This window comes from Methylotenera sp. E1MeOHC1, assembly GCF_058745595.1.
Genome location: NZ_CP196025.1, coordinates 2,303,705 through 2,419,047, shown reverse-complemented (window position 1 = coordinate 2,419,047; position 115,343 = coordinate 2,303,705). Strand labels below are relative to the sequence as shown.

106 protein-coding genes, 1 tRNA gene and 1 other RNA gene (2 of these 108 running past the window's edge) are annotated in these 115,343 nt (G+C 45.2%); 41 read left to right on the top strand and 67 right to left on the bottom strand.

What is annotated here, in order from left to right:
* Both secA and ACSSU7_RS11395 read right to left on the bottom strand, forming a co-directional pair.
* A protein-coding gene (gene secA / locus ACSSU7_RS11400) for a preprotein translocase subunit SecA (protein ID WP_492516586.1) crosses the window boundary here: on the bottom strand, window positions 1–689 show its 5' portion. 2,041 nt of this gene lie to the left of the window's left edge; only the first 689 of its 2,730 coding nucleotides appear in the window; the start codon lies at window positions 687–689; its stop codon lies off the left edge, out of view.
* A gap of 143 nt (window positions 690–832) precedes the next feature.
* Complete coding sequence (locus ACSSU7_RS11395) at window positions 833–1,798, bottom strand: M23 family metallopeptidase (RefSeq protein ID WP_492516585.1); 966 nt, start codon at window positions 1,796–1,798, stop codon at window positions 833–835.
* 48 nt (window positions 1,799–1,846) lie between these two features.
* Here ACSSU7_RS11395 and ACSSU7_RS11390 point away from each other — a divergent pair, with 48 nt between their 5' ends.
* The 3 genes from ACSSU7_RS11390 (at window position 1,847) to ACSSU7_RS11380 (ending at window position 5,369) form a co-directional block, all read left to right on the top strand.
* Window positions 1,847–2,266 carry a DciA family protein gene (locus ACSSU7_RS11390; RefSeq protein ID WP_492516584.1) on the top strand — a complete coding sequence of 140 codons (420 nt, stop codon included), beginning with the start codon at window positions 1,847–1,849 and terminating at the stop codon, window positions 2,264–2,266.
* Window positions 2,267–2,495: 229 nt separating this feature from the next.
* On the top strand, window positions 2,496–4,523 hold the full coding sequence (locus ACSSU7_RS11385; RefSeq protein ID WP_492516583.1) for a sodium-translocating pyrophosphatase: 2,028 nt from the start codon (window positions 2,496–2,498) through the stop codon (window positions 4,521–4,523).
* Window positions 4,524–4,676: 153 nt separating this feature from the next.
* Window positions 4,677–5,369, top strand: coding sequence for a VIT1/CCC1 transporter family protein (locus ACSSU7_RS11380; protein ID WP_492516582.1), 693 nt, complete (start codon window positions 4,677–4,679; stop codon window positions 5,367–5,369).
* Between the two features lie 88 nt (window positions 5,370–5,457).
* Here ACSSU7_RS11380 and ppa read toward each other — a convergent pair whose 3' ends face one another.
* From ppa to ACSSU7_RS11330, 10 genes are all read right to left on the bottom strand, one after another.
* Window positions 5,458–6,006 carry an inorganic diphosphatase gene (ppa, locus tag ACSSU7_RS11375; protein WP_492516581.1) on the bottom strand — a complete coding sequence of 183 codons (549 nt, stop codon included), beginning with the start codon at window positions 6,004–6,006 and terminating at the stop codon, window positions 5,458–5,460.
* 131 nt (window positions 6,007–6,137) lie between these two features.
* Entirely contained in the window at window positions 6,138–6,407 is a 270-nt protein-coding gene (locus tag ACSSU7_RS11370) for a YkvA family protein (RefSeq protein ID WP_492516580.1), read from the bottom strand.
* A gap of 33 nt (window positions 6,408–6,440) precedes the next feature.
* The gene (locus tag ACSSU7_RS11365) at window positions 6,441–7,343 is read right to left on the bottom strand and encodes a phosphoribosylaminoimidazolesuccinocarboxamide synthase (RefSeq protein WP_492516579.1); all 903 of its coding nucleotides are present in this window, start codon (window positions 7,341–7,343) and stop codon (window positions 6,441–6,443) included.
* A 177-nt stretch (window positions 7,344–7,520) separates the two neighbouring features.
* Window positions 7,521–8,957: a pyruvate kinase gene (pyk, locus tag ACSSU7_RS11360; protein WP_492516578.1), complete on the bottom strand. Its 1,437-nt coding sequence runs from the start codon at window positions 8,955–8,957 to the stop codon at window positions 7,521–7,523.
* A gap of 105 nt (window positions 8,958–9,062) precedes the next feature.
* The gene (locus tag ACSSU7_RS11355; RefSeq protein ID WP_492516577.1) at window positions 9,063–10,244 is read right to left on the bottom strand and encodes a phosphoglycerate kinase; all 1,182 of its coding nucleotides are present in this window, start codon (window positions 10,242–10,244) and stop codon (window positions 9,063–9,065) included.
* Window positions 10,245–10,415: 171 nt separating this feature from the next.
* Entirely contained in the window at window positions 10,416–11,435 is a 1,020-nt protein-coding gene (gap, locus tag ACSSU7_RS11350; RefSeq protein WP_492516576.1) for a type I glyceraldehyde-3-phosphate dehydrogenase, read from the bottom strand.
* 198 nt (window positions 11,436–11,633) lie between these two features.
* Window positions 11,634–13,619: a transketolase gene (gene tkt / locus ACSSU7_RS11345; protein WP_492516575.1), complete on the bottom strand. Its 1,986-nt coding sequence runs from the start codon at window positions 13,617–13,619 to the stop codon at window positions 11,634–11,636.
* Between the two features lie 224 nt (window positions 13,620–13,843).
* A complete protein-coding gene (locus tag ACSSU7_RS11340; RefSeq protein ID WP_492517798.1) occupies window positions 13,844–14,920 on the bottom strand; it encodes a Gfo/Idh/MocA family protein in 1,077 nt (358 codons plus the stop codon).
* 115 nt (window positions 14,921–15,035) lie between these two features.
* Window positions 15,036–16,856, bottom strand: a complete 1,821-nt coding sequence (locus ACSSU7_RS11335) for an AMP-dependent synthetase/ligase (protein ID WP_492516574.1) — start codon at window positions 16,854–16,856, stop codon at window positions 15,036–15,038.
* 9 nt (window positions 16,857–16,865) lie between these two features.
* Entirely contained in the window at window positions 16,866–17,432 is a 567-nt protein-coding gene (locus tag ACSSU7_RS11330; protein WP_492516573.1) for a thioredoxin family protein, read from the bottom strand.
* 102 nt (window positions 17,433–17,534) lie between these two features.
* Here ACSSU7_RS11330 and ACSSU7_RS11325 point away from each other — a divergent pair, with 102 nt between their 5' ends.
* Window positions 17,535–18,269 (top strand): 16S rRNA (uracil(1498)-N(3))-methyltransferase, encoded by a 735-nt coding sequence (locus ACSSU7_RS11325; RefSeq protein WP_492516572.1) that lies wholly within the window; start codon window positions 17,535–17,537, stop codon window positions 18,267–18,269.
* An 86-nt stretch (window positions 18,270–18,355) separates the two neighbouring features.
* On the opposite strand, the gene ACSSU7_RS11320 is transcribed toward ACSSU7_RS11325, so the two are convergent.
* On the bottom strand, window positions 18,356–18,673 hold the full coding sequence (locus tag ACSSU7_RS11320; RefSeq protein WP_492516571.1) for a surface-adhesin E family protein: 318 nt from the start codon (window positions 18,671–18,673) through the stop codon (window positions 18,356–18,358).
* Between the two features lie 217 nt (window positions 18,674–18,890).
* Here ACSSU7_RS11320 and ACSSU7_RS11315 point away from each other — a divergent pair, with 217 nt between their 5' ends.
* The 6 genes from ACSSU7_RS11315 (at window position 18,891) to ACSSU7_RS11290 (ending at window position 23,637) form a co-directional block, all read left to right on the top strand.
* The gene (locus ACSSU7_RS11315; protein WP_492516570.1) at window positions 18,891–19,409 is read left to right on the top strand and encodes a class I SAM-dependent methyltransferase; all 519 of its coding nucleotides are present in this window, start codon (window positions 18,891–18,893) and stop codon (window positions 19,407–19,409) included.
* Window positions 19,410–19,521: 112 nt separating this feature from the next.
* Entirely contained in the window at window positions 19,522–21,123 is a 1,602-nt protein-coding gene (gene argA / locus ACSSU7_RS11310) for an amino-acid N-acetyltransferase (RefSeq protein ID WP_492516569.1), read from the top strand.
* 61 nt (window positions 21,124–21,184) lie between these two features.
* A complete protein-coding gene (argB, locus tag ACSSU7_RS11305) occupies window positions 21,185–22,069 on the top strand; it encodes an acetylglutamate kinase (RefSeq protein WP_492516568.1) in 885 nt (294 codons plus the stop codon).
* A gap of 92 nt (window positions 22,070–22,161) precedes the next feature.
* Window positions 22,162–22,791 carry a pyrimidine 5'-nucleotidase gene (locus ACSSU7_RS11300; RefSeq protein ID WP_492516567.1) on the top strand — a complete coding sequence of 210 codons (630 nt, stop codon included), beginning with the start codon at window positions 22,162–22,164 and terminating at the stop codon, window positions 22,789–22,791.
* Window positions 22,792–22,820: 29 nt separating this feature from the next.
* The gene (gene slmA / locus ACSSU7_RS11295; RefSeq protein ID WP_492516566.1) at window positions 22,821–23,378 is read left to right on the top strand and encodes a nucleoid occlusion factor SlmA; all 558 of its coding nucleotides are present in this window, start codon (window positions 22,821–22,823) and stop codon (window positions 23,376–23,378) included.
* A 37-nt stretch (window positions 23,379–23,415) separates the two neighbouring features.
* On the top strand, window positions 23,416–23,637 hold the full coding sequence (locus ACSSU7_RS11290) for a DUF2788 domain-containing protein (RefSeq protein ID WP_304860071.1): 222 nt from the start codon (window positions 23,416–23,418) through the stop codon (window positions 23,635–23,637).
* A gap of 84 nt (window positions 23,638–23,721) precedes the next feature.
* On the opposite strand, the gene ACSSU7_RS11285 is transcribed toward ACSSU7_RS11290, so the two are convergent.
* The 24 genes from ACSSU7_RS11285 to ACSSU7_RS11170 form a co-directional block, all read right to left on the bottom strand.
* A complete protein-coding gene (locus ACSSU7_RS11285) occupies window positions 23,722–24,930 on the bottom strand; it encodes a multifunctional CCA addition/repair protein (protein WP_492516565.1) in 1,209 nt (402 codons plus the stop codon).
* Between the two features lie 13 nt (window positions 24,931–24,943).
* Window positions 24,944–25,891, bottom strand: coding sequence for a complex I NDUFA9 subunit family protein (locus ACSSU7_RS11280; protein WP_492516564.1), 948 nt, complete (start codon window positions 25,889–25,891; stop codon window positions 24,944–24,946).
* A gap of 147 nt (window positions 25,892–26,038) precedes the next feature.
* Complete coding sequence (locus ACSSU7_RS11275) at window positions 26,039–28,057, bottom strand: lytic transglycosylase domain-containing protein (protein WP_492516563.1); 2,019 nt, start codon at window positions 28,055–28,057, stop codon at window positions 26,039–26,041.
* The gene (locus tag ACSSU7_RS11270) at window positions 28,050–28,232 is read right to left on the bottom strand and encodes a hypothetical protein (RefSeq protein WP_492516562.1); all 183 of its coding nucleotides are present in this window, start codon (window positions 28,230–28,232) and stop codon (window positions 28,050–28,052) included. Before ACSSU7_RS11270 ends, ACSSU7_RS11275 begins: the two co-directional genes overlap by 8 nt.
* 64 nt (window positions 28,233–28,296) lie before the next feature.
* Entirely contained in the window at window positions 28,297–29,226 is a 930-nt protein-coding gene (lpxC, locus tag ACSSU7_RS11265) for a UDP-3-O-acyl-N-acetylglucosamine deacetylase (RefSeq protein ID WP_492516561.1), read from the bottom strand.
* A gap of 196 nt (window positions 29,227–29,422) precedes the next feature.
* Complete coding sequence (gene ftsZ, locus ACSSU7_RS11260; protein ID WP_492516560.1) at window positions 29,423–30,601, bottom strand: cell division protein FtsZ; 1,179 nt, start codon at window positions 30,599–30,601, stop codon at window positions 29,423–29,425.
* Between the two features lie 91 nt (window positions 30,602–30,692).
* Window positions 30,693–31,931, bottom strand: coding sequence for a cell division protein FtsA (gene ftsA / locus ACSSU7_RS11255; RefSeq protein ID WP_135278625.1), 1,239 nt, complete (start codon window positions 31,929–31,931; stop codon window positions 30,693–30,695).
* Between the two features lie 19 nt (window positions 31,932–31,950).
* Window positions 31,951–32,784 carry a cell division protein FtsQ/DivIB gene (locus ACSSU7_RS11250; RefSeq protein ID WP_492516559.1) on the bottom strand — a complete coding sequence of 278 codons (834 nt, stop codon included), beginning with the start codon at window positions 32,782–32,784 and terminating at the stop codon, window positions 31,951–31,953.
* Window positions 32,774–33,679: a D-alanine--D-alanine ligase gene (locus ACSSU7_RS11245; RefSeq protein WP_492516558.1), complete on the bottom strand. Its 906-nt coding sequence runs from the start codon at window positions 33,677–33,679 to the stop codon at window positions 32,774–32,776. The genes ACSSU7_RS11250 and ACSSU7_RS11245 overlap by 11 nt, the downstream gene beginning before the upstream one ends.
* Window positions 33,679–34,569, bottom strand: a complete 891-nt coding sequence (murB, locus tag ACSSU7_RS11240; protein ID WP_492516557.1) for a UDP-N-acetylmuramate dehydrogenase — start codon at window positions 34,567–34,569, stop codon at window positions 33,679–33,681. The genes ACSSU7_RS11245 and murB overlap by 1 nt, the downstream gene beginning before the upstream one ends.
* A complete protein-coding gene (gene murC, locus ACSSU7_RS11235; protein WP_492516556.1) occupies window positions 34,566–36,008 on the bottom strand; it encodes a UDP-N-acetylmuramate--L-alanine ligase in 1,443 nt (480 codons plus the stop codon). Before murC ends, murB begins: the two co-directional genes overlap by 4 nt.
* Window positions 36,005–37,096, bottom strand: coding sequence for an undecaprenyldiphospho-muramoylpentapeptide beta-N-acetylglucosaminyltransferase (murG, locus tag ACSSU7_RS11230; RefSeq protein ID WP_492516555.1), 1,092 nt, complete (start codon window positions 37,094–37,096; stop codon window positions 36,005–36,007). The genes murC and murG overlap by 4 nt, the downstream gene beginning before the upstream one ends.
* Entirely contained in the window at window positions 37,093–38,256 is a 1,164-nt protein-coding gene (gene ftsW / locus ACSSU7_RS11225; protein ID WP_331018769.1) for a putative lipid II flippase FtsW, read from the bottom strand. The genes murG and ftsW overlap by 4 nt, the downstream gene beginning before the upstream one ends.
* Complete coding sequence (murD, locus tag ACSSU7_RS11220; protein ID WP_492516554.1) at window positions 38,253–39,611, bottom strand: UDP-N-acetylmuramoyl-L-alanine--D-glutamate ligase; 1,359 nt, start codon at window positions 39,609–39,611, stop codon at window positions 38,253–38,255. Before murD ends, ftsW begins: the two co-directional genes overlap by 4 nt.
* Window positions 39,612–39,646: 35 nt before the next feature.
* Window positions 39,647–40,750, bottom strand: a complete 1,104-nt coding sequence (mraY, locus tag ACSSU7_RS11215) for a phospho-N-acetylmuramoyl-pentapeptide-transferase (RefSeq protein WP_331018767.1) — start codon at window positions 40,748–40,750, stop codon at window positions 39,647–39,649.
* Window positions 40,751–40,769: 19 nt separating this feature from the next.
* Window positions 40,770–42,122, bottom strand: coding sequence for a UDP-N-acetylmuramoyl-tripeptide--D-alanyl-D-alanine ligase (locus ACSSU7_RS11210; protein WP_492516553.1), 1,353 nt, complete (start codon window positions 42,120–42,122; stop codon window positions 40,770–40,772).
* Window positions 42,119–43,582, bottom strand: a complete 1,464-nt coding sequence (locus ACSSU7_RS11205) for a UDP-N-acetylmuramoyl-L-alanyl-D-glutamate--2,6-diaminopimelate ligase (RefSeq protein WP_492516552.1) — start codon at window positions 43,580–43,582, stop codon at window positions 42,119–42,121. Before ACSSU7_RS11205 ends, ACSSU7_RS11210 begins: the two co-directional genes overlap by 4 nt.
* Window positions 43,579–45,303 (bottom strand): peptidoglycan D,D-transpeptidase FtsI family protein, encoded by a 1,725-nt coding sequence (locus tag ACSSU7_RS11200; RefSeq protein WP_492516551.1) that lies wholly within the window; start codon window positions 45,301–45,303, stop codon window positions 43,579–43,581. Before ACSSU7_RS11200 ends, ACSSU7_RS11205 begins: the two co-directional genes overlap by 4 nt.
* Complete coding sequence (gene ftsL, locus ACSSU7_RS11195) at window positions 45,303–45,617, bottom strand: cell division protein FtsL (protein WP_492516550.1); 315 nt, start codon at window positions 45,615–45,617, stop codon at window positions 45,303–45,305. The genes ACSSU7_RS11200 and ftsL overlap by 1 nt, the downstream gene beginning before the upstream one ends.
* Window positions 45,614–46,696: a 16S rRNA (cytosine(1402)-N(4))-methyltransferase RsmH gene (gene rsmH, locus ACSSU7_RS11190; protein WP_492516549.1), complete on the bottom strand. Its 1,083-nt coding sequence runs from the start codon at window positions 46,694–46,696 to the stop codon at window positions 45,614–45,616. Before rsmH ends, ftsL begins: the two co-directional genes overlap by 4 nt.
* Window positions 46,693–47,139: a division/cell wall cluster transcriptional repressor MraZ gene (gene mraZ / locus ACSSU7_RS11185; RefSeq protein WP_492516548.1), complete on the bottom strand. Its 447-nt coding sequence runs from the start codon at window positions 47,137–47,139 to the stop codon at window positions 46,693–46,695. Before mraZ ends, rsmH begins: the two co-directional genes overlap by 4 nt.
* A gap of 624 nt (window positions 47,140–47,763) precedes the next feature.
* An RNA gene (gene rnpB / locus ACSSU7_RS11180) (RNase P RNA component class A) lies at window positions 47,764–48,137 on the bottom strand.
* A gap of 243 nt (window positions 48,138–48,380) precedes the next feature.
* Window positions 48,381–48,575: a YjfB family protein gene (locus ACSSU7_RS11175; protein WP_492516547.1), complete on the bottom strand. Its 195-nt coding sequence runs from the start codon at window positions 48,573–48,575 to the stop codon at window positions 48,381–48,383.
* 27 nt (window positions 48,576–48,602) lie between these two features.
* The gene (locus tag ACSSU7_RS11170) at window positions 48,603–48,902 is read right to left on the bottom strand and encodes a flagellar basal body protein (protein ID WP_492516546.1); all 300 of its coding nucleotides are present in this window, start codon (window positions 48,900–48,902) and stop codon (window positions 48,603–48,605) included.
* Window positions 48,903–49,011: 109 nt separating this feature from the next.
* Here ACSSU7_RS11170 and ACSSU7_RS11165 point away from each other — a divergent pair, with 109 nt between their 5' ends.
* The gene (locus ACSSU7_RS11165; RefSeq protein WP_492516545.1) at window positions 49,012–49,239 is read left to right on the top strand and encodes a VF530 family protein; all 228 of its coding nucleotides are present in this window, start codon (window positions 49,012–49,014) and stop codon (window positions 49,237–49,239) included.
* Window positions 49,240–49,243: 4 nt separating this feature from the next.
* On the opposite strand, the gene rnk is transcribed toward ACSSU7_RS11165, so the two are convergent.
* Window positions 49,244–49,618, bottom strand: coding sequence for a nucleoside diphosphate kinase regulator (gene rnk, locus ACSSU7_RS11160; protein WP_492517797.1), 375 nt, complete (start codon window positions 49,616–49,618; stop codon window positions 49,244–49,246).
* A gap of 130 nt (window positions 49,619–49,748) precedes the next feature.
* Here rnk and ACSSU7_RS11155 point away from each other — a divergent pair, with 130 nt between their 5' ends.
* Window positions 49,749–50,654, top strand: a complete 906-nt coding sequence (locus ACSSU7_RS11155) for a LysR family transcriptional regulator (RefSeq protein ID WP_492516544.1) — start codon at window positions 49,749–49,751, stop codon at window positions 50,652–50,654.
* A 104-nt stretch (window positions 50,655–50,758) separates the two neighbouring features.
* Here the strand turns inward: ACSSU7_RS11155 and pyrC are convergent, their stop codons facing one another.
* Both pyrC and rsmI read right to left on the bottom strand, forming a co-directional pair.
* Window positions 50,759–51,802 (bottom strand): dihydroorotase, encoded by a 1,044-nt coding sequence (pyrC, locus tag ACSSU7_RS11150; RefSeq protein ID WP_492516543.1) that lies wholly within the window; start codon window positions 51,800–51,802, stop codon window positions 50,759–50,761.
* Between the two features lie 32 nt (window positions 51,803–51,834).
* A complete protein-coding gene (rsmI, locus tag ACSSU7_RS11145; RefSeq protein WP_492516542.1) occupies window positions 51,835–52,677 on the bottom strand; it encodes a 16S rRNA (cytidine(1402)-2'-O)-methyltransferase in 843 nt (280 codons plus the stop codon).
* A 15-nt stretch (window positions 52,678–52,692) separates the two neighbouring features.
* Here rsmI and ACSSU7_RS11140 point away from each other — a divergent pair, with 15 nt between their 5' ends.
* The 4 genes from ACSSU7_RS11140 (at window position 52,693) to ACSSU7_RS11125 (ending at window position 55,872) form a co-directional block, all read left to right on the top strand.
* The gene (locus ACSSU7_RS11140; protein ID WP_492516541.1) at window positions 52,693–54,330 is read left to right on the top strand and encodes a penicillin-binding protein activator; all 1,638 of its coding nucleotides are present in this window, start codon (window positions 52,693–52,695) and stop codon (window positions 54,328–54,330) included.
* Window positions 54,331–54,343: 13 nt separating this feature from the next.
* Window positions 54,344–54,703, top strand: coding sequence for a YraN family protein (locus ACSSU7_RS11135; protein WP_492516540.1), 360 nt, complete (start codon window positions 54,344–54,346; stop codon window positions 54,701–54,703).
* A gap of 48 nt (window positions 54,704–54,751) precedes the next feature.
* Window positions 54,752–55,321 carry a BON domain-containing protein gene (locus tag ACSSU7_RS11130; protein ID WP_492516539.1) on the top strand — a complete coding sequence of 190 codons (570 nt, stop codon included), beginning with the start codon at window positions 54,752–54,754 and terminating at the stop codon, window positions 55,319–55,321.
* Window positions 55,322–55,554: 233 nt separating this feature from the next.
* Window positions 55,555–55,872: a DUF3579 domain-containing protein gene (locus ACSSU7_RS11125; protein WP_492516538.1), complete on the top strand. Its 318-nt coding sequence runs from the start codon at window positions 55,555–55,557 to the stop codon at window positions 55,870–55,872.
* Between the two features lie 96 nt (window positions 55,873–55,968).
* Here the strand turns inward: ACSSU7_RS11125 and ACSSU7_RS11120 are convergent, their stop codons facing one another.
* Window positions 55,969–56,445: a TlpA disulfide reductase family protein gene (locus tag ACSSU7_RS11120; RefSeq protein ID WP_492516537.1), complete on the bottom strand. Its 477-nt coding sequence runs from the start codon at window positions 56,443–56,445 to the stop codon at window positions 55,969–55,971.
* 167 nt (window positions 56,446–56,612) lie between these two features.
* On the opposite strand from ACSSU7_RS11120, the gene ACSSU7_RS11115 reads away from it, so the two are divergent.
* The 5 genes from ACSSU7_RS11115 to ACSSU7_RS11095 all read left to right on the top strand — a co-directional run bounded on the left by ACSSU7_RS11115 (window position 56,613) and on the right by ACSSU7_RS11095 (window position 62,184).
* Window positions 56,613–58,187: a cyclic-di-GMP receptor FimW-related protein gene (locus ACSSU7_RS11115; RefSeq protein ID WP_492516536.1), complete on the top strand. Its 1,575-nt coding sequence runs from the start codon at window positions 56,613–56,615 to the stop codon at window positions 58,185–58,187.
* Window positions 58,188–58,286: 99 nt separating this feature from the next.
* Window positions 58,287–58,613, top strand: a complete 327-nt coding sequence (trxA, locus tag ACSSU7_RS11110; RefSeq protein WP_015832964.1) for a thioredoxin TrxA — start codon at window positions 58,287–58,289, stop codon at window positions 58,611–58,613.
* A gap of 152 nt (window positions 58,614–58,765) precedes the next feature.
* Window positions 58,766–60,025 (top strand): transcription termination factor Rho, encoded by a 1,260-nt coding sequence (gene rho / locus ACSSU7_RS11105; protein WP_015832965.1) that lies wholly within the window; start codon window positions 58,766–58,768, stop codon window positions 60,023–60,025.
* Between the two features lie 119 nt (window positions 60,026–60,144).
* Window positions 60,145–60,387: a type B 50S ribosomal protein L31 gene (locus tag ACSSU7_RS11100; protein ID WP_492516535.1), complete on the top strand. Its 243-nt coding sequence runs from the start codon at window positions 60,145–60,147 to the stop codon at window positions 60,385–60,387.
* A 144-nt stretch (window positions 60,388–60,531) separates the two neighbouring features.
* The gene (locus tag ACSSU7_RS11095) at window positions 60,532–62,184 is read left to right on the top strand and encodes an ArnT family glycosyltransferase (protein ID WP_492516534.1); all 1,653 of its coding nucleotides are present in this window, start codon (window positions 60,532–60,534) and stop codon (window positions 62,182–62,184) included.
* Window positions 62,185–62,298: 114 nt separating this feature from the next.
* On the opposite strand, the gene ACSSU7_RS11090 is transcribed toward ACSSU7_RS11095, so the two are convergent.
* The 5 genes from ACSSU7_RS11090 to ACSSU7_RS11070 all read right to left on the bottom strand — a co-directional run bounded on the left by ACSSU7_RS11090 (window position 62,299) and on the right by ACSSU7_RS11070 (window position 68,280).
* Window positions 62,299–62,517, bottom strand: a complete 219-nt coding sequence (locus tag ACSSU7_RS11090) for a formate dehydrogenase subunit delta (RefSeq protein ID WP_492516533.1) — start codon at window positions 62,515–62,517, stop codon at window positions 62,299–62,301.
* Between the two features lie 25 nt (window positions 62,518–62,542).
* The gene (gene fdhD, locus ACSSU7_RS11085; protein ID WP_492516532.1) at window positions 62,543–63,280 is read right to left on the bottom strand and encodes a formate dehydrogenase accessory sulfurtransferase FdhD; all 738 of its coding nucleotides are present in this window, start codon (window positions 63,278–63,280) and stop codon (window positions 62,543–62,545) included.
* A gap of 93 nt (window positions 63,281–63,373) precedes the next feature.
* On the bottom strand, window positions 63,374–66,238 hold the full coding sequence (gene fdhF / locus ACSSU7_RS11080) for a formate dehydrogenase subunit alpha (RefSeq protein ID WP_492516531.1): 2,865 nt from the start codon (window positions 66,236–66,238) through the stop codon (window positions 63,374–63,376).
* A 9-nt stretch (window positions 66,239–66,247) separates the two neighbouring features.
* The gene (locus ACSSU7_RS11075; RefSeq protein WP_492516530.1) at window positions 66,248–67,801 is read right to left on the bottom strand and encodes a formate dehydrogenase beta subunit; all 1,554 of its coding nucleotides are present in this window, start codon (window positions 67,799–67,801) and stop codon (window positions 66,248–66,250) included.
* A complete protein-coding gene (locus tag ACSSU7_RS11070; RefSeq protein ID WP_492516529.1) occupies window positions 67,798–68,280 on the bottom strand; it encodes a formate dehydrogenase subunit gamma in 483 nt (160 codons plus the stop codon). Before ACSSU7_RS11070 ends, ACSSU7_RS11075 begins: the two co-directional genes overlap by 4 nt.
* A gap of 114 nt (window positions 68,281–68,394) precedes the next feature.
* Here ACSSU7_RS11070 and moaA point away from each other — a divergent pair, with 114 nt between their 5' ends.
* The 8 genes from moaA to lplT all read left to right on the top strand — a co-directional run bounded on the left by moaA (window position 68,395) and on the right by lplT (window position 77,160).
* Window positions 68,395–69,408, top strand: coding sequence for a GTP 3',8-cyclase MoaA (gene moaA, locus ACSSU7_RS11065; RefSeq protein ID WP_492516528.1), 1,014 nt, complete (start codon window positions 68,395–68,397; stop codon window positions 69,406–69,408).
* Window positions 69,409–70,005 (top strand): molybdenum cofactor guanylyltransferase MobA, encoded by a 597-nt coding sequence (gene mobA / locus ACSSU7_RS11060; protein WP_492516527.1) that lies wholly within the window; start codon window positions 69,409–69,411, stop codon window positions 70,003–70,005. It abuts the gene before it with no gap.
* 109 nt (window positions 70,006–70,114) lie between these two features.
* Entirely contained in the window at window positions 70,115–71,389 is a 1,275-nt protein-coding gene (gene moeA / locus ACSSU7_RS11055) for a molybdopterin molybdotransferase MoeA (protein WP_492516526.1), read from the top strand.
* Window positions 71,390–71,559: 170 nt separating this feature from the next.
* Window positions 71,560–72,291 (top strand): energy transducer TonB family protein, encoded by a 732-nt coding sequence (locus ACSSU7_RS11050; RefSeq protein ID WP_492516525.1) that lies wholly within the window; start codon window positions 71,560–71,562, stop codon window positions 72,289–72,291.
* 20 nt (window positions 72,292–72,311) lie between these two features.
* Window positions 72,312–73,796, top strand: coding sequence for a sensor histidine kinase (locus tag ACSSU7_RS11045; RefSeq protein ID WP_492516524.1), 1,485 nt, complete (start codon window positions 72,312–72,314; stop codon window positions 73,794–73,796).
* Window positions 73,797–73,937: 141 nt separating this feature from the next.
* Window positions 73,938–74,393, top strand: coding sequence for a peroxiredoxin (locus ACSSU7_RS11040; protein ID WP_492516523.1), 456 nt, complete (start codon window positions 73,938–73,940; stop codon window positions 74,391–74,393).
* A gap of 144 nt (window positions 74,394–74,537) precedes the next feature.
* A complete protein-coding gene (locus ACSSU7_RS11035) occupies window positions 74,538–75,935 on the top strand; it encodes a PhoH family protein (RefSeq protein ID WP_492516522.1) in 1,398 nt (465 codons plus the stop codon).
* A gap of 64 nt (window positions 75,936–75,999) precedes the next feature.
* Window positions 76,000–77,160, top strand: a complete 1,161-nt coding sequence (gene lplT, locus ACSSU7_RS11030) for a lysophospholipid transporter LplT (protein WP_492517796.1) — start codon at window positions 76,000–76,002, stop codon at window positions 77,158–77,160.
* A gap of 237 nt (window positions 77,161–77,397) precedes the next feature.
* Here the strand turns inward: lplT and ACSSU7_RS11025 are convergent, their stop codons facing one another.
* The 5 genes from ACSSU7_RS11025 to ACSSU7_RS11005 all read right to left on the bottom strand — a co-directional run bounded on the left by ACSSU7_RS11025 (window position 77,398) and on the right by ACSSU7_RS11005 (window position 83,235).
* A complete protein-coding gene (locus tag ACSSU7_RS11025; protein WP_492516521.1) occupies window positions 77,398–78,735 on the bottom strand; it encodes an NAD(P)/FAD-dependent oxidoreductase in 1,338 nt (445 codons plus the stop codon).
* An 89-nt stretch (window positions 78,736–78,824) separates the two neighbouring features.
* On the bottom strand, window positions 78,825–79,355 hold the full coding sequence (locus tag ACSSU7_RS11020) for a c-type cytochrome (protein WP_492517795.1): 531 nt from the start codon (window positions 79,353–79,355) through the stop codon (window positions 78,825–78,827).
* Window positions 79,356–79,455: 100 nt separating this feature from the next.
* Entirely contained in the window at window positions 79,456–79,959 is a 504-nt protein-coding gene (locus tag ACSSU7_RS11015; protein WP_492516520.1) for a c-type cytochrome, read from the bottom strand.
* A gap of 132 nt (window positions 79,960–80,091) precedes the next feature.
* Window positions 80,092–81,009, bottom strand: a complete 918-nt coding sequence (locus ACSSU7_RS11010; RefSeq protein ID WP_492516519.1) for a quinoprotein dehydrogenase-associated putative ABC transporter substrate-binding protein — start codon at window positions 81,007–81,009, stop codon at window positions 80,092–80,094.
* A gap of 354 nt (window positions 81,010–81,363) precedes the next feature.
* The gene (locus tag ACSSU7_RS11005) at window positions 81,364–83,235 is read right to left on the bottom strand and encodes an outer membrane protein assembly factor BamB family protein (protein WP_135278679.1); all 1,872 of its coding nucleotides are present in this window, start codon (window positions 83,233–83,235) and stop codon (window positions 81,364–81,366) included.
* A gap of 301 nt (window positions 83,236–83,536) precedes the next feature.
* Here ACSSU7_RS11005 and pip point away from each other — a divergent pair, with 301 nt between their 5' ends.
* The 3 genes from pip to ACSSU7_RS10990 all read left to right on the top strand — a co-directional run bounded on the left by pip (window position 83,537) and on the right by ACSSU7_RS10990 (window position 87,540).
* Window positions 83,537–84,493 carry a prolyl aminopeptidase gene (gene pip, locus ACSSU7_RS11000; RefSeq protein WP_492516518.1) on the top strand — a complete coding sequence of 319 codons (957 nt, stop codon included), beginning with the start codon at window positions 83,537–83,539 and terminating at the stop codon, window positions 84,491–84,493.
* A gap of 162 nt (window positions 84,494–84,655) precedes the next feature.
* Window positions 84,656–85,963, top strand: a complete 1,308-nt coding sequence (locus ACSSU7_RS10995; RefSeq protein ID WP_492516517.1) for a YhjD/YihY/BrkB family envelope integrity protein — start codon at window positions 84,656–84,658, stop codon at window positions 85,961–85,963.
* Window positions 85,964–86,010: 47 nt separating this feature from the next.
* Window positions 86,011–87,540: a tetratricopeptide repeat protein gene (locus ACSSU7_RS10990; protein ID WP_492516516.1), complete on the top strand. Its 1,530-nt coding sequence runs from the start codon at window positions 86,011–86,013 to the stop codon at window positions 87,538–87,540.
* 91 nt (window positions 87,541–87,631) lie between these two features.
* Here the strand turns inward: ACSSU7_RS10990 and ACSSU7_RS10985 are convergent, their stop codons facing one another.
* The 9 genes from ACSSU7_RS10985 to ACSSU7_RS10945 form a co-directional block, all read right to left on the bottom strand.
* Entirely contained in the window at window positions 87,632–88,756 is a 1,125-nt protein-coding gene (locus tag ACSSU7_RS10985) for a nucleotidyltransferase family protein (protein ID WP_492516515.1), read from the bottom strand.
* A 166-nt stretch (window positions 88,757–88,922) separates the two neighbouring features.
* Window positions 88,923–90,452 (bottom strand): diguanylate cyclase domain-containing protein, encoded by a 1,530-nt coding sequence (locus tag ACSSU7_RS10980; RefSeq protein ID WP_492516514.1) that lies wholly within the window; start codon window positions 90,450–90,452, stop codon window positions 88,923–88,925.
* A gap of 262 nt (window positions 90,453–90,714) precedes the next feature.
* The gene (locus ACSSU7_RS10975; RefSeq protein ID WP_492516513.1) at window positions 90,715–91,839 is read right to left on the bottom strand and encodes an HD domain-containing phosphohydrolase; all 1,125 of its coding nucleotides are present in this window, start codon (window positions 91,837–91,839) and stop codon (window positions 90,715–90,717) included.
* 429 nt (window positions 91,840–92,268) lie between these two features.
* Window positions 92,269–92,823, bottom strand: coding sequence for a formaldehyde-activating enzyme (gene fae / locus ACSSU7_RS10970; protein ID WP_492516512.1), 555 nt, complete (start codon window positions 92,821–92,823; stop codon window positions 92,269–92,271).
* Between the two features lie 252 nt (window positions 92,824–93,075).
* Window positions 93,076–93,501, bottom strand: a complete 426-nt coding sequence (locus ACSSU7_RS10965) for a response regulator (protein WP_492516511.1) — start codon at window positions 93,499–93,501, stop codon at window positions 93,076–93,078.
* 12 nt (window positions 93,502–93,513) lie between these two features.
* The gene (locus ACSSU7_RS10960; protein WP_492516510.1) at window positions 93,514–94,020 is read right to left on the bottom strand and encodes a GAF domain-containing protein; all 507 of its coding nucleotides are present in this window, start codon (window positions 94,018–94,020) and stop codon (window positions 93,514–93,516) included.
* A 175-nt stretch (window positions 94,021–94,195) separates the two neighbouring features.
* Window positions 94,196–94,618: a thioesterase family protein gene (locus ACSSU7_RS10955; protein ID WP_492516509.1), complete on the bottom strand. Its 423-nt coding sequence runs from the start codon at window positions 94,616–94,618 to the stop codon at window positions 94,196–94,198.
* A 69-nt stretch (window positions 94,619–94,687) separates the two neighbouring features.
* Window positions 94,688–95,341, bottom strand: coding sequence for an SGNH/GDSL hydrolase family protein (locus tag ACSSU7_RS10950; protein ID WP_492516508.1), 654 nt, complete (start codon window positions 95,339–95,341; stop codon window positions 94,688–94,690).
* A 155-nt stretch (window positions 95,342–95,496) separates the two neighbouring features.
* Window positions 95,497–96,507 (bottom strand): zinc-dependent alcohol dehydrogenase family protein, encoded by a 1,011-nt coding sequence (locus ACSSU7_RS10945; protein ID WP_492516507.1) that lies wholly within the window; start codon window positions 96,505–96,507, stop codon window positions 95,497–95,499.
* A gap of 399 nt (window positions 96,508–96,906) precedes the next feature.
* On the opposite strand from ACSSU7_RS10945, the gene ACSSU7_RS10940 reads away from it, so the two are divergent.
* Genes ACSSU7_RS10940 through ACSSU7_RS10930 form a run of 3 tightly spaced genes read left to right on the top strand, consistent with a single transcriptional unit; the run spans window position 96,907 to window position 100,976 of the window.
* Complete coding sequence (locus ACSSU7_RS10940) at window positions 96,907–98,409, top strand: DUF4118 domain-containing protein (protein WP_492516506.1); 1,503 nt, start codon at window positions 96,907–96,909, stop codon at window positions 98,407–98,409.
* Window positions 98,406–99,092 (top strand): response regulator, encoded by a 687-nt coding sequence (locus ACSSU7_RS10935; protein WP_492516505.1) that lies wholly within the window; start codon window positions 98,406–98,408, stop codon window positions 99,090–99,092. The genes ACSSU7_RS10940 and ACSSU7_RS10935 overlap by 4 nt, the downstream gene beginning before the upstream one ends.
* Window positions 99,093–99,101: 9 nt before the next feature.
* Window positions 99,102–100,976 carry a potassium transporter Kup gene (locus tag ACSSU7_RS10930; RefSeq protein WP_492516504.1) on the top strand — a complete coding sequence of 625 codons (1,875 nt, stop codon included), beginning with the start codon at window positions 99,102–99,104 and terminating at the stop codon, window positions 100,974–100,976.
* A 294-nt stretch (window positions 100,977–101,270) separates the two neighbouring features.
* Here ACSSU7_RS10930 and ACSSU7_RS10925 read toward each other — a convergent pair whose 3' ends face one another.
* On the bottom strand, window positions 101,271–102,212 hold the full coding sequence (locus ACSSU7_RS10925; protein WP_492516503.1) for a hypothetical protein: 942 nt from the start codon (window positions 102,210–102,212) through the stop codon (window positions 101,271–101,273).
* 62 nt (window positions 102,213–102,274) lie between these two features.
* Here ACSSU7_RS10925 and ACSSU7_RS10920 point away from each other — a divergent pair, with 62 nt between their 5' ends.
* The 4 genes from ACSSU7_RS10920 (at window position 102,275) to ACSSU7_RS10905 (ending at window position 106,148) form a co-directional block, all read left to right on the top strand.
* Window positions 102,275–103,147 (top strand): rhamnan synthesis F family protein, encoded by an 873-nt coding sequence (locus ACSSU7_RS10920; RefSeq protein ID WP_492516502.1) that lies wholly within the window; start codon window positions 102,275–102,277, stop codon window positions 103,145–103,147.
* Window positions 103,134–104,300: an ATP-grasp domain-containing protein gene (locus ACSSU7_RS10915; RefSeq protein WP_492516501.1), complete on the top strand. Its 1,167-nt coding sequence runs from the start codon at window positions 103,134–103,136 to the stop codon at window positions 104,298–104,300. The genes ACSSU7_RS10920 and ACSSU7_RS10915 overlap by 14 nt, the downstream gene beginning before the upstream one ends.
* 288 nt (window positions 104,301–104,588) lie before the next feature.
* On the top strand, window positions 104,589–105,389 hold the full coding sequence (locus tag ACSSU7_RS10910; protein ID WP_492516500.1) for an ABC transporter permease: 801 nt from the start codon (window positions 104,589–104,591) through the stop codon (window positions 105,387–105,389).
* Window positions 105,390–105,404: 15 nt separating this feature from the next.
* The gene (locus ACSSU7_RS10905; protein ID WP_492516499.1) at window positions 105,405–106,148 is read left to right on the top strand and encodes an ABC transporter ATP-binding protein; all 744 of its coding nucleotides are present in this window, start codon (window positions 105,405–105,407) and stop codon (window positions 106,146–106,148) included.
* Between the two features lie 69 nt (window positions 106,149–106,217).
* Here ACSSU7_RS10905 and ACSSU7_RS10900 read toward each other — a convergent pair whose 3' ends face one another.
* Both ACSSU7_RS10900 and ACSSU7_RS10895 read right to left on the bottom strand, forming a co-directional pair.
* Window positions 106,218–107,456 carry a polysaccharide pyruvyl transferase family protein gene (locus ACSSU7_RS10900; RefSeq protein WP_492516498.1) on the bottom strand — a complete coding sequence of 413 codons (1,239 nt, stop codon included), beginning with the start codon at window positions 107,454–107,456 and terminating at the stop codon, window positions 106,218–106,220.
* On the bottom strand, window positions 107,443–108,330 hold the full coding sequence (locus ACSSU7_RS10895; RefSeq protein WP_492516497.1) for a Kdo hydroxylase family protein: 888 nt from the start codon (window positions 108,328–108,330) through the stop codon (window positions 107,443–107,445). The genes ACSSU7_RS10900 and ACSSU7_RS10895 overlap by 14 nt, the downstream gene beginning before the upstream one ends.
* Before the next feature lie 370 nt (window positions 108,331–108,700).
* Here ACSSU7_RS10895 and ACSSU7_RS10890 point away from each other — a divergent pair, with 370 nt between their 5' ends.
* A complete protein-coding gene (locus tag ACSSU7_RS10890) occupies window positions 108,701–109,327 on the top strand; it encodes a PEP-CTERM sorting domain-containing protein (protein ID WP_492516496.1) in 627 nt (208 codons plus the stop codon).
* 403 nt (window positions 109,328–109,730) lie between these two features.
* A complete protein-coding gene (locus ACSSU7_RS10885) occupies window positions 109,731–110,792 on the top strand; it encodes an MBL fold metallo-hydrolase (protein ID WP_492516495.1) in 1,062 nt (353 codons plus the stop codon).
* A gap of 106 nt (window positions 110,793–110,898) precedes the next feature.
* Here ACSSU7_RS10885 and ACSSU7_RS10880 read toward each other — a convergent pair.
* The 4 genes from ACSSU7_RS10880 to ACSSU7_RS10865 form a co-directional block, all read right to left on the bottom strand.
* Window positions 110,899–110,977 (bottom strand) — tRNA-Ile (locus tag ACSSU7_RS10880).
* Between the two features lie 26 nt (window positions 110,978–111,003).
* Window positions 111,004–112,944: an RNA polymerase sigma factor RpoD gene (rpoD, locus tag ACSSU7_RS10875; RefSeq protein ID WP_492516494.1), complete on the bottom strand. Its 1,941-nt coding sequence runs from the start codon at window positions 112,942–112,944 to the stop codon at window positions 111,004–111,006.
* A 93-nt stretch (window positions 112,945–113,037) separates the two neighbouring features.
* The gene (dnaG, locus tag ACSSU7_RS10870) at window positions 113,038–114,777 is read right to left on the bottom strand and encodes a DNA primase (RefSeq protein WP_492516493.1); all 1,740 of its coding nucleotides are present in this window, start codon (window positions 114,775–114,777) and stop codon (window positions 113,038–113,040) included.
* Window positions 114,778–114,901: 124 nt separating this feature from the next.
* Window positions 114,902–115,343 carry the 3' portion of a GatB/YqeY domain-containing protein gene (locus ACSSU7_RS10865; RefSeq protein ID WP_331018684.1) on the bottom strand. 2 nt of this gene lie beyond the right edge of the window, so the window shows 442 of its 444 coding nt (coding positions 3–444); its start codon straddles the right edge of the window (only 1 of its three bases is visible, at window position 115,343); the stop codon is at window positions 114,902–114,904.

The following is a 115,343-nucleotide window of genomic DNA, read 5'->3' as shown; positions in this document are numbered from 1 at the left end:
TCCGCCTGACCTGAAATAATCAGCGGGGTACGTGCTTCGTCAATTAAAATCGAATCGACTTCATCGATCAATGCATAGCTCAGACCACGTTGTACGCGCTCTTCACGGCTGTAGACCATGTTGTCACGCAGGTAGTCAAAACCAAATTCGTTATTGGTACCGTAAGTAATGTCTGCTGCATAAGCCGCACGTTTAGCTTCATTAGGCATTTGCGATAAATTAATACCAATCGACAAACCTAAAAAGTTATAAAGCTTACCCATCCACTCCGCATCGCGCTTGGCAAGGTAATCATTGACGGTAATGACATGCACACCCTTACCGGTAATGGCATTCAAGTAGGTAGGCAAAGTTGCCACCAAGGTTTTACCTTCACCAGTACGCATTTCGGAAATTTTGCCAGCATTCAGCACCATACCGCCGATAAGCTGCACATCAAAGTGGCGCATGCCTAAAGCACGGCGGCCGCCTTCGCGCACTACGGCAAATGCTTCCGGCAGCAATTTTTCTAAAGATTCGCCATTGGCAAAACGTTGCTTAAACTCCTCTGTTTTCGCGCGTAGGCCATCATCACTCAACGCCTGCATTGCAGGCTCTAATGCATTAATTTGCTCTACTTTCTGTGCATATTGCTTAACCAGCCTATCGTTACGGCTACCGAATAATTTTTTGAACAACGTAGATATCATGAAATGAAATACTTTCCGCTAGAGGATAAACAACTTTAAATTGAGTAAAGATTGAAGTTAAGTGTGAGATTGTAAACTCGAAATGCCTGACAGGTAATAAATCATAAGGTATTAAGTGGGGTTTATTTTTATAATTTCAATAGTTAGCGCGATGCACTAAGATATTTTCTTGGGTCTAACGGGTTACCATTCAACCGGATCTCATAATGCAAATGCGGCCCGGTTGAACGCCCGGTGCTCCCCACCTCGGCAATAATTTGCCCTTTTGCCACACGCTGTCCCACACTCACCAGCAACTTGGAAGCATGGGCATAACGTGTTTCTAAGCCAGAGCCATGGTCAATCTTGACGATTTTACCATAATCAGGGGTCTGCTCTGCCGTTGATACAATACCGCCAGCGGCAGCGTAAATCGCAGTACCGGTTGCGGCGGTAAAATCTAAACCTTCATGAAAAGCTTTACTGCCGTTAAATGGGTCTAAACGCCAGCCAAAACTAGACGAGTTAAACGCGGCATCTACCGGGCTACTGTTCGGCAAGGTGTTTTTTAATACGCTTTGCTGCAGCAGCTTTGCTTCTATATCACTTAAATATTCTGTTTTAACTTCAATTTTTTCCATTAATTCGGCAATCTTAGTTTGCAGCTCAGCCTCAGACAACGGCGCACTGTGCACTAATGGCCCACCTTGATTGGCACCGATTGATGCATTCACTGGGTTGGCGAGTACCGGATCAAGGCTGGAGGTTGGTGAGTAATTGGGTTTAGGGCTAACGCTAGGCTCAACTTTATTGTTGCGCACAGCTTTCTTATCACCCGCCAGCTTGGCCAAACGCTCGCTTTGCGCATCCAAGCGCATCAAACGCGCCTGCATTTCACCTAACTGCACTGCATAAGCATCCAGATGTTTTTGTGGGTTATTGAAAGAAAAACGTAAATGATGTGGAATCAGTGACTTTACGCCCTTCTGTGCAGAGGGCTCCTGTGGCACAATGAACATAAGCATAAACAGGACTGGCAACATCACCAGTGCAAACACGATCATACTGACTTGCAGTATAGAAAGCGTTTTGGCTTTTGCCATATTGTTTGAGACTAAAATGATATTCATACTACCCCTAATCCCTGCAAGTAACTTATAAAAGCGCAATCAAGCACTATGCAAAGATTTAATACATTACTTACGCAGCCTGAGTTAAACGAGCTCAATCAACGCACCCTAGAAGCACAGACTTCGCAAAAACTTTGGGCGGAAATTGCACCTGATGGCTTGGCGAATCATAGCCACATCAGCAGCATCAAGAACAAACAGTTTACTGTGTATGCAAACAACAACGCGGTGGCTGCAAAAATTAAGCTTTTAATTCCTAGCTTATTGATTCAGCTAGAAAAGCAAGGGTACGAAGTTACTGCAATTCGTATAAAAGTGCAAGCAAAATCTAACCCGCTACCCACACCAAAATCCACAAAATCACTGAGTTCAGAGGCGGTTAGCCAGCTACAAAAACTAGAGCTGCAGCTCTCAGGCACCACTCTAGGCGACTCACTTAGCAGGCTACTCAAAAACGCAAACAAGTAACCGGGCACGATGCAATCGGCAGTTAGCGACCGCTGCTATTGTTGACCTAGCCTAATAGTGCAATAATGAAGTCATGTTACAATTTATTTACAAATTTTAAGGAGCATTAAACCTCAACTTAAGCTTTATCTGCAACAGATGTTTAGCACCTGATTTTATTTAGTACCTAGTTTCGTTTCACACGAGTTTTATTTTGCAGTTTTAATAAAAATTTAGATAGGGAGAAGTCATGTCAGTCGAACTAATGATTGCCATAGGCGCCGCGATATTAGCGGTACTTTACGGCGCAGTAATGAGTAAGTGGATTACAGGTTTACCCGCTGGCAATGCTCGCATGCAGGAAATTGCCAGTGCGATTCAACAAGGGGCAGCTGCATATCTTGCCCGTCAATACAAAACCATCACCATCGTTGGTATCGTCCTAGCCGTTTTAATTGGTATATTCCTGAATGCCACCACTGCTATTGGCTTTGTAATAGGTGCCGTGCTATCTGGGGCATGTGGCTTTATCGGCATGAACGTTTCAGTGAAGGCAAACGTTCGCACCGCCCAAGCCGCAACCAAAGGCATTGCACCCGCATTGGATGTAGCATTTAAAGGCGGGGCGATCACAGGCATGCTCGTGGTTGGCTTAGGTTTATTAGGCGTAACGGGCTTTTATGCTTATTTAGGTGGTGAATCAGCCACCAACCTGAATCCATTAATCGGCTTGGCGTTCGGCTCATCCCTTATCTCAATTTTTGCGCGTTTAGGCGGCGGTATTTTTACTAAAGGTGCCGACGTTGGCGCTGATTTGGTGGGTAAAGTTGAGGCTGGCATCCCGGAGGATGACCCGCGGAACCCCGCGGTGATTGCCGATAACGTAGGTGATAATGTGGGTGACTGTGCAGGCATGGCGGCTGACTTGTTCGAAACCTATGCAGTAACCTTGATTGCCACCATGGTACTAGGCAGCCTATTACTCACCAACGCTGGCGCCAATGGCGTAATTTACCCACTAATGTTAGGCGCAGTTTCGATTGTAGCGTCTATAGTTGGCTGCTTTTTTGTCAAAGCCTCACCTGGTATGAAAAACGTGATGCCAGCGCTGTATAAAGGCTTGGCGGTAGCTGGCGTACTTTCACTGATTGCATTTTATTTTGTCACCACCAAAATGTTCCCGAATGGCCTTACTGCTGGTGATTTAGCTATCTCCACCAACCAACTATTTGGCGCATGTGCGGTTGGCTTAGTGCTAACAGCCGCTTTGGTGTGGATTACGGAATACTACACCGGCACCGATTACGCGCCGGTGAGGCACGTAGCGCAAGCCTCTACTACTGGCCACGCCACCAACATTATTGCTGGCATTGGCATTTCAATGAAATCTACTGCACTGCCTGTCATCTCGGTATGTATCGCCATCTATACCTCATTCCATTTAGCGGGCTTATATGGCGTTGCAATTGCGGCTACGGCAATGCTCAGCATGGCAGGCATAGTGGTTGCACTAGATGCCTATGGCCCCATTACCGATAACGCTGGCGGCATTGCGGAAATGGCAGAATTACCTAGTAGCGTACGTGATGTAACCGACCCATTGGACGCGGTAGGCAACACGACTAAAGCCGTGACTAAAGGCTATGCCATTGGCTCCGCTGGTTTAGCTGCGTTAGTGCTATTTGCTGACTACACGCACAAACTGGAAGGTGCAGGTATTGCGGTCAAGTTTGATTTAAGTGACCCAATGGTGATTATTGGTTTATTTATTGGCGGCTTGATTCCGTTCCTGTTTGCAGCCATGGCAATGGAGGCAGTAGGCCGTGCCGCCGGCGCAGTGGTGGAAGAGGTGCGCCGCCAATTCCGTGATATTAAAGGTATTATGGAAGGCACGGCAAAACCAGAATACGGTAAAGCGGTAGACATGCTGACTACAGCTGCCATCAAGGAAATGATGATACCTTCACTCTTACCTGTGGCTGTGCCGGTGATCGTAGGCTTGACGCTTGGGCCAGTTGCACTTGGTGGCCTACTTATGGGGACTATCGTGACCGGTTTGTTTGTTGCAATCTCCATGTGTACTGGTGGTGGCGCTTGGGATAATGCCAAAAAATATATTGAAGACGGCAATCATGGCGGTAAAGGTTCTGATGCGCATAAGGCTGCAGTGACCGGTGATACGGTTGGTGACCCATACAAGGATACGGCTGGTCCTGCCGTGAACCCGTTGATTAAAATTATCAATATCGTGGCATTGCTGATTGTGCCTTTACTTTAATCAGCAACGCACACAGAGGGCGGCTAAGGCCGCCTTTTTTATTGGCTGGGCCAACGCACGCTTGCTGCTATTGATATAAAAGCCGCAATTTTAAAATTGTCCGACTTACGTTATACAATCATGATTACGTTTAACTTTAAATAAAGAGCCCCTATGCGACACTCCGAATTCCACCGCTCACATCGCATCGGATGGCTGCGCGCTGCGGTACTAGGGGCGAATGACGGTATTATCTCCACCGCCAGCTTAATCATAGGCGTTGCCTCAGCTGGCGTATCTAGCAGCAGCATACTCATCACCGGAATCGCTTGTTTAGTTTCTGGGTCAATGTCGATGGCGGCAGGTGAATACGTTTCTGTCAGCTCACAAGCTGATACCGAATCAGCAGACCTAGCGCGTGAGCGCTTAGAGTTAGCCAGCGACCACGAAAGCGAACTAAAAGAACTCACCGGCATTTATATCAGCCGCGGCTTAACCCCAGAGTTAGCGCATCAGGTAGCCGTGCAACTTACCCATCATGATGCCCTAGGCGCTCACGCCAGAGATGAGCTTGGCATTACCGAAACCATGAACGCGCGCCCGATGCAAGCCGCGCTAGCCTCTGCCGCAACCTTTGCAGTCGGCGCATCGTTACCACTGTTGGTCACTTATTTTGCGCCTGCCACTGATACTGCGCTTTATGTAGGCACCTCATCCCTAGCTTTCTTGGCGATACTAGGCGGGCTTGCAGCACAGGCGGGCGGTGCCAATATTATGGTAGGCGTGGCACGCGTCGCATTTTGGGGTGTAATCGCGATGGCTGCCACAGCAAGCATTGGTGAACTATTTGGTGTGGTGACGGCTTAGCTTCTTAATATCAACAAAATTAACCAGTGCTTGAATGCAAAAAAGGCAGCGTAAGCTGCCTTTTTTAATTTGTTTAAACCTACGTTAATTAGAACGCTGGTTTAACTTGTGCATTATTGTAATTCTCTACACTGTTTAAGATTTCTTGTTTAGCTTGTTCGATATCGCCCCAGCCGTTAATCTTAACCCATTTGCCTTTATCTAAATCTTTGTAATGCTCAAAGAAGTGGGCAATCATGTTCAAGCGCCATTCTGAAACATCGGTATGTGCTTTCAAATGACCATATAAACCACAAACTTTGTCTACAGGTACTGCCAACACTTTTGCATCCATACCGGCTTCATCTTCCATCAACAACACGCCTAGTGGACGGCAACGTACCACTACACCAGGAATCAACGGCACTGGCGTCATTACCAACACATCAACAGGGTCGCCATCATCTGATAATGTGTGTGGCACGTAACCATAGTTGGTTGGGTATTGCATTGCAGTACCCATGAAGCGATCAACAAAGATTGCGCCGCTCTCTTTATCTACTTCATATTTTACTGGGTCACCCTGCATTGGAATCTCAATAATCACATTGAAATCGTTAGGGACATCTTTACCGGTTGGCACTTGGTTTAATGACATGGTCTATTCCTAAATATAAATACTACTAATGAATTTTGTAGGCGCAATTATAGCAAGCCCGCAATAAACGCACAGAAAAAAGTCGTAACAAAGTGTATTGGTGCTTAAATCTCTGTTGCTACGATCCCTAGCTACACTTGCTCTCGGCAGGTTTGCAACACACTGGGTGGAATTAATAACAAGGCAAAGTACAACAAAGCGGGAATAATCACGAGTTCATCGAGTTGCCCTAAAATTGGAATAAAGTCAGGAATTAAATCAAATGGCAACAGTAAATAACCCACAGCCAGCCACAGCAGGCATTTTGCCAGCCACGGGGTTTGTGGATGCTTTAGTACTAAACGATAGACGGCTAGCTCTTGCTTGAGCTGTTTAGCCAGTGATTTAAGTTTTTTTAACACGTTAAAATAAAGTCATTGGCTAAAAGTAATCACCTATTTAAGCGTCAATGGCTGCCCGGTTAAACGCTCAAACGCTTCCATGTATTTTTCGCTGGTTTTGCTGGCAACATCAGCTGGCAGCGCAGGTGCTGGCGGCGTTTTATCCCAGCCGCTTGCTTCTAACCAATCACGTACGTATTGTTTATCGTAGCTAGGCGGGTTTTTACCTACCACATAACTTTCTGCAGGCCAGAAGCGCGAAGAATCCGGGGTCAACACCTCATCCATCACATGCAATACACCGTTTTCATCCAATCCAAATTCAAACTTAGTATCAGCAATGATAATGCCACGTGTAAGTGCATACTCCGCAGCCTGCGTGTACAAAGCAATAGCAGCTTTTGCCACTTGCGCAGCCATCTCTTCACCTATCAGTGCTGCACATTGCGCCAAGCTGATATTTTCATCATGCTCACCCACGGCCGCTTTGCTAGATGGCGTAAACAAAGGTGCTGGCAGCTTGGATGCCTCTTGCAGGCCAGCTGGCAGCGGGATATCACACACCGTACCTTTGGCTTTGTACTCTTTCCAGCCGCTACCAACCAAGTAGCCACGTACTATCGCCTCAATCGGCAATGCCTTTAGTTTTTTAACCACCACGGCACGATTGGCTAACTGTGCTTTTTCTACTGGGTCAGTCACCACGCTGGTTGGCTCTATACCGGTTAAATGATTAGGCACGACATCTTTTAATTGCTCAAACCAGAAGTTAGCCATCTGCGTCAGCATGGCTCCTTTATTGGCAATACCGGTAGGCAAAATCACATCAAATGCAGATAATCTGTCTGTACTCACCAGCAACATTGTGTTGGCGTCGATATCATAAATATCACGCACCTTACCTTGATGGATACGTTTTAAACTTTGAATGCTGGTTTCTAATAGTGGATTATTCATGAGTGATGATGACTATATAAATGGGTAAATTAACCTGAGCGGATATTATAAACGTAGTTTAATTCTGATGAATTTAAATTGCGGGATCCAGCAAAAAAATATTGGAATAACCATTAAGCTAGCGCTGACAGCCAACACAAATGTTGCAAGCTGCCAGCGTGATAAATTAAGCAGGCCTTAATCTTTGCGATTTTCGCCAATTTTAATGATTTTGAGCGTATTGGTGCCGCCAGGGTGGCCTATCGGTTCACCGAAAGTTAGCAACACAAGGTCACCCATATTCACGACGCGCTGCCTGAGCAATACCTGCTCCATCTCCATGATGATTTCATCTCGATTTTTGCCGGCCTGCTCAATTGGGTAAGGGTATACGCCACGATGCAAAGTAAGCTTTCTGCGTGCATATTTGTCTGGCGACAAGGCATAAATCGGCACCTCGGCATCCGCACGTGATAGCCATTGCGCAGCGTTTCCGGATTGTGTCAACGCGGCAATCGCCTTTACTTTCAGGTGCTGCGCCGTATAAATAGCGGCGGCGGCTAGCGCCTCATCGGTTTTAATAAACACCTGATCAAGCTTTTGTACATGGTGTTGGCTAAAGTACTCTTTCTCAGCCTCAAGGGCTACGCGATGCACTGCCTCTACCGTTTCTAGCGGATATTGCCCCGATGCAGTCTCTGCGGACAACATCACCGCATCGGTACCATCCAGCACTGCATTGGCAACATCAGAAACTTCCGCCCGAGTTGGAATGGGGCTGGTAATCATGGACTCCATCATCTGCGTTGCGGTAATCACCAGCTTATTTTGTGCGCGCGCCATGCGTATCATGCGCTTTTGCAGACCAGGTACTGCCGCGTCGCCGACTTCAACCCCTAAATCACCACGCGCCACCATGATGGCATCTGAAGCATCAATAATTGCTTCTAAATCTGCAATGGCCTCTGCACGCTCAATTTTTGCGACAATACTTGCGGCGCCGCCAGCCTTGCGCACCAGCGTTCTTGCCAACTCAACATCCAATGCAGATTTAGGAAATGAAATTGCAATGTAATCGGCATCAAGCGCCACAGCAGTTTTAATATCTTCTCGGTCTTTTTTGGTTAACGCATCGGCAGACAAGCCACCGCCTTGTAAGTTAATCCCTTTATTATTAGATAACACGCCACCACTTAGCACTACGCAATGAATCTGGTTGCCTTTCACACGGTTAATCTGCATCGTAATGCGGCCATCATCCAGCAACAATATGGCATTTTCCACCACCTCTTGCGGCAGCGCTTTGTAATCTAAACCAACGTGATATTGGTCACCTAACTCACAATCTGCATCCAAGATAAAGATATCGCCCGTCTTGAGCGTGATTTTGCCTAGCTCGAATCTGCCAATCCGGATTTTTGGGCCTTGCAGGTCGCATAACACACCAACGGGGCGACCTAATTTAACGGCAATATTACGCACGATTTCGGCACGTTTAATGTGCTCTTCCGCATTACCATGTGAAAAGTTTAAGCGTACAACATTGACCCCGGCAGTGATCATGCGTGCCAGCATCTCATCGCTACTAGATGATGGGCCTAATGTCGCTACAATCTTTGTTTTACGTAGTGTCAAACTATTACCTTAATTTCTCAAAAAAATAACGCTCGCAAAATAAAAATGGGGCTACTAGCCCCATTTTTAAAGTCTTACTTTTTTAGCACTAAAGGTTAGAGCTAGTTAACTTTTAGCACGTAATTCTAAAATCTCCACTGCTGGCAATTTTTTACCTTCTAAAAACTCCAAGAAAGCTCCACCCGCAGTTGAAATATAATCTACTTTACTTTCAATACCATACTTTTGAATAGCAGCAATCGTGTCACCGCCACCAGCTAATGTAAATGCATTTGTGTTTGCAATGGCATGCGCAATAGTTTTAGTACCTTCACCAAACTGATCAAACTCAAACACACCCACTGGGCCATTCCACACCACGGTGCCTGCGTTTTTAATGATCTCTGCTAATTCATTAGCAGATTTCGCGCCAATATCAAAAATCATATCATCTGTTGCCACATCAGCCACGTCTTTCTTGACTGCTGGCTCATTTGCATCAAATTTTTTGGCACAGACGACATCTACTGCAACTGGCACAGCTGCGCCTCTTTGGGACATTTTGTCCATTAAGGTGCGTGCTACCGGCACTAAATCATCCTCACACAACGATTTACCAACCTCAAAACCAGAGGCTTTTAAGAAGGTATTAGCAATACCACCGCCAACAACCATCTGATCTACTTTTTCAGACAAACTCTCAAGCACAGTCAGCTTAGTGGAAACTTTGCTGCCGCCAACAATTGCCACCATTGGACGCGCTGGGCTCAACAAAGCTTTAGTCAGCGCTTCTAGCTCATTTACTAACAGTATGCCTGCTGCTGCCACTGGAGCAAACTTTGCAACACCATGTGTGCTGGCTTCAGCACGATGTGCCGTGCCGAAAGCATCCATCACAAAAATATCGCATAGCTTCGCATATTTTTGTGACAATTCATCGTTACTTTTCTTCTCGCCTTTGTTAAAGCGACAGTTTTCAAGCACTACCAGTTCGCCCGCAGCCACATCAAAACCGCCGTCTACCCAATCTTTAATCAGGCGTACAGGTTTTGCCAACTTTGCCGAGATGACATCTACCACTGGTTGTAATGAGTTTTCTGCTGAGTAAACGCCTTCTTCAGGACGACCCAGATGCGATGTCACCATTACTTTTGCGCCAGCTTTCATGGCAAACTCTATCGTTGCCATTGAAGCAGTAATACGCGCATCAGAAGTCACTTTACCATCAGCTACTGGTACGTTAAGGTCGGCGCGGATTAATACACGTTTGCCGTTTAAATCCAGATCTGTCATTTTAATAACGTTCATTTTTATCTACTTTCGTATCTAAACATCATTATCAAAATTAAATACTTGGGGTGCAGTACAAGGCGCACGGAACGCAAAAACCAAGAAAGTACATCGAGGACAGTACTTATACTACGGCGAGGGGTTGAGTACCGCGCAACGCCGTAATGCGCCCAAGTAATAATTTTGACCTTATTCAGCAGCCATCATAGCAACTACGTTATCTAACATACGGCAGCTGAAGCCCCACTCATTGTCATACCACGCACACACTTTAACCAGCATGCCGTCCTTAGTCACTTTGGTTAAAGTCGCATCAAAGTTGGATGAAAAACTAGTGTGGTTGTAATCAATAGAAACCAATGGTGCCTCGTTGTAAGACAAGATACCTTTCAGTGCACCGCTGTTAGCCGCTTCGTGCATGATGTGGTTAATTTCTTCTTTGGTAGTAGGGCGTGATGGCGTAAACGTTAAATCTACAATCGACACGTTAATGGTTGGTACGCGAATCGCAAAACCATCTAACTTGCCATTTAACTCTGGCAACACTAACCCCACAGCCGCAGCCGCACCGGTTTTGGTTGGAATCAGCGAGGCAGTGGCAGAACGCGCACGACGCATGTCCTTATGGTGCGCGTCAGTTAATACTTGGTCGTTAGTGAAAGAGTGGATCGTATTCATCAAGCCATTCACGATACCAATTTTGTCGTTCAAAGGTTTTACCATTGGCGCAAGGCCGTTGGTTGTGCATGAAGCATTAGACACTACAGTATGGCTTGCTTTAATCACATCATGGTTCACGCCGTATACAACGGTTGCATCAACATCTTTATCGCCTGGCGCTGATAGTAATACCTTTTTTGCACCCGCATCAATATGTGCTTGTGCTTTTGCTTTACTATTAAATGCGCCTGTACACTCTAGCACCACATCAATACCTAAATCACGCCATGGCAGCTCAGCTGGATTACGCGTTGAAAATGTTTTGATTTTATGGCTATTGATAATCATGTCATCACCATCAACACCGACATCAAATGGGAATCTACCATGTGCACTGTCATAACGTGTCAGATGGGCATTCTCTTCCGCATCCCCGCCTGAACTGTTGATCGCGATAATTTCAATATCTTTGCGACCGGATTCATATAAAGAACGCAATACCATGCGTCCAATACGACCATAACCATTAATTGCCACTCGAATTGCCATGATAATTCCTAAATATTTTCAATTAACTGCAAGCCAGTTAAAGCATACATAGCTTAAATTCATCTACCGCTTAAAGCTAGACATCCGCTACAAAAACACCAGCTCTATAAAAAATTAAGGCACCCCAAACTTGAGGTGCCTTTTAAAAACTAACTGACCAAACTTAAAAACTGATTTGGCTTGGTCAGTACTAGTGTATTAAAGCACCGATTTAACAGTTGCAACTACGTTTTCAACTGTGAAGCCAAAGTGCTTCATCAATACACCACCAGGAGCTGATTCGCCGAATGTAGCGATACCAACTACAGCACCTTCTAAACCAACATATTTACGCCAGAAGTCTGGGTGAGCAGCTTCTACTGCAACACGTTTAACACCAGCTGTTAATACGCTGTCTTTGTATGCTTGATCTTGACGATCGAACACGTTAGTTGATGGCATTGAAACCACGCGTACTTTAGTACCAGCAGCATTCAACTCAGCAGCAGCTTTAACAGCCAAGTCTAACTCTGAACCGTTAGCGATGATGATAACGTCTGCTTTACCAGCAACGTCTGAGAACACATAACCACCCTTACGGATTAAGTCAAAGTCTTTAGCATCATGTTTAATGCCAGGCACGTTTTGACGGCTTAACACCAAGCTTGATGGACCATTTTTACGTTCTACAGCAGCAACCCAAGCGATTGCAGTTTCTACTGAGTCAGCAGGACGCCATACATCCATGTTAGGAATGTAACGTAAACCTGATGTGTTTTCGATTGGTTGGTGAGTAGGACCATCTTCACCTTGGCCGATAGAGTCATGTGATAAAACAGCGATAGTACGTTGTTTCATCAATGCAGCCATACGTAATGCGCTCTTCGCGTAGTCAGAGAACATGTGGAATGTACCGCCGAATGGAATCAAACCACCGTGCAATGCCATACCGTTCATGATTGCGAACATACCAAACTCACGTACACCGTAAGAGATGTAGTTACCTGGCTCTTTACCAGATACGTGTTTGAAGCTTGCAGCTGCAGTCAGGTTAGAACCTGTCAAGTCAGCAGAACCGCCCAAGAACTCTGGCAATAGCGGAGCTAGTGCAGTAATTGCATTTTGTGAAGCTTTACGTGTTGCAACGCCTTCAGCTTTTTCGTTTGTAGCAGCGATGAATGCATCAGTTGCTTGTTTCCAGTTAGCTGGCAAGTCGCCTGCCATACGGCGTTTGAACTCTGCAGCTTCAGCTGGGAATGCAGCAGCGTATGCAGCAAATTTTTCGTTCCAAGCAGCTTCAGTTGAAGCGCCTTTAGCTTTTTGATCCCAACCAGCGTAAACGTCAGCAGGAATAACAAATGGCTCATGTGGCCAGCCGATGTTAGCGCGAGTAGCAGCAACTTCTTCTAAACCTAATGCAGAGCCGTGGCAGTCATGTGAACCAGATTTGTTTGGTGAACCCATGCCGATGATAGTTTTACAGCAGATCAATGATGGTTTGTCTGTTACTGCTTTAGCCGCTTTAACAGCTGCGTCGATAGCTGCAGAATCGTGACCATCTACTGATTGAACGTGCCAGCCGTAAGCTTCAAAGCGTTTAGCTGTGTCGTCTGTGTACCAGCCTTCAATGTGACCATCGATAGAAATACCGTTGTCATCCCAGAAAGCAACCAATTTGCCTAAGCCCCATGTACCAGCCAAAGCACAAGCTTCGTGAGATACACCTTCCATCATACAGCCGTCACCTAAGAAGCAGTATGTGTAGTGGTCAACGATGTCGTGACCTGGTTTGTTGAATTGGTCAGCCAATAGTTTTTCTGCCATTGCAAAACCAACTGCGTTGGTGATACCTTGACCTAATGGACCTGTTGTTGTTTCAATGCCTGGCGCGTAGCTGTACTCTGGGTGACCAGCACATTTTGAGTGCAATTGACGGAATGTTTTGATTTCATCCATAGGCAAGTCGTAGCCTGTTAGATGCAACAATGAGTAGATCAACATTGAACCGTGGCCGTTAGAGAGCACAAAGCGGTCACGATCAGCCCAGTTTGGATTTGTTGGATTGTGACGCAAGTGGTGATTCCACAATACTTCTGCGATTTCAGCCATGCCCATAGGCGCACCTGGGTGGCCTGAGTTAGCTTTTTGCACTGCATCCATAGATAACGCACGAATTGCATTAGCTAGGTCTTTACGTGTTGCCATTGTTTTCTCCCTAATGATTAATACTTGAGGACTTATAAAGATAGCGTTTTGCGCGAAACCTCATAAACCTTAATTGAAGTTCTCAAAAAGACAGCAAAATCCACTGCTTTTCCGTGAAAGCTAAATTATTGCTTAGATAGCTTTTTTCGGCAAGTAGAACGTAAGAAAAGTGGCGACCTCCTGCAAGGCCCCACTTTCAAAATATTGGCTAAATACTGCTGAATTTAATCCATTTTAACCAAGCGTTGGCTGGCAACAGATTCCAGTACCGCCTCAATTGCTTTGCAATTTGCTTTTGCATCAGAGAAGGTGAGGTGTCTAGGCTGATTGTTGAGCACACAATCGCTGAAATGCTCAATTTCCAAATTAAAGTGGTTGCTTGGCGCAAAGCGCTCTTCAGCATATTTACCATCTTCTGTTGCCCAAGAAATAACAGGCACATCATTCTGGAACACCCATGCGGCATGGCATTTCACCCAACCCTTAGTGCCGATGATTTCATACTCCGATTTACGTGAGCGCTCAAAACTCACATCAAAATGACCGAATAGCGCACGGCCTTCTGCATCGCGGCCAAAATCTAGCACGCCACTGGTCACGATATCTGCACCCACTTCGTTTAATTTAGCATGCGCCATCACGGATACCGGCTCTACCGGCTGCACACTATTGCTGCCCACCTGCAAGCCCATCACCCAACGTAAAGAGTGGATAGCATAAGGGCCAATATCCCACATCGCGCCGCCACCTTGTGCCACGCCGCTGGCAATACGGTACATACGGGCTGGACGCATTAAAAATGAATAACTGGCGCGTGCAGATAGCACGTCACCAATCAAGCCAGACGCCACAATCTCTTGGATACGCGCATGTTGCGGATGAAAGCGATACATAAAGCCCTCCATCACTTTTACATTTTGCTTAAGTGCCGCTTGCTCAATGCGCTCAATATCAGCCACGGTAAGTGCCATCGGCTTTTCAATCAGCACGTGCTTACCGGCATTGATTGCCTTGAGCGCCCACTCGGCATGCTCATTATTGGCCATCGGGCAGTAAACAGCCTCGACATTAGCATCGTTAATCAGCGCGTCCATCTCGTCATAACATTGCACTTCGCTCGCATAACACGGTGCGTATTTTTGCAAGGTAGCCTGCGCTGCACCTGCACGGCGGCTAGCAATGGCAACCAACTGGGCATTAGGCGCTTCGATAATCGCCGGTAGCAAACGCTCGTTAACGCGCGCAGCTCCCAATATACCCCAACGTAATTTTCTATGTTCAGTCACGGTCTGCGTCACAATCTATCCTTTACTCTCATCAAATCAACTTAAAATTTGCGCTCTAGCTTACAGCCGCGCTCACTATAAAACATATCACCACTTATATATCACCACTAAGCCATACAAAGCTTATAGATTAAAACTTGAAGCCTTCATAGAGCTTCTCGCACTGCGTAGCATATTGCTGCAAAATTAGGTGCCGCTTAATTTTCAAGGTAGGCGTGAGCAGGCCATTCTCTATGGTCCACGGCGTAGCTAGCAAAGCAATTTTTCTCACTTTTGCATAGCCGGGGAAAGACTGCATCTGTGCCGCCACGCGCGCAAGAGCAAAAACGCACGCTTCACGCTGGTCCAGCGCATCTGGCCAAGCGCTAGGTAAATCATGCTTTTGCGCCAACGCCAGCCACTGGTCCTGATTCACCACCGCTAACAAACCCAAATACGGCTTACCCTCACCCACCAGCATCACCTGCTCAAACAAGGGGTCAGTCATTATCGCAGCTTCAATATCGTTAGGCGGCACTTTCTCGCCATTGGAAAGCACAATAATTTCTTTGATACGCCCAGTAATGGTAATGTGGCCACTCTGGTCAATATTTGCCACATCCCCGGTTTTCAGCCAGCCATCCGCGGTAAATATGGCCTTGTTTGCATCCACATTATTCCAATACCCTTGCATCACGTTAGGGCCACGCACCTCTAAACCTCCGGATGCATCCAAACGCACCTGCACACTTGGCAACGCATGCCCCACGCTGCTTGGCAGATTACTCTCAGCCTTATTTACGCTAATCACCGGGCTGGTTTCAGTCAGCCCATAACCTTGAACGATAGGCACACCTAAGCCAATAAAAGTACGCGCACTACCCGCTGGCAATGCGGCGCCACCAGCAACCGCCAAGCGCAAGCGGCCACCTAAACGCGCCTGCAATTTGCTAGCAACCAAGCGCTTTAGGATTGGCCATAACAAATGCCGCCACTGCCACTGAGCTCGGCCCTGCTCATATTCAAAACGGCTATAACCCACCTCCACCGCCAGCGCAAATAAGCGCATCGCATAAGTCGGCCCAGACTCTAGCTTACTGCGTAACGCAAGCTGAATCCGCTCAAAGATACGCGGCACGGTGACAATAATGGTAGGCCGTACCTTCAGCAGATCATCCTGCAACTGCTGCACGGAGCGTGCAAATGCCACACTGGCACCAGACATCATCGGCAAACAATAGCCTGCCATCCGCTCCAGCGCATGTGACAAAGGTAAGAAAGACAAAAACACATCATGCGGGTAAACAGCGAAATAAACTAACGCATCCCTAGCGTTATACATGAGATTACAGTGCGTAAGCATCACGCCTTTGGGCTTACCAGTCGTACCTGACGTGTAAATAATGGTTGCCAGCGCATTTGCATCTGACACGCGGTGCTGAAATTCACTTTGCATGCTTGAAACTGGTAGCCATGTGTCCAGACTGCGTATGCGCTGATCGTCGCCACCTGCTGGTACTGGTTTGCAGACAATCACACGCTGCAAGTTTTTGAAATCAACACCAAGTGCATGAACTGCCTGCCAATCGCTAATACTATTAACCAGTAATAATTTTGCACCAGAATCCTGCAATACATGCGCGACATTTTCAGCCCGGTCCGACACATAAAGCGGAACTGTGACCAAGCCCAGCCCTAAGGCGGCTTGGTCAAACATGACCCAACTCGGGCAATTTTTAAGCATAATCGCCACACGGTCGCCAACCGCCAAGTGCTCGCCCAACAACGCCTGCTGCCAGCTAACGGCCTGCTGCATGGCAGATTGCCAAGTTATCTCGCGCCAATCAACCGCCGCTTCATCAAAGTATCGATACGCGACATCTTGCGGCGAACGCCTAACACGCTCATGAAACAAACCATCTAGCGTATATACAAGCTCAGGTGAAATGTAATCCACGACACGCTGATTCATCACTAGCTTCTAAATGGACTCCTGCGGAAACCATTTAATGCTGCAGCCGATGCTTGCTATTTGCTCTTTAGGCCCCTCACCGGTTTCAGCAATCAGCTTCATTGCGTTAAACAGGTCTCTCGGGTGATTTTCATCCGACTGACGGCGACCGGCTGCATCAAAACGCCCACGATACTGCAGCTCAAGGTCTGCATTAAAGCCAAAGAAGTCTGGGGTACACACCGCACCATAGGCTTTTGCCACTTCCTGCGTCTCATCCAGCACATAAGGGAAAGGAAAGTTAAACAATTTAGCCTCTTCCATCATGCGTTCAAACGAGTCTTCCGGGTAGTTCTCTGTATCGTTACTTTGAATTGCAATCGTGTTGATTCCATATTGCAAAAGCTCACGACAATCGTCAACAAGACGAGTTTTAATGGCTTTCACATAAGGACAGTGGTTACAGATAAACATCACTAGCAAGCCGTTTTTACCTGCGCTATTTGCTAACGTGTATCGTTTGCCATCCACCCCTAGCAAATCGAAATTCACCGCTGGCTGACCAAAATTACAGACTGGGGGATTTAAGCTAACCATTTTATTCTCCTTATTTCGTTATACTTATTACTCTGACAACGTTAATGTTTATATTATCACTTTTGTTTTACTGTTTGCTTTACTTTTGGAGTCGCCCGTTTTATGGCCAATTTGCGCTTTTACACCCCTTCACCTTTAGCACTTGGTGCATCGGTTCAACTCTCAGAAAGTGCGGCCGCGCATGCCACACGTGCGCTACGCCTTAACGTTGGCGATGATGTGATTTTGTTTAACGGTGATGGCTTTAATTACAGCTGCACACTCACCGATATCAAGAAAAATAGCGTAACCGCGATGGTGAACAGCGCCGCCGAAGTGCATAACGAATCACCACTTAACATCACGCTGATACAGGCGATTTCCAGCGGGGATAGAATGGACTTTACCATTCAAAAAGCAGTGGAACTTGGCGTAAAAAACATTCAGCCGATTAGCAGCAAGCGTAGTGTGGTTAAGCTATCTGCAGAGCGAGCGGAGAAGCGTACCGAACACTGGCAAAACATTGCCATTTCGGCATGCGAGCAATCTGGCCGCGCCTACGTACCTAAGGTACTCGCGCCCACATCACTTGAACAATGGTTGAGCAAAAACCCTAGCGCTACTAATACGCGTATTTTACTCAATCCAATCGGTGCGATAAAACTGACAGAAATCACTAAACCCTCAGGTGAGATTCAGTTATTGATTGGCGCAGAGGGCGGGCTTAGCCAAGAGGAGATTGATTTAGCTAGCTCACATCACTTTCAGTCTATTGTATTAGGCCCCCGCATTTTACGTACAGAAACCGCCGCCTTAACTGCGATTGCCGCCATGCAACTAGCGTGGGGGGATTTTTAGTTAGCCAGCCCCATGCCCTAGATGACTAGCCCAACAGGTTACCATGCACTTAGATACAGGGCATCTGGATTGCTAAACAGAAAAAACTAGCGACTACATATGACGTTAGCTTTTACTTCGCCTATGCTATACGGCACCACTTCTGACCAGTTAGTCTCTGTTTCAGGCAGGCGATAGGTCGTTAACACATCGCCTTGCGCCATATTGCCAGCATAATATTGAATTGATAGCGCTTTAAATTTCTTATTTTTACAATCATGTAACTCCAACCACTGCGACGACATTTCGCCTTTGGCCTGCTGCACATAATAGTCATTCAAGGTTGATGCGGTCACCAAACCTGCAGATTTCTGCACCGTATCAAAATCAATGTACATATTGCCATTATCGTTAGTTTGAACCATGGTCCAATCCGCCAGTACCTGAGAAGACCACACAACCAAGACTATTATTAAAAATTTATGCATGCTTTACCTTAGCGCCTTATTTAGATTGCAATTGTGATGCTGGATTCTATAGGATTAAAGCCTGATGCAAACTAAAAATAACGCATCGAGTATGGCATGCATGCTTCACTTCTATAAAATAACAATGCAGTGCATTATTCACTCAAGGCTCAATATGCAAGAACTCCCTTCATCATGGATTGTAAAATTTGCACCGCTTATCAAAAGCCAAGGGCATGTATTAGACTTAGCCTGCGGTAGCGGACGGCACTCTAAATGGCTGGCACTGCAGGGCTATCAGGTGGATGCGCTAGATCGCGACCCAATTGCGACTTCCAGCATGCAAGGCATTGATGGCATACGTATACAGCAGATAGACCTTGAATCAACTGAACCACCGAACTTTGAACACACTTATGACGGCATTATCGTTAGCCGCTACCTGCACAGACCTCTGTTGACCAGACTGGCAAGCATACTCAAGCCTGGTGGCATCCTGATTTATGAAACCTTTATGCGTGGCAACGAGCGTTATGGCAAGCCTAGTAACCCTGACTTTCTGTTAATGCCAGATGAGTTGCTCAACATCTACTCCCCACTGCTCAATGTGATTGATTTTGAACAAGGTGAAGTACTGGAACCTAAGCCAGCGATGCTGCAACGGATTTGTGCACAAAAACACATTAAGCCCTAACACCTTACAAGCCATGCCTAAAATACACGTTTAATTTGTATTTTTTACATTTTTAATTTACATTAGTGTAAATAATACAAATTAATTCTAAGGCACAAACTAAGGTTAAATCATGTCACTTGGTCAATGCATACGCAATAAGCGCAAATCACACCATTTAACCTTGCAACAGCTCGCATCCAAAATTAATGCAGACGCAGGAAATTTGTCACGTATTGAGCGCGGCGAGCTGGGTGTTTCAGAATCGCTACTACGCAAAATTGCGTCCGCATTAGATACAACGCCTGCCAATCTTTATGCAGAAAGTGATGCCATACAGCCACAACACCAGGTAAATGAGCAAGCACCCACTTACGCCAAAAGCCAAGCAGAGACTGCCAATAGTACTAATGCTAAAGATTTTGTGCAATGGTTCCGCTCCGCCACACCTTACATCCACGCGTTTGGCGGACGCACCTTTGTGATTGCATTTGGTGGCGAGGTTGTGAGTGAGCAGCAGTTCATTGCGCTATCGCACGATTTAAACCTGCTAGCGAGCTTAGAAGTGCGCTTGGTATTAGTGCATGGCTCACGCCCGCAAATTGAACAACGGCTCAAACGCGACAACATCTCTCCGCTCTTCCATAATGGGCTACGCGTCACCGACGATGCAGCGATGGAAGCGGTGAAAGAAGCCAATGGCGCCATCCGTGTAGAGATCGAAGCACTGCTCTCAATGGGGATTGCCAACTCACCAATGGCGGGCGCAGATATCCGCGTAGCAAGCGGCAACTTTGTGACCGCCAAACCGTTGGGCGTGCATGACGGTGTGGATTTGCAACATACAGGCGAAGTACGCAAAGTAGATGCAATTGGCATTCAAAAACGGCTAGACGACAATGAAATGGTATTGCTATCACCGCTAGGCTACTCACCAACGGGTGAGGCATTTAACTTAAGCCTGGAAGACGTTGCCGTCAGTACCGCAGTGGCACTAGATGCAGACAAACTTATTTTCTTAATGGACTCAGCAGGTGTACATAACCTACGTGGCGAACTGCTGCGTGAAATGACCGCTGAGAAAGCTAAAAACCTGTTAAGAAACGTAAGAGAAACCGAGCAAGCCATTAACATATCAGAAGACGTGACCTATTACTTACCGGCAGCAGTGCGTGCCTGTGAGCATGGCGTGGCCAGAACACACTTAATCAGCCGGCATATTGACGGCGCCATTATTCAAGAACTGTTCACACTGGATGGCATTGGCACCATGGTGACCGAACTGAGCCTAGAAAGCATGCGCCAAGCCAACATTGATGATGTGGGCGGTATTTTGAAGCTGATAGAACCGCTAGAAAACGATGGTATTTTGGTGAGACGTGGCCGTGAACGACTGGAAATGGAAATTAATCACTTTCACGTGATGGAGCATGACAACCGTATTATCGGCTGCGCAGCACTCTACCCGTTTGAATCAGAAAAGACTGCCGAATTTGCATGCCTAGCCATAGACCCTGCATACCGTGGTGGCGGGCGTGGTGATAAATTATTCTACTACTGCGCCAACGTAGCCAAACAGCGCGGCCTTAAAAGTTTATTCTGCCTGACCACGCGGACTGAACATTGGTTTTTGGAGCGAGGCTTCACCGAACAAGGGGTTGAAAAACTGCCGGCAGAGAAACAAAAACTTTACAATTACCAACGTAAATCTAAGGTGTTTAGCAAAACATTGTAAACAAAATTTAGTTACAATGACGGAAACCAAATTGACCCAAATTTAAGCTTACGGAAAACTCATGCTAAACCAATCAACCGCTGCAAAAAAAGCAAAGACGCTGGCTGAGGCGTTACCCTACATTAAACGTTTTTTTGATAAAACCATCGTCATTAAATACGGCGGCAACGCTATGACAGATGAACACTTAAAAGAGTGCTTTGCCAAAGACGTAGTACTGTTGAAACTGGTGGGCATGAATCCTGTAGTGGTACATGGCGGCGGACCGCAAATCAACGAAATGCTGGATAAATTAGGCAAAAAAGGCGAGTTTATTCAGGGCATGCGCGTGACCGATGAAGAAACCATGGACGTGGTGGAAATGGTGCTCGGCGGGCAAGTGAATAAAGAGATTGTTAACCTAATCAACCGCCACGGCGGCAAAGCCGTGGGCCTCACCGGCCAAGATGGCAACTTTATTCACGCACACAAGCTGCTGATTGCCGACAAAGACGATGCCTCTAAAATGATTGACATCGGTCAGGTGGGTGAAATTTCAGCGATTGACCCTAGCATTATCAACTTTTTAGACACCGGCGATTTCATCCCTGTCGTTGCTCCAATTGGCGTAGGCACAGAAGGCGAAACTTACAACATCAATGCCGATGTCGTTGCAGGCAAACTGGCCGAAATACTCAATGCAGAAAAGTTAATCTTACTCACCAACACACCAGGTGTGCTGGATAAAAATGGCGACCTACTCACCGGCTTAACCCCCAAGCAAATTGATGAAATGGTGGCAGATGGCACACTATCAGGCGGCATGTTGCCTAAAATCAGCTCTGCATTAGATGCCGCGCGCAGTGGTGTAAAAGCCGTGCATATTATCGACGGCCGTGTTGAGCATGCCTTGCTGCTAGAAGTGCTCACAGACGAAGGTGTTGGTACTTTAATTAAAGCCAAATAACCAACAAGGCACAGTTAGCTACCGCGGGACTTCTCACAGAATAAAACCGCGACAAAGCAATCTGTGCCCCATATGAAACCTCCACATCAAGCATGAGCAGAATCTGGATTTTTGACCTAGACGATACACTGCATAATGCCAGTGCGCATATCTTCCCAGTCATGAACCGCAGCATGACGCAGTACATCATGGATGAGCTTTCCATGAGCGAGTCTGAAGCCCATGCACTACGCCAACATTACTGGCGCATTTACGGCGCTACGCTCAAAGGGCTGATGCGCCACCACGGCACAGATCCGCATCACTTCCTGCATGAAACACACCGTTTGACCAGCTTGCCTGAGATGGTGATTCAAACTAAGCGCTTGAAACACATGCTTACATCGCTGCCAGGGCGTAAGTTAGTATTCACCAACGCACCACGCAGCTACGCCATGCGTGTACTGGAATTACTGGATATCGCGGATGTATTTGAGCTAATTTTCAGTGTGGAATCCACACAGTTTCATGCCAAACCATCACCCCGCGGCTTTCAGCGCTTACTCAACACCATTAACGCCAAAGCAAGCGACTGCATCATGCTGGAAGACAGCCTGCCCGCACTGATGACTGCCAAACGCCTAGGCATGCGAACCATATGGATATCAAAACAATTAAATAAACCAAATTTTGTGGATTATCGCCTAACCTCAGTGTTAGCACTTACTCACATTAAGCTATAATTAAATCAATTATTTGTTAAGGAAATAAAATGGCCGGCGAACGTAAACAGCAAATTCTAGAAACTTTAGCAAAAATGCTGGAATCTCCAAAAAGAGAGAAAATCACCACCGCATCATTAGCAGCAAAATTAGAGGTGAGTGAAGCTGCGCTTTACCGTCACTTTGCGAATAAAGCACAGATGTTTGAAGGTTTGATTCTGTTTATTGAAGAAACCATTTTTGGCCTGATTAATAAAATTAGCACAGAAGAACCAGAAGGCCTAAGACAAGTACAACGCATCGTCACCATGCTGATGGTGTTTGCCGAAAAGAACTCCGGTATGACGCGCGTACTTATCGGCGATGCACTGGTGAATGAAGACGACAAATTACAATTACGCATTAACCAACTATATGACCGCATTGAGGTCACATTGAAACAATGTTTGCGTATTGCTGAAACCCAAACCGGCCAAAAGCAAGATGCAGAAGCACAGGCAAATTTGATTGTTTGCTACATTATCGGCCGCTGGAACCAATACGCAAAAAGCGGTTTCAAACGTAAACCTACAGAGTTTATTGAGCAGCAACTGCCTAACTTACTGTAATTAAAACCACAAGCCCAACCCTACTTAGGAGATCACGTTGGAAGGTACAATTTTTGGCTTCACTGAAGCACAAATCACCGAATTTGGTATGACATTTGGCGTTGGCGGCTTAATGCTACTAATGCTATTTATTGTGGGGCACTTGGCTTGGGAGTCAAAAGCCGGAAAGTTTGGCGCATTTGTATTGTTTTTGGGGCTGACCTTTGGGCTGGTTGGTTACGTGGCTAAGTACTTCATCCAGAACTCACTGGGCATTTAAATCCAACTGCTACAGCAAGTCACGAACGTATAGCTACTTTCGTACCGAGTGAAGCATCACAGCAGCACACTGTGTTAGCAAGCACTAAAGCACACGTTTAATTGCGTTAACTCTTGCCTCAAAAATCGCAGCCTTGATTTTTTCTACCTCAGTGTGGGCGCTAGCAACAGCACCCGCATCCACACTCAGTGCGGCATCTAATACCTTAAGCATCAAATCTGCAGCCAGTGTGGGGCATTGCTCGAAATCGGTTCTACCACGTGCATCGGCCTCGCACGCCAGTAAAAACTCTTTAAATCTTGCTGGCTGCCTGATTGCATCTAACTGGATTAAAAACTCCAGCAGCGTACTGGGGCGCATATCTAAAGACTGGTATAGCTTACCGTGGAACTTAGTCACGATTAACGCAAGCTCTTTACAATCATTCGGCACACGCAATCGTTTGCATAGATCTTTCACCAAATGTACGCCACGCTCTTCGTGGCCAATATGTCTAGGTAAGATCTCTTTTGGCGTGGTGCCTTTGCCAAGATCGTGCATCAATGCGGCAAAGCGCACTGGCAGTGTAAAGTTCTGGCGGGCAGCATAATCGACCACTAACATCACGTGCACCCCGGTATCCACCTCTGGGTGATATTGCGGTGGCTGCGGCACACCCCATAGCCTATCTAATTCCGGCATCAGTCTATTCAAGGCGCCACATGCACGCAATACTGTAAACATTCGTGACGGCTGAGATTCCATTAAGCCCTTAGCCAGCTCCTGCCATACGCGCTCGGCAACCAAGGCATCCACCTCGCCCGCTTCCACCATTTGCTGCATCAGGCTTAGCGTTTCCGGTGCCACATGAAAATCGTTAAACCGTGCAGAAAAACGCGCAATACGCAGAATGCGCACAGGATCCTCAGCAAAGGCATCACTAACGTGACGCAATGTCTTGGATTGGATATCGGCAATGCCATTAAACGGGTCGACCAGCTCGCCCGACTCACTTTTGGCAATGGCATTGATGGTTAAGTCACGTCTGGCTAAATCTTGCTCTAGTGTGACTTCTGGCGATGCGTGTACAGCAAAGCCCTTGTAACCTTTGGCGGTTTTGCGCTCGGTACGTGCCAGCGCGTATTCTGCCTGCGTAGCTGGATGCAAAAACACGGGAAAGTCTTTACCAACCGGCCTAAAGCCGGCGGCTACCATTTGCTCAGGCGTACTGCCGACAACGACATAATCTTTATCTTTAATCGCATAGCCCAGTAGCTCATCACGTACTGCGCCACCAACGATATAGGTTTGCATGACGCAGCCTAAGTTAGCGTGCCGCTGAGCTACGGAAGCGATCATAAGCGCCACGCGCGTTACGATCTACCAAGTACTCTGGTAGCACTGCCTCTAATGCGCTAGGTTCCACCGCTAAAATAGCAGGCAGTGGCTGCTGGCTCACACTATCAACCTCCATGGACTTGATATTGTCTCGTGACATTAACTTCACTGGCAAAAACTCCATGGTCAACGCTTGTACATATGAGAGTGTATTATTCAAGCCAATAATTGGGCGTTGAATCGACAACGCTTGCATGATTTGCTGCAGCAGCTCACGGAAGGTATACACTTTAGGCCCAGCCAATTCATAGGTCTGACCATAGGTAGCGGTGTTTTCTATACTGTTCACAAAGCAGCTCGCTACATCTTCCACCCAGATTGGTTGGAACTTTGCATTAGGCTTAGCCAACACTACCACTGGCAGTAACTTAACCAGTGTTGCAAAAAGATTGGTAAATTTATCACCGCGCCCAAAAATGATGGATGGCTTAAATATGGTGATATTAATTTTGTCCTGCAGTGCTTTCAATGCCGCTTCACCAGCTGCTTTTGAGCGCAGATATTGGCTTGGCGCATGCTCATCTGCGCGCAAACTGCTCATTTGAATCAGGCGTTTGATACCTAAATCAACACAAATCTTGGCTAGTTGCGCTGGCAACTGGTGATGAACCGCATTAAAGCCTGAACGATGACTCTGATGCAAAATGCCAATCAAGTTAATCACGGCATCAGTACCTCTAAGCACTGCATTCAAGGCGTGATAATCCAGCACATCACACTCAACCACACTCACATTAGGCAACAAAAACAAATGCTTGGCAGTCTCTCTTCTGCGCGTTAACACGGTTACCGCGTATCCAGCTGCATCCAACTTAGCCACAATCGCGCTACCGACAAACCCTGAACCGCCCAGCACACATATCTTGTTTAACTGCATGACTATCCTTCTACCTTACGTATTCACTCTAAAAATATCACCAACCGTCTACTATACTCATTATTTGGCAAACTTGGCATCTGGCAAACTTGGCAACGGCAGCCTTCAACGTAATGATTAGGCTGCGGCCTTACTCATCAATTAACGCTATTCAACATCTGCCAATATCACCTCTGGTTTTGCGCGCCCTGGAATCGTCCCCATTCTGGCTTTTAATGTCTGCACCGGGTAACCAAGCTTAGGCGCATAAATCTGCGCGTTTGCCATCACCTTTTGCACATAGCTTCTGGTTTCACCATAAGGGATAGTCTCAATATAAATAGCGGCTTCCATTGGTTCATCTGCCGCCCATCGCCGTGCACGGCTAGGGCCTGCATTGTATGCAGCGGTCGCCATCACAGCCTGCCCGTTCATCGCCTCTAGGGTATAGCGCATGTAGTAGGTACCAATACCAACGTTAAACTTGATGTCATGAATCATCTCTTGGCTGTAGTCACTTAAGCCCATGCGCTGCGCCGCCCATTTAGCGGTAGCCGGCATCAGCTGCATTAAGCCAGATGCCCCTACCCCTGATTTAGCATAGTGCATAAAGCGGCTTTCCTGACGGGTTAAGCCATAAATCCAAGCTTCATCTACGTTCTCGTTAACGGCTGCAGCGCGGAATAGATCACGATAGGGGATAGGGTAGCGCAAGTTAAAATCATGCAGCTGCTTGGTATTATCCGCGGTACTAATCGCAACATCGTACCATTTCTGGCGCTGGGCATATTCGGCGGCAGCCAATAACTGCTTGTCATCAAAGTCGCGCGTTACCCACACCCATTCCGCTTTAGCCTCCCAGCGCATGTCCTGCTTTTGCAGCTCTAATGCACGCTTAATGCCAGGCTGGCTGGCAATCGCCATCACCTCTTGCTCTACTGGCGTATATTGCTGCTGTGGGCTATTCACCACACTGCCTAACTCCTCCAGTGCAAGCCAACCATAATAATGTCGCTCGGTAGACAGTGGGCCTAATATTTTATTGGCGTCCACCACTATTGATTTCTCTTTTAACGCACGGCCTTTCCAATAGCGCCATGCACCCTCTTGCTGTTGTTCCGGGTTCATTTTGCCGATAGCATCCAACAACACATCCCAGTTTTGAGCGCGCATTGCGGCGCGTGCCATCCATGCCAGCTGTTCTTTATCTAAAGGAGTTTCATTAGCTTTTGTATAGAACTCAAGCGCCTGAGGGTGATGCGTACGTGCTGCATGATAGGCAATGCGTCCCCATGCAAAGGCCGCATCACTCGCAGACCATTTATCCTGCAATGCCTGATTGACCGTAATCGCATCCAATATATTGTTACGCGCCAATCGATCTAGAGCGTATAGATTGACCTCTATATCATCACGTGTTTTAAAAGCTGGTGTTTTTAATGTGGCCTTTTTATTATTAATTTTGATGTTCACGGTTTTGCTGGTGAGCAAAAGTTTTGGCGTTTGCTCTGCCACCGCGAGTAACTCTAGATTGCTTTTATCAAACGTAGGTAAACGCGTAATGATGCTCTTGGCTACACTAAGTTTGCCATCCTGCAAGGCTATGCGTAGCCTTGCCCAGATATCATTGGCACTCAACGTGCCAGCTTCTTGCATTGCATCAAATAAGGGGGTGCAGCTACTTGGCAAGTCTGCAGAGCTCAGCCATATTTTTTTAACTTGTGCAGATACTTCCTGATTATCAAACTGGTGTTTGCCATATAGTGCATAGCATTCCACCGCAGTATCCGTACGTTTGAAATTTGGATAATGCTCAAAAAACAATGCCCAATCTTGTTTCTTGCCCAGTTTTTTAAGCCACTCACCACGTAAGCGGTCTACAAATGCCATATCGGCATATTGTGCAATAAAGGCCTGCACCTCGGCATTGTCAGCTTGGTCCAGTCTCAGTAACATTAGCCAATAGGCGGCATAGGGCGCCAATATGTATTGCTGGCTATTGAGCTGGCTCACATCCTCAGCCAATACCAACTCATTCTTTTTAGCATAAGCCTCACGCGCATGCTCAAACAATGCCTGATCTGACATAGCAGCGGCCTGGCCAGACACTAGTAACGCGCCTAAGCACAGCTGACTAAGCTGCTTAGGCATCACGCGTAGGGATAATTTTTCGAATAGGCTAAACATAGGGGATACGACGCAACACATAAAGGACGGCCGTGACTAAGGCCAAAAAGAAGGTATATTTAATGGTTTGTTTGAAATAATGAAGATACTTCTTATCGCTTGATAATAAGTACAGGCCTAGCAACACCATCGCGGTAATCACTAATAAAACGAATATCAGGCGAATCATCAACATATACGCCTCCTCTGCATCATGACTAAACTTGGTTGACTATGTCACCAATTATTTTTGCTTTAACTTAATACACAGGCTTTGCTAGCAACTGGGCTGGCTGCGACAAAAATGTAGCCGGTGCATCTTCTTGCTTTTCAAAGGTGGTGTACTCCCACGCCGTAGTGTCCTGCATAAGCGCACGCAACAGCTGGTTATTCAATGAATGTCCGGATTTGTAAGCATAAAAAGCCCCCAAAATTGGATGACCCAACATATACAGGTCGCCAATCGCATCTAGCACTTTATGTTTAACAAACTCATCGTCATAACGTAGACCATCCGCATTCAGTACACGATATTCATCCAGCACGATTGCGTTATCTAAGCTACCGCCACGCGCCAAGCCATTGGAGCGTAAATACTCAACTTCATGCATAAAGCCAAAAGTACGCGCACGGCTGATTTCTTTAATATAAGAATCTGCAGCAAAATCTATTTTGACGTTATTACCTGAGTGTTCAAATACCGGGTGGTTAAAATCAATGGTGAAGTCAATCTTGAAGCCATGATATGGCTCAAACCGCACCCACTTATCACCCTCTTTTACTTCTATTGTTTTTGTAATGCGTATAAATTTCTTGGCAGCGGCTTGCTCAACAATGCCCGCTTCCTGCAACAAAAACACAAAAGGACCTGAGCTTCCATCCATAATCGGAATTTCAGAAGCATCAACCTCTACATACACATTATCTACACCCAAACCTGCAAGTGCAGACATCACATGCTCAACAGTAGCAACGCGCGCGCCATTAGCCTCCAGCGCAGAGCACATTCTTGTGTCATGCACTACGCCTGGAGTAGCCACGATTTCATTGGGCTGAGGCAGATCAACCCGTTTGAAAACAATACCAGTATCAGGTGCAGCGGGGCGGAGGGTAAGAGTAACCTTTTCGCCATTGTGCAACCCGACGCCTGTGGCGCTTATCGCTTTTTTAAGTGTACGTTGCTTTAACATGCCTAATCTATTTCCATTTCCTAAGTTCCAGTGCAGTAAATTTCTGTGTAGCGCACTTACCAACTACTAAAGCCTAGCCAAGCGTTAAAACTTAACTATTTACCTTATGAATCAATTAAATAATAACATAATTCAAGGCGACAGCCTTTCGCTGGCTACATTGCCCTATCTACACCGACCCCTAGAACAATATCAGTTAGTCAGCTTGTTTACGTAAAAATGCTGGGATGTCATATTCTTCAACCCCTGACATTTTCATCGCTTCCACTTGCGCACGGCGGCTGTTTGAACCAAACACTGCCGGTGCTTCATCGTCGGTAGCGATATTGGCATTACCAACAAAAATCGGTTGGTTAGTCGTACCATCACGCACCACTTGTTGTGGCATTACACGTAACTCTGGTTTTTGCTGACGGCGTTGCGCGCCAGTCAAACCTGTTGCCACCATCGTTACACGCAAACCATCACCCATGCTGTCATCAAACACGTTGCCTACAATCACTGTGGCATCTTCTGCGGTGAATGCTTTAATCGTATTCATCACATCGTAGTACTCTTTCATTTTGAAAGCAGTTGATGTTGTGATATTCACTAAAACGCCACGCGCATTCGCCAAGTTGACATCTTCAAGCAATGGGCTTGCTACTGCCTGCTCAGCTGCGATACGTGCACGGTCAGGACCAGTTGCCAGCGCAGAACCCATCATTGCCATCCCCATTTCAGACATCACAGTGCGTACGTCAGCAAAGTCAACGTTCACCATACCAGCGCAATTGATGATTTCAGCAATGCCTGATACCGCATTGTGCAACACGTCGTTAGCTGCTCTAAATGCTTCCAAGAACGGTACGTCTTCGCCTAATACTTCCATTAACTTTTCGTTAGGAATCACAATCAGTGAATCCACATACTTTGATAACTCATCTAGACCATCAGATGCAACTTTAGTGCGCTTACCTTCGAATGAAAAAGGTTTGGTCACTACTGCAACCGTTAAGATACCCATTTCTTTAGCGATTTGTGCAATCACTGGTGCAGCACCGGTACCTGTACCGCCACCCATACCAGCAGTGATAAACAGCATATCAGCGCCATCAATCAGCTCTGCAATCGCATCACGGTCTTCTAACGCAGCTTCACGGCCGACTTCTGGTTTGGCACCTGCGCCCAAACCGCGAGTCATCGCCTCACCAATTTGCAATACTGTTTTTGCTTGGCTCTTTTTCAAAGCTTGCATATCAGTATTAGCGCAAATAAATTCAACGCCGCCCACATTTTTTTCAATCATGTGTGCAACTGCGTTGCCGCCGCAACCACCAACACCAATCACCTTAATCACGGCTTCTTGGGAATTTTTTTCCATAATTTCAAACATTTTATTGCCTCCTCTTTTTAGCGTTTACTTTAACTGTCACTTCTGCCTTACTGCTTTTCACTGCTAAACACTTACTACTTACAAATTACTTTTAAAAATTACCTTGGAACCAGCTTTTCATTCTTTCTAAAATGCGTCCGAATGAGCTTGATTCCATCTGGCCAGTTAAATGGCGCTCCAACTGTTGTTTGCCCATTAACACTAGGCCTACACCAGTGGCATAGCGCGGATTGCTCACCACTTCTGATAAACCGCCCACATAACGTGGCATGCCTAAACGTACTGGCATATGGAATATTTCTTCACCTAACTCCACCATGCCGCGCATCATGGCTGAACCGCCGGTGATGACGATGCCTGATGCAATCATGTCTTCCATACCGCTACGGCGTAACTCATTCAGTACTAGCTCATAAAGCTCTACTACACGCGGCTCTAATACCTCAGCCAGTGTTTGTACAGATAATTGGCGTGGGTCACGACCATCTACACCCGGCACTTCAACCACTTCACGTGGGTCTGCCAGTTGGCGCAACGCACAACCGTGCTTAATCTTGATATCTTCAGCTGACTGCGTTGGTGTGCGGAAAGCAACTGCCACGTCGTTAGTCATTTGGTCACCTGCGATAGGCACTACAGCGGTATGGCGAATGGCGCCTTGTTTGAACACAGCGATATCAGTAGTGCCGCCGCCAATATCCACTAAGCACACGCCTAGTTCTTTTTCATCTTCGGTCAGTACAGCTAAACTCGAAGCTAAAGGCTGCAAAATCAAATCACTGACTTCAATGCCACAGCGTTTGATGCACTTCACGATATTTTGTGCAGCAGCTACCGCACCAGTCACGATGTGCACTTTCACTTCTAATTTCATGCCGCTCATGCCCAATGGCTCGCGTACATCCTCTTGGCCGTCGATAATGAACTCTTGAGTAAGGATATGCAAAATCTGTTGATCCGCCGGCAAAGCAATAGCACGTGCAGTTTCAATCACACGGTCCACATCCATTTGTGAAACTTCAGCATCTTTAATCTTGACCATGCCGTGTGAGTTAAGGCTCTTGATATGGCTGCCAGCAATACCGGTATATACGTTATTGATTTTGCAATCGGCCATCAACTCAGCTTCTTCCAATGCGCGCTGAATTGACTGCATGGTAGATTCGATATTCACCACCACGCCTTTTTTCAGCCCGCGTGACACGTGTTGACCTAACCCGATCACCTTCAACGTACCTTCAGGCTGCAATTCGGCCACAATCGCCACAATTTTAGATGTGCCGATATCCAAGCCTACAATCAAATTTTTATCTTCTTTAATTCTGCTCATTCTTCATCCCTTCCGTGAATTAGGTCACGGTTCCCGTACGTTTTTTCACTGCTTCGCTTTTAATTGCTTTTGTATCGCTTGGCTTGGCCTTGGCAGCATCTACTGCCTTAAGAACGCCAGCCACACTAGCGACTTTTTCTTTTTCTGTATTTACCACCGCTGTCGGCCTACGCACCGCAAAACCACTTGGATAGCGTAAGTCCACATAAGTAATTTTCTTATTCAGCCCCACCAAAGTACTGCTATATATATTTGCAAACTTCTCTAACCTTGCCTGCATTTCCACTCTACCCAGCTCCAGCACGATGCCGTTGGTGGTTGTCACCTGCCAAGCTCGCCTTGGCGTTAACGCCAAGGTTGCCACTTCTAAATTAGCGCTTTTTAGCACTTTGTTTAGCGAGTCATATTGTGATGCCACTTCAATCACACCATTATCTGGCCCGTAAAACACAGGTAAATCACTACCAGATGCCGCATGAAACAACTCGCCCTGCTTATTCACCAATGCGGTGTTCCCCCAACGGGCAAGTGCCTGATGCTCTACTATCACCACTTCCAACTTGTCCGGCCAACGACGGCGCACACTCACACTGCGTGCCCAAGGTAACTTCTCAAACGCATCACGCGCATTAATCAAATCCAGCGTAAAAAAGTTACCTTTCAAATGCTTAGCCACAATCAGCTTTACCTGCTCACGGCTCACATGGTGCAACTCCCCATCCACTTTAACTTCGCGTAATGGGAAAATCGGCAGATGCACCACCACATATACCACCGCGTATAACGCCACTACCATACTGATCGCATACAGTAGATTTGCTACCCAGTTAAGTAATGCAGGCTTATCCCACATGCGCTAATCTCAAAATTCTTACGACCAACTCATCAAAACTGATGCCTGCCGCTTTTGCCGCCATCGGCACCAAACTGTGGTCTGTCATCCCTGGGCTAGTGTTCACCTCTAAAAAGTAGTGGTTACCTGCCTCATCCATTAAGAAATCGACACGCCCCCAGCCTTGGCAACCAATGGTATTAAATGCCAGTAAAGCTTCCTGCTGTATCTGTGCTTCTTTTTCCGCACTTAAACCACAAGGGCATTTGTACTCTGTGTCATCACGCAAATACTTGGCTTCAAAATCATAAAATTCGTTCTTAGGTACGATGCGTACAATCGGCAATGCCTGGTCACCCAAAATACCCACGGTATATTCGCCACCGCCCACAAACTGCTCTGCAATCACCAATGGATCAGATTTGGCGGCAAGCTCGTATGCCGCTTTCAAGCCACCGGCTTGCTTCACCTTACTAATACCAATACTAGAGCCTTCGTTGGCTGGTTTTACAAATAAAGGTAAGCCTAGCTTTTTCTCAATCGCATCAAAATCTGAATCTGCAGTCACTACTTCAAATGCTGGCGTACTCACCCCAGCGGCAGACCACATCATTTTGGTGCGCCATTTATCCATGCCTATGGCAGATGCCATCACACCACTGCCGGTGTATGGAATGCCCAGCAACTCTAAAGCACCTTGCATTGCACCATCTTCACCAAAACGGCCATGCAGTGAAATCATGGCTAAATCAAAAGCCTCTAAATCGTGTAATGGCCTTGTGGCCGGGTCAAACGCATGCGCATCAACACCCTGTCTTTGCAATGCGGCAAGCACAGCCGTGCCGCTTTTAAGCGAAACTTCACGCTCGCCAGACTTACCACCTAATAACACTGCTACTTTTCCAAATTCCTGCATTATTCTCTTACCTCTAATTCGCCCAGCACTTTAACTTCCTGTTGCAGTGCAACCCCTTGTTTTTCTAACACTGTTTCGCGCATATGCTGAATCAGCAATTCAATATCCAGTGCATTTGCACCGCCAATATTCACAATAAAATTGGCATGTTTTTCTGATACTTGCGCCCCACCAATGATGTAACCTTTTAATCCGCTTGCCTCTATCAGCCTGGCCGCAAAGTCTCCTGACGGATTCCTGAACGTAGAGCCCGCACTCGGCTGATTCAAGGGCTGAGCTGCTAAGCGTTTTGCCAGCAGTGTTTTAATCTTCTGGACTGACTCTTGCGCATCACCATGTTCTAATCTCAGCCATGCCGCGACAAACCATTCATCTACTGCCGGCATATCGATATGCCGATAACTTGGAATAAACGCCGCAGCATCACGCGTATTCAGTTCACCGCGTTTATTAATCGTTGTCACACGCTTCACTACATTCCAGGTTTCACTGCCATAACATCCCGCGTTCATCGCTAGCGCACCACCTAAGGTGCCTGGAATACCTGCAAAAAACTCGGCGCCTTGCCTCGCTTCTTTAGCGCAGAACTTTGCCAATTTGGCACAAGTCACACCGGCCTCAGCATAAACAGCCTCGCCATCCATATGCAGCGCTGTTAATACGTTATGCATCAACACTACCGTGCCGCGTATGCCGCCATCACGCACCAATAGGTTTGAGCCCAGCCCGATAAAATAAGTAGGCTCAGCAGCATCTAAGCCTTGTAAAAACACACTCAGGTCTTCCAAACTCTCTGGAATATAAAATTGGTCTGCACGACCACCCACACGCCAGCTGGTATAGCGCGCCATGGGTTCGTTTAAGAGCAATTTTCCTTTAAGTTGAGTCATGCTGCGGCAACCCCTTGAGATTGTGCTTTAGTCAACTGCAACTCTTTGGTTTTTAAAGCTACTTGGCCAATAGAGCCTGCGCCCATCACAATCACCACGTCATCCGCACGTGCAATATCTAAAATTGCTTGCGGCAACTCATCAGTTGTTTCTACAAATAACGGTTCCACCTTGCCTGCAACGCGAATCGCGCGTATCAGCGAGCGTGTATCTGCGGCCACAATCGGCGCTTCGCCTGCTGAATAAACTTCGGTGAGCAACACCACATCAGCACTTGATAGCACTCGCACGAAGTCTTCAAAGCAGTCTCTAGTGCGTGTATAGCGATGCGGCTGGAATGCCATCACCAAACGTCGATTCGGGAAAGCGCCGCGCGCTGCCGCTATCACCGCTTGCATCTCTACCGGATGATGTCCGTAGTCATCAATCAGCGTAAATGTGCCGTTGCTGGTTTCATTGCGTGGCATGGCTGGCACTTCACCATAACGCTCAAAGCGTCTACCCACCCCTTTAAATTCTTTAAGGGCTTTAATAATGGCGGCATCCGGCACATTTAACTCACTAGCGATGGCAATCGCTGCTAGCGCATTCAACACATAGTGATTGCCGGGCAAGTTCAAGGTCACATCAAACTCTGTGGTCACGCCGTTAATTCGTTGCACGGTAAAGTGCATCTTGCCGTCGTCGGCACGTACGTTCTTAGCGCGGATACGTGCATCTTCACTCAAGCCATAAGTCATCACCGGCTTAGTCACGCGTGGCAATATTTCGCGAATATTGGCATCGTCCACACACACCACGGCCATACCCCAAAACGGCAATTGCTGTAAGAACTCTACAAATGCACTTTTGAGTTTCTCAAAGCTGTGTTCATAAGTATCCATATGGTCTTGGTCAATATTTGTCACCACCGCCATCACTGGTGTCAGGTGTAAAAATGACGCATCTGACTCATCAGCCTCGGCCACGATATAGTCACCAGTACCTAATTTAGCATTAGCATTGGCCGCCTCTAATTTGCCGCCAATCACAAAGGTTGGGTCCATGCCGGCTTCAGCCAAAATACTGGCGATTAAGCTAGTAGTGGTGGTTTTACCGTGCGTGCCGGCTACTGCAATGCCCTGTTTAAAGCGCATTAGTTCAGCCAGCATCAGCGCACGCGGCACCACTGGTATCTTTTTCTCGCGTGCCGCCTTAACTTCCGGATTCGCCTCATTTACCGCGGAGGACACCACAACTACATCCGCATCTTTCACGTTTTCAGCTTCGTGGCCTTGGTAGACGGTTGCGCCAAAGGCAACCAAGCGCTTGGTCGTTGCATTTGCGGCCAAGTCTGAACCGCTGACGTTAAAGTCCAGATTAATCAACACTTCAGCAATGCCGCTCATACCTGAGCCGCCTATGCCAACAAAATGCACATTTTTTACTTTATGTTTCATTTCGCGACTCCTTGCTCTGCCATTTGTACGCAAACTTTTGCAACATCAGCGGTGGCCTCTGGCTTGCCCAATGCACGTGCTTTTTTTGCCATGTCCAGACACTGCTCACGACTTAACTCATTTAAAATTTTTGCCAATTTATCTACACTCAATTCTTTTTGTTGCACCAAAATTGTGGCGCCTGCATCTGCTAAATACTGAGCGTTACCAGTCTGATGATCATCCACCGCAAACGGGAACGGCACCATCATAGAACCCAACCCCGCCGTAGAAATTTCAGCCACGGTTAATGCGCCTGAACGGCAAATCACAAAATCTGCCCATGCATACATCTCTGCCATGTTTTCAATATAGGCACGCGCATCTGCTACTACGCCTGCTTGTTTATAATTGTTTTGCAATACTTCAATATGCTTCACACCTGCCTGGTGTACTACTTGCGGGCGTTGTGCTTCTGGCAACTTGGCCAAGGCCTGCGGAATCACCTCGTTCAACGCTTGCGCACCCAAGCTGCCACCAACAATTAATAAGCGTAACGCGCCACTTCTATCGGCAAAGCGCTGCTCAGGCTGTGCAATATTTGCAATATCTGCGCGCACTGGGTTACCCAATAAATCTGCCTTAGCGCCAAACGCCGCAGGAAATGCAGCCAAAACTCGTGTAGCCACTTTGGCCAGCACCTTATTGGTTAAACCAGCAACCGAGTTTTGCTCATGTATCACTAATGGGCGTCCTTGCAAACGCGCCATTAAACCACCAGGGAATGCAGCAAAACCACCCATGCCCAACACCACATCTGGCTTAAACTGATTGAGCGCTTTTAAACTTTGTGTAAACGCTGTGATTAACTTCACCGGCAATAACAGCCAACCCAATAAGCCTTTACCACGTACGCCTTGCATAGTAATCATGGCCTTATCGTAAGGTTTGCCTGCAATCAGCTTATTTTCCATACCGCCTTCAGTACACAGCCAAACGATATTCCAGCCTTGGCTTTTCAATGCATCCGCCACGGCCATCGCTGGGTAAACATGCCCACCGGTGCCGCCGGCCATCACCATTAAAGTTTTAGTGGTTGCTTTACTCATGCTGGCAACCCTTTTTGTAATCGGCGGTTTTCAAAATCAATGCGTAGCAATATGGCGAGTGCAATGCAGTTAGCTAAAATGCCGCTACCGCCGAATGACATCAAAGGCAGCGTCAAGCCTTTGGTTGGCAGCAAGCCCATGTTCACACCCATATTGATAATACTTTGCACACCAATCCATACGCCCAAGCCCTGTGCTAGCAACGCTGAGAAATAACGTTCATTCTCTATCGCTTCTTTGGCTATGCCAAACGCGCGAATCAATATCCACATAAACAAGCCAATCACGGTGAGCACACCAACAAAACCCAGCTCTTCCGCTACTACCGCCAATAAAAAGTCTGTATGCGCCTCTGGCAAGTACAGCAGTTTCTCTACACTGGCTCCTAAACCAACGCCAAACCATTCTCCGCGGCCAAACGCAATCAACGCATGTGACAACTGATAACCTTTACCATACGGGTCTGCCCAAGGGTCCATAAAACCGATCACGCGCTCTAAGCGATATGGCGAGCTCCAGATCAGGAACACAAAACCAACCACCAGTAGCACAATCAAACCACCAAAGATTCGCGCATTGATTCCGCCCAACCACAGGATAGAAATTGATATCGCCGCAATTACTGCAAACGCGCCAAAGTCAGGCTCATTCAGTAAAAGCCCGCCCACCAGCAGCATTACAAACAACATCGGCATAAAGCCTTTGGTGAAGCTATCCATCACTGCAGCTTTACGAACTGTGTAATCTGCCACGTACATGGCAGCAAATAATTTCATAAATTCGGATGGCTGCAAGTTAATCACAAACAAAGATAACCAGCGGCGGCTACCGCCTACTACCTTGCCAATACCCGGGATAAGTACCAGTACTAACAATGCCAGGCCTAGTAAAAATAGGTATGGCGCCATTTTTTGCCACCAGGCCATCGGCACATTAAATGCAATAAAACCGGCGGTTAAGCTCACAATCAAGAATATGGCCTGACGCACTAGGTAATAGCTGCTGTTATAACCTAGCGCTTTATCTGATTCTGCAATCGCAATCGATGCTGAATACACCATGACCAAACCAATCCCTAGCAAAATGAGGGTGACCCACAGCAAGCTCTGATCGTAGCTTGGTGAGTTGATGCGATCACGATTCAACATGGCAGTAATCATGCGGCATGCTCCAAACGTTTCACTGCTGCCACGAACACTTCGGCACGGTGTACATAGTTTTTAAACATGTCAAAACTGGCGCAGGCTGGAGACAGCAATACCGCATCGCCCACTTGCGCGAGTTTCTTTGCAATAGTCACTGCCTCTGGCAAGTCTGCGGCATGGTACATAGGCACATCAGTGGATAACAGCTCAGCTTCAATCAAAGCGGCATCGCGGCCAATCAGTACCACAGCACGTGCGTTAGCACTCACTGCCTCTTTAAGCGGCGAGAAATCTTGCCCCTTGCCATCGCCACCGGCAATCAGCACTATTTTTTGTGATAATCCAGATAATGCCGCGCAAGTTGCTCCTACGTTAGTGCCTTTTGAGTCATCGTAATAATCAACATCATCAATATTGGCAACCCACTCCACGCGATGCGGCAAGCCTTTAAAGTTGTACAAAGTCTGAATAATTGGCGCAAAGTCCAAGCCTATGCCACGGCACAAGGCAATAGCTGCCAATGCGTTGCTGGCATTGTGCAACCCGGCAATTTTCAAGTCGCGGATATTCATTAAGTCATGCGTACCGCAGCTCAGCCATGCCTCGCCATCCACTTGTTTAATGCCATAATCTTGCTCAGCAACAACGTCATCCAGACCAAATGTCACTTGTGCCAACTTAGCGCGCGACATCATCATGCTCCAGGCATCATCACGATTGAGCACCTGCAATTTTGCATGGTAAAAAATATGCGCCTTGGCCACAGCATAGCTTTGCATGCTGTCGTATCTATCCATATGATCTTCTGATAGATTCAACATGGTGGCTGCATCTGCTAACAGACTATTGGTTGTTTCTAACTGAAAGCTAGAAAGCTCCAGTACATAAACATCCGGAGTTTCCATACTTAAGGTATCAAGTACAGGTAAGCCAATATTGCCAGCTACGATAGTCTTCAAACCGGCCGCTTTGCACATCTCGCCCACCAGTGTGGTAACTGTAGTTTTACCGTTGGCACCGGTAATCGCAATCAGTTTGGCACTAGCTGGGCGGTATTGTGCAAATAACTCCACATCCCCCACTATCGGCACGCCGCGTTGTATCGCAGCCTGAATTTCAGGCTCGCTCAACGGCACGCCCGGACTAATCACAGCTAGGTCCACACCATCAAACACGACTGGCTTCAACGCACCGGTATATACCACTGCATCTGGCAATTCTGCTTTTAATGCATCCAGCCCTGGCGGCACCTCGCGTGTGTCAGCCACAGACAAACGTGCGCCTTGGCTATGCAGCCAGCGCAATGCTGATAGCCCGGTATCCCCCAGGCCCAGCACTAATACTTTTTTGTCTTTTAACGTGATTTGCATGTTTAAGTTCACTAATTACCTAATTTTTAGACTTGTTACCTAATTTTTAAACTAGCCAAACCAATCAATACCAGCATCATGCTGATGATCCAGAAGCGCACCACTACTTGTGTTTCTTTCCAGCCTTTTTGCTCATAATGGTGATGCAGCGGCGCCATCAAAAAGATACGTTTACCGGTACCGGTTTTATGTTTGGTGTATTTAAAGTAAGTCACCTGTGCCGCTACCGATAAGGTTTCCATCACAAACACGCCACCCATAATGAACAAGATCACTTCCTGACGCACCACCACAGCAACAATGCCTAAGGCCGCACCTAATGCCAGGGCACCTACGTCGCCCATAAACACCTCAGCCGGATAGGCATTGAACCAAAGGAAGCCCAAGCCTGCGCCCACCATTGCGGCACAGAACACGGTAAGCTCACCCGCACCCGGCACATAGGCGATACTTAAGTATCTTGAGAAGTACAAGTGCCCAGTCACATACGCAAAAATCGCCAAGGCACCGGCCACCATCACGGTTGGCATAATTGCTAGACCATCTAAACCATCTGTGAGGTTAACGGCGTTGCTGCTACCTACCACCACCAGATAAGTCAGCACAATAAATCCCAAGCCACTCAGTGGTACAACCAGATTTTTAAAGAATGGGATCAGCAATGTCGTTTCCGCTGGCGTAGCGGCTGTTTGCTGCAAGAACACAGCAACGCTTAAACCTACCACGGATTGCCAGAAATACTTTTCTTTAGCAGACAAGCCTTTAGGGTTGCGATGTACCACCTTGCGCCAGTCGTCCACCCAGCCAATCACGCCAAAACCTAGTGTGGTAAATAGCACCACCCAAACAAATCGATTGCTCAAGTCCGCCCATAGCAGGGTTGAAATCGCAATTGACACCAAGATCAATGCGCCCCCCATGGTTGGAGTGCCAGCTTTAATCAAATGCGTTTGCGGGCCATCGTCACGCACTGCTTGACCCACTTTATATTGGGTTAATTTACGAATTAAAGTTGGCCCTACCATCAATGAAATCACCAATGCAGTAAGCGTAGCCAAAACAGCACGCAAGGTAATGTAATTAAATACATTAAACCCACGGATATCATGTGCTAACCATTGTGCTAGTTCGAGTAACATTTTCTTTCTCCCAATTCGCTTACTTTTGTGTTTCTACCAACAAATTCACTACGCGCTCCATTTGCATAAAACGCGAACCTTTAACCAGCACGGTGGTGCCTTGCTCAAGTGCGGGCAACACTGCCTGTGCAATAGCCTCTGCTGAGCTAAAGTGCTCGGCACCCTGCCCAAAGCTGCGTGCAGTCTCCACACTTAAATTACCTAAGCAATACAGCGCTGCTAAACCAGCCGCCTTGGCATAAGCACCAACTTCTGCATGCATATTTTGCGCATCAGCACCAAGCTCGCCCATATCACCCAGCACCAGTATTTTTTTACCCGCAAGCTTAGCCAAAACATTGATGGCAGCCTTCATTGAGTCTGGGTTAGCGTTATAAGTATCATCAATCACCACGGCACCATTGATACCGGCTTTGCGCTCCAAGCGCCCATATACACCAGTAAAACTGGCTAAACCACGACCTATATCACTTAATGAAACACCTAGTGCGTAAGCCGCAGTAGCTGCTGCCAATGCGTTGCTAATATTGTGCTCACCTTGCACATTCAACTGCACGCTTACCTCAGTGCCTGCTGCAGTCAGTAGCACACTGGCGTAACCATCAAGCTCTTGATAGCGAGCACTTACATCCGCAGCTTTTTTCAGCCCAAATGTCACTATTTTTCTGTTTGGATTCAGTGATTTCCAGTATCCTGCATAATCGCTGTCAGCATTAATCACTGCCACGCCATCCGGCTTGAGCCCTGCAAAAATCTCGCCCTTAGCTTTAGCAATATTGTCACGTGAGCCCAGCTCACCAATATGCGCAATACCGGCGTTATTAATCAGCGCCACATCCGGTTGGGCAATATGGGTTAAATAATCAATCTCACCTAAATGGTTCATGCCCATTTCCACCACGGCATACTGATGGCTTGGCTGCATTTTCAGTAAGGTGAGCGGCAAACCTATATCGTTATTCAAGTTACCGTAGGTTGCATGTACAGAGGCCTTACCTTGCGCTACCTCGCTTAAAATTGCGCTTAGCATTTCTTTAGTGGTGGTCTTACCGTTACTGCCGGTCACGGCTACCACAGGCATCTCAAACTTTTGACGCCAGTATTTAGCCAGCTCACCTAGGGCAAGTCTGGTATCTGCAACCACAATACGCGGCTCTGCCTGCACAGCAGCATCAGACACCAGCACCGCCGCCGCGCCCAGCTTTAAAGCCTCTTGCGCGAAGGTGTTTCCATCAAAATTTGCACCTTTAAGCGCTACAAATAACTGTCCCGCCACAATATTGCGGCTGTCGCTGCCTACAGAACTAAACTGCACATCAGCGCCGATGTGCTGTACGCCTAAAGCCGCTGCTGCTTCTGATAGCATCATCATTTTCTCACCGCCATTGCCTGATTAGGCACCCAATTCAATAACGCAGACTGCGCAACGGTGATATCGCTAAACGGCGTTCTTACCCCGCCAATTTCCTGATAATCTTCATGTCCTTTACCTGCCAACAACACAACATCGTCCTTATTGGCAAACTTGATTGCCTGCTGAATCGCAATCGCACGATCAGGTGCTATGCTTGGCAACACCGTCATACCGTTAACGATTTGCTCAATAATCAATGCAGGATTTTCATTGCGCGGATTATCGCTAGTCACCACCACATGGTGCGCAAACTTTTCAGCAATCGCCCCCATCAACGGGCGCTTACCTGCATCACGATCACCACCGCAGCCAAATACGCAAATTAACTTGCCTAGCGTTTGCTCACGCAGGCTAACCAACACATTCTCCAAAGCATCCGGCGTATGTGCATAATCCACCACCACTAACGGCTTATCCTCGCCGCCAAATTGCTGCATACGACCAGCCACAGGCTTAATCTGCGAAATGGCAGCGACCGCGTCACTCAATGGCACTTGGCGTGCCAATAGGGTTGCCAGCACGGCCAGCAAGTTATAGGCATTAAAGCGCCCCAACACTGGCGCACTCAACACCGCGTTGCCTTGCGGTGTAGTTACTTGCATGCTGATTCCGTTAGCCCCCAACGTGAGCGTGTTAGCACGCACATCACCCTGTGCCAAGCCGTAAGTCAGTAATGACTTATTATTTGCAATAAGCGATGCCGCCATCTTTTTGCCAAAATCATCATCCGCATTCAAAATTGCAGTATGCAAGTTTGGCCAGTTAAATAGCTTTTGCTTGGCGCTGGCATACGCATCCATCGTTTCGTGATAATCCAGATGATCACGCGTTAGGTTAGTAAATACGGCAAAATCAAACTCAACCGCATTCACACGCCCTTGATCTAAGCCATGCGATGAAACTTCCATCGCTACCGCAGTAGCACCTTGATTGGCATAATCTGCCAACATTTTTTGCAGCAAAATGGCATCTGGCGTGGTGTTACTAGTTTCCACCAAGCCGTTACCGCTCGCATCGGCAAAGCCACTACCAATGGTGCCGATTACTGCTGTTTTTTTACCCAAGGCCTGCATAGCCTGCGCAATCCATTGGCTCACAGAGGTTTTACCATTAGTACCGGTCACGCCTATCACATCCAGCTTGCGTGATGGATATTGATAAAACTCAGCAGCAATCTGTGCCACTTGGTTTTTCAATTGACTCACACCAAGATTAGCCACTTTGATTGCCGCATCCCAAACAAAACCTTCGCTATCCCAAAGCACTGCACTGGCACCCGCAGTAACCGCTTGAGCAATATATTTGCGGCCATCGCTATGCACTCCTGGATACGCTAAAAACAAAGCGCCAGGTACAACTTGCCGGCTATCAGCTGTCACTAAGGTAAATGTCTGATTAAAAGATGTGAGCAAGGTCATATGCTTTCCTTCACATCTTCAACATCACTAGGAATCACTACGTTATTATTCGGCGCATCTTGTGGCACTGACAGCATACGTAGCGCATCAGCCATCACCGCACTAAATACAGGTGCAGCAACCGTGCCGCCGTAATACTCGCCACTACTTGGGTCATCAATCATCACCGCCATAATCAAACGCGGGTTAGAAGCTGGCGCCATGCCCACAAACGAACCTACATATTTATTCTTTTCATAGCCGTGATCACCAAGCTTGTGCGTGGTACCGGTTTTACCCGCGACACGATACCCAAGCACTTGCGCCCTTAACGCCGTACCGCCAGGTAGCACAACCAACTCCAGCATAGACTTCACTTCATTGGCAGTTTTTGCACTAAACACTTGCGTACCCACAGGTACATCCTTTAATTTCAATAAAGAAACTGGTTTTAATTCACCATCATTGGCAAATACGGTATAAGCCCGTGCCATTTGCAGCAAGGTCACGCTGATCCCATGCCCGTATGACATAGTTGCCTGCTCAATAGGACGCCATGTTTTGTAATCACGTAGCCTGCCAGAAACCTCTCCAGGAAAGCCGATGCGAGTTTTTGAACCGAAACCGATTAAATTAAACACGCCCCACAAATACTGAGGCTCAAGCGACAGTGCCATTTTTGCTGCGCCCACGTTTGAAGACTTTTGAATCACTTCGGACACCGTCATCAAGCCATGCGGATGCGCGTCATGAATCGTGGCTGGGCCTATGCTCATATAGCCGGGCGCAGTTTGAATCAACGTATCTGGCGTGTATTTTCCAGCTTCCAAGGCCGCCGCTACCGTGACAGTTTTCATGGTTGAGCCTGGCTCAAAGATGTCTGTAATCGCACGGTTACGTGTTTTACCTTGAATATTGACCGGGTTATTGGGGTTGTAAGTTGGCACATTTACCATTGCCAACACTTCTCCGGTTTTTGCATCCAGCACAATGGCAGCACCAGCATTTGCCTGAAATTTTTCCACTGCCTTTGTCAGCTCGCGATGCGCTAAATACTGAATCCTGCGATCAATAGATAACGTAATGTCCGCACCATCTTGCGGCACTTTAACCGCTTCCAAGTCCTCGATGATGCGGCCGGCACGGTCTTTAATCACCTTGCGGCTACCATTTTTACCTGACAACGCACTATTCATCGCCAGCTCAAAGCCTTCTTGGCCTTTATCGTCAATATCGGTAAAGCCCACCAAGTGCGCTGTCACATCTCCCGCAGGGTAATAGCGTTTGTATTCACGTTGCAGATAAACACCGGCAATGCCTAGCTGCATAATCTCAGCCGCTAATTCTGGAGAAACACGGCGCTTTAAATACACAAACTCACGTGTATTGTTAGCTAGTTTTTTATCAATCGTGTCTTTTTTAAAGCCTAACAATTCAGCAAGCTTTTTGGTTTGGCTTGCGCTAATTTTCACATCTGACGGATTCGCCCACACCGACTCCACAGGAGAGCTAATCGCCAGTAATTCGCCATAACGATCCGTAATCTTTCCACGTTGCGCCGGCAACACCAAGGTACGGCTATAGCGCGCATCTCCTTTTTCTTGCAAAAAGCGCTTATGGAAGCTTTGCAAATACACACCCCTGCCCAGCAAGGCAGCAAACCCTAGCAGCACCAATACCAGCAATAGGCGACGACGCCATGCTGGTAATTTCACAATCACTAAGGGGGTGTGCATAGCCATTAAGGTTTACCCTCACTTTGCACATCTGCAGGTTTGTTTAATGCTGGCTGCGCCACCAAACTCACCACCTGAATCCTTTTTGCATCAGGCACTTGCATTTGTAGTTGCTGCGTAGCAATTTGCTCAATGCGTGAATGCATAGCCCAAGTACTCTGCTCCAGCTGTAGTTGGCCATACTCTTGGTCGTACTGTTTTTCAGTTTGATTCAAATGCTCTAACTCTATGTACAACTTACGCGCTTGATGCTGCGCATTGACCAAGCCCAATGACGAAAAAATTAATGCAAAAAACAATATGAGATTAAGGCGCGTCATAAAACCGACGTCCTTTCCGCCACGCGCAATACCGCACTGCGTGAACGTGGATTCAACCGCACCTCTTCGTCGCTAGGCTTAATTGCCTTACCCACACTTTTTAAACGCGGCTGCGGCAAATCAGCCGCACGCACCGGGAAATTTGCCGGCAGGTCATCGCGATCTTCCTGACCGCGAATAAACTGCTTCACAATACGGTCTTCAAGCGAATGAAAACTGATGACTGCAAGCCTGCCCCGTGGCGCAAGCAGCTTCAAGCATTGCGGCATAGTTACCGATAATTCCTCAAGCTCCTGATTGACGAAAATCCGTAAAGCTTGAAATGTGCGCGTTGCAGGGTTCTGCCCTGGCTCGAAGCGCGTGACTGCACCTGCCACGACCTGGGCAAGCTGCCCAGTAGTGGTGATGGCACGCCCGTCATTGCGCTCCGCAATAATCGCCCTTGCAATCGACTTAGCAAACCGTTCTTCACCATAATTTTTTATAACCTCCGCTAATTGCTGCTCTGTTGTACGGCCAAGAAAATCTGCCGCTGTTTCCCCACTACTTTGATCCATGCGCATATCCAACGGCGCATCGTATCTAAAACTAAAACCACGGCCAGCTTCATCAATTTGCGGTGATGAGATGCCCAAATCCAACAAAATCCCGTCCACATGCTGAACGCCCAGCTCAGCCAAACGTGCTTGCATGGCCGCAAAGTGGCTGTGTACCAGCGTAAAACGCGGATCATTAACCGCCTTGCCAGACTCGATAGCAGCCAAATCGCGATCAAATGCAATTAATCGGCCTGCATCACCTAACTGCGCTAAAATTTTTCTGGAATGACCACCGCGACCAAATGTGCCATCTACATAGATGCCATTTGGCTTAATGTCTAAAGCATGCACAGCCTCGTTCAGCAACACAGTAATATGTGCATTAACGGAAGAAGCTTCATCTACCATGCTTTGATCTTGATTTGAATTTGAGACTGACACTTCTTGTGGGTACTTTTCTAACTTATCAGCGTTTTTTAGAGACGCTTTTTTTGAAGACAATGATGCTTTGGTGGGCGCGCTGTTCACGCCCTTAATCACAGCGAAAATCCCTCTAATTCTGCGGGCATTGCAAAACCATCATCTTGCATTACTTGCTCTAATTGGGCACGCCATGCAGCGATGCTCCACAATTCAAAATGGCTACCCTGGCCAACCAACATCACTTCTTTATCCAAGCCGGCAAAGTCACGCAATACTGGCGACACCAGCAGACGGCCTGCGCCATCCAGACTGATGTCTTCAGCAAAACCGACCAGTAAGCGCTGCAAGGCACTAGATTGCTTATCAAAGGACGACAAAGCCATCATTTTTGCTTGAATAGGCTCCCAAGCCGGCTGCGGATACAGCAATAGGCAACGATGAGGGTGCGCAGTCAACACTAAGTTGCCGGCACACTCAAGCTGCAATGCTTCTCTGTGCTTTGTGGGCACAGCGAGCCTGCTCTTGGCATCCAAACTTAATGATGTAGCACCACGAAACATACGTCTGTTATTTTCCTTAAAGTCCGATTAAGCCCAAACAAACAATTTCTATATAAAAAATGGGGAACTGCCAAACCGCATCACAAGACACCAATCAAATAACCCTTAGTAGTTATCTAACGAGCCAATCTCTACAACACCACTCAAGAATTTCACCTACCTAACAATGAGCAATTCCCCACAAAAACCCACTTTTCCCCACTAAGATGCACTATAGATAAAAAAATTATCTAATGCAAGCGCTTTTTTGCTATTTTTTCTTTACAGGTCAAGGACTTAGCGCTTTTTTGTGATAAAAATAAAGTCGTTATAAATTAAGCACATACAAAATTGTGTGAATGTAGATTGTTAGGATAATTGCGAAAGCGTTTGAATTGTAATTAAGCCGTCACAAAGACTATTTTTTGTTCGTCAATTAGCCAGATTTTTCACATGCATGGCGATGAACCAAGCCCGTGCTGGTTTGAGCAAATAAATGACGGTAAAAATCGATGTCATAGCGCACTACATCCCATCGCTAACTGAGCATTTTTAACATTGAAATAATAAAAAATCGGATAAAAAAACATGATGCAAGACAAGCGCGCAATGCACTGAGGGATTAAAAACTAAAGTGTTGGATTAAATTGAAGCTGGCCGATAAGCCGGGTTCTGTTTACGTTTTACAACGCACGACAGTCATTCATCTAGGCGTACAATTACTTGCACGCTCGAGCAACCTACCCGCTGGCAGCGCGAGCCACGCCAATACCAGCCTATTTGGTCTTGCTGCGAATGGAGGTTACCGCGTTTCACCGTAACTTAATACGCTCGTCTCTGTGGCCCTATTCCTCGCCTTATACCTTGCGGCTTTCAGCGGACGGCCGTTAACCGTCATCCCGCTCTATGCAGCCCGGACTTTCCTCCCTCCACCAAGAGAACCCACAAGGAGCTATCCTGCTTAACTAAACCAGTAAACTGGCAAGTTAAATGTGAACGGCGACTGTCTAGCCAGCTTCATGCGTATTTTAACATGCGGGAGGCTAACCTAATCGAGTTTATTGCTTAACAGCCTAGCGGTCAAAAAGCCTAGCAAGATTAAGCGTAAAGAAATGCAAGTGAGAACAAATGGTCTGAAGCAAAATATTTATACTTCAATCTTGAAACCACATTATTTGAAAACTTGAAACAGTGCCTCTTTAAAGCACAGCATGTGAAATGAACTCTCCAGAAACCAACTAAATAAGCTTAAAGCTACTTAGCTAAGCAAAAGTATCAATCGTATTACCAAGATTGGGCGGATTGCTGGGTAAAGATTGCGTAGCAGCTTGAATAAGTTGCAACGAGCTTTGAGCGCTGATGTCGATCGCTTTTTTAAATACCGCCAGCTGCACATCACTAGCCGTTTTGTACTGCGCCAGATTAGCTGCCGCCGTTGCTATTCCTGAAACGTCCATACCAAGCTCCTCACTACAAATACATAGCTATGCATTAATATCGATGATAGTACCCATCAACATATCATTATTAGACTTGAACACCGACAAATTAGCCATATAAGTATTTCTGGCTTTAAGCTGCTCAACCATATCCGCTTCCAAATTACTGCCAGACTGTGCAGCGCTTTTGATATCCGCCACCACCGTACCGCCTTGTGGAAGATCAGCCTGCACCACTTCTTTTCTTGTAAAGTTATCAGTACTGAGATTAGCAATATTATTCGCAGCCACATCCAACCGAGTTTGCGCAGCATTCATGCCTGATAAAGAAGTGTTTACATTCATAATTTGAATTTAATTCAATAGATTAAGCCCACATTACCAAGTAGCTTTAACACTGTCAACCATATACTTTTTGAATATAGTTCAGCGGATTAATGATATAAATACACCTATGACAAACACTCAACACAACAACCCCTTACACGGTATTACTTTAGAAGCCATTGTGACTTATTTGGTAGATTATTACGGCTGGGAAACGCTCGCCGATAAAATTCCTGTCAATTGTTTTAGCAGCGATCCCAGCATTAAATCCAGTTTGAAATTTTTACGCAAAACGCAATGGGCACGGGACAAAGTAGAAAGCCTCTATTTAGCCACCATCCCAAAGCACAGGTAACGGCCTAATCCTGTTCCAGCCCAAAATAATTAGCAACACTCACCACTTTTAGCCGTCTGGATTGCCCATGGGGGAATGGCCAATCAATCACCTGCCCTTCTTTCAACCCGAGCAATGCAGAGCCCACAGGCGAAAGCACTGAAATCTTTCCGTATTTCAGGTCCGCCCCCTCCGGAAATACCAGCTCTACTTCACGGCTTAAGCCGCTACTTTCATCCAAATAGATAACGCGTGAATTTATCCTGACCACATCTGCTGGTACTTGATCCGCTGGCACAACAATCGCCCTACTTAACTCATCACCTAGCAACTCATCATTGGCAAGCATAGAAAGCCGCGCATAGTCCTGATCTGAAAGTATTAATTTATCAATTTCCATCATCTTCCCCAACACATCGTAAAAATGCCGAACACAATGCTCGGCACATCAACATATTAATGGGTACAAACAGATTAAATAAGACCATCAAATCGCACATAACTGTTTCCAATATGGCTACAATAAGCTTATGTATGATTTAAATTTAATGATAATTTTTGCCCAAGTAGTGAATGAGCAGGGCTTTTCAGCTGCGGCAAGAAAGCTTGGCGTGTCCAGATCTTCCGTTAGCAAGGCTGTTGCCAAATTAGAACATAGTCTTGACGCCAGCCTGCTCAACCGCAGCACGCGCCACCTGAGCCTAACTGAGGTTGGTGCGTCTTTTTTTGATTACTGCACACGCATCAATGATGAGGCAGACCAAGCGCATAAGATGATTGAAAGCCTGAATGCACAACCACGCGGCGTGCTTAAGGTGGCCGCCTCTGTGGCCTTTGGCACATTACATATTGCGCCAGCAGTAGGCGACTTTCTGCATCGCTACCCAGAGCTTGATATTGACATGACCATTACAGATCGCGTGGTTGATTTAGCTGAAGAAGGCTACGACCTAGTGATATGCGTCACCAGAAACCCGCCCGAGGCTCTGGTTGCAAAAAAACTAGCACCGATAAGACGCAGGCTGTGTGCCACACCTGACTATTTTAAACAATTTGGCATTCCACAGTCACCACAAGCACTGACGCAGCACAACTGCCTTGACTACATACACTCGGGGGACAGCGGTTTATGGCGCTTTGAAGTTGCAGGTAGCGAGAGCTTAATTCCCGTTTCAGGGCGTTTACGCATTAATGACGACGAGGCGCTATCACAAGTAGTATTAGGTGGGTTTGGACTTGCGTTACTGCCTACTTTTATTATTGGCAAAGATATACAAGCCAAGCGGCTACAGTCCGTGTTGCCGGAGTGCATCCCAATTGACCAATATGTATATGCACTTTATCTACCAAAACGGAACTTACCGCTAAAAACCCGCGCTTTGATTGATTTCTTAAGTGAACGCTTTGGCCCAGAACCATATTGGGATCAAGAGTAGACTTAGCCCGTTACCACACAAGAACGTAGCGCCAAATGCGTACTGCGCCAACTTAAGAAAAACTGGCGCAGCCTACGTAGAGAGCTTACTTCAAGAGATTGTAATTACAGCATTTTCCAATTGAGCATCTGCTCCGCACGCAGCGGCACCAGCACATCACCATCATACGGCAAGCTAGCTGGCACTTTCCAGCTTTCTTTCACTAGCGTAATTTGCTCTGTATTACGTGGCAAGCCATAAAAATCAGCGCCATAAAAACTCGCAAAACCTTCTAATTTATCCAAAGCACCCGCCAGCTCAAACGCTTCCGCATAAAGCTCCATTGCAGTATGTGCGGTGTACATACCAGCACACCCGCACGCAGCCTCTTTTGTATGCTTGGCATGTGGCGCACTATCCGTACCTAAGAAGAATTTAGGATTACCTGATGTTGCCGCTTTCACCAACGCTACGCGATGCTCTTCTCGCTTTAAAATAGGCAAACAGTAGTGATGCGGCTGAATGCCGCCTTTAAACATATCATTACGGTTCATCAATAAATGATGCGCAGTCACAGTAGCCGCCACATTGCTTGATGCCTGCGCTACAAAATCCGCGGCATCTTGCGTGGTGATATGTTCAAACACCACCTTTAAGTTTGGAAATTTTTTGAGCAATGGAATCATATTGCGCTCAATAAACACGCGTTCACGATCAAACACATCGACATCACTATCGGTCACCTCCGCGTGCGCCAGCAAAGGCATGCCCACCTTCTCCATAGCTTCCAGCGCTTTCACACAGTGCCCAAGATTAGTCACACCAGAGTCGCTGTTAGTAGTAGCGCCAGCAGGATAAAGCTTTATGCCATGCACAATGCCACTGGCTTTAGCGCGCTCAACCTCTTCAGCAGTCGTGTTATCCGTCAGATACAAGGTCATCAACGGCTCAAAGTTTGCACCCACCGGCAGCGCGTTTAGAATGCGCTCTCGATACTCAATTGCTAAAGCGGTGGTTGTGACTGGCGGACGCAAGTTCGGCATCACAATCGCGCGCGCAAACTGTCTTGCGGTATCTGGCAGCACAGCTTTAAGTGCGCCACCATCTCTTAAATGTAAGTGCCAGTCATCTGGGCGTGTAATGGTAAGTGAGTGCATAGGATTATTCATATTCAATAGTTCTGATTCAATAGTACGGACGGTTATTCAGATTGCTGCTTCAACTGTAATGCAAAATCGTATAAAACATTCTTTTTCTCATGGGTAATCTCTGTGGTCAGTTTAACCGCCTGCTTGAGTGGCAACTCCGCCAACAGCAACTTTAATATACGCACAGTTTCTTCAGGCACGTCTTCTGCATCTTTAATGGCCGCAGCTTCTATCAGTAGCACAAACTCTCCGCGCTGCTGATTCGTGTCTACCTCCAGCCATGCCTCTGCATCAGCCAGTGTGCAGCTGTAGATAGTTTCAAACGTTTTAGTCAACTCGCGCGCAAAGGTAATACGGCGCTCAGCACCTAACACCGCACACATATCAACGATACTATCCACAATACGATGCGGCGCCTCATAAATGACCAATGTCACGGTTTGTGTTTTTAGCGCTTCCAACACCTTACGCCGCGCAGCACCGCTGGCAGGCAAAAAACCATGAAACAAAAAGCCATTTTGTACAATACCACTGGCCGATAACGCAGTAATTACCGCACTTACACCAGGTACCGGCACCACTTTCACTCCGGCTTTACGCACCAAGTCCACCACCACTGCGCCAGGGTCACTAATCCCAGGCGTACCTGCATCAGTCACCAGCGCGATACTTTCCCCTGCATTCAACTGATGTAGCAATTTCTCTGCGGACTGATGCTCATTATGCTCATGCACAGCAATCAGCTTTTTGCTGATGCCAAAATGACTGAGCAGCCCTGAAGTATGGCGCGTGTCCTCTGCAGCAATCGCATCAACTGCTTTAAGTGTATCCAACGCACGCAAGGTAATATCCTGCAAATTTCCAATTGGCGTTGCTACAACATATAATATGCCCATAGGATACAAAATTTAATGACCAATAATTTAATAAACATCATTTTAGCAACATGCCTGCTTTTTAGCAGTTTAAATTTAGCAGCAGAGCAAATCACCCCTTCCAGCAGCAAAGCTGAAGCGCAGTTTTTGGCAGGTGAAGCTTGCCTCAAGCAAGCAAGCACCGCATGCGCCATGGCAGCTTTGGCCAAAATACCAAGCAGCTCGCCCTATGCCAAATTGCTTCAGGGCGAAATTGCCTACACCAATCAAGCACTAGACCAAGCATTGCAACTATTACTACCACTACAAGCAGAAACGCAGTTCAGCACAACTGCAAAAATCAGCTTGCATCAATATCTGGCAAAAGCCTTTACCAAATTACAGAATACGGAACAAACGCTGGTACATTTATTACAGGTTGATCTAGCGCTATCAATCACAGCCAGCAATAATCAAAAAGATGCGATTACGGCAACCCAGACCCAAATTTGGGAGTTACTCAGCAAGTTAGATCAAAACGAACTTTTGGCGATGCGTGGCAACAATACTGACGACAACTTCCAAGGCTGGGTTGATTTAGCCCTAGCCGCAAAAAATCAAGACCTAACCAGTAGCTTAACAGGCTGGAAAACCAACTACCCAGACCATACAGCAGCAGCACTCGCGAGTAATTTGCAGCAACCCAATGCAAATCAAAACGCATCACAGGCAGTCAAATTACCATCTAGTGGTGATATCGCAATTAGCTACCGCCCCGCCTCTGATATGGACAGTGCAAAAGCCGAAGCGTTTAAAGCCGGTTTAACAGCGGCACTGGCTCACCAAGGTTTGAAAAATGCCATTCAAATTTATACGCCCAGTAATAATGGCGCGGACAATCAGGAACAAAACCCATCTGACGGCAACACGGAAACACCTCAGACAGATACCCAATATGCTATTGCATTAGACTTTAGCCAAACGACTGATGCAGCAAATGCGACCCTACATCAACAGGCAAGCCCGCAAACATTATCCCTAGGCCTATACCTGAACGAAGAAGCCGAACAACTTGTAAAGTTTGCGGCTAAGAACGCGATTAACCATGTTGCGATTCTTACTACGGATAGCATCGCTTCTGCCGAAATGTTAAAGTGCTTCAACACCGCATGGCAGCAAGCATTTAACCTAAACGCAGAACACAATAGCTTTAACATCATCACCCTGCCACAAAGCATCGCAGCCAACGACCCAAGCTTGCTCGACATCCAAACAAAGATTAATGTCAAAGCGCACGACATGACCCTACTGGCGCTACCCGCGGCCGATGCTCGCGTCATCAAACCCTACCTCAATGTGGGCACCCCCACCTTGGCATTCTCCAACATACATGAGAACGCTACTGACCCAGCATTGAATACCGTACGCTTCGTAGAAATTCCATTTTTATTGCCATCAAACACACAATTCACCGCATACCAAAATGGCGTAGACGCATTAACATCTAACGACTTATCACGCTGGTATGCATTAGGGGTAGATTCGCTATCCATATTGGCCACTACGCTACTAGCTAGCGAAAAAGAGGTCCTGCTGAATGGGTTGTCTGGCAAAATTAGCATCAAACATGGCAGCATCACGCGTCAGCCATCTATGGCCAGATTCACTTACGAAGGCATTAGCCAAGAACAATAATATAATCAAGCACATGACCACAAAACTACAAGCCAAAAACATCACAGAAGGTCAGGTGGCGGAGCAAATTGCTGCAACTTTTCTACAAAACAATGGACTCATCGTATTAGAAAAGAACTTTCGCTCCGTGCATGGTGAAATTGATCTCATCATGCATGACGGTAAAACACTGGTTTTTGTGGAGGTGCGCTTACGCAGTAATACAAAATTTGGCGGCGCTGGCATGAGCATCAATGCAAGCAAACAGCAAAAACTCACGCGAACCGCGGAGCGCTATCTACAGATACATGGTGATAACGCCTGCCGATTTGACGCAATTTTAATGCATGCGCTGGATATAACCGCAGTAGAATGGATAAAAGACGCGTTCTAAATGCTTTTATTCCCCACTAACTCACTCAACCATCAGAGGACCTTCATTATGAAACTACCGATTAAACTATTTGCCGCAGTAGCATTAGCTACCCAAATCAGCGCTTGCGTACCTGTCGTTGTAGGCGGTGCAGCAGCCACTGGCGCGATGGCAGCAGATAGACGTACTTCCGGCATTTATGTTGAAGACCAAAACATCGAACTAAAAACGATTAAAAAAATTCATGACGCATTAGGTGAAGCAGCCCATGTCAACGTCACAAGCTTTAAAGGCAACGTGCTGTTAACTGGTGAAGTGCCTAATGAAAATGCAAAATCTCAGGCTGGCAATATCATCTTAGGCACCGAAAGTGTACGTAGCCTAACCAATGAGTTAGCGATTGGCCCTAAAACCACACTAAGCTCACGTGCCAACGACACATTCTTAACCTCAAAAATTAAAACCCAGTTTGTGACAGAAAATCGTTTTAGCGCTAACCATGTCAAAGTAGTGACTGAAAACAGCATCGTTTACCTAATGGGTTATGTCACACAAAAAGAAGCAGATACAGCGGTAGAAATCGCACGTAACGTAAGTGGCGTCACAACCGTGGTAAAAGTATTTGAATACATGCCGTAAACTGCTTAGCATACAACGACATTAATGCGGCCAGCCAGCCTATAGAAAGCAGATTGAACCAACAGGCTGACTGACCGCAAATGCACAATCCCACATATCGCGCCAACCACTCCAAATACTGTCTAAATTATTATGTTGCTTTTGAAATTAGACGCATTTTCATGATGACTGGCAATGCTATAATGTAGGAAACTCTTAAGCTGTATAGCAGCAACAATCATTGGTAAATTTAAATGACTACAGACCAAAAAATCGCCACAGAGCTACAGGAAATCATCATCGAAGGCAACACACGTGCAGGCAAGCCATTCCGCCCAAGCGACTGGGTAGACCGCATGTGCAGCACATACGCAACTTTCGGCGATGACCGCAAATTAAAATACTCACCATACTTAAAACCAAGAGTGGTGAACGGTGTGCGTTGCCTAGCAGTTGATCTGAAATTAAAAGTGGTGAACCCTGAGGGCTATGCTCAATTGATGCATTTTGCTGATGAAAACCAGCTCAACGTGCTGGATAGCAGTGGCAACAGCATTCCGGTGCCACACTAGCAACACCTATTGCCGCAATCAAAGCCCCATGCGTATAAACACCAAGTACACATGGGCACTGTGCCAGCAATCTAGCGCAGTTAACCCAAGTAAAACTTAGCGAGTAGCGCCAGACTTCATCAGGCTTTCTACATACGGCTTCGTCACTATACCGCGCTTTATTTTCACCAGCTTACCTTTGGGATTGTAAATAAAAGTGGTTGGCATCACATCCGCGGCACCAATCTGTTCCACCACGTTATCATCACCCAGCACAATCGGGTATGACATCAGCATATCATCTACATAGGCTTTTACTTCATTCACGTCTTTATAATCAAACACCACACCTAGCACCATTAGGTCTTTTTGACGATGCTGATCATACAGGTTCACTAAATCAGGCACCTCCTCCAAACATGGTGGACACCATGTTGCCCAGTAGTTCACCAGAACCCATTTGCCCTTGTAATGAGAAAGCTGATGCTGAACACCTGCCATATCTTTAAGCACGAAATCAGACTTCGCTGCCACCTCAGCACTAGCAAACTGACTGCATAACAGCATCAAAAAACCTAATAAAAACTTATACATAAATTCACCACAGCAACAGCAATCTACTATTTACTGCCTAAAAATCAACACGCTAGCAAAAACAAAAAATTAGATGTATGCTAACTGTAACGTATTGTTTATGCCAACTTTCACATAAGCAATATCATACAATCATCCACACATAAATTGATTGCAAAAAAAATAATATGGCATTAAACCTTAATATTCCAGCATTACAAGAACACCCAGTATTTATCGCGGAGACGCGTCCGCAAAGAATACACCAACTACTGCAAGAAATTAACTCGCAAGATCCGGCTGATATCGCCACACATTTACACAACGAATTGGAAACACTGAATCGTCAGAAAGTTTCCCCCAATCAAAGAACCCTGGCATTAGACTGCTATCGCAGCCTAATTATCAACGTGACCGCCGCACTTGCTGCAGACTATATCAACACCACACTACCACTTGAAGATAAAGCCAAGTCTGCCGCAACAGCCTGCGAATCACTGTGGCTAGAACTAAGCTACGGCTACAAACTGGTGTTAATTGACTTACAGAACCAACTCATTAAGCTACACACAGATAAAAACTCTGCACTAGCTATTCAGCGCGCAATGCAAGCGATTGCTGAATACACCCTAGTACACTACCAAACCTATTTAACACCACCCAGCCATATCTGGAGCGATTTGCATCAGCTTTACTTCTGCGCAGCCAAACTTGGCATTCTGCATACGAATATTCCAGCGGATCCAGCTCCGACCCATGCTAAAACCTACACTCATTTACTGACTTCTATTGAAGACACTTATAAACATACACTGCTTATCAGCTTGGCACAGCCACACCACCTGATACAGCAAGATATCAGCGCAATTGCGGACTATTTAGCGCACCATATTCAAGCCGCAAGAGTAACCGCAATAGAACCACTGGAAAACAGCTCTGGCGCATTTATCATCAACTTAACGTCAGATGTACCACCCACACCTTACGGCAAGCTCAAGTCAGAACCTAATCCCGACTCTGAACTACTACTACATACCATAGACCTGATTCGCGGTATTCACGAAGACCTGAGCAACCTTCAAAATCGCAGCATCCCCGCCAATGGCAGCATTAATGCTGATGCAAATCACAATGATTACATTGAGCTGCTTTCTTACCTAATTACCAACTGGGGCATCTCCCCTAAACGCAAATTTAGCCGCTCTGCTAAAAATGGTGATATTGACATCGTTGCAGGCATTGAAGACATTCACAACATCATCACTGCCACACAAATTACCAACACCACAAACAACAACCCTGCGGCACAAGCGTATCAAGTAACCCCTTCGCACTGGAAGATATTAAACATCAGCGCAACCGGCGTATCCATCAGGCGTTACCATACTGCAGAAAAAAATATCAAAGTCGGTGGCTTAATTGCACTAAAAGGCAAGAGCGAACAGCAATGGTCAATCGGGCTGGTGAAGTGGGCTAACTGCGGCACGAGAGACCGTTTGGACATCGGGGTACAACTGATTGCTCCATACGCAGACAGCGCTATTGCTCAAACCTTTCAGCACGGTAGCAATAGCAAAATACTCAAACTGCCAGAAATAACAGCGGTGAACCAAGCTGCAACCATCATCGCACCAAGGGGTACGTATATCCACGGTCGCCAGCTTACATTTACATGCAACAAAAAAACCGTGCAGGTATTACTTAATAGATTGATAGAAAGAACACACGAGATTGAGCGCATTCAGTTCGACATCATGAATTAAATCTTATTCAGCATAATTAGGCTTCACTAAAACATTTTTTTTCGTTACGATACACATTTTCAAGTATTATTTAGTCATATTCAATTTAAAGGTTTTTCTATGAGCGAACACATCACACACCTTAGCGATGCAAGTTTTGAACAAGATGTTCTACAATCGCAAATCCCAGTTCTTGTAGACTACTGGGCAGAGTGGTGTGGCCCATGCAAAATGATTGCACCAATTCTAGATGAGATTTCAAAAGAATATGCTGGCCGCATCAAGGTTGCTAAATTAAATATTGATGACAACCAACAAACACCACCTAAATATGGCATTCGTGGCATTCCTACACTGATGCTATTTAAAAATGGCAATGTAGAGGCAACAAAAGTTGGTGCGCTATCTAAATCACAATTAACTGCTTTTATTGACAGCAACATCTAAACACATTACCCTTAGCATAAATCAAGCGCTTGGTTTTAAACAGTTAAAGCTTTAAAACCAAGCACCACACCCTTCAGGCATAAAACTTAGCCCCTGGCACTTAAATCTAAAGCCTTAAATTACCTCTATACCTCTTGTTTTAGCGAGACTTCATGCATCTATCAGACCTCAAACATCTACCTGTCACTGAATTAGTAGAAATGGCCATTGCCAACGAAATCGACAATGCCAGCCGCATGCGTAAGCAAGATTTAATTTTTGCCATTTTAAAAAATAAGGCAAAAAAGGGCGAAAGCATTTTTGGAGACGGCACTTTAGAGGTTTTACAGGATGGGTTTGGTTTTCTAAGGTCACCAGACACCTCTTACTTAGCGGGTCCTGATGACATTTACGTTTCACCCTCTCAAATTCGCCGCTTTAACTTACACACCGGCGATAGCATTCAAGGTGAAATTCGCATCCCTAAAGATGGCGAGCGTTACTTTGCTTTAGTTAAAGTGGACATGGTCAATGGCGAGGCGCCTGAAAACACCAAACATAAAATTCTGTTTGAAAACTTAACACCTTTATTCCCAACCATTCCACTTACGCTAGAGCGTGATATCAAAGGCGCAGAAAACATTACCAGCCGCGTTATCGACATGATTGCGCCTATCGGCAAAGGTCAGCGCGGCCTGCTGGTTGCCAGCCCGAAAAGCGGTAAAACGGTGATGATGCAAAACATCGCACATGCCATTACGGCCAACCACCCTGATGTGATTTTAATTGTGTTGTTAATCGATGAACGTCCTGAAGAAGTGACGGAAATGACACGCTCAGTGAAAGGCGAAGTGGTTGCTTCAACGTTTGACGAGCCAGCGACTCGCCACGTACAAGTGGCAGAAATGGTGCTAGAAAAAGCCAAGCGTTTAGTTGAACATAAAAAAGACGTAGTAATCTTACTAGACTCTATCACACGCCTAGCTCGTGCATACAACACGGTAATCCCGTCTTCAGGCAAAGTGCTCACTGGTGGTGTAGACGCCAACGCCTTGCAACGCCCTAAACGTTTCTTCGGTGCGGCCAGAAATGTTGAGGAAGGTGGCTCACTCACCATTATTGCTACTGCATTAGTGGATACTGGCTCACGTATGGATGACGTTATCTATGAGGAATTCAAAGGTACCGGCAACATGGAAATCCACCTTGACCGCCGCATGGCAGAAAAACGCCAATACCCTGCGATTAACGTCAATAAATCTGGCACACGTCGCGAAGAGTTATTGATTGAGAAAGATGTACTACAAAAAATCTGGGTATTACGAAAACTGCTCTACCCGATGGACGACCTTGAGGCGATGGAGTTCTTGCTAGACAAAATCAAGTCAACGAAAAACAATGCGGATTTTTTTGACAGTATGCGTAGAGGCTAACCCCTTTACAACAAACAATTTACCTTGCATAGCTGAAGCAATATAAATATAATGCTGAGTTATCGCAAAAATTTGCAACATATGCCGTATCATTCGGCAATCAATTAGAGGCTATTATTATGAAAGATGGAGTTCATCCAGAATACCGCGAAGTCGTATTTCAAGACATTGGCGCTGACTTTAGTTTTATCACTCGCTCTACTATTCATGCTAGAGACACTATCAAATGGACTGATGGTAAAGAGTACCCATTAGTTAAGATTGAAGTATCTTCAAAATCACACCCGTTCTACACTGGTAAACAAATGATTCTTGATACTGCTGGTCGTGTTGATAAATTCCGTAAAAAATACGGCATGTAATTCAACAATTACGATCCTGCTTGCAGATTATCGTTTATCAAAAGGCAGCTTAGGCTGCCTTTTGTTTTAGTATGTTGTTTATACAACCCACTTGCTCATATAAAATGAGCATACTTCAATGATGCAGACTCCGAGCTAATCCATATGCGCTTCCAACTTGATCATGACTGGCAAGGCAATATGTCCACACCTCGCGCACGCATAGGTGAGAACACAAAAACTCAACTCTTAATTCTCTTATCTATTATTTGGATTTTTCTTGGCCTGACTGGACATGCGCCGTGGAAACCTCTAGAAACCACTAGCATTAGCATTATTAAAGACATTTTGGACAATGGCCACATCATCGCGCCACTAGCTATAAACCAATCTCTTTTAGATTTACCGCCTTTATATCACCTATCTGCCGCAGGCAGTGCCAAACTATTTAGCTACCTATTCAATATACATGATGGCGCACGCCTCATTAACGCGCTCTGGATGTCAATCACGCTACTCATGGTAGGGATGACAGGGCGTGAGCTATGGACACATGGCGTGGGGCGTTACGCTACATTTATTATGATAGGCACCATCGGCCTTATTTTAAACGCGCACAGTCTCAATGCCGAAGTTGCTACGCTAGCCAGTACTGCAACCGGCTTTTATGCGCTTGCACTTTCCAAGCGCAGGCCGTGGCGTGCTAGCCTACTACTAGGTTCAGCCATTGCCGTTGGCTTTTTAGCCAAGGGTTTACTACCTGTGCTAATTTTAATCGCTACCGCATTGTCTTTAGCGCTATTATTTAATAATTGGCGCACCAAGAGTTTTGCAATTTTTGTCAGCACTGCAGCTTTGGCCGCGCTACCACTAGTTGCTTTGTGGCTGGTGCCTTTTGCACTTTATTTTCCAGATCTATTTAGCGCATGGCTCCACACAGAACTCAACAGTTTCAATAACGCCTACTTTTCATACTTCTTTAAAATATTAATCTGGTATGCATGGCCGGCACTCCCTTTAGCGTTATGGAGCCTGTGGCGCCATCGCGCTCACTTATTGAGTAAACCTAGGTTCCAGCTCATTATTGTATTCTTCATCGTTAGCTTAATTACGCTAGGTGCAGGTGCAGACAATAAAGATATCAATGCACTAACATTATTACTGCCGTTGGTGGCGCTGGGGGCGGGCAGTGTGGACCATCTTAAGCGTGGTGCAGCATCTGCTTTAAACTGGTTCGGCATCAGTTTATTTGGTTTAGCTGGATTTCTGATTTGGCTAGGCTGGTTCGCGATGATGACAGGCTATCCAAGTAGAATTAAAGAACGCATGCAGTTTTTATCTGGCAGCGATAGCACTAACCTGAGCATCATCAGCCTGACGCTCGCTGTTATTATCACCAGCATCTGGTTATTCACTTGCGTTAGAGTTAGGCAAAGCAACCGTGCTACTGTCACAAACTGGGCTGTAGGTATGACGTTTGGATGGGGACTACTCATGACGCTATGGCTGCCATTGATAGATAGCGCTAAGAGCTATAGACCAGTATTTACGCAACTGCAGCAGTCACTAGGCAAGAGTAACGCTTGCATCAAGAGCTTAAACGTAGGTCAATCACAACGCGTATTATTAAACTACTACACCAATCTCCGTCTAGAGCCTATGGATGCACCACATTCAGTTCACTGTGAGTTTTATCTGATACAAGATGAACGTGGCATGACCAGAATGCAACCTAGCGACGAATGGACGTTAATTTGGCGTGGCAAACGCACAGCGGACAGGAAAGAAAGCTTTAGACTTTATCAACGCCAACACTAAAACTATATCTAGAAGTAAATACCTTAGGAAACTACGGTGAATACCAATCACATGTTACTGATGTGATTGGTATTAGCAGAGTCTGCACTTTTAGAAGGCAGACAGTGATGGGGCTTATAACTGTATATGCGCTTTAATGGCTGTTTGCACCATTTGATGCAAACCATTACCACCCTGTACATTTACATATTCAGCAATTTGCTTACGCATAGGCAATGCCCAAAAGCTATTGAGGTGCCCAGCAATATTCTCTTGCGCTTGGCTTTGATTCGGATAAGACTCATAAAAATCACCGATCTGATTCGCCATTGAAATTAAACGTTTAATATCCATATACTCTCTCTAGCTTTTCTATATCTTATTGATTCAAAATTCTTTCGCCGTTGCTATACGCCACATATCGACTCTCTCGAGCAAAACCTAACAAGGTCAGACCACACTCTTGCGCCACACGCACGGCTAGCCCAGTAGGGGCCGACACGGCAACTAGCAAACTAATCCCTGCCCTAGCGGTTTTCTGCACCATTTCAAAGCTGGCACGGCTTGTGGTGATAATGAAGCCATCATTAGCCACCCCAGACTTCAGTCGATTTCTTTCAAGCGCACCAACCAGCTTATCCAGTGCATTATGCCTACCCACATCCTCGCGCACCACACTGATTGTGCCATCAGCCAACACATACGCACTGGCGTGTGTGGCTCCTGTCTGCTGCTGCAAAACCTGCATTGACTGCATGGTATGTAAGGCGCGCTTGATACTTGACGCAGCAAATACAGATTGAATCTTCAAAGGCTCAGGATAACGTACCGCCTGCCCCAAGCTTTCTGCACCACATAATCCACAGCCGGTCTTGCCCGCCAAGGTACGGCGCCGCTCCTTCAACTGCACAAAACGTTCGCTTGCTATCTCACAGTGCAACTCAATGCCATTATCACGCACCTGAACATCCACATCATAAAGCTCGCTCGCCTGCTCTATGATGCCTTCAGATAACGAGAATCCCAATGCAAAGTCATCCAGATCCTGCGCTGTAGCTAACATAACAGCATGAGAAACGCCGTTATAGACTAATGCAACCGGCGTTTCTTCTGCCAAGCAATCCGATGCTAGCTGTAGCTTTCCATCTTGCCACTGCGCAACCTCGAACTGACTGGTAGATGCATCTAATATTAAAGACAGTCTTAACTCCTAGCTAACTTTTGCAGCTTCTGCTTTTTTACCGGCAAAAGCAATTTGCGCTTCACTAAATGTCTTGTAGTGTTTTTGCCAATCAGACAACTGGCTAACACGCGACACTTGCACCGCGGTTACCTTAAACTCAGGGCAGTTTGTTGCCCAGTCTGAGTTGTCAGTGGTAATCACGTTAGCACCAGATTCAGGATGGTGGAATGTCGTGTAAACCACACCAGGTTGTACACGCTCTGTAATTTTAGCGCGTAGCACAGTCTCACCCGCGCGGCTCACAATACCTACCCAATCACCCTCTTTAATGCCTCGCTCTTCTGCGTCATGTGGATGTACTTCCAAGATATCCTCGGCATGCCAAGCCGTATTATGTGTTCTACGTGTTTGCGCACCCACATTGTATTGAGACAAAATACGACCCGTCGTCAGAATCAATGGGAATTTAGCATTCACTTTTTCTGTCGTCGGCACGTACTGGGTAACAAAGAACTTACCTTTACCGCGCACAAACTCGTCAATATGCATAATCGGTGTGCCATCAGGATGCTCATCATCACATGGCCACTGCACACTACCCACTTCATCCAGTTTCTTGAAGCTCACACCACGGAATGTAGGCGTTAACGCAGCAATCTCATCCATAATTTCTGAAGCATGGTTGTATTGCATTGGGTAGCCTAATGCTTCAGATAACTTAGTCGTGACTTCCCAATCTTCATAACCATTCTTTGGACGCATCACTCTGCGTACCGGTGAAATACGGCGCTCAGCATTAGTAAACGTACCACTCTTCTCTAGGAATGAAGCACCCGGGAAGAACACGTGCGCAAACATGGCAGTTTCGTTCAGGAACAAATCTTGAACAATCACGCACTCCATATTTTCTAAAGCGTGGGTTACGTGCTGGGTATTCGGGTCTGACTGAACAATATCTTCACCAACACAATATAGACCTTTGAAGTTACCTTCGCTAGCTTCGTCCAGCATGTTTGGAATACGTAAGCCAGGCTCTTTGCTTAAAGGCCTGCCCCAAGCTGATTCAAACAAGGCACGTGTCGCATCATCTGCCACGTGACGGTAACCAGGGAACTCATGCGGCATAGAACCCATATCGCATGAACCTTGCACGTTGTTTTGACCGCGCAACGGGTTAACACCCACACCTTCACGGCCAATATTAGCGGTTGCCATAGCCAAGTTAGCAATACCCATCACGGTGGTAGAACCTTGGCTATGCTCTGTAACGCCAAGACCATAGTAAATCGCAGCATCGCCGCCTGTAGCATACATTCTGGCTGCTGCGCGAATCAACTCAGCATCAACGCCCAACTCTTCAGCTAGCGCTTCAGGTGAGTTTTCTGGCTTAGCCACAAAATCACGCCACTCTACGAATGAATCCCAGTCACAGCGCGCTTTCACAAACGCATCTTGTACCAGACCTTCTGTCACAATCACATGTGCCAACGCTGAAACTAGGGCAACGTTTGTACCTGGACGCAATTTGAGGTGGTAATCCGCACGGATGTGTGGAGAGTTAGCAACCAAGTCAATTTCACGTGGGTCAGCAATAATTAATTTTGCACCTTCACGTAAACGGCGCTTCATTTGTGATGCAAATACAGGGTGACCATCTGTTGGGTTAGCGCCGATGATGAAAATCACATCTGAATGCATGACTGAATCAAAAGTTTGCGTACCTGCTGATTCCCCCAGTGTTTGTTTTAAACCATAACCAGTTGGGCTGTGGCAAACACGTGCACAGGTATCAACGTTATTCACGCCAAATACAGCGCGAATCAATTTTTGTGTGACGTAAACCTCTTCATTGGTGCAGCGTGATGAGGTAATGCCACCAATTGCATCGCTGCCATATTGTTTCTGAATACGGGTTAACTCGCTCGCTGCGTAGTTAATCGCCTCATCCCAACCCACTTGTTGCCAAGGGTCTTTGATGCTCTTACGGATCATCGGCGTAGTGATACGGTCTTTATGGGTAGCATAACCCCATGCGAAGCGGCCTTTTACACAAGAGTGACCATGGTTAGCACCGCCATCCTTAGTTGGCGTCATGCGAACAACTTCTTCGCCCTTCATTTCCGCATCAAAGCTGCAACCCACGCCACAATATGCACAGGTTGTTGTCACACTATGCTCTGGCGTGCCAGCCTCAATCACGGTTTTTTCTATCAAGGTTGCTGTTGGGCAAGCCTGCACACAAGCACCGCAAGAAACACACTCTGATTCCAGAAAGTCTTTATTACCGGCAGAAACCTTAGACTCAAAACCACGGCCAGAGATGGTTAGCGCGAATGTACCTTGCGTTTCCTCACAGGCACGCACGCAACGTGAGCACACAATACATTTGCTCGGGTCAAACGTAAAATATGGGTTACTTTCATCTTTGACTGAAGCTAAGTGGTTTTCGCCATCATATCCGTAACGCACTTCACGCAGGCCTACCGCACCAGCCATGTCTTGCAGTTCACAGTCACCGTTAGTTGCACAAGTTAGGCAATCTAATGGATGGTCTGAAATGTAAAGCTCCATCGTGCCACGACGAATATCCGCCAGCTTAGGCGTCTGTGTATGTACTTTTAAGCCATCAGCAACCGGCGTGGTACATGATGCTGGATAGCCACGACGGCCTTCGATTTCCACCAAACACAAACGGCATGAACCAAACGGCTCCAAGCTATCGGTTGCGCATAACTTAGGCACCATTACACCAGCCACTGCAGCTGCATGCATGATAGATACGCCGTCAGGCACTGTAATTTCCCTGTCATCTATCGTCAGCGTCACTTGCTTAGCCGATTGACTTTTAGGGGTTCCGTAGTCGATACTCGAATTGTATTTAATTTCGTCCATATTTGTCTCCTAACCCGCTGGTGTTTCAGCAGGTAGTCCAAAGTCTTGCGGGAAGTGATTTAGTGCGCTGAGCACAGGATAAGGGGTCATGCCGCCAAGTGCGCACAGTGAGCCGTTGAGCATGGTGTCACTTAAATCGCGTACTAATTGGATGTTTTTAGCGTGGTCTTTACCGGATCGTATCTTATCAATCACTTCAACACCGCGTGTTGAACCAATACGACAAGGGGTACATTTACCACAAGACTCAACCGCACAGAACTCAAATGCATAACGTGCCATTTTTGACATATCCACCGTATCGTCAAATGCAACAATACCGCCGTGACCGAGCACCGCCCAGATTTTAGTAAACTCTTCGTAGTCTAAAGGCGTATCAAACTGGCTCTCTGGCAAGAACGCACCTAAAGGCCCGCCAACTTGCACTGCACGGATAGGCTTACCAGTTGCAGAGCCACCACCAAAGTCATATAGCAACTCACGCAAGGTTGCGCCAAACGCCAACTCTACCAAGCCATTATGTTTCAGATTACCAGCCAGCTGAATTGGCAACGTGCCACGTGAACGGCCCATGCCATAATCAGCATAGAATTGTGCGCCCTTATCTAAAATAATCGGCACTGAAGCCAGTGAAATTACATTATTAACAACCGTTGGTTTGCCGAACAGACCTTCAATCGCTGGTAGTGGCGGTTTAAAGCGCACCAAGCCACGTTTACCTTCCAAGCTCTCTAGCAATGAGGTTTCCTCACCACAGACATAAGCACCCGCAGCACGACGCACCTCCAAGTGGAAAGCTTTACCGCTACCTAAAACATCATCGCCTAAATAACCAGCTTTATTCGCCACTTCAATCGCTTGATTCAAGGCTACCAATGCGTGAGGATACTCTGAACGCAGGTAAATATAACCTTGTGTAGCGCCTACTGCAACACCAGCGATGGTCATCCCCTCAATTAACACGAAAGGATCGCCTTCCATAATCATGCGGTCTGAATATGTGCCTGAGTCGCCCTCATCGGCATTACACACTACGTACTTCTGTTCGGATTCACAGCCCAACACAGTGTTCCATTTGATACCAGTAGGGAACGCCGCACCGCCGCGACCACGCAAACCTGAATCAGTCACAGCTTTAACGATTTCCGCACCGCTAAGTTTTAGTGCATTTTTCAGGCCTTTATAGCCATCGTGTGCGATGTAATCATCTAGTGACACAGGGTCAGTCACACCTACACGCGCAAACGTTAAACGTTGCTGTTTTTTAATCCAGTCGATTTCTTCTGTTAAGCCCAAATTTAAAGCATGAGGTTTGGCATTGATAAAATCAGCATCAAATAGTGAAGGCACGTCTTTTACTTTTACCGGACCATAAGCAACACGGCCATTAGGGGTAGATACTTCCACCATGGTTTCTAGCCAATACAGGCCACGAGAACCATTGCGGATAATTTCCACATCCAAACCATGATTTTTTGCTTCTGCGGCAATCGCAACTGCCACTTTTTCCGCACCCACTGACAAAGCACTAGAGTCGCGTGGAATATAAATCTTTGTTGTCATGCTTTTGCCTCCGCAATCAATGCATCTAAATCCGATGGAGACACTCGACCATAAATTTCATCGTTCATCATCACAGAAGGTGATAATGCACAGTTTCCTAAACAGTACACAGCTTCTAGCGTAATTGCGTTATCTGCTGTGGTTTGATGGTAATCAATATTCAGGCATTTTTTCGCATGCGCTTCCAATGCTTCACTACCCATAGACTGACATGATTCGGCACGGCAAATCTGCATGACATTACGGCCGGGTTTATGTGTTCTAAAGTGATGGTAGAATGTAACCACACCGTGTACTTCCGCAACGGACAAAGCCAGCGCTTTAGATATCTGCGGATAAGCAGACTCAGGCACATAACCAAGATTGTCTTGAATCGCATGCAACAAAGGCATCAATGCGCCGGGACGATGTTGATGTTCGGTAATTAAGCGACTAATTAACGCATCAGCATCTTCTAGTGGTGTATTTGAATCAAGCAAGCTAATATCTCCAAAGCAACTATTATGACGATACTACAATCCTACTATAATATTAATGTAAAATGTTAATGAAATGTAAAATGCTACTAGATACGACAACTGGTGACTTAAAAAGTGCCTGACTCAACATCCAATTACCCAGACAAGCTGATCGACCAATTTGGCCGTCAGGTTGACTATATTCGGCTTTCTATCACAGACCGCTGCGATTTTAGATGCACGTATTGCATGGCCGAAGAAATGACCTTCCTGCCGCGCGATGAAGTGCTCAGTTTAGAAGAGTGCCTGCGTCTGGTAAAAGCGTTTGTGCAATTAGGTGTGACCAAGGTACGCATCACAGGCGGCGAGCCGCTAGTACGTAAAAATGCGCTATGGTTATTTGAAGAGGTGGGCAAACTTGAAAAACTAAAAGAGTTAGTGCTTACCACCAACGGCAGTCAATTAGAGAAGCAAGCCGTCAGCCTAAAACAAGCGGGCGTTAAGCGTATTAACATCAGCTTAGATAGCTTAAATAGCGAGCGCTTTAAAAAAATCACGCGCACTGGCGAACTAGATAAAGTACTGCGTGGCATACAAGCTGCGAAGCAAGCAGGTTTTGACAATATCAAACTCAACACGGTACTCATGCGCGGTACCAACGATGATGAGGTGCAGGCGCTCGTTGACTTTGCCATTAATCAAGCCATTGATATTTCCTTTATTGAAGAAATGCCGTTAGGTGAAGTTGACCATACACGGGAATCAACTTTCGTCAGCAACGCAGAAACCCTCAAAACTCTGCAAAGCAAGTACGCACTAACTGCCAGCACAGTCACCACAGGTGGCCCTGCACGTTACTGGCGGATTGCGGACAGCAACACAAAAATCGGATTTATCTCACCGCACTCACATAATTTCTGCGAGGCATGTAATCGCGTACGTATAACCTGCAAAGGTGAGTTATTTTTATGCTTAGGTCAGGAAGATAAAGTGGATCTTATGCCGCTATTGCGCAACCATCCTAACGATGACCAGCCATTAATTCAGGCCATTCTTGATAGCATGTCCATTAAACCAAAAGGTCATGATTTTGATTTAAAACGTGCAAAACCTGCAGTTGTAAGGTTTATGTCACATACGGGCGGTTAAGTGTCAGTTTCAGCGCTCATTCTTGCTGGCGGACAAGCCACACGCATGGGCGGTGTCGATAAAGGTTTAGTGCCGTTCCAATCCAAACCCATGATTCAGCATGTGATTTCTAGACTAATGTCACAAGTCGATGAAATTATGATTAATGCAAACAGAGAGCTAACGTATTACAACGGGTTAGGTTACCGCGTACTGCAAGATGAAATCACAGACTTCGCAGGGCCTCTCGCTGGGATGCAGCTTGGGCTCAAGCATGCAACGCATGATTTAGTGCTATTCGCACCATGCGACTCGCCACTACTTCCGACTAATTTGGTGCAGAAACTCAAAGCGGGCTTATTGCAAGGCAATGCAGACATAGCCGTCGCCACCTGCGGCAGCAACAACCACCCTGTATTTTGCCTATGCAAAAAAACACTACTCCCCAGCCTCAATCACTTTATTGCCCAAGGCAACAGAAAAGTACAGGCATGGCAGAAAAGTCAGCATTACATAGAGGTGGACTTTGGTGATGACAATGACGCATTTGAAAATTTAAATAGCCCAGATGACATTATCAAATTAGAATCAAAGTTGGCTCAAGCTAGTGCTGATTAAAGCTATTGGGCTATAGATATAGTCAATTGGCGTGCAATATCTAACCAATTTCTTTTAACATAGTAAACTACACGATTAACGTTCAATACACACGCAACCCCACACTCACATGACTAGCGACACCTCTCTCCAAACTTTAGCCAACAATCCTAGCTGCATGGATGATTACGATCCCAACGCCATGCACGTAACAAAAGCCCGTGAGTATATTCAGCAGTTCTTAAACCCGGTATCCGAAGCTGAAACACTGGCCTTGCGTGATAGCTTGGGGCGCGTGCTGGCAGCAAACATCATGTCACCGGCCAACGTACCTAACTACGACAATTCGGCAATGGATGGTTACGCACTTAAAGCCAGCGATATTGCAACACCACGCCTAAAAGTGGTGGGAACTGCGTTTGCTGGGAAAGCATTTGATGGCACAGTAAGCGCCGGCGAGTGCGTCAGAATTATGACGGGTGCCGTCATGCCAGCGGGCACTGACACTGTGGTGGTGCAAGAGAAAACTGTCACTGATGGCGAATTTATACACATTAACGAGGCGCCCAAACCACACGCGAATGTACGCTATGCAGGAGAGGATTTAAAACTAGGACAAGCCGTTCTGACCCAAGGCCACCTCATGCGCCCTGCAGATTTAGGCTTAATCGCATCGCTAGGGATTGCAGAAATACAAGCTTATCGCAAATTAAAAGTCGCATTCTTTTCTACCGGGGATGAGCTAGTAGGTGTAGGCCAGCCACTACAAACAGGGCAAGTTTACGACAGCAACCGCTACACACTTTTTGGCATGCTGACTAGACTTGGCGTAGAGGTCATCGACATGGGCGCAATTGCAGATGACCCGATACAGCTTGAAGCAACGCTGCTTAACGCCGCACAACAAGCGGATGTAGTCATCACCAGCGGCGGCGTCTCCGTAGGCGAGGCGGACTACATGAAACTGTTGCTCGCCAAACACGGCCAAGTCATGTTCTGGAAAGTGTCCATGAAGCCAGGCCGACCACTCGCTTACGGCAAGGTGGGCAATGCACATTACTTTGGTCTACCTGGCAACCCCGTTGCGGTGATGGTCACGTTTTACCAATTTGTACGCGATGCATTACTGAGGCTAATGGGTCAGTCCACCCCTGTACCGTTACCCATGTTTCAAGTACAGTGCACACAGGCGATCAAAAAGTTGACGGGGCGCACAGAGTTCCAGCGCGGAATATTATTCACCGATACAGATGGTGTATGGCGCGTAAAACCGACAGGTGCGCAAGGCTCTGCATTACTAAGCTCCATGTCATTAGCCAATTGCTTTATTGTGCTAGATGACACGATTGGCAACCTGGATGCTGGTGCAACGGTTCAAGTTCAGATGTTAGATGGTATTATCTAACGCCATATTTATTTGAGTTTAGTGAGTGTTAAAAATCATGCGTGATATGAACAACAAGCAAAGCGTAATCCATGAGAACGATACCCTAGCAATCAAAATTGCTTGTTGTATAATTTCACGTCATTTTTAAACAACATCCACTCAATCAGGTCTCTTTTTCTTTGAACTCCGTGGCAACTCAGCCCTTTTTAAAGGGACACACCATCGTATGGGCGATTATTTGCTCAATGTTGTTGCATGGTTTGCTCATACTGATTATCCCCAACATTCATTTTGACCCGGTACAAATGCCCGAGGTGTTAGAAATTCAGTTGGTTAAACAGCCGGCACCACCCCCTCCTGCGCCACCACAACCGGTTCAACCGCCTGCTGAAGTTGTCGAACCGCAAACTAAAGCCATCCCCAAACCAATGCCTAAGCCCGTTGTGAAGCAGACGCCCAGCCCTATCGTTCAAGAGGCACGCCCCATCACAGAAACGCCAATCATCACGGCTGCGACTGAGGTGATTGCAGTAAAACCGGCACCGGATCGCCCAGCACCCAGTCACACCACGCCTGTAGCCGAGCCAGCCAAAGAAACACCTCCCATGCCAAGCCAAGCTGAAATTGACAACGCGACTGGGCGTTACGGCAACGCACTATGGAATGCAATCAGCAAACATAAAAAGTACCCAAAAATTGCACAAATGCGCGGCTGGCAGGGAGAAACTATTGTTGAGCTTGAACTTGATGGCAATGGCAAATTAAAATCAAAGAAAATTACGCAATCTAGTGGTTATGAAGTATTGGACAAACAAGCGCTGGAAATGGTGGAAAAAGCCGCCCCCTTTCCAACACCGCCAGAAGCATTACGGAACAGCAATTTCACGATTGTGATTCCTGTGCCATTTAAGCTCGAATAATCACCCAAACTACTGCTGCTGTGGCTAAAAAAAAGACCTCACTTAAAGACCTTCTACTCATTCATGAGCTAGCCTTTATCTTACTCATTTTCTTAGTCGCCTCAATTGGCGCGATTGGGATTCAGCTCCAAGACCAATCCAGCCAAGAATCTAACCGCATCAACTCGCTGGTGCAAGAGGTGCAACAGACGCGCGGTGACTTATACCGCCAGCTCAAAGAGCTGTTTGATGCTTACTTTTTAGATGACCCAGAGGCACGCACCGAATACAATCAATTTACCGTTTCGGTAGAAAATCACTTCCAACAATTGCAACGCCTTGCGGTGGGCGAGGCCGAAAAAGCGGCTATTCATGATTTACATGCTGGCTATCAAGCGTTTGTCTCGGAGACCTCCACGCTCTTTGATCAAGACGCACACCTTAATCGCAACGACCTAAAAAAAATTCTGAATACAGATTTGGAAGCTGGCATATTTAATCGCTACGAATCCTTACTGGCAAGTACAGAACAGCTCCTCAACCAGAAGCAAGCTGAATTAGACATCCAACTTAAAAACAGCAAACATAAATCCAACTATTTATTATTTACCCCACTCGCACTAGCCATCCTGCTTTTAGTGTTCTCACGCGTATTTCTAAAACGCTCCATTGTGCGGCCAATTGAGGGCGTACTCCACGCCACCACTGAAATCAGTGCCGGCAACCTGACGCACAAGGCACCCGATGAAAATATTGAAGAGCTCGCCTCACTCTCAAAAGCCGTGAATGAAATGGCGGATAAGCTATTAACTAGCCAGGAAAACCTAATCCGCACCGAAAAACAAGCTGCACAAGGCTTGCTGGTGCCAATGCTGGCGCACAATATTCGCAACCCGCTTGCCAGCATTCGCGCTACCGCACAGGTAATGGACGACCCTAGCAACAATGCAGAAACGCAAGAGTCGATTTACGGCATTATCAATACCGTGGACAGGCTAGAACGCTGGACTGGTGCATTACTGGCATACTTACACCCACTACAGCCACAGCCAACTTATACCAATATGCGTGAAATTGTAAATGGTGCACTAAGCCCATTGCAGCAGAAAATCACAGAAAAATCTATCCAGCTCAAACTGCATGACTGGCCTAAATCCAATGCCACTTATAACGATAAAATATTTACCGATCATCACCTGCTAGAGCAAGTGATTTACAACCTGCTATTGAACGCGATTGATGCATCTGGCAAGAACGCTCCTTTAGAAATAGTATGCAAGATAACTCAAGATACGTTCGATTTATTCTTGATGGATCGTGGCAGCGGTATGCCCTTTAAACCAGACCCCAGCGCCATGAGCGCCCCCACCACCAAACGATTTGGCACCGGCATAGGCATACCATTTGCGTTCAAAGTATGTGACGCATTAGGAGGTACGCTTCAGTTCAGCGCAAGGCAGGGTGGCGGCACGATGATTACCATCTCATTACCGAAAATGCTTAATGCACATCACGATTCTATTTAAATACCTCACCACTAACGGTCACCACCAAGACGAAACCAATATTTTTCAAAATTATTAGCATTTACTTGCGATATAGACTTGCCTTAATAGGGCTTTTTATCAACAATGTAACTACGTTTTATATCAGCGACCAATTTTCTTATGCTTAATCAACCTGTACCTGACTTCCAATTACCTGCAACCAGCGGAAAAACATTTCAACGCTCAGATTATTTAGGCAAGCGGCTTGTGATTTACTTTTACCCAAAGGACTCTACGCCAGGCTGTACCACACAAGGCGTGCAGTTTCGGGATGCCTATGCCGATTTTCAAGCCAAGAATACAGAGATTTTTGGCATTTCACGCGACAGCCTAAAGTCGCACGAAAACTTTAAAGCAAAATTCAGTTTTCCTTTTGAGCTGTTAGCAGACACGGAAGAGGTTGCATGCGCACTCTTTAATGTCATCAAAATGAAGAACATGTACGGCAAGCAAGTAAGGGGGATAGAGCGTAGCACCTTTATCATCGACGCCAACGGGACACTAATTAAGGAATGGCGTGGCGTAAAGGTAGATGGCCATGCCGCAGAGGTGTTAAGCTTTATCAGTGCGTTATAGTTTTAGCAGTCACTCAACGAGGTTGGACAATTGTATTAATAGAAGCATTACATGGGATAGCAACATCTCAACGCAGTATGCAGTTAGTAATTTTTTAAACTTAATTTAACTCCATTACATTCATCACTTATTAGAAAGTCTTTTATGTCCAAAAAAGATACTGGTATATCCAAACTATTTGTTCTTGATACGAATGTACTCATGCATGATCCCTCTTCACTATTCAGATTTGAAGAGCACGACATCTACTTACCAATGGTCACGCTGGAAGAGTTAGACAACAATAAAAAAGGTCTTACCGAAGTTGCACGTAACGCACGCCAAGTCAGCCGTAATTTAGAGGATATCGTCAGCTCAGATTTAACCAATCTAGAGCTAGGCTGTGCCTTATCACGTAACGGTAACAAACAGGCGACCGGTCGCTTATTCTTACAAACAACGCAATTACACCTAGACCTGCCAGGGCTCGCCGGTAGTAAAGCTGACAACCAAATCATCAGCGTTGTGTTATGCCTGCAGAAGCAGCACGCTAGCAGACAAGTTATCCTCGTCAGCAAAGACATCAACATCCGCATTAAAGCGCGCGCCATGGGTGTATTGGCCGAAGATTACTTTAATGACAAAGTATTAGAGGATACCGACGTTCTCTATAGCGGCATGAAAGAGCTACCTGCGGATTTCTGGGACAACCACAGCAAAGCAATGGAATCATGGCAAGAGTCTGGCCGCATGTTCTACCGACTTACAGGCCCACTGTGCAAAACATTTTTAGTCAACGAATTTGTTTATTACGAATTTGAGAAGCCATTCCATGCTATTGTGCGTAGCCTTGAGAAAGACACTGCAGTACTTGAGGTCGTGAAAGATCATTTAATACCAAAACATAATGTGTGGGGTATCACCGCTCGCAACCGTGAGCAAAATTTTGCATTAAACCTACTCATGGATCCAGAAATTGACTTTGTTTCGCTACTAGGACAAGCAGGTACTGGTAAAACACTGTTAACATTGGCAGCCGCGCTTACTCAGGTATTGGATAAGAAAATTTATTCAGAGATCATCATGACGCGCGTGACGGTGCCAGTTGGTGAAGACATCGGCTTTTTACCTGGCACAGAAGAAGAGAAAATGACGCCATGGATGGGTGCATTAGAAGACAACTTGGATGTATTAAACAAAAGCGATGATGAAGCTGGAGATTGGGGCCGTGCTGCGACTCAGGACTTAATTCGCACTCGCATTAAAATTAAATCATTAAACTTTATGCGTGGCCGCACTTTCTTAAATAAATTTTTAATTATTGATGAAGCGCAAAACCTGACGCCAAAGCAAATGAAAACCCTAATCACCCGTGCGGGGCCTGGTACAAAAGTCGTTTGTTTGGGTAATATCGCACAAATCGATACCCCTTACTTAACAGAAGGCAGCTCTGGGCTTACTTATGTGGTAGATCGCTTTAAGGGCTGGAACCACAATGGGCACATCACACTACAACGTGGTGAGCGCTCGCGTCTGGCTGACTTTGCAGCGGAAATTTTATAGGTTCAATTATGTATAACAAGCTCAACAATCAGTGCTGTTTTATCCAGGGTGATTTTTAATGCGCATGTGTAAAGGCTTTTACACCTTGCTCACTGCGCAGTTTTTATCTGCCCTAGCTGACAATGCACTGCTTTTTGCGGCGATTGCACTACTTGCTAAAATTAATTCGCCAGATTGGCACACGCCCCTATTGCAGCAGTTTTTTGTGATTTCCTACATTGTGCTTGCGCCATTTGTAGGGTCATTTGCTGACGCCTTACCCAAGGGGCGTGTGATGTTTCTTGCCAATGCCATTAAATTCATCGGCAGCCTTGCCATGTTGCTTGGCATGCCGCCACTCTATGCTTATGGCATTGTAGGCATAGGTGCTGCTGCTTACTCACCTGCAAAATACGGTATTTTGACTGAGCTGTTGCCTCCAGAAAAACTGGTCAGCGCTAACGGCTGGATGGAAGGCTCCACTGTCATTGCAATCATACTAGGCGCGCTACTTGGTGGCATTCTCGCCAGTCACGACCCTTACTTTGCTATGATCTTTATCACCTTATTGTATTTGGTCGCCGCTGTATTCAACATTTACATTCCCAAGCTACCGATTGACCATAAACTGCCGAAGAAGAACCCTGCGTTTATGCTTTACGATTTTTGGCAGTCATTCAAAGCTTTATGGAAAGATACGCGCGGACAAGTGTCATTGGCCGTGACAACGCTATTCTGGGGTGCTGGCGCAACACTACGCCTAGTGGTAATTGCATGGGCGGCTAGTACGCTTAACTTTGGTCTAGAACAAGCCACACAACTGATGGCAATACTTGCAGTCGGCATTGCAGCAGGCTCTGTCGTCGCTGCAACCTATATCAAACTAGAAGAGTCAACCAAGGTGCTGCCTGCAGGCATTGTCATGGGCGTACTGGTAGTTGTCATGGCATTTGTACAGCATTGGCAAGTTGCTGTTGTATTGCTATTTATTATCGGCGCACTTGCCGGCTTCTTTGTAGTCCCATTAAACGCACTATTACAGCACCGTGGGCATGAGTTGATTGGCGCAGGCCACTCGATTGCTGTACAGAATTTCAACGAGCATATCGGCATCCTGCTGATGCTAGGCGCCTACTTGTTAATGGTAAAAGCTGAACTTCCAATCAACATGATCGTGATTGTATTTGGTGTATTTGTAAGCCTGTGTATGACAGTGATTAATAAGCGCTACAAAAACCTCGCCTAACTCAAATCAACATTTTAGACGCATCTTGCAGGGCATTCTGAGTATGCAAGATGCAATTCCAAGCCGGTAGTTAGCATCTGCTACTGACTACCACACACTGCCAGTGCATTAATTCACATAGCACTTGTGATGCACGTGCAACGCACTTATACGAACACACCACAAACAACAACGGGCACATCAATAAAACCATGTTGCAGTTTTATTGATGTGCCCGCTGTATATGCGGACGCTATATTAATGTAGTTTCACATGCGCTTCAGTACGTTTTGCAATCATTCTGGCCAGCGTTTGTAATGCCATGCTCCAGAACCCATGCAGCGCCATCAAATGTAGTTTATAGAGTGATTGATACATCGTACGTGCAATTAAACCTTCAATAAACAAACTGCCGCCAGACAACGCGCCCATCAAATTACCAACAGTTGTATAGTTACCTAAGTTAACTAGCGAACCATAATCCCGGTATTTAAACTCAGGCAGGTCTGTTTTACCGGCAGCACGGTATTTTAATGTTTTGACCAACATGCTTGCTTGTTGATGTGCAGACTGCGCACGTGGCGGCACCGTAACATCTTGACTATGGCCTACCCATGGACATGCTGCACAATCACCAAATGCAAAGATATTTTCATCCAATGTTGTTTGCAGCGTAGGTTTAACCAGTAACTGATTAATGCGGTTGGTCTCCAAACCATCGATCTCACGTAAGAAGTCAGGCGCTTTAATGCCTGCAGCCCAAACCACAAGTGCGGATGGAATAAAACGACCGCTATGCGTTTGCACGCCTTTGCTAGTTACCTCAGTCACACGCTCACCCATATATAAGTGCACGCGCAGTTTTCTAAGCTCTAAATCTACAGAGTTAGAAAGTTTAGCTGGGAGCGCAGGTAACACACGCTCGCTCGCCTCAATTAAGGAAATATGTACATCACGGTCAGGATCAATTTTATCTAGCCCGTAAGCTGCTAATTCACGTGTTGTATTATGCAGTTCAGCTGATAGCTCAACCCCAGTTGCTCCTGCACCCACAATGACCACTTCTAACTGACCAGCCTGCACAGGCTCAGCCTGCGTTTGTGCTCGCAATAATGCATTGTGTAAACGTCTGTGGAATTTTTCAGCCTGATCTTGCGTATCCAGTGCAATAGAATGCTCACGCGCACCTTTAATACCAAAATCGTTAGTAGTGCTGCCCACAGCAATCACCAAGGTGTCATATTTAATGGTGCGACGTGGGATAACCTCTACACCGTCTTCATCATAGTTTGGTGCAATTGAGATTTCTTTTTTTGCTCTGTCTAGGCTATCCATACTGCCTAGGCGGAACTTAAAGTGATGCCAATGCGCTTGCGCTAAATAAACCAGCTCATGCTTCTCTGGGTTCATACTGCCGGCAGCAATTTCATGCAGCAATGGCTTCCAGACGTGCGTCTTTGATTTATCAATCAAAGTAATCACAGCCTTACCTTTACGCCCTAGACTATCGCCTAGCTTAGTTGCCAACTCCAAACCACCAGCCCCACCACCTACAATGACGATTTGATGCAGTTGCTCTGCTTCCGCTTTACCCATTTTGCACTCCCTGCATACACTATTATTAAACTCTTAAAATAAAAAAACGCTTACTGAACCTCAGTAAGCGTTTTCTATTTTTAAATCACTTACTCGTTTCCAGTGATTGCTGAATTGCTACGAATCCATGCAATAACTTTTAATACTTCATCTGGTTTTAAACCATCAGGTGGATCAGCTTGCATTAAACCAAAGCCTTTTGCACCCATACCGCCATTAGTACCATGCCAAATCGTTTCAAACATACCCTTGTTTGTCGCATTCTTAGCATATTTGAAGTTTGGACCTTGCAAACTTGGCCCTACAGCACCCTCTGCACGGCCGCCATGACAGGCTACACATGAATATAAGTTAAATTTCTTTTTACCTGCCTGTATTTCAGCTTCTACACCAATATACGGGTTTTTACCTGTTGCAATAAACTCTTTTGCAGCTGGTGTATCAAATAATTTAGCGTCAATTTTTAACGCTGTACCATCTTGAGTTGTTACCAAATCAATCATTTTTATTTCTGAATCAGAACCTGCAGAAGCACCGCCATCTGCACTTTTAGAGCCTGAACCTTGACCACATGCAGCTAGCATTGAAATGAGCGCTACTAAAAATAAATGTTTATTCATCATTCACTCGATTAATTATAAAAAGTTTAATAATAACGCATTTAGTCATAATAAAAAACGGTCGCAATGGCGACCGTTTTTTACGACACAAAGCAATTAATTATTCGTTGCCAGTAATTTTGCTGTTGCTACGAATCCAAGCGATTACTTTCAACAAATCATCCGGTTTCAAACCTTCTGTAGGATCTTCCGGTACCATTAAACCTAAACCTTTAGCACCCATACCGCCATTAGTACCATGCCAAATCGTTTCAAACATACCTTTGTTTGTAAGGTTTTTAGCATATTTCATGATGTTACCAGTCAAGCCTGGTGCAATTGCACCTTCACCGTGGCCACCATGACAGGCATTACATGAGTACAGGTTGAATTTCTTCTTACCTGCTTTAATTGCATCTTCATTGCCGATGTATGGATTTTTACCAGTCGCTAAAAACTCTTTAGCTTGTGGTGTATCAAACAACTCTTTTTTAATATTTAAAGGTGCGCCATCTTGCGTTGCTACTAGGTTAATGTCTGCTGCCTGCACATTTACAGATACTAAGCCTGTTAATGCCAACATAGAAACTAATAATGTTGACGCTAAAGTTTTATTGCCTAACATGTTATCTCCTAATTTTAATTCACATAAAATGAGTTACGTCCTAATCATGCTAAGCGCATTCTTCAACGTATGGTCATTCAACGTAGGTATTTATATATCGGTTGACTTAACAACGCAAAATAAGCGCACATTTTACTCTGTTTTTGGGATTGCGTCACCGCGAGTTTCTTTATTAACTTCTTTTCCTTTACGATAAACTTTCATAATGCTATCGCCTTCAACAACAGGCATATGCGGGATACCATAATCATCTAGAATTTTGTTAATTTTATCTTTGTTTCTTTCCAGTGCAGCATCAATCATCGCCATACGTTCTTTATCAGCTTTACGTACACCGATTGAGATATTCCAGTTAGTTTTACCTTTAGCATTCACCATTTCATAATCTGGTACCATCACAACTTCTAACGGCTCTTTTGATTGTTTTGCGAAATAACCACCGATTGGACCCCACATAATCGCTACATCAATATCGCCAGCAAGCAAGTCATCAATTAAATAGCTAGGCGGTAAGTTAAGGTCGCGTTGCATGCGGTATGGCCTAGCATTTGGCATCAGGCCATAATCATTCAAGGCAATGGTTGCTGGGCTCTGACCTACAATACCAATGGTTGCTTTTTTAAGATCTGGGCTATCCCAGTTGGTGATTTTCATGCCGCTGCTTTTTTTGTACACAAATACATGACCTGCACGGTAATAAGGTTTTGATGTTCTTAATGCATCGTAATCTGATGTTGTACCCATAATGACATCGCATTTTTTTGCACTTAGCGTATTTCTGATGAAACCCATACGGTCGTACCAGAACGTAAAGGCAAGTTTCTTATTTAAATCATTTGCCAACACTTCAGCAATTTTATTTTCAAACCCTTCTAAATTCTTATTTGAATAGGGTAGGTTATCTTGGTCTGCACAGACTCTAAACTCTGTACCATCATCCACACGCTGCACTTCGCCAGCACGACCTGAAGAGTAAACATCTTCAGCCTGCACGCTGCCTATTGCAAGAAAACCCATAATAAGACCAAGCAATTGCATTCTTTTAAACATTTTTATTCCTTATCATAAAAATGCGGCCCTTACTCCACCGCGCTATGTAATAGAGTAGTAACTTAATCAAAAGTTCTACCTATTAAAACCTTGAAAACCGACATACGACTATACAGGATAGCCTATGTATGAAACAGCAGATTTTCATGAATCTGGCTTAAATATTGGCTATTTCTTAATAGCTATTTACTGAATAAACATGAGCACAAGCTAAGCATGCTCAGCCGCTCAAACCGACCATTCGTATCACGTACTCAATAAAAAAAACACCCCGACGAATCGGGGTGTTTTTAGTACTACATTGATACTAGCTTACGATATTAGCTAATAATTTTATTGTTTTTCAACAATTAATTATAGGCTGAATACGTTCAATGCACCGCCGCCAGGAGCAGCGTTGTATTTAACTAGTTCAGCATAACCACCAGCAGCGCCTAAAGCGTCTGTAGGAGTAGTCATACCAAGGTTCATCGCAACACCAGCCCAGCCACCGATACCTGATAGCACGCCAACGTATTGTTTACCTTTGTTACCGTATGTGAATGCATTACCAATCACGCCAGAACCAACTTGGAATTTCCAAAGCTCTTTACCTGATTTAGCATCAACAGCTTTGAACCAACGATCTAAAGTACCGTAGAACACTAGGTCAGTAGCAGTAGTTAAAGCACCACCCCAAGCTGAGAATTTCTCTTTGTTGTACCATACTTTTTTGTTGGTCATTGGATCATAAGCGCCGAAGCCACCCATAACACCGTCAGGACCTGGGAACATTGTTAATGTTGCACCAACCCATGGTTGACCAGCAACGTATTTAGACTCAACTGGCTCGTATGTCATACATACGTGGTTCAATGGAGAATATACTAAGCCAGTTTTTGGTGAGTATGCAGCTGGTTGTTGGTCTTTTGTACCCAATGCAGCTGGACATACGCCTTTAGCGTTGTAGTCTTGGTGAGTAGAAGCTGATGCCAATTTGTTTGGTACACCAGTTTTCATGTCAACATCAGTTGCCCAGTTTACGAATGGGTGAACTTTTTGAGCAGCTTGTAATTTACCGTTGTGTGCATTCCATGTGTAAGCGAAGCCGTTACGGTCATGGTGCCAAGCGTATGTTTTACCACCTTTGTCGAACAAGATTACTTCGTTGATGCCGTCGTAGTCCCACTCGTCATGTGGAGTCATTTGCATACCCCATTTTGCAACGCCAGTGTCTAAGTCACGTGCGAATACAGTCATTGACCATTTGTTGTCGCCTGGACGTACGTCTGGGTTCCAAACTGATGGGTTACCTGTACCGTAGTAAACTAAGTTTGTACGTGCATCATACGGCCACCAGCCCCATACAGAGCCACCACCATGTTGCCAACCATCTTTAACTGCTTGTGGTTTCAACCATGTACGTGTACCTAGATCTTTTTCGCCAAATTTGATTTGGTCGTTAGGTAATTTTTTGAAAGAACCACCTTCTTTGTTGCCGCCGTTTACGTCTTGGTAAACTGACAATGCACTGTACTCAGGAGTTTCTTTGTTGAAATCTGCACCGATCAACACTTCAGAATCTGGACCTGTTGAGTATGCTTTCCATGCTAAAGAACCATCTTTAGCGTTGTATGCTGCGATAAAGCAACGTACACCGAACTCAGCACCTGAACAACCTGTCAACACTTTGTCTTTGATTACGTGTGGAGCGTTAGTGTTAGTAGCGCCAACTTTTGGATCATTGATCAATGTTGACCATACTTTAGCACCAGTTTTAGCGTCTAAAGCTACTAAGTTGCCATCGTTTTGTTGTAGGTAGATTTTACCGTCGCCGAAACCAAGACCACGTGAAACGTTGTCACAGCACAATACAGCTTGTACTGATGGATCTTGTTTAGGGAAATATGACCAAACGATTTTTTGGTTGTTGTCTAAGTCTAAAGCGTATACGTTGTTTGGGAATGCTGTATGTACATACATCATGTTACCAACAACGATTGGTGAACCTTCGTGACCACGGTTTACACCAGTAGCGAATGTCCAAGCTGCTTTAAGATTTTTAACGTTGCCTTTGTTCACTTGTGACAAAGCGCTGTAACCGTTGTTGTTGTGCTGACCACGTGGGTGAGCCCAGTTGTTCGCGTCTTTCATTGCTGCTTCTTGATCTGCAGCGGCTGATGCTACTAAAGGCATCGCCATACCTGCTACCAAGCCAAGTGCTAACTTGATTTTGTTGATTTGCATATTAATCTCCAAAGTTAAACTACTAAGGTTTAAATAAATAGATTCATATCTAAAGTTAATAAATTTTTGATGTTCCTCAAAATTTTTACTAGCTTTTATGAATCTATTTGTAGCACACTTAATGTGCTTGAACAGAACTATAAACCAGTGAATCATGAATTGCAATACATTATTTACAATTTATTTACAATTAACTTAACATATTGACAATTAGCCCTTACAGCCACTGCACGACACCAACCAAACGAACAACTAATCCATAAAAAGTCATTTAAAATCAAACAGAAAGAGAATTTCCCGCATGCAAACTGATATTTACAAGTTGTATCCTGAGCTTGATACATTTAAAGAATCTACGATTAAAGTAGATGATTTGCATGAGATTTACTATGAGGTTTGCGGCAACCCTGAGGGAGTGCCAGTAGTGTTCCTACATGGTGGCCCTGGCAGCGGTTGCAACCCCACACAACGACGCTTTTTTGACCCGAAGCATTACCGTATTATCTTACTTGATCAACGTGGATGTGGGCGCAGCAAGCCTTTAGGTGAGACCAACAACAATACCATTGATGACTTAGTGCATGATATTGATTTGATTCGCACCCACCTAGGCATTGATAGATGGTTAGTGTTCGGCGGCTCATGGGGCAGCACACTTGGCATTGCTTACGCCTTAAAGCACACACAACATGTAACGGGGCTGATTCTACGCGGCATCTTTTTAAGCCGTGGTAGCGAGCTCAATTGGTTTTTAAACGATGTGAAAGCTTTTTACCCAGAACCATGGGAGGCTTTATGTGACTTCTTGCCTGCAGACTCAAGAGTTAACCCGATTAACGCCTACGAAAAACTCATTTTCTCGGACGATACAGCCATTAATATTCCAGCTGCAATTCAGTGGAACCAGTTTGAGAGCAGCATCATGACGTTATTACCAAGACCGTCCAATGAGCAAGAGATAAATAGTGCGGTAGAACTAGCGCGTGCTAGGGTGCAAATTCACTATATACAACAGCAATGCTTTGTTGGAAAGCGCGACTTACTAGCCGAAGCCAGGGAAAAACTATCTCAGCTACCAACCATCATCGTGCAAGGGCGTTACGATATGGTATGCCCACCAATTACAGCGTGGGAGCTAAAGCGCGCAATGCCACATGCGGAGCTGCACTTCGTTGATGACGCCGGGCATTCAGCTATGGAATCTGGTACAACTTCAGCGCTTATTGCAGCAACTGAGAAATTTAAAAATTTAGAGTAAGCATGTACTTAGATGAGAAAGTATAGTGCTAAGATTCTTATAGGATATTTAGCTGATACTTTCTTATTTAATAGCACACCAAAGTTACTTCACCGCAATGTCTACCCATGGAAACCTAAGCGCCATGCCTATCCATCAAGAATTAACTCAACACATCGCAGCATGAAGAAGATCACTTTCACTCCAAAACCAAATTTAGCGATACGTGACAACCTACGCAAAGCGATTAACATGCCTGGTGAGGTTTACGCTAACCAGCGCTATAACACGCCGTTATTTGTATTTCATGAGATGTTTAAGGCGTTTCAACGACACAACGCATTGGGCTTATCTGCGTCCTTATCTTTTTATGCGATGTTTGCATTGATTCCTTTAGTGCTGCTCATGTTTTTTCTATTAAGCCAGCTCATTTTTAGTTCTGATTATGCAATTGTTAAACTCGCGATTATTACCAGCAATCTGGTGCCGCAATTCAGTAATGCCATCATGACTGAGGTTTACAGTACGGCGAAACACCAAGTGGCATGGGGAGCCTTAGGCCTTTTTGTACTCCTTTGGACGGTCACTCCACTGGCAAGCGCGATGCGCGCGGCTTTTTATAGCATTGCAAGCCTAGTGGAGGCACCATCCTTTGTTAAAAGGAAGATAAAAGACATTTTTGCCATTATCGGCATGCTGCTACTCTTCTTCTTGTTTACTTTTGCCGGGCTTATGCTCGAGAAGGTCATCATTTTCTTAGGGGCTAGCAGCCGCTTTATACACTACGAAACATTTACCACTTTAACCTCTTTAGCCTTAACCACACTGCTAATCAGTGCTTTCTATTTTGCATTCTTTCCGGCACGTTTATATATTAAGCATATCTTAATTGGCTCGTTATTTACGGCCATACTCTGGCTGCTGATGCGCCCTGCATTTACCTTATTTTTATCGATGAACGAGTCATATGGCTCAATTTTTGGCAGCATGAAGAATCTGTTCATTTCCATCACTTGGCTCTATGTAAACTTTGCCGTGTTCTTACTCGGCACAGAGCTAATTGCCACCTTAAGAAAAAAAGATGTCCTGCTCTTAAAGGGGCTATTTGATGAATCATTAGAGCATCACATTGCTACGCAATCTCACTATGTAAAGAAACTGATGCAGCGTTATGGCAAGGTATATGCAAAAAATGAGACGATATTCCAACATGGTGAGGCCAATGATTGCCTGTACTACCTGGTATCTGGCGAAGTACAAATCATTAAACACAGTAAAGTGTTGCGCACCGTTCATGCCGGCGAGTATTTTGGTGAGATTGCCATGCTATCCAACACGCCAACAGTTGCAGAAGCAAAAACCGCCTCAACACAGGCAGAAATCATTACAATGAGCACGGATAATATTGAAACATTACTGCTAGACGAGCCTAAAGTCGCCATGAAGTTTCTACGGAAATTAGCAATCCGCCTACAGCAACAAGACGAGTAAACGCTCTCTAATCCAATACAGAATTTGATATATATTTAGGACAAATGATGGCAAAGCAAGCACCTCTCACCCCTCAACCCAGCCAACTAGAAATGCAACCTGTCCTGCATTTATTCAACACAGGAAAAATGGCCGAGGCTGAGTTGGCAGCAAACAAGCTGGTTAAGCGCTACCCAAACACATTTATCTTGTATCAGATTTTAGGGATTGCCCAAGATAGTTTATCAAAACCCCAAGCGGCGATTGAAAGCTATAAAAAAGCATTATCGATTCAGCCCAATACGCCTGACCTGCATTTCAACTTGGGTATCGCACTTGCCAACACTGGAGACTTACAAGCCGCCAGCAACCATTATCTGCAGGCGATTGCATTGCAGCCTAACTTCTTTGAGGCATACGGCAACTTAGGCGCGCTATTACAAAAGCAAGGCTTATTGGAAGATGCAATCAAGAACTACCAGATTGCATTAAATATTCATGAAGACGCGCGCGGCCATTTCAACATGGGCACAGCTTTACGCGACCAAGGCAAACTAGATGACGCCATCCAGCATTTTAAACATGCAATTAGGATGTTTCCTAATTATGCTGACGCCCACAACTACCTAGGTGAATGCTTACGCGACCAAGGCAATATGGAAGATGCAGTGAAGAGCTACTTGGATACGCTCAAGCTCAACCCTGAACATGCAGGCGCAAATTACAATATGGGTGAGTTTTTATACCTGGCTAATCGCTTTGATGAAGCGGTTGAGCACTTTGAACGCTCACGCTTGGATGATTGGCAAGAACGTGCGTTGTATTGTACTTATAAGGCTGAGCACTTTGACGTGTTTAAAACAAAGCTGGATGAAATTGTACGCACACACAAAAAACATAACGCACCATTTCTCGCTACATTATCCTCGCACTACGCTCGTAATTTTGGGGTAGAAGACCACTACAATTTCTGTAAAAACGGTTTTGATTTTGTTTACCAAAACAGCATTTCAGAACTTGCCGAGCCTAATAGCCAGTTTCTTAAAGACCTGCTTAACGACATAGACAACACTGCAATTGAAGTGCGTGCACAAGGCATGATTATCAACGGCAAACAATCTGCCGGCAATTTATTTAAACGCCCAGAGGCATCGTTCAGAAAGCTGGGTGAACTAGTGAAACAAGAGTTTATTAACTACAAGAACCGCTTCGCAGGCGCCGACTGCGAGCTGATTAAATCATTTCCAGATGAGTTGGAATTTACCAGCTCATGGTATGTGCGATTACGCCGCGCGGGCTATGTAGACCGCCATATCCATGAAGTAGGTTGGATTAGCGGCGCGGTGTACTTGGTATTACCTAAAGATAAAAAAGACCCACTAGAGGGCTGCTTTGAATATGGGCTACATGGTGACAACTACCCACAAAAACACGATGACTTCCCAGTGGGAGTAGCATCACCTAATGTTGGCGATATTGTGTTGTTCCCGTCCTCACTGTTTCACCGCACCATTCCATTTAACTCAAATGAAGAGCGGATCTGTATTGCCTTTGATTTAAAACCACAAGGTGAGATTTTTAGACGATCTAACTATTAAAATTTTAATAGTTGGCAACGCTTCTGCCAGCTAGCCGCATTCAATTGATATGCGCCTAGCTGGTAAAGTTTGTACTTACTTACCTGCAAAGCTATTCTGCATCAGGCTCGATCAGCTTGCGTGCATCTTCAATCATAAATTCCAAACGTGCTTCCGCAATATCTACCTGCGTATCCATAATTGGGTCGATACACTTACTGCCGAAGATAATCTTACCCTCTAAGTTGGCTTGGCTAGTCAAACGCGTGTAGTCTTCCACGATACAGTTCTTAATTACTGCACCGCTCTCAACCACGCAGCTTGCCCCTAATACTGCAGGACCTACAATCGTGGCACCGGGCTCAATTTTGGTACTGCCGCCTATATAAACCGGCGGTGTAATATTGACCTGATCAAAATCTACATTTAAGTTAATCCCCACATGCACACCCGGCTTCACCTCACGCCCTGGCATTTTGAACCCGGCAACTTCACCGTTTAATATTTGGCTGGTCACTGTCCATACATCCTGCACATTGCCAATATCTAGCCATTGAAACGGCAAATTAATGCCGATAAAAGGCAAGTGCGCTTGTGCCAGTTTAGGGAACAACTCGCCACCAATATCATAGGCAACGCCAGAAGGAATATAGTTAAATATCTCCGGCTCAAAGATATAAATACCGGTATTGGCCAGATTGGAGATTGCGTCTTTTGGATCAGGCTTTTCTTGAAACTGCACGATACGATCATCGTCATCCAGCGCGACGATACCGTATTTAAACACCTCATCATTCGGTACTTCCCGAATAATAATGCTGGCAATCGCTTTCTTCTGGCGATGAATCTCTAGCGCTTTGCTAATATCCAAATCGATCCAGGCATCGCCACACAGCACAATAAATGTCTCATCAAAGAATCCAGAAAAATCCTGAATCTTTTTCATACCACCCGCCGAGCCAACTGGTGAGCTAATGGCGACACCAGACTCCACATAACCTTCATATGAGTAGGCCATACTCACACCAAACTGCTCGCCATCTCTAAAGTAGTTCTCAATAATTGGCGCTAAATGGCTGGTGTTCACCATAATCTGATCAACGCCGTGCTTTTTAAGCAACTCAATCAGATACTCCATCACAGGCTTGCGTACCAATGGAATCATTGGCTTTGGGATTTCATGTGTAATCGGCTGAACTCTAGTACCCTTACCAGCCCCAAGTATCATTGCTTTCATGTTTTTCTTAACTTCAAATTTAATTGTTCAATAGGCGCTATTATGCCTAATAAATAACGAACTGACACGATTTGCTTAAGCAGAATAAGCCTATTAATAGGTATCAATGAAACTAGAGAGATAATATGCAGGCAACGCAACCAAAGTGGAGTGCATCAGTGCGTAGCTAATGGTGCGTTGCCTTTTGTTGATACATCGCTGTATCAGCTGATTTCAGCAATTGGTTGATGGTTTTTTCATTACCTTTGAACAGTGTAACGCCCAGACTAACAGTCACTTGATGCTCAAATAATTGCAACTTAAAAGGCTGTTCTACTACTGCACGAATCTTATCAGCAACCTGCATGGCAGCCGCATTAGCTTCTGTAAACTCAGCCCCTAACTCACTTAAGATGACAACGAACTCGTCCCCTCCTAGGCGAGCAGCAGTATCTACATCCCGAACACAGCTCTTGATTCTTTTAGCGACCTCTATCAAAAGCAAATCTCCGGCATCGTGCCCCTTCGTATCGTTAAGCGCCTTAAAGTTATCAATATCCAGAAAAATAACTGCACCGTACTGACCACTACGCTCACTCACGGCCAAGGCTTGTTCAAGCCGGTCCAACATCAGCATCCGGTTAGGGATTCCCGTTAGCCCGTCTTGATTGGCAAGCTTCCACAACATATTTTGGTGATTAATATGCCTGAGCCGTCCGCGCTGGATAGAGCGCAAATATATATACAAAATCGCCGAAGAGGCGAACGACAATATAGCCATTAATCCGATCAAGCCGAAACTCAAGTCAGTCCAGCCGGCTTGCCTAGTCATTAAAATTAAAAATGGCTCACCCATGGTGGCCAAGGATTTTTGATGTTTAAAAACCGGAAATATCGCCACTTCAATGGCGCTGCGGGTACGCCCGGCCACAGAAAATAGCTGACCTTTAGGATCTTGCACAGTGAAGTCTTTATGATAGACCGTCGCGGTAAAACCATCCCGCATCAGATTACCACCCGGCCGCTGTAGCTTATCCGCATCGATAATCATATCAACGATCATGTTCTGTTCTGACCTTATCGGGCAAAACACGACATAAGCAAGATTCCCCTGTATCAATCTGAACGGATGGCTGGCGACAGGCCGCCGCATTGTAATCGCCTGAGTCACGGCACTTTCAAGAAAGGGGACGCTAGACACGTCCAAGCCAATAATTTCATTTGAGCTTGATGACAGCGACTCCATATAAATGACAGGATAATAAAATGGCTTGTCTTGAGGATGCGCCCACCCCCGATGCTCACCAAAAGAAAAGGCCTTAAGCGTAAAGTTAGGCGTGCCGCTGAGACGCCTGCTGATAATAAAATCCTGGAGTTGCTTCTTTGCTACTTTTTGTATGATTTCTAATGCAAAAATTTGATCATTAGTATCAATCACACTTCGGACATACACCGAAACTTTTTCAGGGCTGGTGTTACCAATGGCTGCAAACAGTGCAGAAAAGCCTTTCAGAACTGTTTCACTGCTTACCATACTTCTGTTGAGTTTATCTACGTAGTCCTCACCATGTTCGGTAAAGCTTTTTTCAGCATCACGCAGATTAAGATTAACCACGGCCCACAGCACCACCAAGCAAAGCGACACCCAGACCACTAAAGCTATCAAGATAGCTAGGGTTGAAATTGGTTTAATATCATTTAACTTAGCGTTCATCATACCCCGCTAACCAACCAGGATTAAGGTAAAGCTAACGAACTGTTCACTCACCTACTGCTGCCATTGGTGATGAGCCAATGAGCACAACGTTCACCCACTAAAGACACACACAGCATGCGACACCCGCTCACAGCACCTGTAAACAAGTATCCTCGCGGCGATGCAGTTTTGCAACCACCCTAAAGCATGCATAACCTCATTTCTGCAAAACTAATATATCGAATGAGAGGGATGCCCGCCCAAACCAATAATCTCTAATTCTCTAATAATGTATATCCTGATAGTTATTAACAATCGCCTGTATTTCCGCACGTTGTTCTATCAGTACATCAACACAATCTGCATCCAGCTTACCAACGTCTACCATATGCTTTAGCTCAGCAAATGCCTCGTCTAGTGACCAACCTGCCTTATAAGGCCTAGTGCTTACCAGCGCATCCAACACATCGGCAGTCGTAACTATGCGCCCCTCAATAGGAATAGCATCCCCTTTAATACCTTTAGGATACCCCGACCCATCCATCAACTCATGATGGAATGCCACAATATTACGCATCACCCTAGATTCGGCGAGTTGCTGTAAATTAAAATCCCCTAGTATCTTCTCAATAATCTCAATACCTTTTTCAACATGCGTTTGCATGACCTTTTTCTCATCGGGGTCTAGCCTACCCTCTTTTAATAATATTTTGTCTGGAATACCAATCTTGCCAATATCATGTAAAGGGGCAAACAGATACACATGCTCAACAAATTCATCTGCCAGCCCCAGCTTGTTCGCCACACCTTTTGCAATCACTCTAGAGTAGCGGGCCATTCTTTCGATGTGTGCCCCAGTCTCAAAATCTCTAAGGTTTGTCAGTTCCTTAGCCATTTCAACCGAGGCAATCACCGTACGCAATGCGGTCATCTCAGTTGATAGTGTCATATTAATCAAGCTTGAAAACAATAGCAGATCACGCTGAGTTTGAGGGGTAAAAGCAGCATGCGCTAGCGAATCAAAGAATAAGAAACCTAGAAGCACCCCTTGGTCATACATTGGAATCGTAAATGACGATTGATAGCCCTGCTCTAGCAGCCAAGCAGAATGCCGATTACTTGGTTGAATTGACTCTTGAATTGAGTCAATCACCCGAGGGCTTCCACTTAACGCAATATCTGACAAGGAAATACTGTCACCAAGCTTAATTTCATAGCCTGAAATCGGCATGCCTTGCCTAGTGCTATTGACAAAGGTTTTTAGTCTATCTTCTTTTGCATCATAAATCGCGCATCCAATCCTATCCACTACAGGCACAGACTCAAGCATCCGTTCATGCAAATGGCTCAAACGCTCATTTAAAGTATCGCCATGCTTTGTTACGTCAAGTAATTGAGGATTTATCATATCTTCTTAGTATTATTATTGAACAATAGAACACTATTATGAGGCTGGCTTTTTCATAAACATTAAGCAATTTGTACCGGATGCCTCAAAAACTTCGCTGCATGGCATGCGCCTACTTTGAAAATTTAATGCCCGGCAACCATAAGGGAAATTTGGCTTATATGTAATGAAATAATGAACGCAACGAGAGCATAACTTAGTATCTAGATGATTTGAATCATTAACCATAGGTTTATATACAAAAAAAATAGCTACCTCTCGGTAGCCAAAACACGGCGCATATCACTCATGATATTGCGCCCAACAATACTACACCAACACGGCATTCAGCACTCAAAGCTGCAATCAATCTACACCGCGCAAGCGAGAAACTCACCCGCAACAGCCTACAGTCACCCCAACCCACCGCATACAAAACCGATAGCCAGCTTAGGCACGACGTCTAAGCTCAAAAGCAGTTTTTTGATAATCATGCGCTGCAAATGGGTGGTGTACCACACCGTCTTGCATCACCACTTCTTCAGGCAAAGGTAACTCGTTAATTGCACGTTTTAAAGCAAGTTTAGTTGCCTCGTAATTCCAGTCTTGGATTTTATTGTCATCGGCTGCATCCCAATGAATAAAAACACCAACACAAATGAACAAGTCATTTGCTTCACCAATAGGAATCAAACCTTCCTTCACACTGTCAGCCACGGCCTGAGCCACACCACATTGAGCTGGGCCAAACATCTGAACAGCCTGCTTAGCATTTTTGATATCAACCTTATTAAACATCACAGTGGCTGGTTTAGCCATCATATTAGGCGCAAGCACCGCCAATAAACCATTCACACCACGTTTTTGATTAGTAAGTGTATTACAAAATGCTGTTTCAGCTGGGCTGCCGCGTGGGCCGATGATTAAGTCGACATGGGCAACTTCGTTGCCTTCACCATACAAGGCTTCGCCGACAAACACCTTGTTGATTTTCATTGTGTTCATGATAAACCTCTCACTTAATCTGCTATCGGTAAGCACATTGAAAGATCTATCATTTATTATCGTTAGCTACAATCGGTATTACGGTAAGGAGCATTCAGGTAGCTATCGACCAAATTCAATCACTTACCTCAAGCTATCTCCTCAATAATTAAGACTGCCCTACAGAAGGATAGTTCTAGTTGAATTAACTAGCCCCGTAAGCGCTATGAGCGTGCCCGCAAGCTAAAAGTGACCGCAAGCAACTCATAGTTCTTACCCATTCATATTGCTGGCTATATTGTTATCGATATTACGTAGAAATACATCATGTATAGTTTTAATGCGGGTAGGCTTTAATAAAACATCGGTCACATTGAGCGACTTCAGCTCGTACAGCAATCCTTCAGTAATTGCGCTTGTCATCACCACAATCGGCACACTTTTATCTGACAATGTCATGCCGTTTCTTATCAACTCAATAAAATGCTTTTCTTCATGCTCTTGACCCAAGCCTATAATAACTAATTCAAACGCATTGGTCTGACACAAATTATTTGCTGTAGGCAAATGCGCGGTTTCCATCACACTTGCCTTAGCTGTTTGATTCGCCAACAATGCAAAAACACTTCTGATCATATATTCAGAGTCGTACAACAACACTAACGGTAATTTAGAGTTTTTGTAGGCATGTAGTGACATAGGCTTTACCAATTATTGATCTACGGGCTTATCGTTATTTGCTACCAGCTCAGTAACCACCATCTGCCTTAACGTAGACAAAATGCTAAGATCATTTTCATCCAGTGTTCTGGGCTTTCTGTCTATCAGGCAAAAAGAGCCTACGGCTTCGCCTGTGGGAAGCACCAACTGCGCCCCAGCATAGAATCGAATATGCGGCTCTCCAATCACTAATGGATTGTCATGAAAACGCACATCTTGGCTTGCATCCTCAATCACCATAATCTGATCTTGCAAAATGGTGTGACCACAAAAAGAAATATCTCTGGATGAACTGCAAAAATCAGTGCCAAACGTAGATTTACACCATTGCCTATCATCATCTATCAATGAAAGTAACACGATAGGCACATCAAACTCAAAGGCTGCGAATGCTGTTATTCTGTTAAACCGCTCTTCAGGCGGTGTATCCAGAATAAGCAACGCCCTCAGCGCTTGCAATCGTTTGTCTTCATCATGAGGTATGGGGGCTGCGATCATAAAATTATGTCTACCATAGGCATTATTGGGTTTATATTCCACTACTACTTGATGATTTTATAACCATTTAAGTAACTATACAAAAGATTACCGTTACCTCCTAGCCACCATATGGGGCGAATGCTACATCACGTACTTAAATTGCTTTCCGAGCCTATAAATAAGTTTGAGCTAACTAAATCTGCTTGGCTTTTTCACTTACTTTTATATCAAATTTTTGTTTGTTGATAATGAAGCGTTCATGGCGCCCTCTGGAAATTAAATCCACTCCATCATGCGCTTCCACATTAAACACCAGCTTTCTACCATCGATAGCAAGCAATTCAACTTGCACTGTTATTTCACAGCCGGGAGGGGTTGCAGCTTGGTGGCTAACATCAATATGCGTACCTGCTGTCTGCTCTTTTGGCCAATCTATATGAGGGTTGATCGCTTTAATGCATGCCCACTCCAGCAAACCTACGAGAAAGCCGGTTGCAAACACCTCGGGCATTGCAGCGAACTCTGTTGATTCTGGATACAAAGCTGGCACTGTTTTGGATAAAGGAACCAAAAACTTATGCTCATATTTGATACCAGGCTTTAAGGTTTCCTTCATTGGTACAATTCCCAATTGACTATTTAGTCGATAACAGTCTGCAAGAGTCGTCTTGGCAGCACAATGTCGCTACAGCAAGCAACTAATACTTACAATACCAGTAACATAGCTTGATAATGCTTTACCAAGAAGCGCATGCTGCTCCAAATCAAGATGTACGCCGTCAACGTTACTTGAAGTTGTTACTAACCCTGCATCAAAAAAGTGGCATTGCATCTCTTCACACAACTGCCGGTAAGCATCCGCTAGGCCTATGCACTTTGTTTCTACACCTTTAAACTTGGCCGCAATATCTCCCTTAGGTTCCCTAATCGGCGGCGCAGCGACCACCAGTACTTCAGGAACAGGCATAGCAGGTTCGATGGGAGCAGTACGAATCGCCTTAATCAACGCTTTCATACCAGATGCAGCATCGGAGGCGTTGTGATCATGATTAAATTGAAAATCATTCGTTCCCAGCATCACAATCACCAGCGCCAAGGGTGAGTTCACCTCTATCCGCTGTGCCAAACCAACTAAACCATTACGACCGGGCTTAATCGCATCCTCATAAACAGTACGCCTGCCGTTAAGACAATCTTCGATTACACGCACATTTTTACCTAAGCTTAGTAGCTGGTTTTCCATGACACCAGGCCAGCGCTGATTAAAATCAAAACGTCCCCTAGTCATGGGAATAATGCCCCACGATAGCGAATCGGAATATACAAGAATTTGCTTCATGCAATATTTTCTACAAATTTAATTAATAATCAATTAATTAAATAATAAAAACCGTGCATCACCTACACTATTGTTAGCATTTTAGGCTATGCAGACAATACCTTTACTCATCACGAACTCTTCTTAAATAAATATCACTTTGATTAAATGAAGGTTTACATTTCCAAACAGATTTTACCAAAATGCTTATTAGTCTCCTGATATTGAAAAGCCTCGACTATGCTCTCCAGAGGGAATACCCGATCAACAACCGGGTGCATATTGTTTGCGTCAATCGCTTTAATCATGTCCTGCTGCTGCGTGCGATTGCCCACGATAAGCCCCTGCAAACGTAGCTGCTTAATGAGCGCTGTCACAATAGAAACCTCACCCCCTAACCCCGTCAGGATACCGATTACTGAAATGTGCGCACCAACACGTGCGGCCGCCATAGACTGATCTAGTGTTGCCGGACCACCCACCTCAACAATATGATCTACACCTCGCCCGCCACTAATTTCACGTGCAAGTTCACCCCAATTAGTGGTCTTCCGATAGTTGATTAAATGGTCTGCACCAAGCAGCTTGAGTTTTTCTAACTTTTCATCGCTGGATGATGTCGCAATCACGGTGGCGCCTGCCATCTTTGCAAATTGTAGGGCGAAGATTGAAACACCTCCTGTGCCCTGCACCAGCACGGCATCCCCTGGCTTTAAAGAATCGTCTGACATTAATGCACGCCATGCGGTTAGCGCAGCCGTGGTGAGTGTAGAAGCCTCTACATGACTCCAGCCTTTTGGCGCTTTAGTAAAAGCATTGATCGAAGCTGTGACCACTTCGCGTGCGTAGCCATCTACGCCATCACCAGGCACCGTAGCAAAGCCCTCTACCAGCGGCTCCCCTTCTAACCAAGTGGGGAAAAACGTACTTACCACATGGTCACCCACCGCAAACTCTGTCACACCCTCACCCACAGCAGTCACTATGCCTGCGCCATCTGCCATAGGGATTCTAGGCTCACTTGGTCCCCACATACCACTCACTACCGCAAAATCGTGATAGTTGAGCGAGTTAGCATGCAAGCGCACAGTAATTTCACCCGCTTTGGGGTCTTTAGCATCACGCGTGCCAACCGTCACCTTGTCGTAACCGCCGCCAGCCTGAAGAATAATTGCCTTGTTTTGCATACCAATCCTTTCCAATCATTTACTTGAGCATGTAAATCGGGATAAGTGAGCTCAACAGCCTAAATAGCGGCAAGTGCACCGCCAATGTTAATCACTAGATCACTGTTGAACGTTTCAATCGCTTGCGTTCCAACGAACGTCCGTCTAATTGCTACCACGTTGTAATTAATCAGATCCATCGTAACAAAATTCATTTCAACTTAGTTAACTAAAGCACCGATATTTTAAAGAATGTAAGGCATAAAGCTCCCTATTTGGGACAGTAGAATAAGCAGACACTGCTATCGCATACGACAATTTGCACGCACTGCTTTAAAAAAATTTACACTTTTTTTACATAAATTAGTGCATTCTTTACGAAACTTTCAATGCAATAATTAAAAGGTAATTTTAATTTACATGTCTAGCAACCTGAAGAATAAGAATAAAAGTCGCAATTATCTAATTTCTGTTCTGATTTGCGTGCTGACGACAGCCCTTGCTTCACCGCTTCGCCATATTCTGGATTTGGCGAATATTGTCATGTTGTTTCTTCTTGTGGTATTTCTCATCGCACTTAAATTGGGTCGTGGACCAGCTGTGATGTCGGCATTTTTAGCTGTAGCATTGTTTGATTTTTTCTTTGTCCCACCACAAATGTCATTTGCCATTAATGATGTGCAGTACTTGGTAACGTTTGCTGTCATGCTGGGTGTAGGTCTTGCTACCGCGCATTTAACAGCAATACTTGGCAAGCAAAAAGAATCAGCTGTTGAGCGTGAACAACATACACATCGTTTATACGAGCTGGCGCGTGAACTGGCAGGCATCATCAATCAGGATCAAGTCTCAGTAGCATTACTTCGCTATTTATCAGGCGCTAAATGCAGTGCAACAGTGCACTTGCTTGATGGTAATGGGGTACTTCAATCCATTTATGATAATACTCCATTAAACATTCTGGCTGACATGGCTATTCAGCAGGGAAAATTAATGGAGACAACCCAAATAGCTGACAGCGGCCAGTCTACTCTGGTATTCCCGCTGATATCCCCCAATGGAGTTCGCGGTGTAATAGTCGTCATGGCTACCGATACGTTAGAAGATATTGATAAAGTTCAGCTCCAAGCCGTCGCCAATCTGGTCGCCATTGCAATTGAACGATTGCACTATGTCGACATTGCACAAAAGGTTCAAATTGAGGCCACTAGCGAACGATTGCGCAGTTCTGTTTTATCTGCCCTCTCACATGATCTTCGTACGCCGCTAACCGGCCTTGTAGGCATGATTGACGCACTTGCAGTTAATGCCGCCCCAGTCCATACATCAATACACAATGCCATCACTGCTATTCGCAATCAGGCGCAAGCAATGTGTAATTTAGTGGATAAGCTGCTTGATATGGCTCGCCTGCATGCAGGCAAGATCAATCTGCAAAAAGATTGGCGCCTATACGAGGAAGTTATCGGCTCAGCCATTAAATTATTAAAACCATCACTGACGGAACATCCGATCAAGGTAACACTTTCACCCTCACTACAACTTGTTGCGTTTGATGACGTACTGCTAGAACGGGTTATTTGCAACCTAATAGAAAATGCAGTCAAGTATTCCCCAAAGGGACAGCCTATTGAGATACAAGGCTTTGTCGATGGAGATTCCGCATGTATTGAGGTACGTGATCATGGTTCAGGCTTTTCTACAGATCAAACCGAAGCGCTGTTTCAAATGTTTACTCGCGACCATGCTGAGTCAAGCATCCCCGGAGTTGGCTTAGGCTTGGCCATCTGTCGAGCTATTATTGATGCGCATGGCGGCACGATAAAAGCCGTTAACCACCAAGATGGCGGCGCATGTATCACTATATGCTTACCACGGGGAACCCCGCCAATGCTGGATTCAGAAATTGGTGACTCACCATGAACTCAACCAATACGGTGATTCTGATTGAAGACGACCCCCAAATTAGACTGTTTGTAAAAGAGTCTCTGGAGCGGGAGGGCTGGAAAGTATTTGATACAGCAACAGGGCAACGCGGCCTTATTGAGGCTGGCTCACGCAAACCAGACTTACTGCTGGTGGACTTAGGGCTACCGGATATGGATGGCGTAGACGTTGTCCGTGACTTTCGCAACTGGTCTACCGTGCCCATACTCATCTTATCTGCACGGAGCGATGAACATGAAAAGATTATCGCATTAGATGCGGGCGCAGACGATTACCTCACCAAGCCATTTGGCATCGGCGAACTGCTTGCTCGCGTGCGTGCCGTTACTAGGCGGCGATTAAGTGGCGCTGATAATTCCCCCAAATTTAGTTTTGGGGATGTGGAGGTAGATTTTTCCAAACACACAGTTAGTAGAAACGGAAATGTGGTGCATCTCACACAAATCGAATATCGCCTACTCGGCGTTCTGCTATCAAACACAGGAAAAATCATGAGCCATCGCAGACTGATGCAGGAAGTCTGGGGTCCCAACCATACTGAAAGTGCACACTACTTGCGAATTTATATGAGCCACCTGCGCCAAAAGCTTGAAGTTGACCCAACCCAACCAGTTTTCTTACTGACCGAAACTGGTATCGGATATCGTTTTGAACCATAGGAGTTAATAATGTCGGAACAGAGTAAAAGCAGCAAGTCAGTACTGGCGCTAGCTGCACTAGGCGTTGTTTATGGAGACATTGGCACTAGCCCACTATATACAATCAAGGAAATTTTTGCTGGAGCCCATCACCCTGTTCCTATTACGCCAGACAATATATTGGGAATATTATCTTTAATTCTCTGGTCACTCATTGTTGTAGTCACGCTCAAATATGTAATTTTTGTGATGCGTGCTGATAATCGTGGTGAAGGCGGCATCATGGCATTGATGGCCTTAGTTTTGCGGGGTGCAGCCGATCGCCCTTATGCTAAACTTTTGATGCTTTTTGGGCTATTTGGTGCGGCACTGTTTTATGGAGATAGCGTGATAACACCTGCTATTTCTGTGCTTTCAGCAGTAGAGGGCCTTGAAATTGTCACGCCGGCATTTAAACCCTACATCGTACCAATAGCGCTTACCGTGTTAGTTGCCTTGTTTGTCATGCAAAAATATGGGACTTACAAAATCGGAAAGTTATTTGGCCCCATCATGGTCTTGTGGTTCAGCTGTCTCGGAATATTAGGCTTAATTAACATTACGAATAGTCCGCAAGTATTGGCTGCATTAAACCCGATCTATGCACTGCGGTATTTCATCACTGACCCTGTGCTTGGTTTCTTTTCACTTGGAGCTTCTGTTCTAGCGTTAACAGGTGCCGAAGCACTATATGCTGACATGGGACACTTTGGTCGCAAACCAGTTCAAATGGCCTGGTTTGGCTTGGTACTTCCTGGCTTGGTACTTAACTATTATGGCCAAGGAGCTCTACTGCTATCTCATCCAGAGGCTATTGCAAATCCATTCTACCTGCTAGCTCCCAATTGGGCATTATTACCAATGGTGATATTAGCAACCATAGCAACCGTGATCGCATCCCAAGCGGTTATTTCCGGTACATTTTCTATCACCCAACAGGCAATCCAGCTAGGTTATGCGCCACGCATGGAAGTACAGCATACATCCGGAAAAGAAATCGGACAGATTTACCTGCCGGGAATGAACTATGCACTGTTGACTGCAGTTGCGGTGCTGGTGATCGGCTTCGGCTCCTCATCCAAGCTGGCGGCAGCTTACGGCATTGCTGTGACTGGGACCATGGTCATCACAACCTTGCTGGCATTTGTGGTGGTAAGAAAATCATGGGGCTGGAGTTGGACAGCCAGCATTGCAGTAGCCGGAGCTTTTCTCGCTGTTGATGTCGTGTATTTTTCTGCAAACCTGGTTAAAGTCCATGAGGGTGGCTGGTTCCCATTACTACTAGGCCTAGGCGTCTTTACACTAATGCTAACTTGGAAACAGGGCAGACAGCTACTCTATAAACGGATATCTACTGAGGCTATGCCATTAATGCAGTTTGTAGAAAACACGGCGTCATTAAGTTTTAACCCAATTGCAGGTACTGCAGTTTTCATGACGCCAAACGCAGAAATGACCCCGCATGCTTTACTGCACAGCTTAAAACATTACAAAAGCTTGCATGAGCGAGTGGTAATTCTAACTGTGGAAACTTTAGACTTCCCGTACGTCGAAGAAAATCAAAGGGTGATAGTCGAGCAGCTTAACAATCACTTCTATCGCGTTAAAGTAAAATTTGGGTTCATGGATCAACCCTATCTGCCAAAGGCTCTTGAAAGCTGTGCATCACAAGGGCTCCCACTGGAGTTAATGGAAACATCATTTTTCTTAGGAAGAGAAACATTAATTCCCAAAGTGGGTTCAGAAATGGCGCTCTGGAGAGAAAAGCTTTTTGTCACAATGTTCCGAAATGCTGGCAGTGCTGCAAGTTACTTTAGAATCCCGCCAAATAGGGTTATTGAGCTTGGAACACAAGTCGTTTTATAAAAGTGGCTATTTAAAAGCAGCTGAACTTGTTCTAGCTTAGCCAACACTTAAATAATGAACTGCTGATTGAGCCAACAGCTACGTTTGAGATCAAAAAAGGAAAAGGACTCAGACTTCTCCGAGTCCTTTTCCTTTTTGGCCCTCTGTGAGTCGAGAGCACAGCACCAACGGATTACAAACACAGACTATCGACGTAAAAAGCTACAGAACTTAACGGTTTTTTCTCAATTACAGTATTGGTAATCACACATGACTGATTCGTGTCGTGACATTTTCAATTACTGCATTACATAGTTATGTCTGATGAGCATCAAGATGACCCACAAACTGATCTACGCTCAAATATTGCATTTTTGCTGCGAGTGGATGCTGAATAAGGTAATCCACCGCCTGATCAAATTGCGATCGATTGTACCTATCCATTCTTACATCTGTTCGGACTTCAGCAAATAAGTAAGGGGATGGCAGTGAGAGGTTGTCTTGAATGATTGGTGGGATTTTCTGAAAAGGGATTCCAAGAAGCAACTTATCAGGGAAGGTCTGCTCCGAGTCTTTGCCAGATGCCACACTAATTGGGATCTCCCACAATGTGTTTTTAGTGGTTTGATCAGCTACGGCATTAAGGCTGACTTTAAACGGATGTCTAGGTATTTCTGCAAAGCTGGGCAATACTCCTATCGAAAGCTCATTCTCAACAAAACGCTTGATGGCCGGTCTGCCTGGATACATGGTCGCGTCACAGCGATAGCCAAGATGACTAAGCTGATTCAGTACACTTTCACTCATGTAGTGATCGCCAAACGAGAAGTAGCTAGGAGAGCGCTTGAAATAATCAATATAGCAGTTGTGCGCAAGATTAACACAGGATTCAATCCAGTCTGAGTCAGTAAAATCAGCGACCCAGGTCTTACGAAACAGTCTCTTACAGGGGCGCCAGCTATGGATATGCACTCCAAAACTGTCACCGGCTTGAAGTGACTGCTCAACTAGTGCTTTGTATTCATGGAGCGCCCAATCTGCAGAGCCATAAACATGCTCAATCTGATAATCGAGCCTGAATAACCAGTTGAATTTGACTGGACTGCCTGTTGCACTTTCCAATTCAGATCTCCTGCTATTGAGATAAGCGTGCAGGTTCTCATAGCCATACCAGCGATGCTTGCGAAATGGAATGAGGCGCTCATCTGGCTCAACATGAATATTTATAATGACCGGAATTTTAGCGCTGACATCCATAGACTTAGACTGCCTCTCAACATTGTAGTAATATGACCTATGACTATTTAAGTGCATGCAGTATGACCCAAAAAAATAACAATATGGTTTTTATTATTGCGCATTATGACAATGACGGTCATCTAGCACAGCACATCGTTAATCATATCCGACATATTTCTGCTTTCGCAAAACAAATTATTTTTGTATCAACAAATCTCAAGGCTGAGTATTCAGAAGTATTGGCGCCTTATGCCAACATCCTGATACGCTCTAATATTGGTTATGACTTCTGGTCTTATAAACTTGGGCTAGAGCTCATCAGCAATATCAGCGAAGTTGACCATCTCATCATGTGGAATAGCTCTTTTGTATGTTTCAAGCCGAACAAACTTTATGGGCGCTATTTAAAACACCTTAATCAAGAAGGCATGTATGGGCTATCGACCTGTAGCTTACCGGCTTATCATATTCAGAGTTACTTCTTTTCCTTTTATGGAAAAGCTGTCATTAACTCACAAGCTTTTAAAAACTGGTGGCACAATATGACACCCATCAGCGATAGAGATGATGTAATTAAAAAGTACGAAGTTGGCATGTCACAATGGTTTATAGATCATCAAATCGCTTTGCATGATAGGACAAAATTATCAATTAAAGACCTGCTAGAGATAACGTCTAATTATATTAACGGCATTAAACTGAACCGTCATTGGCTTAAAAAGCTATTCTCAAAACGCAAGCTATCTGGATACAAGGCACTCAATATTACTCATTTTTTGTGGGAAAAAATTTTTAGGGAATACTCGATTATTAAAATCGAACTATTGGTGAAAAATCCTACAAATCAAAAAATTGAGAGGTTGAAATGGCTACTGAATGCTGAGCAGAAAGCTTTGCTAAAAAACTCGATTGGTGAACAAAATTTCAAAATAGTAATGAATGAAAAAATTTAAAGCTTTATTGATTGCGGATCAACGAAGTTTTCGCAACACGGAAATGATTGATCTATTGAAGCGTGCGGGGTTTGAGTTAGATATGATAACTTCGCACCGATTTCATTATTTATACCGACACATTAGCCGATTTTTTTTCTTTGTCAGCTCTGATCAATTCACAGCACTCACTTCTAAACTTGCAGGTAAATATCAGTTAATAATTCCGCTGGGTGATGTTGCACTCAAGCTTATTAAAGACTCTGCGCTCACCGAATATGAGAAATTAACATTACTACCGGTATACAACTCATGTGCGATGCGTCATATTTGCTCAAAAATTGCACTCTCAGAGCTTTTTTCTCTAGCCGACGTACCTACTCCGCTCTATAAAAAGCTAGATGATTGGGAGTCTCTGGCTGAAGAAGTGAAGAGTGTTGGTTACCCTGCCCTTTTAAAAATTGATTACTCCGGTGGTGGCACCGGTACGTTCCGGCTGAACAGCGAACTTGATATCAGGAGCATTCCACTACACTTCAAGGAGCAGCCTATTCTGATTCAAAAATATATTGAGGGCAGACTTATTGATTTGTCAGCTTTTTTTCAAAATGGTGAGCTGATATGCTTTAGCTGCAGCCGTAGCATCTCAACCATTAACGGGCCATACGGGCCTTCTAAACAGAGAGTTTATTACTCTTTACATTGCATTGATCCACGCATTTTTAGAGAACTGTCCGCACTGGGAAAAGCGCTAGCCGCACATGGCTTTTGTAATATTGGCTGCATTGAATGCAGCACCTCCAAACAGCGCTATTATTTTGAAGCAGACATGCGTCCTAACGACTGGATTAACTATCCAAAATACATGGCAGATGACCTTGCACTGAGAATTCGTGAATACTTTGCCAAAGGGAATATTTTTGATGCCAGCTTAGTTCCAGGTGAATCAACACCGACGGAGTATTTTTTTGCAAATCCATCCAGAATGAACGCTTTTGAATTATTAGCCAACAGATATAACTGGGTGACTTATACCAGCGCATCAAGCTTGGTGATGCATTGGCTATCTTTGTTACCTTTCAACCCCTGGGAAGGGTTTAAAGTACTGTCGGTTAAATATATTAAACCTCGAGTTTCTGAAAGAGTCTGGGGAATTCTCAAAGCCAAAACCTGAGCTCTGCATCACTATTAACTAAGATTCTTACTGGTTATATGCATTTTTGCTTACTTATCAAAACGAAAAACAGAATCTTTAATTAAGTGGTTACTTCTTACAGCGCTCAAGTATATGGATATATCGCTAAATTATCATGAGATTACTAGCTAACTTCAAAATATTTAGCTATACATTGATATTCTTAAATATGCTAATGGCAAATTTATTAGAATCGGGATATGCAATAAGTGATGATATGATGTAACTCTCAATTGCAAGTTTATATAAAAATTCTAATCTTAATTAATGCAAAACAACTCTTTCAGCATTGCATGGCTAGATTTAACCGCAGCGGTTAAGCGATACTCTCTAATCACACTCTTGGGCTGGCAGGATATACAGCAGCGTTATAGACGTTCGACATTAGGGCCATTCTGGTTAACAATCAGTATGAGCGTGATGATTGGTGCTATAGGACTGGTATTTAGTCAGGTTTTCAAAACCCCCACTCAGGATTTTCTGCCGTTTATTGCAATTGGCATTATCTTATGGACGTTTATCTCCAATATAATCATTGAGGGCTGCCTCGCCTTTATCGCTGCAGAAAACATCATTAAGCAACTGCCGATTCCATTGTTTGTGCATCTTCTGCGCATGGTCTGGCGCAACCTCTTAACGCTAGGGCACAACATATTGATATTCCCAATCGTTCTGATCATTGTCGGCAAACCATTAGGGCTGATTGCGCTACTAAGCATTCCTGGATTTATACTGGCAACCATCAACCTAACTTGGATGGCCCTTATACTGGCAACTGTTTGCGCAAGATATAGAGACATGCCGCAAATTGTGGCCAGCGTGATTCAGGTCATGTTTTATCTGACGCCGATCATCTGGATGCCTAAAACCATCTCTGCTCACGTCAACAGCTATTTATTAGACCTTAATCCGGCTTATCACTTACTGGAGATTATGCGCGCACCGCTGCTTGGAACAATGCCAACCACAACCAATTGGCTAGTTTCGATTGCAATGGCCGTCATCGGCTCATTATTAGCACTTAATTTTTATGGCAACTATAGACGCCGTATTGCTTATTGGTTGTGATTTAAAGAATAAATAATGGCAAAAATTGAATTTAATAACGTCAGTGTTGATTTTCCAATCTATAACGCTAGCAGCCGCTCCTTAAAAACCAGCCTGATTAAAGTGGCAACCGGTGGTCAACTTAATACCGACCAGCACGGCAATGTAAAGGTGCGCGCACTTGAAGGTCTGACTTTTACACTGGAGGATAAAGACCGTGTTGGGATTGTAGGTCACAACGGTGCCGGCAAAAGCACTCTACTACGCCTGCTATCGGGTGTTTATTTTCCATCTGGCGGCACTGTGAAAATTGATGGTGAGGTCGGTTCGCTAATCGACATATCGCTCGGGATAGATCATGAGGCTACCGGCAGAGAAAATATTTACATTCGCGGCAGCCTGCTTGGCTTAAGCAAAGCCGTCATCAATCAAAATATCGATGAGATCATTGAGTTTTCTGAACTAGGCGGTTTTGCCGATATGCCGGTACGAACGTACTCATCAGGCATGCATTTACGCCTAGCATTCGCGGTATCAACCATCGTGCATCCGGAAATACTACTGATGGATGAATGGCTATCGGTCGGCGACGAAGGTTTCAAGGAAAAGGCAAAACGACGCCTTAATGATTTGGTGCACAAAACCAATATACTGGTTATTGCAACGCACTCTAAAGAACAGTTACTACAAACCTGTAACCGAGCAATCTGGCTCGAGCATGGCAGAATTCGGATGGATGACGAAATAAGTAAGGTTGCTGCTGCTTATTTTCACGACTAACTCCAAGTGATCAATAATTTACTTACACTGACAATAACTTCGTTCGAGTTTAGCCGCTTCAATCATAATTTAGGCGCTATGACGGAGTATGTTCCAAATTGAGCGCTTTTGTTTCGGAGTTTCCTGGGGTAGCTCACTTACATCCATATTTTTTAGCAAGTTCATTATCACAGGTAACATTATTGAAGTTGTATTTGCACTTTCAGAAGCTTTCCAGCCTGTAATAACTTCACCTACCCTATCCCAATATTGTTCTAACAAGTCAGCATAAGCTATAGCCCGAGGATCGACCTTAGCCCCTTTTCTGTACAAATCCATAATGCGGTCCGTTTCATTCAAACGACATATATTATTGAAGTTATGAATAATCTCGAACTTTCGATCAAAGTGATTGAAGCTATCAATATGTACACATGTTATCCCATAACTAATCGCGGTTATACACGCATGAAGACTGCTTGCTATTACAAGATTGCTATGGCTAATTACTTCACAAGTTAGTATAGGGTCGAGCCACTCAGATCTAATAGCATTAAAAGGAGCCTCTAAGGAAAATTGCTGGCTATCATCACCATGGCAGCGGCAAACAGGCAAACTGACAACAGTTTTAACTCCTAAGCTTATCAGAAGCGCGGTTATTTCCTGTAAGTAAGGCTCAAAGTGTTTGTCAGCCTGTAATATGACATATGGAGCTTTTAGCTCAAGACTCTCACACCAAGCAATGTACTCTTTACTAAACTCGCTATTCGGCCACAATACTGCTAAAGAGAATGCAGTATCCGGGATCTGCTCTATTTTTGCCATAGAACCAAGCTGATCCAGATGTGTGAACGATGCTCCATCCCTAACCGCGACAAGGGCACTTGCCGACAGGGTTGCCTTCAGTACATCAGCATAACAAGAGGGCACAGATGATCCAGTCCACGCGCCTAACGCATTCCAGATAACTGGCTTTCCAAGTATTGCTCCCAAAACTGCCGGCATCAACCAATAGTCAATGGGCAAATTAATATTTGAATTTACTGGAATTGGATACCCTTTATCAAATCTGACGATCTGCCCACCACCAATTAGCAATCCTGAAAGGAATGGCAACCGCTCTTTAATCGCATCTGTAGATAGAACATCTATTGGCCATGACTGACTTTGTGACTTCGCATTTGGAGAAAAGGGCACTATCTTGACATTTTCAAGGCGTCTACTAAGCTGCCGTTGAGCAATTATTGGGAATAACAAATCCCCATAATTTTCGACGTCAAAGGTCCCAACAATACCAACTTCATATGGCAAGCTATCAAACAATTTCATTGCTAGCTTTTCTGGCCCAAAATCTTTTGATCAAAGACTTTGTAGAGCGCTCAGGGTTCTTGAATGCTGTTGAAGGTACAAAATAAGTCTGATCAATCGCGAACTGACCTTCCTTTACAGCATGACTTGTAATATCTGAAAAAACTAGCCAAGCAGATCCAGGAGGAAACACCCACGAGTGCTGAGGCGCTCTATTCTGCAAATAGTCATTTGTTTTTCCATAATAGTGGATCCGAGACATAATGCGATGATATGCAGAATCAGCAAGCGTACGCCTTCTCAACAATTGATTCATAAACAATCTAACATCATCACAAAATCCCTGCATACGTTCATTAGGCATCCTAACATCATCACCCCATTTATCCAGCAATTGCCCTAAACTGTCTGATGTTACCCAATACCTTGGTTTAACAGGATTAATATTAACGAATATACGCAAAAAGCTCTCACCATGAGTAGGCGCATCTCCATTCATATCAACATGTAGAATCGAACCAGAGTATTGTGACTCAACATTTTTGCGGCCCTTTTCTTCTTCTATGCGGAACCGTAATGGACCAAAGCGCATCTGAGAATAATAGCTCGGCAACGTTTGAGCTAACCAGTTTGTGGCTCTAGAACTAAATTGAGACAGAATATTACGGATTCTCACTTCATCTTCCACAGTTTGTCCACGATAACCATTTATGAACCCACTATCTGGAAAATAGCTCACACTTTTTGCTTCATAGACTTTTTGTGAAAGTAAAAACTCCAGATCATCTGATGCCGGCAAGGGAAATGGGCACTTTTTAAAAAATATCAACTCGCCCATTTCCAATTTATTCCGTATCACTTCAGAATCTAACATTGCACCATCAATTACATCCATAATGAATTAGCCTTTTTTATCATCTATAGAATATATTACACACCTTTAATCATATTAAATAAATTAAACATTTCTTGAATGCATAAAAAAGGACTTAGATTTCTCCAAATCTTTTTTGCCCCCCTGTGATTCAAACACAGTACCAACGGATTAAGTTTATGGCTATATGTGCGGCTTCGGACAGAGTAAGCATTTAATCTGTATAAAAATGGACTTAGTCTACTCATCATACAAAATTAATTTGTCTGACGATGTAATAGATTATTCATTAGCACTCAGGAGTAACGCCATGAATATTGATTCAAAAGGTAATCAAGATAATAAAAAAACCTCACACAAAGTCCCAAAGTGATTTTGAATTGAGCTAACAATGCCAAATTATCTCAGTGTTTTTTTATATACCATAATGCTGATGTTTTCAATTATCCCCAATGCTGTTGGTCAAATTATTCATTGGGAGTTTACTGAAATGCCGATTCATACTGATAGCGGCTACATTAGAGGTGGCTTTGATTTCAATACCAGCACATACGACATCTTTAACATTACCGTTCAAACAGGGAATGATTCTGGACTAGGTTGCTTCCCATGTAACAACTTTGCCGGAGCTACAGGCTCTTATGTAGAGTCATACAACCCTGATGGCACCCTTGGTACCTATTCCATCACCCTTGAAGAAACCTTCCAATCAGGTCCACTACTAGATAGATACTACATACTAACTGTTACAGGTAATATTTATTTTGGAAGTACCTCACCTTTTAACCTTAAAACTACTGGAGTTATTACTGATCTAACACTAAATGAAATTGGTTTTGTAAGGCTTGGTGAAGAGTATGGCCCTGATGATATTTATGATAGTTACGGTTGCCTAACTTGCGTCACTGCCACAGGTGAAATGACCCCAGTTCCCGAACCTGAAACTTACGTTATGTTTTTAACTGGGCTTGGTTTAATAGGTTTTGCTGCCAAAAGAAAATCTAGGCTATTAAGTTAATTAAAAACAACAAATCTCAAGCATCATCAGGCTCCTTACTGCTCTAGCCCGCTTCTGCGGTTGGTTAGTCTTGTGTACTCAGCAATATCAGCAAAGAAGGATATGTATAGTGATACGCCATGAAGCACGCTGCATAAGAAAAAACCCGCATCTAGGCAGGTTTTGAGAGGTTGTTACTTTATGATTCTAAGTGATCGGTGCCCCCTGTGAGTCGAACACAGCACCAACGGATTATTTATTGGTTTAATGCATGCAACTAACTTACCTCAAAGTATCTGTACTTATATCAATAGGTATAAACTAGATTCAACTATCTATTGATAATCAAAATGAGGCCGCCTATGTTGACTCTCATACCTCTCTAGATACAGTACTTAATTGCCATGAACCTTGGGAGATGATCATGAAAAGCAATTTAAGAATGATGGTGAACATCCTATTTGTGACTTCGCTTACGTTTTTTCTTATAGCATGTAGCGATATCTCCAAGTTATCAACCAAGACTATTGATTCGCCTAAAGCCCAGGTTACAGTGATATATGATGCTTTTGGCAAGAATCCAGCCCTGCAAAAAGATTGGGGCTATGCAGCGCTTATCGAATATGGTGGAAAACGTATCCTATTTGACACTGGGGACAATCCAGATATTCTGGCGCACAACGCAAAGATATTAAGAATTGATCTTTCGAAACTTGATTTCGTCGTCATGTCACACAGACATAGTGACCATATGGGCGGCTTAAACTATCTACTGAGTGTTAATCCCAAAGTAAAGATATACGCCCCCAAAGAGAACTTCGGTGTTTATGGCTTTTCTCTCCCCAGCACTTTTTACCGAAAGGATAACTCTCTTCCTCCAGAACAGCGTTATTACGATGGAAAGCCACCAGAGATAATGAAATTTGGCTCGGCATGGCCTAACGTTAATTTTGAATTGATAGAGAAAACCACTGAAATTCTGCCCGGAATTCATTTGATATTCCAGATTTCAGATAAACTGACAACGATGGAGTTAAGAGAACTCTCGCTAGCTATTGAAACACCGGAAGGCGTCGTTCTGATAGTTGGCTGTTCCCATCCGGGTCTAGACAAGATTGTGGATGCTGCAACTAAGATTAATAAGCGCATTCACATGGTGACGGGAGGGTTTCATCAAGTAGTCGCTAAGGATATTGATATTGAGCAAATCGTAAGTGCTCTGCATGACACTTTCAGAGTAGACTTTGTTGCACCGAGTCACTGTACCGGAGAGCCCGCTTTCACTGCATTTAAGGAAGCTTTTGGGGATCATTACATCTATGCTGGGCTAGGTACTTCCATTGGACTGAATGCCAACACTTTACCAATTGCAAATATTAGCAATAAAAAGTTGATTATGGACGTAGATGAGTTAAGAACTTACCGTGCACTCTTGTCAAAAAGTGATGAAAAATTGGTGTTGGCAAGCAGTGAAGTGATTAGGTAAAAAATTAGTAAATAGCTTTCCAACGTAATGGACTGGGTTACTATTTAAATCACCCCAAATAACAGAAAAACGACCTAGAGATTTATCCCTAAGTCGTTTTATTTTTTGGTGGCCCCCCTGTGAGTCGAACACAGCACCAACGGATTATGAGTCCGCTGCTCTAACCAAGCATGAGCTAGGGGGCCTAAACTTTTGAAGTCATTATTTTAAACTAATCTTGTCCAGTTTCTAAGAAGCTTCTTAATCTTTCTGAACGAGTTGGATGACGCAACTTGCGTAGCGCCTTCGCTTCAATTTGTCTAATACGCTCACGCGTTACATCAAATTGCTTACCTACTTCTTCCAAGGTATGGTCTGTGTTCATTTCAATACCAAAACGCATACGTAATACTTTTGCTTCACGTGGTGTGAGTGATTCCAACACTTCACTTGTCGCATCGCGCAAGCTAGCATAAACCGCTGCATCCACTGGCGCCAAGGTGGTGCTGTCTTCAATGAAGTCGCCCAAATGTGAATCTTCATCGTCACCAATTGGTGTTTCCATTGAAATTGGCTCTTTGCTGATTTTCAAGATTTTACGAATCTTGTCTTCAGGCATTTCCATTTTTTCAGCTAACAATGCTGGGTCTGGCTCAATACCAGTCTCTTGCAAGATTTGGCGACTGATACGATTCATTTTGTTAATCGTTTCAATCATATGTACTGGAATACGGATGGTACGTGCTTGGTCAGCGATAGAACGCGTAATCGCCTGACGGATCCACCATGTTGCATAGGTTGAGAATTTAAAACCACGGCGGTATTCAAACTTATCTACCGCTTTCATCAAGCCGATATTACCTTCTTGAATCAAATCTAAGAACTGCAAACCACGGTTTGTGTATTTCTTAGCGATAGAAATCACCAAACGCAAGTTAGCTTCAATCATTTCACGTTTAGCACGACGCGCACGCGCTTCGCCTGTGGTCATTTGCTTATTGATTTCTTTCAGCTCTTTCGCTGAAATACCCACTTTAGCTTCTAAATCAATAATACGTTGTTGCTGGTCTAAAATTGAGTGGTTAAAGCGCGCCAATTTTTCATTGTATGGCTTGTCAGATTTAAGCTCTTCTTCCAACCAAGCTAGATTGCTTTCATTGCCTGGGAATGATTTAATGAAGTATGGACGTGGCATGCCTGCTTTTTCAACGCAGAAGTCCAGCACTTTACGCTCATGACCGCGCACAGTTTCAACTAAACCACGCACTTGATCACACAGCGTTTCTACTTGTTTTGGTGAGAAACGGAATGCCGTCAACTCAACTAGAATTTCAGACAGCAATGCAAGATACTCTGGGTCTTGCGAGCCTTTAACTGGCAAGATGACTGTCATTTTTTGGTGGGCTGCACGCACTACTTGGAAACGTTTAAGCAGTTCTTCTTTAAGCTTAGCTAATGCTTCCGCAGAAATAGCCGCGGCTTTTGCGCCGTCTTCATCGCCTTCGTCTTCTTCATCCTCAACTTCTGGCTCTTCATCGTCTTGAGACTCTTCTGTCATTGCGTCATCTAGACCAATATCAGAGTCAATCAAGCCGTCTACCAAGTCATCCACGCTAAGCTCATCACGCTCAACTTTGTCCACCATTTCCAACAAAGCGGCAATTGTGGTTGGGCAAGCGGCAATTGCCTGCACCATGTGTTTTAAGCCGTCTTCAATACGACGTGCAATCTCAATTTCGCTTTCGCGTGTAAGCAAATCAACCGTACCCATTTCACGCATATACATACGCACAGGGTCAGTAGTACGGCCGAACTCTGAGTCTACCGTTGCAAGTGCTTGCTCAGCCTCTTCCACCGCATCATCATCAGTAACCGCTGGAGGTGCATCAGACATTAACAACGCTTCAGCATCAGGTGTCTCTTCATACACCTGAATACCCATGTCGTTAATCATGCCGATAATGCCATCAATCTGCTCAGAGCCTTGAACATCATCTGGCAAGTGATCGTTAATCTCAGCATAGGTCAGGTAGCCGCGCTCTTTACCTAATACGATTAAGCTTTTTAGACGAATGCGGCGCTCTTCAGCACTGACTTCCTGCAACTGTTCTGGGCGAACGTAGTCTTCTGCATTTTTTTCAGCTTGTTGATCACTTTTCTTTGGTCTTGCCATGTCTTACCTCTAAAATTTTAGCTCAGCCATGATGCCTACATCACATATGGTGAATAAGATTACCGTAACCGTGCATTATAACAGAATATAGCCTTATTTTGGCTGGGGTTTATTGCCTACAGATTTCAATAATGCGATTTCATCAGCAGTTAACGCACTCAAAGGCTTTTCGCTAATTCGCGCCAGCAGTGACGTACCTTGTCGCTGTGTATGCACTGCCTGCAACTGCTGACGCGCGCCCGTAACTTCTTGTGCCTGATCTAGCGTATCATCCAATAACGTTAACTCTCGCTGCAATTCAAGTAACACGCTAGTATCAATTTTGCGCTCCAACTCGCGCAACAACACCGCAGGTTTAGAATGGGGATAGAGCAGGCAGATTTCAATCACCTGCCGCAATAAAGCATCGGCATCATCTCGCTCATCCAACAAACTCAAATCATCTTGTTGCGCTAACGCTGGGTGCATCAGCAACATCAAACCAAAGCGCTTTTGTAGCGACATCGTGGTACGTGTCAGCTTCGGCTTAGCCTTCACAGGCACTTTATGCAGATTAGGCAACTTTAACAGCGCCTGCATTTCATCCTGTGACAGCTGCGCTAACTCAGCCACTTTCTTACGCAGATACATCGCGCTACGCGGCGCATTAATCTGCTGCATGATAGGCTCTGCTTCATTCAGAAAGCGCACGCGGTCTTCCTGACTTTGCAAAGGGTTATCCTCACTCAAGTGCTGCAGTATGTACTGAGACAACGGCATTGCCGATTTAATTTCAGCTTCGAACTTTTCTTTACCAAATTCGCGCACGTAAGAGTCCGGGTCATGCTCTTTAGGTAAAAAGAGAAATGACAGCTTCAAGCCATCGGTCAATGCTGGCAACGCATTCATTGCCGCACGCCATGCTGCGGTGCGCCCTGCATTATCACCATCAAAACAAAAAACAATTTCATCTGCCTGACGTGTCAACTTTGTAATATGGTAAGGCGTGGTTGCTGTACCAAGCGCAGCAACCGCATATTCAATCCCGAATTGCGCCAGCGCCACCACATCCATATAGCCTTCAACCACCAAAGCGCGACCCGCATCGCGGATTGCCCGACGCGCCAAGAACAAACCGTACAACTCATGCCCTTTTTGAAACAACGGCGTTTCTGGTGAGTTGTAATATTTAGGCGTATCCTCCGGGTTAATCACACGGCCGCCAAAGCCTATGACCTGCCCTTTTTGATCATGAATCGGAAACATGATACGGTCACGGAAACGGTCGTAACGCCGACCTTGCTCATTCTCTACAACCAAACCCGCTATGGTTAACGCCTCATTCTCATAATGCGGGAAAACGCTTTGTAAATTTTGCCAGCCTGCCGGCGCGTACCCGACCTGAAACTTAGCCGCCACTTGGCCACTTAGGCCGCGTGCCTTCAAATACTCAATAGCCCGAGGGGATTTCTTTAGCTCAGCTTTATAAAAATTGGCCGCCTGCTGCAAGGCATCCTGCAAACCAACAACCACTTTAGGCGCCGGCTTGTCGTTATCTCGCACCTCTTGCGGCACAGTCATGCCAACCATTTTGGCTAAATCATGTATAGCATCAACAAAACTAACCCCTTGATACTCCATCACAAAACCTATGGAAGTACCATGTGCACCGCAGCCGAAGCAATGATAAAACTGCTTGGTTGGGCTTACGGTAAAGCTGGGGGATTTTTCATTATGAAACGGGCAGCAAGCAGAATAGTTAGCGCCGGCTTTTTTTAGCGGTACGCTTTTATCAATCACGTCGACAATATCAACGCGATTTAGCAACTCTTGAATAAAACTTTCAGGTATCAAAGTGTCCGCTTTAGCTAAAATAACTACGTGAATAGAATTTGCTAGCCATTCTAGCGCAATCTTTTAAAAACAAAAAAGGAGCTAGTCGCTCCTTGTAATGTCTACTTGCATCTATCGCTACGGGTTAACCTAGACGAGTTTTAATCAATCCGGAAATTTTACCCATGTCAGCACGGCCAGCGACCAACGGCTTAATTTCAGCCATGACCTTGCCCATGTCTTTAATACCAGCAGCGCCTGTATCAACCACAACTTTTTCCAAGATGGCTTTAATCTCATCTTCAGTCAGCTGTTGTGGCAAATACGTTTGCAACACTGTGACTTCAAACTTTTCTACATCAGCTAAATCATGACGATTAGCTGACTCATACGCAGCAATAGAGTCACGACGCTGTTTGAGCATTTTTTCAATCACAGCAATTACATTGCTGTCATCTAATTCAATACGCTCATCTACTTCACGCTGTTTAATAGCCGCTTGTAACAAACGTATTGCGCCCAAACGCACGCTATCTTTAGCGCGCATTGCGGTTTTCATGTCCTCAGATATCTGAGCTTTTAACGAC

Excerpts from the sequence above, each read along its gene's own strand:
- ACSSU7_RS11395 (WP_492516585.1), bottom strand. The coding sequence starts at position 1,798 with ATGAATATCATTTTAGTCTCAAACAATATGGCAAAAGCCAAAACGCTT.
- ACSSU7_RS11390 (WP_492516584.1), top strand. The coding sequence starts at position 1,847 with ATGCAAAGATTTAATACATTACTTACGCAGCCTGAGTTAAACGAGCTC.
- ACSSU7_RS11385 (WP_492516583.1), top strand. The coding sequence starts at position 2,496 with ATGTCAGTCGAACTAATGATTGCCATAGGCGCCGCGATATTAGCGGTA.
- ACSSU7_RS11380 (WP_492516582.1), top strand. The coding sequence starts at position 4,677 with ATGCGACACTCCGAATTCCACCGCTCACATCGCATCGGATGGCTGCGC.
- ppa (WP_492516581.1), bottom strand. The coding sequence starts at position 6,006 with ATGTCATTAAACCAAGTGCCAACCGGTAAAGATGTCCCTAACGATTTC.
- ACSSU7_RS11365 (WP_492516579.1), bottom strand. The coding sequence starts at position 7,343 with ATGAATAATCCACTATTAGAAACCAGCATTCAAAGTTTAAAACGTATC.
- ACSSU7_RS11355 (WP_492516577.1), bottom strand. The coding sequence starts at position 10,244 with ATGAACGTTATTAAAATGACAGATCTGGATTTAAACGGCAAACGTGTA.
- gap (WP_492516576.1), bottom strand. The coding sequence starts at position 11,435 with ATGGCAATTCGAGTGGCAATTAATGGTTATGGTCGTATTGGACGCATG.
- tkt (WP_492516575.1), bottom strand. The coding sequence starts at position 13,619 with ATGGCAACACGTAAAGACCTAGCTAATGCAATTCGTGCGTTATCTATG.
- ACSSU7_RS11335 (WP_492516574.1), bottom strand. The coding sequence starts at position 16,856 with ATGAATCAGCGTGTCGTGGATTACATTTCACCTGAGCTTGTATATACG.
- ACSSU7_RS11330 (WP_492516573.1), bottom strand. The coding sequence starts at position 17,432 with ATGGTTAGCTTAAATCCCCCAGTCTGTAATTTTGGTCAGCCAGCGGTG.
- ACSSU7_RS11325 (WP_492516572.1), top strand. The coding sequence starts at position 17,535 with ATGGCCAATTTGCGCTTTTACACCCCTTCACCTTTAGCACTTGGTGCA.
- ACSSU7_RS11320 (WP_492516571.1), bottom strand. The coding sequence starts at position 18,673 with ATGGTTCAAACTAACGATAATGGCAATATGTACATTGATTTTGATACG.
- ACSSU7_RS11315 (WP_492516570.1), top strand. The coding sequence starts at position 18,891 with ATGCAAGAACTCCCTTCATCATGGATTGTAAAATTTGCACCGCTTATC.
- argA (WP_492516569.1), top strand. The coding sequence starts at position 19,522 with ATGTCACTTGGTCAATGCATACGCAATAAGCGCAAATCACACCATTTA.
- argB (WP_492516568.1), top strand. The coding sequence starts at position 21,185 with ATGCTAAACCAATCAACCGCTGCAAAAAAAGCAAAGACGCTGGCTGAG.
- ACSSU7_RS11300 (WP_492516567.1), top strand. The coding sequence starts at position 22,162 with ATGAGCAGAATCTGGATTTTTGACCTAGACGATACACTGCATAATGCC.
- slmA (WP_492516566.1), top strand. The coding sequence starts at position 22,821 with ATGGCCGGCGAACGTAAACAGCAAATTCTAGAAACTTTAGCAAAAATG.
- ACSSU7_RS11285 (WP_492516565.1), bottom strand. The coding sequence starts at position 24,930 with ATGCAAACCTATATCGTTGGTGGCGCAGTACGTGATGAGCTACTGGGC.
- ACSSU7_RS11280 (WP_492516564.1), bottom strand. The coding sequence starts at position 25,891 with ATGCAGTTAAACAAGATATGTGTGCTGGGCGGTTCAGGGTTTGTCGGT.
- ACSSU7_RS11275 (WP_492516563.1), bottom strand. The coding sequence starts at position 28,057 with ATGTTTAGCCTATTCGAAAAATTATCCCTACGCGTGATGCCTAAGCAG.
- ACSSU7_RS11270 (WP_492516562.1), bottom strand. The coding sequence starts at position 28,232 with ATGTTGATGATTCGCCTGATATTCGTTTTATTAGTGATTACCGCGATG.
- lpxC (WP_492516561.1), bottom strand. The coding sequence starts at position 29,226 with ATGTTAAAGCAACGTACACTTAAAAAAGCGATAAGCGCCACAGGCGTC.
- ftsZ (WP_492516560.1), bottom strand. The coding sequence starts at position 30,601 with ATGTTTGAAATTATGGAAAAAAATTCCCAAGAAGCCGTGATTAAGGTG.
- ftsA (WP_135278625.1), bottom strand. The coding sequence starts at position 31,931 with ATGAGCAGAATTAAAGAAGATAAAAATTTGATTGTAGGCTTGGATATC.
- ACSSU7_RS11250 (WP_492516559.1), bottom strand. The coding sequence starts at position 32,784 with ATGTGGGATAAGCCTGCATTACTTAACTGGGTAGCAAATCTACTGTAT.
- ACSSU7_RS11245 (WP_492516558.1), bottom strand. The coding sequence starts at position 33,679 with ATGCAGGAATTTGGAAAAGTAGCAGTGTTATTAGGTGGTAAGTCTGGC.
- murB (WP_492516557.1), bottom strand. The coding sequence starts at position 34,569 with ATGACTCAACTTAAAGGAAAATTGCTCTTAAACGAACCCATGGCGCGC.
- murC (WP_492516556.1), bottom strand. The coding sequence starts at position 36,008 with ATGAAACATAAAGTAAAAAATGTGCATTTTGTTGGCATAGGCGGCTCA.
- murG (WP_492516555.1), bottom strand. The coding sequence starts at position 37,096 with ATGAGTAAAGCAACCACTAAAACTTTAATGGTGATGGCCGGCGGCACC.
- ftsW (WP_331018769.1), bottom strand. The coding sequence starts at position 38,256 with ATGATTACTGCCATGTTGAATCGTGATCGCATCAACTCACCAAGCTAC.
- murD (WP_492516554.1), bottom strand. The coding sequence starts at position 39,611 with ATGCAAATCACGTTAAAAGACAAAAAAGTATTAGTGCTGGGCCTGGGG.
- mraY (WP_331018767.1), bottom strand. The coding sequence starts at position 40,750 with ATGTTACTCGAACTAGCACAATGGTTAGCACATGATATCCGTGGGTTT.
- ACSSU7_RS11210 (WP_492516553.1), bottom strand. The coding sequence starts at position 42,122 with ATGATGATGCTATCAGAAGCAGCAGCGGCTTTAGGCGTACAGCACATC.
- ACSSU7_RS11205 (WP_492516552.1), bottom strand. The coding sequence starts at position 43,582 with ATGACCTTGCTCACATCTTTTAATCAGACATTTACCTTAGTGACAGCT.
- ACSSU7_RS11200 (WP_492516551.1), bottom strand. The coding sequence starts at position 45,303 with ATGGCTATGCACACCCCCTTAGTGATTGTGAAATTACCAGCATGGCGT.
- ftsL (WP_492516550.1), bottom strand. The coding sequence starts at position 45,617 with ATGACGCGCCTTAATCTCATATTGTTTTTTGCATTAATTTTTTCGTCA.
- mraZ (WP_492516548.1), bottom strand. The coding sequence starts at position 47,139 with ATGTTTCGTGGTGCTACATCATTAAGTTTGGATGCCAAGAGCAGGCTC.
- ACSSU7_RS11175 (WP_492516547.1), bottom strand. The coding sequence starts at position 48,575 with ATGGACGTTTCAGGAATAGCAACGGCGGCAGCTAATCTGGCGCAGTAC.
- ACSSU7_RS11170 (WP_492516546.1), bottom strand. The coding sequence starts at position 48,902 with ATGAATGTAAACACTTCTTTATCAGGCATGAATGCTGCGCAAACTCGG.
- ACSSU7_RS11165 (WP_492516545.1), top strand. The coding sequence starts at position 49,012 with ATGACAAACACTCAACACAACAACCCCTTACACGGTATTACTTTAGAA.
- rnk (WP_492517797.1), bottom strand. The coding sequence starts at position 49,618 with ATGGAAATTGATAAATTAATACTTTCAGATCAGGACTATGCGCGGCTT.
- ACSSU7_RS11155 (WP_492516544.1), top strand. The coding sequence starts at position 49,749 with ATGTATGATTTAAATTTAATGATAATTTTTGCCCAAGTAGTGAATGAG.
- pyrC (WP_492516543.1), bottom strand. The coding sequence starts at position 51,802 with ATGAATAATCCTATGCACTCACTTACCATTACACGCCCAGATGACTGG.
- rsmI (WP_492516542.1), bottom strand. The coding sequence starts at position 52,677 with ATGGGCATATTATATGTTGTAGCAACGCCAATTGGAAATTTGCAGGAT.
- ACSSU7_RS11140 (WP_492516541.1), top strand. The coding sequence starts at position 52,693 with ATGACCAATAATTTAATAAACATCATTTTAGCAACATGCCTGCTTTTT.
- ACSSU7_RS11135 (WP_492516540.1), top strand. The coding sequence starts at position 54,344 with ATGACCACAAAACTACAAGCCAAAAACATCACAGAAGGTCAGGTGGCG.
- ACSSU7_RS11130 (WP_492516539.1), top strand. The coding sequence starts at position 54,752 with ATGAAACTACCGATTAAACTATTTGCCGCAGTAGCATTAGCTACCCAA.
- ACSSU7_RS11125 (WP_492516538.1), top strand. The coding sequence starts at position 55,555 with ATGACTACAGACCAAAAAATCGCCACAGAGCTACAGGAAATCATCATC.
- ACSSU7_RS11120 (WP_492516537.1), bottom strand. The coding sequence starts at position 56,445 with ATGTATAAGTTTTTATTAGGTTTTTTGATGCTGTTATGCAGTCAGTTT.
- ACSSU7_RS11115 (WP_492516536.1), top strand. The coding sequence starts at position 56,613 with ATGGCATTAAACCTTAATATTCCAGCATTACAAGAACACCCAGTATTT.
- trxA (WP_015832964.1), top strand. The coding sequence starts at position 58,287 with ATGAGCGAACACATCACACACCTTAGCGATGCAAGTTTTGAACAAGAT.
- rho (WP_015832965.1), top strand. The coding sequence starts at position 58,766 with ATGCATCTATCAGACCTCAAACATCTACCTGTCACTGAATTAGTAGAA.
- ACSSU7_RS11100 (WP_492516535.1), top strand. The coding sequence starts at position 60,145 with ATGAAAGATGGAGTTCATCCAGAATACCGCGAAGTCGTATTTCAAGAC.
- ACSSU7_RS11095 (WP_492516534.1), top strand. The coding sequence starts at position 60,532 with ATGCGCTTCCAACTTGATCATGACTGGCAAGGCAATATGTCCACACCT.
- ACSSU7_RS11090 (WP_492516533.1), bottom strand. The coding sequence starts at position 62,517 with ATGGATATTAAACGTTTAATTTCAATGGCGAATCAGATCGGTGATTTT.
- fdhF (WP_492516531.1), bottom strand. The coding sequence starts at position 66,238 with ATGGACGAAATTAAATACAATTCGAGTATCGACTACGGAACCCCTAAA.
- ACSSU7_RS11075 (WP_492516530.1), bottom strand. The coding sequence starts at position 67,801 with ATGACAACAAAGATTTATATTCCACGCGACTCTAGTGCTTTGTCAGTG.
- moeA (WP_492516526.1), top strand. The coding sequence starts at position 70,115 with ATGACTAGCGACACCTCTCTCCAAACTTTAGCCAACAATCCTAGCTGC.
- ACSSU7_RS11040 (WP_492516523.1), top strand. The coding sequence starts at position 73,938 with ATGCTTAATCAACCTGTACCTGACTTCCAATTACCTGCAACCAGCGGA.
- ACSSU7_RS11035 (WP_492516522.1), top strand. The coding sequence starts at position 74,538 with ATGTCCAAAAAAGATACTGGTATATCCAAACTATTTGTTCTTGATACG.
- lplT (WP_492517796.1), top strand. The coding sequence starts at position 76,000 with ATGTGTAAAGGCTTTTACACCTTGCTCACTGCGCAGTTTTTATCTGCC.
- ACSSU7_RS11025 (WP_492516521.1), bottom strand. The coding sequence starts at position 78,735 with ATGGGTAAAGCGGAAGCAGAGCAACTGCATCAAATCGTCATTGTAGGT.
- ACSSU7_RS11020 (WP_492517795.1), bottom strand. The coding sequence starts at position 79,355 with ATGAATAAACATTTATTTTTAGTAGCGCTCATTTCAATGCTAGCTGCA.
- ACSSU7_RS11015 (WP_492516520.1), bottom strand. The coding sequence starts at position 79,959 with ATGTTAGGCAATAAAACTTTAGCGTCAACATTATTAGTTTCTATGTTG.
- ACSSU7_RS11010 (WP_492516519.1), bottom strand. The coding sequence starts at position 81,009 with ATGTTTAAAAGAATGCAATTGCTTGGTCTTATTATGGGTTTTCTTGCA.
- ACSSU7_RS11005 (WP_135278679.1), bottom strand. The coding sequence starts at position 83,235 with ATGCAAATCAACAAAATCAAGTTAGCACTTGGCTTGGTAGCAGGTATG.
- pip (WP_492516518.1), top strand. The coding sequence starts at position 83,537 with ATGCAAACTGATATTTACAAGTTGTATCCTGAGCTTGATACATTTAAA.
- ACSSU7_RS10995 (WP_492516517.1), top strand. The coding sequence starts at position 84,656 with ATGAAGAAGATCACTTTCACTCCAAAACCAAATTTAGCGATACGTGAC.
- ACSSU7_RS10990 (WP_492516516.1), top strand. The coding sequence starts at position 86,011 with ATGGCAAAGCAAGCACCTCTCACCCCTCAACCCAGCCAACTAGAAATG.
- ACSSU7_RS10985 (WP_492516515.1), bottom strand. The coding sequence starts at position 88,756 with ATGAAAGCAATGATACTTGGGGCTGGTAAGGGTACTAGAGTTCAGCCG.
- ACSSU7_RS10980 (WP_492516514.1), bottom strand. The coding sequence starts at position 90,452 with ATGATGAACGCTAAGTTAAATGATATTAAACCAATTTCAACCCTAGCT.
- ACSSU7_RS10975 (WP_492516513.1), bottom strand. The coding sequence starts at position 91,839 with ATGATAAATCCTCAATTACTTGACGTAACAAAGCATGGCGATACTTTA.
- fae (WP_492516512.1), bottom strand. The coding sequence starts at position 92,823 with ATGAACACAATGAAAATCAACAAGGTGTTTGTCGGCGAAGCCTTGTAT.
- ACSSU7_RS10965 (WP_492516511.1), bottom strand. The coding sequence starts at position 93,501 with ATGTCACTACATGCCTACAAAAACTCTAAATTACCGTTAGTGTTGTTG.
- ACSSU7_RS10960 (WP_492516510.1), bottom strand. The coding sequence starts at position 94,020 with ATGATCGCAGCCCCCATACCTCATGATGAAGACAAACGATTGCAAGCG.
- ACSSU7_RS10955 (WP_492516509.1), bottom strand. The coding sequence starts at position 94,618 with ATGAAGGAAACCTTAAAGCCTGGTATCAAATATGAGCATAAGTTTTTG.
- ACSSU7_RS10950 (WP_492516508.1), bottom strand. The coding sequence starts at position 95,341 with ATGAAGCAAATTCTTGTATATTCCGATTCGCTATCGTGGGGCATTATT.
- ACSSU7_RS10945 (WP_492516507.1), bottom strand. The coding sequence starts at position 96,507 with ATGCAAAACAAGGCAATTATTCTTCAGGCTGGCGGCGGTTACGACAAG.
- ACSSU7_RS10940 (WP_492516506.1), top strand. The coding sequence starts at position 96,907 with ATGTCTAGCAACCTGAAGAATAAGAATAAAAGTCGCAATTATCTAATT.
- ACSSU7_RS10935 (WP_492516505.1), top strand. The coding sequence starts at position 98,406 with ATGAACTCAACCAATACGGTGATTCTGATTGAAGACGACCCCCAAATT.
- ACSSU7_RS10930 (WP_492516504.1), top strand. The coding sequence starts at position 99,102 with ATGTCGGAACAGAGTAAAAGCAGCAAGTCAGTACTGGCGCTAGCTGCA.
- ACSSU7_RS10925 (WP_492516503.1), bottom strand. The coding sequence starts at position 102,212 with ATGGATGTCAGCGCTAAAATTCCGGTCATTATAAATATTCATGTTGAG.
- ACSSU7_RS10920 (WP_492516502.1), top strand. The coding sequence starts at position 102,275 with ATGACCCAAAAAAATAACAATATGGTTTTTATTATTGCGCATTATGAC.
- ACSSU7_RS10915 (WP_492516501.1), top strand. The coding sequence starts at position 103,134 with ATGAAAAAATTTAAAGCTTTATTGATTGCGGATCAACGAAGTTTTCGC.
- ACSSU7_RS10910 (WP_492516500.1), top strand. The coding sequence starts at position 104,589 with ATGCAAAACAACTCTTTCAGCATTGCATGGCTAGATTTAACCGCAGCG.
- ACSSU7_RS10905 (WP_492516499.1), top strand. The coding sequence starts at position 105,405 with ATGGCAAAAATTGAATTTAATAACGTCAGTGTTGATTTTCCAATCTAT.
- ACSSU7_RS10900 (WP_492516498.1), bottom strand. The coding sequence starts at position 107,456 with ATGAAATTGTTTGATAGCTTGCCATATGAAGTTGGTATTGTTGGGACC.
- ACSSU7_RS10895 (WP_492516497.1), bottom strand. The coding sequence starts at position 108,330 with ATGGATGTAATTGATGGTGCAATGTTAGATTCTGAAGTGATACGGAAT.
- ACSSU7_RS10890 (WP_492516496.1), top strand. The coding sequence starts at position 108,701 with ATGCCAAATTATCTCAGTGTTTTTTTATATACCATAATGCTGATGTTT.
- ACSSU7_RS10885 (WP_492516495.1), top strand. The coding sequence starts at position 109,731 with ATGAAAAGCAATTTAAGAATGATGGTGAACATCCTATTTGTGACTTCG.
- rpoD (WP_492516494.1), bottom strand. The coding sequence starts at position 112,944 with ATGGCAAGACCAAAGAAAAGTGATCAACAAGCTGAAAAAAATGCAGAA.